At 53.9% G+C, this 83,491-nt stretch carries 82 protein-coding genes, 3 tRNA genes, 1 rRNA gene and 1 pseudogene (1 of these 87 running past the window's edge); 9 read left to right on the forward strand and 78 right to left on the reverse strand.

Features of this window, described 5'->3' with window-relative positions:
• The 46 genes from rho to BR83_RS0103730 all read right to left on the reverse strand — a co-directional run.
• Positions 1-1,280: the 5' portion of a transcription termination factor Rho gene (gene rho, locus BR83_RS0103490; protein ID WP_027355903.1), read on the reverse strand. 37 nt of this gene lie to the left of the window's left edge; 1,280 of the gene's 1,317 nt are visible here — the first part of the coding sequence; it begins with the start codon at positions 1,278-1,280; its stop codon lies beyond the left edge, outside the window.
• Positions 1,281-1,526: 246 nt separating this feature from the next.
• Complete coding sequence (locus tag BR83_RS0103500) at positions 1,527-1,982, reverse strand: DUF2062 domain-containing protein (protein WP_051617824.1); 456 nt, start codon at positions 1,980-1,982, stop codon at positions 1,527-1,529.
• A 21-nt stretch (positions 1,983-2,003) separates the two neighbouring features.
• Entirely contained in the window at positions 2,004-2,651 is a 648-nt protein-coding gene (gene fsa / locus BR83_RS0103505) for a fructose-6-phosphate aldolase (RefSeq protein ID WP_027355906.1), read from the reverse strand.
• A gap of 89 nt (positions 2,652-2,740) precedes the next feature.
• Positions 2,741-3,601 (reverse strand): class II fructose-1,6-bisphosphate aldolase, encoded by an 861-nt coding sequence (locus BR83_RS0103510; protein WP_027355907.1) that lies wholly within the window; start codon positions 3,599-3,601, stop codon positions 2,741-2,743.
• A gap of 99 nt (positions 3,602-3,700) precedes the next feature.
• Positions 3,701-4,354 carry a hypothetical protein gene (locus BR83_RS15000; protein ID WP_051617826.1) on the reverse strand — a complete coding sequence of 218 codons (654 nt, stop codon included), beginning with the start codon at positions 4,352-4,354 and terminating at the stop codon, positions 3,701-3,703.
• Between the two features lie 39 nt (positions 4,355-4,393).
• Positions 4,394-4,801 carry a response regulator gene (locus tag BR83_RS0103520; protein ID WP_027355908.1) on the reverse strand — a complete coding sequence of 136 codons (408 nt, stop codon included), beginning with the start codon at positions 4,799-4,801 and terminating at the stop codon, positions 4,394-4,396.
• A 108-nt stretch (positions 4,802-4,909) separates the two neighbouring features.
• Positions 4,910-5,626, reverse strand: coding sequence for a Yip1 family protein (locus BR83_RS0103525; protein ID WP_027355909.1), 717 nt, complete (start codon positions 5,624-5,626; stop codon positions 4,910-4,912).
• 3 nt (positions 5,627-5,629) lie between these two features.
• Positions 5,630-6,604: a signal peptide peptidase SppA gene (gene sppA / locus BR83_RS0103530; RefSeq protein WP_027355910.1), complete on the reverse strand. Its 975-nt coding sequence runs from the start codon at positions 6,602-6,604 to the stop codon at positions 5,630-5,632.
• A 56-nt stretch (positions 6,605-6,660) separates the two neighbouring features.
• Positions 6,661-8,271, reverse strand: a complete 1,611-nt coding sequence (locus tag BR83_RS0103535) for a CTP synthase (RefSeq protein WP_027355911.1) — start codon at positions 8,269-8,271, stop codon at positions 6,661-6,663.
• Positions 8,272-8,489: 218 nt separating this feature from the next.
• Entirely contained in the window at positions 8,490-8,651 is a 162-nt protein-coding gene (locus BR83_RS16590) for a XapX domain-containing protein (RefSeq protein WP_073164565.1), read from the reverse strand.
• A 46-nt stretch (positions 8,652-8,697) separates the two neighbouring features.
• Positions 8,698-10,374, reverse strand: a complete 1,677-nt coding sequence (gene argS, locus BR83_RS0103545; RefSeq protein ID WP_027355912.1) for an arginine--tRNA ligase — start codon at positions 10,372-10,374, stop codon at positions 8,698-8,700.
• Positions 10,375-10,382: 8 nt separating this feature from the next.
• Complete coding sequence (locus tag BR83_RS0103550; protein ID WP_242655883.1) at positions 10,383-10,811, reverse strand: YwiB family protein; 429 nt, start codon at positions 10,809-10,811, stop codon at positions 10,383-10,385.
• A 226-nt stretch (positions 10,812-11,037) separates the two neighbouring features.
• On the reverse strand, positions 11,038-11,211 hold the full coding sequence (locus BR83_RS17110; protein ID WP_157832958.1) for a hypothetical protein: 174 nt from the start codon (positions 11,209-11,211) through the stop codon (positions 11,038-11,040).
• Between the two features lie 290 nt (positions 11,212-11,501).
• Positions 11,502-12,209, reverse strand: a complete 708-nt coding sequence (locus tag BR83_RS0103560) for a hypothetical protein (RefSeq protein ID WP_027355914.1) — start codon at positions 12,207-12,209, stop codon at positions 11,502-11,504.
• Positions 12,210-12,237: 28 nt separating this feature from the next.
• Positions 12,238-13,551, reverse strand: coding sequence for a sulfite exporter TauE/SafE family protein (locus BR83_RS0103565; RefSeq protein WP_051617828.1), 1,314 nt, complete (start codon positions 13,549-13,551; stop codon positions 12,238-12,240).
• Between the two features lie 239 nt (positions 13,552-13,790).
• Positions 13,791-14,345 carry a CBS domain-containing protein gene (locus BR83_RS0103570; RefSeq protein ID WP_027355916.1) on the reverse strand — a complete coding sequence of 185 codons (555 nt, stop codon included), beginning with the start codon at positions 14,343-14,345 and terminating at the stop codon, positions 13,791-13,793.
• 41 nt (positions 14,346-14,386) lie between these two features.
• Positions 14,387-16,039: an IS1634 family transposase gene (locus BR83_RS0103575; protein ID WP_027355917.1), complete on the reverse strand. Its 1,653-nt coding sequence runs from the start codon at positions 16,037-16,039 to the stop codon at positions 14,387-14,389.
• 367 nt (positions 16,040-16,406) lie between these two features.
• Positions 16,407-17,921, reverse strand: a complete 1,515-nt coding sequence (locus BR83_RS0103580; protein ID WP_084327052.1) for an SLC13 family permease — start codon at positions 17,919-17,921, stop codon at positions 16,407-16,409.
• Positions 17,922-17,975: 54 nt separating this feature from the next.
• A complete protein-coding gene (locus tag BR83_RS0103585) occupies positions 17,976-18,563 on the reverse strand; it encodes an indolepyruvate oxidoreductase subunit beta (protein WP_027355919.1) in 588 nt (195 codons plus the stop codon).
• Positions 18,556-20,328: an indolepyruvate ferredoxin oxidoreductase subunit alpha gene (gene iorA, locus BR83_RS0103590; protein WP_027355920.1), complete on the reverse strand. Its 1,773-nt coding sequence runs from the start codon at positions 20,326-20,328 to the stop codon at positions 18,556-18,558. Before iorA ends, BR83_RS0103585 begins: the two co-directional genes overlap by 8 nt.
• Before the next feature lie 69 nt (positions 20,329-20,397).
• Positions 20,398-21,708: a phenylacetate--CoA ligase family protein gene (locus tag BR83_RS0103595; RefSeq protein WP_027355921.1), complete on the reverse strand. Its 1,311-nt coding sequence runs from the start codon at positions 21,706-21,708 to the stop codon at positions 20,398-20,400.
• A complete protein-coding gene (locus tag BR83_RS0103600) occupies positions 21,705-23,225 on the reverse strand; it encodes a sodium:solute symporter family protein (protein ID WP_027355922.1) in 1,521 nt (506 codons plus the stop codon). Before BR83_RS0103600 ends, BR83_RS0103595 begins: the two co-directional genes overlap by 4 nt.
• 124 nt (positions 23,226-23,349) lie before the next feature.
• A complete protein-coding gene (locus BR83_RS0103605) occupies positions 23,350-24,606 on the reverse strand; it encodes an aminotransferase class I/II-fold pyridoxal phosphate-dependent enzyme (protein WP_027355923.1) in 1,257 nt (418 codons plus the stop codon).
• A gap of 51 nt (positions 24,607-24,657) precedes the next feature.
• Positions 24,658-25,143 carry an Lrp/AsnC family transcriptional regulator gene (locus BR83_RS0103610; protein ID WP_027355924.1) on the reverse strand — a complete coding sequence of 162 codons (486 nt, stop codon included), beginning with the start codon at positions 25,141-25,143 and terminating at the stop codon, positions 24,658-24,660.
• Positions 25,144-25,505: 362 nt separating this feature from the next.
• Positions 25,506-26,870, reverse strand: a complete 1,365-nt coding sequence (gene ypeB, locus BR83_RS0103615; protein ID WP_051617830.1) for a germination protein YpeB — start codon at positions 26,868-26,870, stop codon at positions 25,506-25,508.
• Between the two features lie 16 nt (positions 26,871-26,886).
• Positions 26,887-27,534 (reverse strand): spore cortex-lytic enzyme, encoded by a 648-nt coding sequence (gene sleB / locus BR83_RS0103620; RefSeq protein ID WP_083543141.1) that lies wholly within the window; start codon positions 27,532-27,534, stop codon positions 26,887-26,889.
• A gap of 263 nt (positions 27,535-27,797) precedes the next feature.
• The gene (locus tag BR83_RS0103625) at positions 27,798-29,222 is read right to left on the reverse strand and encodes a cobyrinate a,c-diamide synthase (protein WP_027355927.1); all 1,425 of its coding nucleotides are present in this window, start codon (positions 29,220-29,222) and stop codon (positions 27,798-27,800) included.
• Positions 29,223-29,390: 168 nt separating this feature from the next.
• Complete coding sequence (locus BR83_RS0103630; RefSeq protein ID WP_027355928.1) at positions 29,391-29,708, reverse strand: TusE/DsrC/DsvC family sulfur relay protein; 318 nt, start codon at positions 29,706-29,708, stop codon at positions 29,391-29,393.
• Positions 29,709-29,895: 187 nt separating this feature from the next.
• Positions 29,896-31,278 carry a sulfate reduction electron transfer complex DsrMKJOP subunit DsrK gene (gene dsrK / locus BR83_RS0103635; RefSeq protein WP_027355929.1) on the reverse strand — a complete coding sequence of 461 codons (1,383 nt, stop codon included), beginning with the start codon at positions 31,276-31,278 and terminating at the stop codon, positions 29,896-29,898.
• A 14-nt stretch (positions 31,279-31,292) separates the two neighbouring features.
• Entirely contained in the window at positions 31,293-32,099 is an 807-nt protein-coding gene (locus BR83_RS0103640; protein ID WP_027355930.1) for a respiratory nitrate reductase subunit gamma, read from the reverse strand.
• Between the two features lie 181 nt (positions 32,100-32,280).
• Positions 32,281-33,378, reverse strand: coding sequence for a DVU0298 family protein (locus BR83_RS0103645; RefSeq protein WP_027355931.1), 1,098 nt, complete (start codon positions 33,376-33,378; stop codon positions 32,281-32,283).
• Between the two features lie 18 nt (positions 33,379-33,396).
• Positions 33,397-33,642, reverse strand: coding sequence for an FmdB family zinc ribbon protein (locus BR83_RS16595; protein WP_084327054.1), 246 nt, complete (start codon positions 33,640-33,642; stop codon positions 33,397-33,399).
• A complete protein-coding gene (locus tag BR83_RS15005; RefSeq protein ID WP_051617837.1) occupies positions 33,615-34,289 on the reverse strand; it encodes a tetratricopeptide repeat protein in 675 nt (224 codons plus the stop codon). Before BR83_RS15005 ends, BR83_RS16595 begins: the two co-directional genes overlap by 28 nt.
• A gap of 113 nt (positions 34,290-34,402) precedes the next feature.
• On the reverse strand, positions 34,403-34,699 hold the full coding sequence (locus BR83_RS0103660) for a dissimilatory sulfite reductase D family protein (protein WP_242655885.1): 297 nt from the start codon (positions 34,697-34,699) through the stop codon (positions 34,403-34,405).
• A gap of 20 nt (positions 34,700-34,719) precedes the next feature.
• Positions 34,720-35,907 (reverse strand): dissimilatory-type sulfite reductase subunit beta, encoded by a 1,188-nt coding sequence (gene dsrB, locus BR83_RS0103665; RefSeq protein WP_027355933.1) that lies wholly within the window; start codon positions 35,905-35,907, stop codon positions 34,720-34,722.
• 20 nt (positions 35,908-35,927) lie between these two features.
• The gene (dsrA, locus tag BR83_RS0103670; protein WP_083543138.1) at positions 35,928-37,343 is read right to left on the reverse strand and encodes a dissimilatory-type sulfite reductase subunit alpha; all 1,416 of its coding nucleotides are present in this window, start codon (positions 37,341-37,343) and stop codon (positions 35,928-35,930) included.
• 122 nt (positions 37,344-37,465) lie between these two features.
• Positions 37,466-37,651, reverse strand: a complete 186-nt coding sequence (locus BR83_RS0103675; protein WP_027355935.1) for an ATP-binding protein — start codon at positions 37,649-37,651, stop codon at positions 37,466-37,468.
• A gap of 259 nt (positions 37,652-37,910) precedes the next feature.
• The gene (gene rlmH, locus BR83_RS0103685; protein ID WP_027355936.1) at positions 37,911-38,390 is read right to left on the reverse strand and encodes a 23S rRNA (pseudouridine(1915)-N(3))-methyltransferase RlmH; all 480 of its coding nucleotides are present in this window, start codon (positions 38,388-38,390) and stop codon (positions 37,911-37,913) included.
• A gap of 22 nt (positions 38,391-38,412) precedes the next feature.
• Complete coding sequence (gene murA / locus BR83_RS0103690; protein WP_027355937.1) at positions 38,413-39,726, reverse strand: UDP-N-acetylglucosamine 1-carboxyvinyltransferase; 1,314 nt, start codon at positions 39,724-39,726, stop codon at positions 38,413-38,415.
• Positions 39,727-39,897: 171 nt separating this feature from the next.
• Entirely contained in the window at positions 39,898-40,749 is an 852-nt protein-coding gene (locus BR83_RS0103695) for a peptidase MA family metallohydrolase (RefSeq protein ID WP_242839613.1), read from the reverse strand.
• Positions 40,750-40,966: 217 nt separating this feature from the next.
• Positions 40,967-41,557: a tetratricopeptide repeat protein gene (locus BR83_RS0103705; protein WP_027355939.1), complete on the reverse strand. Its 591-nt coding sequence runs from the start codon at positions 41,555-41,557 to the stop codon at positions 40,967-40,969.
• A gap of 150 nt (positions 41,558-41,707) precedes the next feature.
• A complete protein-coding gene (locus BR83_RS17730) occupies positions 41,708-43,162 on the reverse strand; it encodes a peptidoglycan DD-metalloendopeptidase family protein (RefSeq protein ID WP_051617840.1) in 1,455 nt (484 codons plus the stop codon).
• Between the two features lie 220 nt (positions 43,163-43,382).
• On the reverse strand, positions 43,383-44,738 hold the full coding sequence (scfB, locus tag BR83_RS0103715; protein WP_027355940.1) for a thioether cross-link-forming SCIFF peptide maturase: 1,356 nt from the start codon (positions 44,736-44,738) through the stop codon (positions 43,383-43,385).
• Between the two features lie 73 nt (positions 44,739-44,811).
• Positions 44,812-44,961 carry a six-cysteine ranthipeptide SCIFF gene (gene scfA, locus BR83_RS16600; protein ID WP_073164538.1) on the reverse strand — a complete coding sequence of 50 codons (150 nt, stop codon included), beginning with the start codon at positions 44,959-44,961 and terminating at the stop codon, positions 44,812-44,814.
• 166 nt (positions 44,962-45,127) lie between these two features.
• Positions 45,128-45,562, reverse strand: a complete 435-nt coding sequence (locus BR83_RS15015; RefSeq protein ID WP_242839618.1) for a CBS domain-containing protein — start codon at positions 45,560-45,562, stop codon at positions 45,128-45,130.
• A 196-nt stretch (positions 45,563-45,758) separates the two neighbouring features.
• Positions 45,759-45,833, reverse strand: a tRNA-Gly gene (locus tag BR83_RS0103730).
• A 411-nt stretch (positions 45,834-46,244) separates the two neighbouring features.
• Here BR83_RS0103730 and asnB point away from each other — a divergent pair.
• Positions 46,245-47,267 (forward strand): annotated as a pseudogene (gene asnB, locus BR83_RS15020) (asparagine synthase (glutamine-hydrolyzing)); the annotation flags it as partial.
• A 222-nt stretch (positions 47,268-47,489) separates the two neighbouring features.
• Here the strand turns inward: asnB and BR83_RS0103750 are convergent.
• The 18 genes from BR83_RS0103750 to BR83_RS0103850 form a co-directional block, all read right to left on the reverse strand.
• Positions 47,490-47,565: transfer RNA gene (locus BR83_RS0103750), tRNA-Glu, on the reverse strand.
• Between the two features lies 1 nt (position 47,566).
• Positions 47,567-47,642: transfer RNA gene (locus tag BR83_RS0103755), tRNA-Lys, on the reverse strand.
• Positions 47,643-47,816: 174 nt separating this feature from the next.
• Positions 47,817-49,100, reverse strand: a complete 1,284-nt coding sequence (locus BR83_RS0103760) for an adenylosuccinate synthase (protein ID WP_027355942.1) — start codon at positions 49,098-49,100, stop codon at positions 47,817-47,819.
• 7 nt (positions 49,101-49,107) lie between these two features.
• Positions 49,108-50,502 carry an NAD(P)/FAD-dependent oxidoreductase gene (locus tag BR83_RS0103765; RefSeq protein WP_027355943.1) on the reverse strand — a complete coding sequence of 465 codons (1,395 nt, stop codon included), beginning with the start codon at positions 50,500-50,502 and terminating at the stop codon, positions 49,108-49,110.
• 502 nt (positions 50,503-51,004) lie between these two features.
• Complete coding sequence (locus BR83_RS0103775; protein WP_027355944.1) at positions 51,005-53,635, reverse strand: replicative DNA helicase; 2,631 nt, start codon at positions 53,633-53,635, stop codon at positions 51,005-51,007.
• 93 nt (positions 53,636-53,728) lie between these two features.
• Positions 53,729-55,642 carry a Lon family ATP-dependent protease gene (lonC, locus tag BR83_RS0103780; protein WP_027355945.1) on the reverse strand — a complete coding sequence of 638 codons (1,914 nt, stop codon included), beginning with the start codon at positions 55,640-55,642 and terminating at the stop codon, positions 53,729-53,731.
• Positions 55,643-55,676: 34 nt separating this feature from the next.
• Positions 55,677-56,126 carry a 50S ribosomal protein L9 gene (gene rplI / locus BR83_RS0103785; protein WP_027355946.1) on the reverse strand — a complete coding sequence of 150 codons (450 nt, stop codon included), beginning with the start codon at positions 56,124-56,126 and terminating at the stop codon, positions 55,677-55,679.
• A complete protein-coding gene (locus BR83_RS0103790) occupies positions 56,123-57,106 on the reverse strand; it encodes a YybS family protein (RefSeq protein WP_027355947.1) in 984 nt (327 codons plus the stop codon). The genes rplI and BR83_RS0103790 overlap by 4 nt, the downstream gene beginning before the upstream one ends.
• A 4-nt stretch (positions 57,107-57,110) precedes the next feature.
• Positions 57,111-57,434 carry a MazG-like family protein gene (locus BR83_RS0103795; RefSeq protein ID WP_027355948.1) on the reverse strand — a complete coding sequence of 108 codons (324 nt, stop codon included), beginning with the start codon at positions 57,432-57,434 and terminating at the stop codon, positions 57,111-57,113.
• 192 nt (positions 57,435-57,626) lie between these two features.
• Positions 57,627-57,860, reverse strand: a complete 234-nt coding sequence (gene rpsR / locus BR83_RS0103805) for a 30S ribosomal protein S18 (RefSeq protein WP_027355949.1) — start codon at positions 57,858-57,860, stop codon at positions 57,627-57,629.
• Positions 57,861-57,908: 48 nt separating this feature from the next.
• Positions 57,909-58,328 (reverse strand): single-stranded DNA-binding protein, encoded by a 420-nt coding sequence (locus BR83_RS0103810; RefSeq protein ID WP_027355950.1) that lies wholly within the window; start codon positions 58,326-58,328, stop codon positions 57,909-57,911.
• A 68-nt stretch (positions 58,329-58,396) separates the two neighbouring features.
• Positions 58,397-58,684, reverse strand: coding sequence for a 30S ribosomal protein S6 (gene rpsF, locus BR83_RS0103815; RefSeq protein ID WP_027355951.1), 288 nt, complete (start codon positions 58,682-58,684; stop codon positions 58,397-58,399).
• Between the two features lie 209 nt (positions 58,685-58,893).
• Positions 58,894-59,070 carry a hypothetical protein gene (locus BR83_RS17115; protein ID WP_157832959.1) on the reverse strand — a complete coding sequence of 59 codons (177 nt, stop codon included), beginning with the start codon at positions 59,068-59,070 and terminating at the stop codon, positions 58,894-58,896.
• 140 nt (positions 59,071-59,210) lie between these two features.
• Positions 59,211-59,429 (reverse strand): DUF951 domain-containing protein, encoded by a 219-nt coding sequence (locus BR83_RS0103825; protein WP_027355952.1) that lies wholly within the window; start codon positions 59,427-59,429, stop codon positions 59,211-59,213.
• Positions 59,407-60,300: a mechanosensitive ion channel family protein gene (locus BR83_RS0103830; protein ID WP_027355953.1), complete on the reverse strand. Its 894-nt coding sequence runs from the start codon at positions 60,298-60,300 to the stop codon at positions 59,407-59,409. The genes BR83_RS0103825 and BR83_RS0103830 overlap by 23 nt, the downstream gene beginning before the upstream one ends.
• A 16-nt stretch (positions 60,301-60,316) precedes the next feature.
• A complete protein-coding gene (locus tag BR83_RS0103835; RefSeq protein WP_027355954.1) occupies positions 60,317-61,708 on the reverse strand; it encodes an aminopeptidase in 1,392 nt (463 codons plus the stop codon).
• An 86-nt stretch (positions 61,709-61,794) separates the two neighbouring features.
• A complete protein-coding gene (locus BR83_RS0103840; RefSeq protein ID WP_027355955.1) occupies positions 61,795-62,406 on the reverse strand; it encodes a CvpA family protein in 612 nt (203 codons plus the stop codon).
• Positions 62,407-62,509: 103 nt separating this feature from the next.
• Positions 62,510-63,580 (reverse strand): YkvI family membrane protein, encoded by a 1,071-nt coding sequence (locus BR83_RS0103850; protein WP_051617844.1) that lies wholly within the window; start codon positions 63,578-63,580, stop codon positions 62,510-62,512.
• 125 nt (positions 63,581-63,705) lie between these two features.
• On the opposite strand from BR83_RS0103850, the gene yyaC reads away from it, so the two are divergent.
• Complete coding sequence (gene yyaC, locus BR83_RS0103855) at positions 63,706-64,311, forward strand: spore protease YyaC (RefSeq protein WP_034634360.1); 606 nt, start codon at positions 63,706-63,708, stop codon at positions 64,309-64,311.
• A 16-nt stretch (positions 64,312-64,327) separates the two neighbouring features.
• Here yyaC and BR83_RS0103860 read toward each other — a convergent pair whose 3' ends face one another.
• From BR83_RS0103860 to rpmH, 14 genes are all read right to left on the reverse strand, one after another.
• Complete coding sequence (locus BR83_RS0103860) at positions 64,328-64,561, reverse strand: YkuS family protein (protein ID WP_027355958.1); 234 nt, start codon at positions 64,559-64,561, stop codon at positions 64,328-64,330.
• Positions 64,562-64,607: 46 nt separating this feature from the next.
• The gene (locus tag BR83_RS0103865) at positions 64,608-65,252 is read right to left on the reverse strand and encodes a phosphoribosyltransferase (protein ID WP_027355959.1); all 645 of its coding nucleotides are present in this window, start codon (positions 65,250-65,252) and stop codon (positions 64,608-64,610) included.
• Positions 65,253-65,335: 83 nt separating this feature from the next.
• Positions 65,336-65,668, reverse strand: a complete 333-nt coding sequence (locus tag BR83_RS0103870; RefSeq protein WP_027355960.1) for a hypothetical protein — start codon at positions 65,666-65,668, stop codon at positions 65,336-65,338.
• Positions 65,669-65,734: 66 nt separating this feature from the next.
• Entirely contained in the window at positions 65,735-66,607 is an 873-nt protein-coding gene (locus BR83_RS0103875; RefSeq protein ID WP_027355961.1) for a ParB/RepB/Spo0J family partition protein, read from the reverse strand.
• Entirely contained in the window at positions 66,600-67,361 is a 762-nt protein-coding gene (locus BR83_RS0103880) for a ParA family protein (protein WP_027355962.1), read from the reverse strand. Before BR83_RS0103880 ends, BR83_RS0103875 begins: the two co-directional genes overlap by 8 nt.
• Before the next feature lie 118 nt (positions 67,362-67,479).
• The gene (locus BR83_RS16605) at positions 67,480-67,629 is read right to left on the reverse strand and encodes a DUF1540 domain-containing protein (RefSeq protein WP_073166581.1); all 150 of its coding nucleotides are present in this window, start codon (positions 67,627-67,629) and stop codon (positions 67,480-67,482) included.
• A 63-nt stretch (positions 67,630-67,692) separates the two neighbouring features.
• On the reverse strand, positions 67,693-68,427 hold the full coding sequence (gene rsmG / locus BR83_RS0103885) for a 16S rRNA (guanine(527)-N(7))-methyltransferase RsmG (RefSeq protein ID WP_051617847.1): 735 nt from the start codon (positions 68,425-68,427) through the stop codon (positions 67,693-67,695).
• 21 nt (positions 68,428-68,448) lie between these two features.
• The gene (gene mnmG / locus BR83_RS0103890) at positions 68,449-70,335 is read right to left on the reverse strand and encodes a tRNA uridine-5-carboxymethylaminomethyl(34) synthesis enzyme MnmG (RefSeq protein ID WP_027355964.1); all 1,887 of its coding nucleotides are present in this window, start codon (positions 70,333-70,335) and stop codon (positions 68,449-68,451) included.
• Positions 70,336-70,347: 12 nt separating this feature from the next.
• Positions 70,348-71,733 carry a tRNA uridine-5-carboxymethylaminomethyl(34) synthesis GTPase MnmE gene (gene mnmE / locus BR83_RS0103895; RefSeq protein WP_027355965.1) on the reverse strand — a complete coding sequence of 462 codons (1,386 nt, stop codon included), beginning with the start codon at positions 71,731-71,733 and terminating at the stop codon, positions 70,348-70,350.
• A gap of 68 nt (positions 71,734-71,801) precedes the next feature.
• Positions 71,802-72,422, reverse strand: coding sequence for an RNA-binding cell elongation regulator Jag/EloR (gene jag / locus BR83_RS0103900; RefSeq protein WP_027355966.1), 621 nt, complete (start codon positions 72,420-72,422; stop codon positions 71,802-71,804).
• The gene (locus tag BR83_RS0103905; RefSeq protein ID WP_027355967.1) at positions 72,397-73,086 is read right to left on the reverse strand and encodes a YidC/Oxa1 family membrane protein insertase; all 690 of its coding nucleotides are present in this window, start codon (positions 73,084-73,086) and stop codon (positions 72,397-72,399) included. Before BR83_RS0103905 ends, jag begins: the two co-directional genes overlap by 26 nt.
• Before the next feature lie 18 nt (positions 73,087-73,104).
• Positions 73,105-73,311, reverse strand: coding sequence for a membrane protein insertion efficiency factor YidD (yidD, locus tag BR83_RS16610; RefSeq protein ID WP_084327056.1), 207 nt, complete (start codon positions 73,309-73,311; stop codon positions 73,105-73,107).
• A gap of 7 nt (positions 73,312-73,318) precedes the next feature.
• Complete coding sequence (rnpA, locus tag BR83_RS0103910) at positions 73,319-73,657, reverse strand: ribonuclease P protein component (protein WP_027355968.1); 339 nt, start codon at positions 73,655-73,657, stop codon at positions 73,319-73,321.
• Between the two features lie 72 nt (positions 73,658-73,729).
• Entirely contained in the window at positions 73,730-73,864 is a 135-nt protein-coding gene (rpmH, locus tag BR83_RS0103915) for a 50S ribosomal protein L34 (RefSeq protein WP_027355969.1), read from the reverse strand.
• Positions 73,865-74,208: 344 nt separating this feature from the next.
• Between rpmH and dnaA the strand changes: the two genes are divergently transcribed.
• The 7 genes from dnaA to BR83_RS0103950 form a co-directional block, all read left to right on the forward strand.
• A complete protein-coding gene (gene dnaA / locus BR83_RS0103920) occupies positions 74,209-75,549 on the forward strand; it encodes a chromosomal replication initiator protein DnaA (protein WP_027355970.1) in 1,341 nt (446 codons plus the stop codon).
• A 163-nt stretch (positions 75,550-75,712) separates the two neighbouring features.
• Positions 75,713-76,822, forward strand: a complete 1,110-nt coding sequence (gene dnaN / locus BR83_RS0103925) for a DNA polymerase III subunit beta (RefSeq protein WP_027355971.1) — start codon at positions 75,713-75,715, stop codon at positions 76,820-76,822.
• 27 nt (positions 76,823-76,849) lie between these two features.
• Entirely contained in the window at positions 76,850-77,944 is a 1,095-nt protein-coding gene (recF, locus tag BR83_RS15025; protein WP_051617849.1) for a DNA replication/repair protein RecF, read from the forward strand.
• 5 nt (positions 77,945-77,949) lie between these two features.
• Positions 77,950-78,204 carry an extracellular matrix regulator RemB gene (gene remB, locus BR83_RS0103935; RefSeq protein WP_027355972.1) on the forward strand — a complete coding sequence of 85 codons (255 nt, stop codon included), beginning with the start codon at positions 77,950-77,952 and terminating at the stop codon, positions 78,202-78,204.
• A 77-nt stretch (positions 78,205-78,281) separates the two neighbouring features.
• Positions 78,282-80,192 (forward strand): DNA topoisomerase (ATP-hydrolyzing) subunit B, encoded by a 1,911-nt coding sequence (gyrB, locus tag BR83_RS0103940; RefSeq protein ID WP_027355973.1) that lies wholly within the window; start codon positions 78,282-78,284, stop codon positions 80,190-80,192.
• Positions 80,193-80,220: 28 nt separating this feature from the next.
• Positions 80,221-82,647: a DNA gyrase subunit A gene (gene gyrA, locus BR83_RS0103945; protein ID WP_027355974.1), complete on the forward strand. Its 2,427-nt coding sequence runs from the start codon at positions 80,221-80,223 to the stop codon at positions 82,645-82,647.
• A gap of 328 nt (positions 82,648-82,975) precedes the next feature.
• A 16S ribosomal RNA gene (locus tag BR83_RS0103950) occupies positions 82,976-83,491 on the forward strand; the annotation flags it as partial.

Genomic DNA, 83,491 nt, shown 5'->3' on the forward strand with positions numbered 1-83,491 from the left:
GGAGGCCTGTCAGGAGGGACCACCGGGCCGCTTTTACGGGCCGCGCGGAAGAGGCGGAGGAGCTCTTCGTTGGTTTTGGTCTTTTTCATCCGCTCCACGAGCATCTCCATGGCCTCCCAGGGGGCCATACCCACGGTAGCTTTGCGGAAAAACCAGATCCACTCCAGTTCATCCCGGGACAGCAGCAGCTCTTCCTTGCGCGTGCCGGAACGCTGTACATCGATGGCCGGGAAAAGGCGCCGCTCAGCCAGGCGGCGGTCCAGAATAAGCTCCATATTTCCCGTACCCTTGAACTCCTCGAAAATTACATCATCCATCCGGCTGCCCGTTTCGATGAGGGCGGTGGCCAGTATGGTCAGGCTGCCGCCTTCTTCCAGGTTGCGGGCAGCACCGAAGAACCGCTTGGGTTTATGCAGGGCTGCCGGGTCCACACCACCGGAAAGAGTGCGGCCGCTGGGGGGAATGACCAGGTTGTGTGCCCGGGCCAGGCGGGTGATGCTGTCCAGGAGGATCACCACATCCTGTTTGTGCTCCACCAGTCGTTTGGCCCGCTCCAGCACCATCTCCGCCACTTTCACATGATTTTCCGGCGGCTCATCAAAGGTGGAACTCACCACTTCGCCTTTCACCGAGCGTTCAATATCGGTAACTTCTTCCGGCCGCTCATCGATGAGAAGCACAATGAGGTTTATCTCCGGGTGGTTCCGGGTGATACTGTTGGCAATCTCTTTTAACAGCATGGTCTTGCCCGCCTTGGGCGGTGCCACAATCAGCCCCCGCTGCCCCTTACCGATGGGAGCCACCAGATCAATGATCCTGGTGGCAATTCTGTCCGGTTCGGTCTCCAGGCGAACCCGCTCCTGGGGGTAGAGAGGGGTGAGGCCGTCGAAGTGCAATCGCTCGGCAGCTTTCTCCGGATCGACACCGTTCACCTGTTCCACCCGCAAAAGGGCATAGTAGCGCTCGTTTTCCTTGGGCCCGCGCACCTGCCCGGCTACCAGGTCCCCCGTGCGCAGGTCAAAGCGGCGGATCTGGGAGGAAGATACATAGATGTCATCGTGGCTGGGCAGGTACTGAAAAGGCCGCAGGAAACCGTAGCCGTCAGGGAGGATCTCCAGCACTCCCTGGGCATAAATTAACCCGTTTTTCTCCGCCTGGGCTTTAATGATCTCAAAAATAAGCTCCCGCTTGCGCAGGCGGGAATAGCCGGTAAGCTCCAGCTCCCGCGCTATTTTATATAACTCCTGCATGGTTTTGCTTTCGAGTTCCGAATAATTCACATTACATCCATTCCTTTCCATCCCGATATGGAAAATAAATTGCTTCCCGCCCCTGCCTTCCCGGAACTGCGGGAACCAAAACTCAAAAGGATATGCTCGCTAAAGGAGTATATTGCTGCTCAAGCAGCCGCAATACTTGTACTCCGGAATACAATAAAGGGTAATACAGCCAGGCAAAAGGGAAAAGAAAATAATTACAGGGAGAACAACCGGCCGGTTTTGAATTTATGAGGAGGGTGTGTACATTTATGGGTGTTTGGTGGTCCGCCGCATTTCCAGGATGCGGCGGACGGGGAAATAAATCAACAGCCACGCCGCAGCAGCATTTATGGCCGCCCCCACAAAAAAGGGGTAACTCAGCTGCTTGACGGTGGGAAGGGACCCCCCGGTACCGGTTTCCACCGCCACGCTGCAACCGGTTACAGCATTGCCCACCAGGTAATTGAGGATGTAAAAAAAGGGGACGGCCCATTTGAAAAATGCAGCTGCAAGGGCGGCAGCAACACCATTTACCTTCAAGCAGCGGGCCAGAAGGTAGGCCACAGGGATGCTGATGAAAGGTATGGGAAAAAAATCCAGGGCCGTCCCCAGGGCAACCCCATGGGCAATTTTATGCGGTGCCCCGGGAAGGACCATTATTTTGTGATAATATTCTACCACGATTTTGTTTTTCCAGCACAGGATCTTCTCTTTTATACGCATTACCACCGCAAGACAGCAGGTTTATTTCCGGGGTACCCTGGCCCAGTCGGCCAGAAACTTTTCAATGCCGGCATCCGTCAGGGGATGCTTGAGCATTTGCATCAAAACTTTATAGGGCACCGTAGCAATATCTGCCCCGGCCCGGGCGGCCAGGATTACGTGCACCGGATGACGAATACTGGCGGCAATTACTTTGGTGGGGAAATCGTAGTTGCTGTAAATGGCCATGATTTCCTGGATCAGCTCCATCCCGTCGTGGCCCACATCATCCAGGCGGCCGGCAAAGGGACTGACATAGGTAGCCCCGGCCAGGGCCGCCAGGAGAGCCTGGTTGGCTGAAAAGACCAGGGTTACGTTGGTTTTGATCCCCCTGGTCGCCAGGACCTTTACCGCCTTGAGCCCCTCGGCGGTCATGGGTATTTTAACCACAATATTGGGATGGATGGCGGCCAGTTCCTCCGCCTCTGCAATCATGCCTTCAGCATCAAGGCTCACCGCCTCGGCACTGATGGGCCCGTCCACAATGGTGGTGATTTCCCGGACAACTTCAGCAAAATCCCGGCCCTCCCTGGCAATCAGGGACGGGTTGGTGGTTACACCGCTGATTACACCCAGGGCGTACGCTTTCCTGATCTCCTCCACATTGGCAGTATCCAGAAAAAGCTGCATGAACAGTCCTCCTCGAACTCAGCCATAATGCTGTCTTATTTCTGCAAAATTCATCAGGGGAGCGCCGCGGGGGTTCAAATAAGCGGGCCTTACCATTTAGCCTTTCCGGAGCAGCCAAAGACCCTCATCTTTTCCCGGATTGTTTCCACCGCCGCGTCCCGGGCCGGACCCAGGATCTTGCGGGGGTCAATTTCCCGGGGGTCTTCAGCAAGCCTGCGCCGGATGGCTTCCACAAAGGATTCCCGGATATTGGTATCAATGTTGATCTTGCGTACCCCCAGCCGGATGGCTTCCTTTAAATCATCGTCGGGTACACCGGAAGCTCCGTGCAGGACCAGGGGAACGGACACCTGTTCCCTGATCCGGGCCAGGCGGGCAAAATCCAGCTGCGGCCGGCCCTTATAGCGGCCATGGGCCGTACCAATGGCCACGGCCAGCGAATCCACTCCCGTTTGCTCGACAAAATACCGGGCCTCACCGGGATCGGTGAAGAAGGCTTCCCGTTCATCAACGGCAATATCGTCTTCCACACCGCCTATTCTCCCCAGTTCGGCTTCCACCGAAGCACCCACCGGCCTGGCCACGGACACCACCTGGCGGGTCAGGGCAATGTTTTGCTCCAGGGTCAGGTGGGAACCGTCAATCATCACGGAAGTAAAGCCGGCTACAAGGCAGCAGACCACCTGGTCAAAACTGGTACCGTGATCCAGGTGCAGCGCCACCGGTACCCTGGCTCTGCGGGCGGCTGCCCGCACCATGGCCGCAATATAATCAACACCGGCATATTTGATAGCACCCTGGCTCGCCTGCAGGATTACCGGGGCCTTTTCCGCTTCCGCCGCCGTCACGATGGCCTGTACTATTTCCATATTATTGCAGTTGAAGGCTCCGACAGCATAACCTTCAGCGGCGGCATCCTTGAGCAGGACGCTTACCGGGACAAGGGGCAATTTCCCTCCCCCTTTCTTTTTATTTCCATTATCCCCCGGGGGGAAAAATATTATTTATGGCTCTTCCTTTTTTCCATCATTCCTTATCCGGCTCTGGCATTACCAGTTATGGTGGGGTTTATCCGGAGGGCTACCGAAGCATCCGCAGGTATGCCGGCTCAGCTTGATTTTCCAGGCCCTCTCTATGGCGTCCAGATCCTGCCTGGTTTCCGCGTATACTATATAATAGTTTTGACAGCGCCTGCAGTGCAACTCCAGGCGATCGGGAAAGACATCCACATCAATATGCTGGTTGCCGCATTCGCAGTAAATTCTTCCTTCCCGGCCCAGGTTATGCAAATGTCTTATAACTCCCGACATCACTTCCTGGTTATGGAAGAAACCGTCCGCCAGGAAATCCATTCCATCCAGGGTATTTCCCAGATAAACCTGATCCCTCATCCGGCTCTGTACTCCCAGATACCCCAGCTCCAAGCCGGTAACCTGACAAAACAGCTCGATATTATCGGTCCTCGACCACAACGCACGGGCCGTGACCAGGGATGTGTGGCTCGACCCACAGACCACGCAGGGAACCTCTATGTACACCCTCTTCCGCCGAACAACGAAGGAAGACTTGAGGGCACCGCAGGAACAGTGGATGTGCAGGGAGGAGCGGGCACCTGCCAGGGCAAACCGGGAAACCTCATGACGCTCCAGCCTGCCGCATTCCGGACACCGCATAACCAGGGTCGTCTGGGTATTGATAATCACGCAAACCAAGCCCCCACTAAGCCTGCCTGTGCAGTATCTTTAGCCTATGACCTCCAGATAGCTCCTGACCGGGCGCTTGTCCGCGAGGAGGGCCCGGACGAAATAACGTACCTCCTGGAGATCAAAAGGCTTGCTTACATAATGCTTGACTCCCAGCGTCCTGGCCTCGCCAAGCAGTTCATATTCTCCATAAGCAGTCATCAAAATTACCGGCAGATCCGGATTTAACCTGCGGATTTCCCGAAGAACATCCAGCCCGCTCATACCGGGCATTTTCATATCCAGCAGCACCAGGTCTATGCCGCCCTGTTTAACTTTCTGGAGTGCCTCAGGCCCGGAAGCTACCGACACCACTTCATAGCCCTCATCGTTTAGGGCCTCCTGCAGCATACGACGTACTCCGGCCTGATCGTCCACCACCAGCAAATAATACCGGCAATCCGCCATCCAGCCACACCCCCGCTGAAACTGTTTCACCCCATAAATGCGATGCGTTAATGTACTGATTCGGCAGGGGGTACCAAATCCCTCCCGGGAGGGAAATTTTTTTCACCTTCAGCCGGCCAGCGGTAAAAGGGAAGAAATACCCGCTGCAAAGATCACCAGCAGGACGATCCCGCTCAGGACAATTACGGCCGGGGGCAGCAATACCACAAGCACAGCCCGGCCGGCGGAAAACCGGTACATCTCCATCAGCCCCAGGACTACCAGGACAACACCCCACAGGAAAACAGCCAGCCCCAAAACAGCCGTGACCGCGGTAAGGCCCGTTCCCCGGACGTTGAACAGGTAAAGCAGCACATCCACAGGGATCATGAGCAGCCCCGGCAGCGCCGCCAGGGCAGTTATGGTCAGAACCCCGGAAGCCCTGGCCTGCCCGCCCAGCAAACTGGCAGTAAGGTAAAGGAGGGCGCTTACCACCACCCACTTTATGTACTGGAAAATCAATCCCGCCACCGCCATCATGGGTGCAACCGGGGTCAGCCAGTGCATGCCCATGTAAGGAGGAACGGCCTGCATGCTTAAATGATAGCCCATCAGCCCACCGGCAAGGGCGCCGGCCAGGTTGACCAGGGTAAAGATTATAACGGCCAGGCCAAGGGGCGGATTGGCTGACAGCCGCCGGAAAGTAGAACGGGGTTCAAAAAAAACACCGTAGATTAGATCAAGAAAGCCCGGGGGTGACTCCGGAGGGGCAGCAGGACTGCCTTCACCGGGGATTGTGGTCTCGCCGGAAGTTCCGGTATACTCTTCCACCTGGATCACCTCCATAACTTATCCCCGGGAAGGGGGAAACACAAGTTCATCACCATCCGTAACGGGAGGGAGGCAGGGAGGGCAAATCAGCCAGATGGCCGTTGGCAGGTCGGAATTACCGCTGCCCCTGAAGGGGGAAAAGGTTCCGGCCAGGAAACCGGGCGGCCAGATGCCCCGGGGACCCAATTCGGTGATGGCGGGCTCGGGGCCCAGGCCGGCCAGACGCCCGGCCAGGCGCACGGCATCCCTCAGGTTGCCCAGCTCATCCACCAGCCCCAGCTTCTGCGCCTGGCGCCCGGTATATACCCGCCCGTCGGCCAGCTCCCTCACCCGGTCCAGGTCCATTTTCCTGCCCTCGGAAACAGCATGCAGGAACTGATCATATATGTCGTCCACCATACTTTGAAAGATGTCCTGCTCCGCCGGGGTCACCGGCCGGTTTGGTGAACCCATATCCTTGTACGGTCCGCTTTTGAAGGTGCGGGTATTGATGCCCAGCTTGCCGTAGAGGCCCTGCAGGTCCTGGGTCTGCATGATTACACCAATGCTGCCGGTCAGGGTGCCGGGGTTGGCCACAATTTTATCCGCACGGCTGGCAATCCAGTAAGCCCCCGATGCAGCGGTATCACCCATGGAGGCCACCACTTTCCTGCCACTTTTACGCAGCCGGTCCACTTCCGCGGCAATCTCCTGGGCCCCGGCGGCGGTACCACCCGGGCTGTTCAACCGCAAAACCACGGCTTTAATGGCCGGGTCCCGGGATGCCCGGCGTAATTGCTCCATTACTTCTTCCGAACCGGTTCCCGTACTGAAAAGCCCCGCGCCGGCCCGGCCGCTGACAATGGTGCCGTTAATGGCAATAATGGCCACCGTTCCGGTATTCCCGGCAACCCTTATCCTGCCGTCCGCCCGGCCTAAAACGCTCACCAGCCCGGCACCCAGGGAAAGCAGCACTGCCAGGCACACCGCGGCGGCAATAAACCTTTTTTTCATACCGGAAAACCTCCCACAGGGCTATTTTTACCCGGCCGGCCGATATCATGCAGGTATCAGGCCCGTTTCCCCCGGAAAGCCAGGGAAGCGCCCACAAAGTCCCGGAAGAGAGGATGGGGCCGGTTCGGCCTGGATTTGAACTCGGGGTGAAACTGGGTGCCCAGGAACCAGGGGTGCCCCGGCAGCTCCACAATTTCCACCAGGTAGCCATCGGGACGCAGGCCGCTGAAGACAAGCCCCCCGCGGGACAATTCATCCCGGTAGTTATTGTTCAATTCGTAACGGTGGCGGTGCCGCTCGTAAATTATTTCTTCCCCGTAGGCCTTGTAGGCCAGGGTTCCGGGAACCAGACGGCAGGGATAGCGGCCCAGGCGCATGGTTCCACCCAGGCGTTCCAGCTCTTTTTGCTCGGGTAATAAATCAATTACCGGATAGGGTGTCCGGGGATCAAACTCGGAGCTGTTGGCTCCAGCCCAGTTCAGGACATGGCGGGCATACTCCACCACCGCCAGCTGCATGCCCAGGCATATGCCCAGGAAGGGAACCTTTCTCTCCCGGGCATACCGGATGGCCTTAATTTTTCCCTCGATACCCCGGTCCCCAAAACCTCCGGGGACCAGTATGCCATCCACTTCCAGGAGGTAATCTTCAACCGGCCTGCGCTCCAGTTCCTCGGAATTGATCCAGCGAATGTCCACCGCCGCACCATGATGGAGCCCTGCATGGCGCAGGGCCTCGGCCACGCTGAAATAGGCATCGGGCAGGGAAACATACTTGCCCACCAGGCCGATGACCACTTTCTCCCGCAGGTTTTTCATGCGGTTGACCATGTCCTCCCAATCGGACAGTTCAGGGGGATGGCACTGCAGGCCCAGTCGTTCCACCGTTATTTCCCCCAGCCCCTCCTTCTCCAGCATCAGGGGCACCTCATAAATGGAAGGGGCATCCACAGCCTGGATTACCGCCCGGGGGTCAATATCACAAAAGAGGGCTATTTTTTCCTCCATCTCCCGGGAAAGGGGTTTTTCCGTCCGGCAGACAATCACGTCGGGCTGAATACCGATGCTGCGCAGTTCTTTAACACTGTGCTGGGTGGGCTTGGTTTTTAACTCGTTGGCCACCTTGAGGTAAGGTACCAGGGTGACGTGGATGTACATGACGTTCTCCCGGCCCAGGTCGGTGCGCAGCTGGCGTATGGCTTCCAGAAAGGGCAGGGATTCGATATCGCCCACGGTGCCGCCGATCTCGGTAATTACCACGTCCGGGTTGGACTCGGCTGCCACCCGCAGGATCCTTTCCTTTATTTCGTTGGTAATGTGGGGGATCACCTGTACGGTGGCACCCAGGTAGTCACCACGCCGTTCCTTGGTGATTACCGACCAGTATATGCCCCCGGTAGTCACGTTACTGCTGCGGCTCAAATTACTATCAATGAAACGTTCATAATGACCCAGGTCCAGGTCGGTTTCCGCACCATCCTCGGTGACAAAAACCTCCCCGTGCTGGTAGGGGCTCATGGTTCCCGGGTCAATATTGATGTAGGGATCCAGTTTTTGAATGGCCACTTTCAGGCCGCGGCTTTTTAACAGGCGGCCCAGAGAAGCGGCAGTAATACCTTTGCCCAGGGACGATACTACTCCACCGGTGACAAAAATAAATTTGGCCATGATAGCCTCCTGTCCAGTAATTATGGCTAGATTTTTTATGAATTCTATAATTCCTCTCTAATTCCGGGCATCAAAAGAGCCACGGCCAGTTTTTTTAAAAAAGCGGCCTGCAGCCCCATGCAACAGGCACCGGCAGGCAGGTACTTACCTTCAGGTTATCAGGACTCACCCTGTACCTATCCTATTCTAGCCGTGGTAGCAGATCATGTCAACAGAATTTAACGGTTAAGCAGGCGGGCCACCAGAATATAACCCAGAAAAAGGCCCACCACCCCCATAACCCCCGCCAGGGTTGGGGGTGCGGGCACAGGCAGCTTCAACCAGGCAAAGGCCGCACCGACCACAATACCCGTGATCAATGCCAGAACAGCTTCTTTCAACAAGTAAACACACTCTCCCATCCCGCCTGCGGCCGGGCAAACCCATTCACATTCTCTCCGGCGCGGAGAGGCCCAGCAGGCGCAGTCCGTTCCTCAAAACAATTCGGGTGGCGCCCACCAGCACCAGCCGGGCGGCAGTCAGGGCTTCATCACCGGTGATTACCCGGTGGCTGTTGTAAAAACTGTGCAGCAGCCCGGCCACTTCATGGAGATAACGGGCCATGCGGTGGGGAGCCAGATCCTTTGCCCCCAGGGCCACCTCTTCGGGAAAATCAGCCAGCCTGCGGGCCAGGGCCAGCTCCTCTTCTTCCCTCAGGAGGTCCAGGTCCACCTGTTCGGCCGGGGGGAGTGACCCGTCCACCTGGCGCAGAATGCTGCATATGCGGGCATGGGCATACTGGATGTAATAAACCGGGTTCTCATTGGTCTGCGCCCGGGCCAGGTCCAGGTCAAAATCCAGGTGGCTGTCGGCACTGCGCATGACGAAAAAGTAGCGCGCTGCATCCCTGCCTACCTCTTCCACCAGCTCCTCAAGGGTAACGAACTGGCCGGAACGCTTGCTCATGCGTACCAGTTCGCCACCCCGGTACAGACGCACCAGCTGCATGATCACTATTTCCAGGGCTTCGGGATCATAACCCAGGGCGGCCATCGCCCCTTTCATACGGGCCACATGGCCGTGGTGATCCGCCCCCCAGATATTGATCACCCGCTCAAAGCCCCGGCGGAATTTGTCCCTGTGGTAGGCAATATCCGCAGCAAAGTAGGTGGGTATGCCGTTGCTGCGCACCAGAACCTCGTCTTTTTCCGCCCCGAACTCCGTCGCCTTAAACCACAGGGCACCCTCGTATTCATAAATGTAACCCCGGCGGCGCAGGATATTGATGGTCTCCTCCACCGCCCCCGATTCATGGAGGGATTTTTCCGAAAACCAGACGTCGTAATGAACCCCGAAATCCTCCAGGGCCTTTTTGATGGCCGCCAGCTTTTCTTTCAGGGCATAATCAGCCAGCGCCTGGCGCCTTTCCTGCTCCGTGGCCTGCAGGTAACGGTCCCCAAAACGCTCCACAAAACCTCTTACCGTATCGATAATGTCTTCCCCGTGGTAGCCTTCCTCGGGCACCTGGGCGGGCAGGCCGAGAAGCTGGAAATAACGGGCCTCCAGGGACCGCCCGAAGTTTTCAATCTGGTTGCCGGCATCATTAATATAATACTCACGGGTGACCCGGTAGCCGGCAAAATCCAGCAGGGCGGCAATGCTGTCTCCCAGGGCCGCCCCCCGGGCATTGCCCATATGTAACAGCCCGGTAGGGTTGGCGCTGACAAATTCCACCTGAACCCGCTGGCCCTGCCCAAGGTTCACCCGGCCGTAGTCGTGATCGGCGGCTATGATGCGGGGCAGCTCGGCCAGCGCCCACCGGGGGGCCAGGTAGAAATTAATAAAGCCGGGCCCGGCCACTTCCACCCTGTCCACCGGGATCCCGGTCAGATCCAGATGTGCCACCAGGGTCCCGGCAATCTTACGGGGCGCGAGACGGGCCGGCCTGGCCAGGAGCATGGCCAGGTTGGTGGCAAAATCACCGTGCTCCTTTTCCCGGGGCACTTCCAGCACATAGGGCGGTATCTCAACCGCGGGTAATAAGCCCCTGCTAACAGCAGAAGCCAGTGCCCTCTCCAGGGCACCGGCCAGGTGTTCCCGCACTTCCTGGACTATTCCCTTCATCAAAAAAGCTAGACCTCCTGTACGGTAATGGATAATTCATTGTAACCAATTCTCTGCCGGCATAACTCCAGCTCGTATTCCAGATTAATACTTCCGCCCACCTCTGTCAAGTCCACCTCCACCTTCCAGGGCAGGACCCGGATCCACATGGACCCGTAAGGCGTTACATAACTGGTTTCATGGTGAATCCCTTCTTCAAAAACCTGCTTCACTTCGGCCGTACCCATGCGGTTCAAAGTAACCCGGCTGGGTTCGGCCTTTAATGAAGTGGTGGTTCCGGCCAGGCCGGAAATTTCAGATTCATTATAAATGATGTAAAAGGACCTGTTTTTCTGATAATAATTGGCCTTTGTTACCATTTCAATGGTCTCCCGCTCCCCCAGGTCATTGGTCTGCGTCCCGCGGATGGTTACCAGCACCTCTTTGCGCAATACCAATCATTCCTTTCCCCTTAAGAGCCGGGCAGGGCATCTTAAAAGCTAATTTTAAATATTATATCCTGTTTTCCTCCAGGTTTAAAAGGATTATTTTTTGCGCGCCGGGCCGGTAACAGGCCGGTGCGGGACCATAATCGCAGGCAAAAAGCAAAAAACAGGCGCTGGCGCCTGTTTCGGGTCTGGATATCGTTCCGCCGGGCCGGGCCTGCTGCCCGCAGGCCGCCGGTTAGCGGAGGAAAAAAGTCACCACATTGTTATACAAATCATTCATAAACACCTTGAGCAAAAGCAATGCGGTCATGCTGGATATGGTACCCACGCCCAGGATATCCACCGCCAGGCCCAGGTTAACCAGCCAGCGGGGATCCTCCCGCAGCGAAGACGATTGGCTTTTGTGCATTTTCCCGTCCCCCTCTTCCCGTTGAATTTGGGGTTTCCCCGCCTGGAAACGGTAGTGACAAGAACAGGGTTTGCTGTAGTGACAACAGACACGCCTGGCGAAGGGTACCCCCTTTCCGCCCTGTTGACATTATTATAGCTCGAAATTTTCAGAAATCAATAGCCGGATGACAAAAAGATTGATATCACATGCACAAAAAAAGCGGTGCTCCGCGCACCGCTTCTCATACCATTTTCTGCTTCCTTATTTTCACCATCACCGCTGGCCCGGGCAGGGCCGCAGCAGGCTGATCAGGCCTCTGCCTTTTCGCCGTGTGCGGAAGCCGATATGCCCAGGCCCTCAAAAATGAGCATCACGGCAAAACCGTACCAGATGGTGTAGATGACGTAAAAGGCCAGCATGAATGTGGTTACCCCCGCTTTATCCGCCACCCGGGAGGATGGAATCCCCTCAAAGTTGTAGGCGGGTTCCAGCCCCTTGGTCATTACCGAACCGGCGAAGGACATTTCACCGGAACGGGACTCCAGCTTGTATTTCTTCTCCAGGGCTTTGAACAGGTTCCACCAGTGGTAAATGGCCTCCCGGGATGGGATACCGTAACGGCTGCTGATTTCTTCGCCCCGGTTATTGAACTCCGCATCGGCATCGGCCAGTGCCGCCCGGGCTATTTTGCCCAGGTCACCGCTGACCGTAAGTGTTTGCTCCTGCACCGCCACCATGGCCCCGGCGGCTGTAAAAAGACCGTTCATTTTTGCCGCTTCTTCCTGACCTGCAGCCTCCAGGGTCACCTGGAAATTCTGTCCTTCAAAATTTTCCGCCCTGCTCATGAGATCGGGAATGTAATAGGTCGAGCCTTTGGTTAACTCGTTAAAGAGATCGTCGGCGTAGCCAATTACGGTTTTGCCGTTCATTACCGGGCTCAACATAACAACCAGAACCACGGTGAAGGAGATGAGCAGCACCACACCGATAAAGAATTCCCTCTTCTTAATTATCATGCCGGTTCACCCCTTTATCCAGGCTGCCTTAATGCCCCAGGCCCGCGCTGCCGGCCGTAAGGGCCTGCCGCTCGGCTTCCCGGATCTTGCCGGCACCCCTGAAGAACACGGTCAGGATCCACACCGAGAAAATTCCCACCAGGGTAAAGAAGATCACTGTACCAATAGTGTTAATCAGGGCAGCGGTGGAGCTGTTTACGCTTATCCAGCCAACTTCATTGAGCTTGCCCGGGAGGGCGCAGACGCGGTTTACAAAGCCGGCCAGGATGGTCAGGGCGTAGAAGGCTCTTATGGTAACCCCTTTCACCATTCTGGTTACCAGGGCACCCATCTGCACACCCACCAGGGAACCCAGGAGCATGCCCATGGCTACGGTGTAAAAGACGTAGCCGTAAATAGCATACTGGGTGATGGAGGAGTAACCCGTGGTAAAAATGATCTGTAAAATATCGGTACCCACGGTGGTGAAGGTGGATACACCCAGGCCGTATACCATCATGGGGAAGGTAAGGAAGCCACCGCCCACACCCATGATAGCGGCAACAAAACCGACTATGAAACCGCAGATGATAATGGGATACACGGCAATGCTCCGGCCACCGGGGACAATGTGCTCATCGAACTTTACCCGCGGCTTCAAGGGAAGGGACTGCAGCCACCGGGCAAACCTGGTGGTGGCATCGGCACCTGATGTTCTGGTTCCGCCGGTGATACCTTTACGCATCCTGAGCCAGTCCGCCAGGGCGTAAAATCCCAGAATGCCCAGCATGAACACGTATACCGCGCTGATGAAAGCATCGCTTAAAGCGGGGCTTTTCTGGTAAATGGCCCTGTTGATCACGCCGCCCACGGAGGCCCCGGTTACGGAGCCCAGGACGAACCACGCGGCAATCCAGAAGTTCACGTTACCCATCTTGCGGTGGATAACCGTACCCATGATTGCTTTGGCAAAAAGATGGAACTGGTCGGTGCCCACGGCCATGATCCCTTTCACCCCGATGCTCATCAGCGCCGGGGTCAGGACGTAACCGCCGCCCGCACCAATAACGCCGGTAATCAATCCAGCCATGATACCTATAAAGATGGAGCCTACAAACATCTCGGTGGTGGCAAAGCTGGGCATGTAGGCCTTATGACCGCCGAGGTGCTCGGGCAGACCGGCCGCCGCAGCCATCTCCATCCCCAGGCCCAGAAGAACGGGGAACAGCGCCACCAGCAGGAGTTTCCAGCGCCGGCCCAGAATCACCCGGCTCATTTCCAATTCCCACTGGGCCTGTTTCCTGGACAGGGCAGTCAGGAATTCGCCGGCGGCCAGTCCGCCGCCAATAACCCGTTTAAACATAGGTGATACCCCCTTAAATTTCCACACGATTCAGTCTGACCGTTTCCGCTTTCCGAGAATTCCTTTTTCCCGTTGCCGGCGGGCCGGTTTTTACACGCTACCGTACCGCCCATCTCACCCCCTCTCCTTTTGGCACCACAACCTGTGGTGACAAGATCCGAAAACCCACGGCTGTTTGCCGGCCGGTTACTGCAGTCCAGCTTGTGAAATGTTTCACTAGACTGGGTAAATAATTGTCACTACCCCGTAATGTTAAGGCTTCCTTTCCGGCGGAAGCGGTCTGCAAAAATAACCTTGCCCCGTCCGCATTTAACTTCCAGTTCGCGTACAATCTCAGCAAATATTTCCTTCATCCCTACCACCCCCACCAGCCGGTCCCCTTCCCAGACGGGTACCGGTTCCTGTGCGTTTCTGATAATAACGTGAGCGGCCCTGAGCGCGCTGTCCTGAACTTTAAGCTGGCGCGAAACGGGTACCATGATCTCCCTGGCCGCGCGTCCGGCCAGGTCTGCACAGCGCTCCTGAAAGCAACCTGCCAGCAGCACCGGTTCCGTCCACTCCGGGTTGACGACCCAGCCGCCATACGCATCCTTCTTAAACGCCACCGGGTTCAACCCGCGGAGAATCTCCTTCATCCCGATCATCCCGGCAATCTTCCCATTTTCCGTGACCATAACCACCGGATATCGCCGGCTGACCTTGAGAGCTGCCACGACCTCTCTTACCATTGACTCCCCATCTACCGTGGCCAATTCCATAATGGGAACCATGAGCTCCCCAACCCTCTTTTCCACCGGGTGCACCTCCTTTCCACGGGAACAGCAGGTCGGTGTTCTCAGACCACCAGCGCCCCGGGGTCGGAAACCCCTATGGCCTGCAGGATCGCCGCCTGATTTTTTTCCACGCTGGTCACCGATTTTAACTCCACATCATCCACCCGGTTGACGGCTACCTTCACTTCTTCCAGTAATTCCAGGGCCTGGCGGGAAGTCAGGACAATGCCCGCCCGTCTCAGCAGATATTCCAGGGTTTTTTCCAGCACGGCTGCCAGCAGGCAGACAAAGATGCTGGCGGAAAGGTTGCGCTCACGGTAAAACTCCCCCGGCCGGGACTCAAAATTCCGGATTTGTTTAAAGAACTCCCCGAGCTGGTTCAGCCGGGTGTAGGAAAGCAGCAGCTCTTTACCCTCCAGCAGATCCGTGCTGGTTTCCAGAAGAAAAATCCCCGCCGTTTTTTTCTCCCGGGCTATCACATCTTCCCGGCGCCGCCAGGTCAATTCCCCGGTAGTCTCGTTAAAATGCCAGTCAATATAACGGCGGCAGTATTTATCCCTCAATATGGCAGCACTCTTGAGAAGGTTCTTTCTTCCGGCACGGTTTTCCGCAGCCAGGTTCTTTTGAAGTTTCAGCAATTCACCTTCCACCCTGGCCAGACGTTCGGTCAGAACGCCAATCTTTTCCCTTGCCGCTGCCGGGCTGTAACATACCAGGTAACGCACCCCCCCTTCCACCACTTCCCTGTACCACAGGGATTCGTCAACTTCCTTGAACCCCGCCCGGTTCTCCACCAGCTCTCGCTCACAAAGTTCCAGCTCCCATTCCGACTGCACCCTGCGGCGCACCAGGTAAGGATAACCGTGGGACATCAAAACCTCCAGGTGGGGGACGGACATCGGGCGGCGATCTCCCACAAATATGCACTGCCCGGTGCCATAAGCATCCCGCAGCCGGTGGATGATGTCCCGGAAATCCCCCTCGTCGGGTACTTCATCCAGGATCCGGCAGCCGATGGGCATTCCCTCGCGGCTGACCATGATCCCCAGGTAGACGAGCAGTTCCTCCTGCGGCAGCTGTAAAAAGTACCGGCCATAGGCAGAATGCTGCAGCTCACCCGGAGGGGCGGGTTCAACGGTGGCCGTGGTCAGCAGGCAGAAGGCCACCTCCCGGCTGAGCCTGGTAATGGTACCCAGTCTCCGGAAAAGTTCCACTTCCAGCTTTTCCTTCACACCGGCCACACTTTCCAGCACCCTGTAAAAGTGCTGCTCCAGGAATTCCTTGCCCTGTGCCTCGGGGAAGTACAGGCACCGGTACCATTCACTGAGGGCCTGTTTATTCGGGGGATTGATAATCTGGTTTAAGGTCATCAACTCCAGGAGCAGGGCGGTATCGGGCTCAATCTTTTCACCGGAAAAAGCCGCTTCCACAGCACCCTTTACATCCAGCAGCTCCCAGATCCGGTGCAGGGCCAGCACTTCCCCGAAGCGCAGCACCTTCCGGGCTTCTATGCTGGCAGGCCGCCGCTGGACGCCGCAAATACGGGCCAGGCCGTTAATTAATCCCTCCACCTTTTCCGGCGTCAGGTTCTCCAGGTTGCCCAGGTTGGCGATTACCCTCTGCTTAACCTTATTTCCTTCCCGGTAGTTTTCAATAAGCTTTAAGTACGTGTACTCCTTTCCCCCGCTGCGGCTGGTAACTTTCCGGAAGAACACGGGATATCACCCCCAAGTCAACCCGGCTGAGCAGTATATGTGCCTTACCAGTACCGGGCCGGCACCCGGCGCCGGGGTTTTTTGTCACCACGCCATAACGCGTTTATGCAGGCTTGTTATATTATTCACATGCACGTTTAGTCCCTACCCTTGTTTTTCTGTAACCGGCCTGCAATCCGGTCTTCCCCGGTATTTTCACCACGCATGTACACTACGTTTTTCACCAGTAACCCTGGTTGTGCATATATTCACATTCGTTTTTTATACCCTTTCCTTGTTATAAAAGTATAGCACAGGCCATCGATTTGTGCAATAAATCACTAAGTAATTTTCCAAAGCTGCAATTTTCTGAAAAGTCCATCCCGCCCTACCACAGCCCCAGAATTCTCCACCAGAAATTGCCAAGCAGGGTTACGGTAAGGAGCAAGGAAACCAGAAAGAGCACTCCGCCGGCTTTTAAAAAATCCCGGGCCTGCAAATATCCCGGGCCGTAAACTATGGCGTTGGCAGGGGTGGCAATGATCAGGAGATAAGAAAAGGCCGAGGCCAGGGAGGTAGATACACCGATTACCAGGGGAGAGGTCCGGGAAAGTTCGGCCACCTTCAAAAAGATGGGACCGAGGGCAGCCACCGTTGGCCCGTCGGCCATGGTATTGGTTACCAGGGCGGTTACCGTGGCGGTAACCGCCAGCAGCGAGAGGCCCTGGCTCACCTCGGCTACCTCCGCCAGGTGCAGGAACTGCCCGGCCAGCCAGGAAGCAGCCCCGGTTGAAATGAGCGTTTTACCCATGGAGATGGCCCCGGCATAAAGCAGGACCACCCCCCACTGCGTTTTTTGCTGCAGGTAGCTCCAGTCGACCAGGTGCAGGACCACTGCCAGCAGTATGCCCGTCATGGCAATGGTACCCACCCCGTAGCGGTGGCTGGCGAAGATCCAGCCGACCACCACGGCCAGGAAAATAGCCAGGGCCAGCCGGGCCTGGACGGTCAGGGGGCCACTGGCTTCCATTTCCTCCCTGATAGCCTGCACGATACCGGAAAGGTCCTTGACCTCCGGGGTGAAGAGGTTCAGCAACCAGTAGCTGACCACGGGAATCATGACCAGCGTGAAGGGCATAACCATGAGCATCCATTGCCCGTAACCAATGTTTATATTCAGGCTGCTCAGCAGGCCCAGCATCAAAGCATTGCGGGCACCCCCGGAAGGTGCGGCAACGCTGCCGATCATCACCCCGTAGGCAATGGAGAGCATGACCAGCTTGGCCAGGTTGGGCACCTTTTTATATCCGCCGCTCAGGGAAACAATTCCCACCCCGATGGGAAGCATGATCATTACCGCAGCATGTTCGGTGATAAAACCGGCGCTAAAAGCACAGAAGGCCACAATTCCCAGGATAACCCTTTCAATGCGGGTGCCGCATAGCTTGAGCACAAAGAGGGCCACCCGGTTGTGAATGTTATATTTCATCAGCATGGCCCCCATCATCAACACGCCCATGATGAAAATTACAGCGTCGTCCATAAAAGCGCGGGGGGCATCCCGGAAACCGGCCAGGCCGGTGAAAACCTGGTAGCACCCGATAATAATGGCCGTTGCCGGCAGGGGAATGGCTTCCGTCAGGAAGCAGATGATGACAAAAACCCAGAGCCCCAGGGCGTACTTGCCCTCCACCGTCAGGCCCCGGGGAGCAGGCAGCAGGCAGATGAGAGCCATTACCAGCAGGGCCAGCAGGAGCCACTTTCTCTCCTTCAGCAGTCCTCTGATGGAACCCGGGAACACGTAAAAGGAGAGTTTACCCCTTCTTTTTCCCTGCTGGTCGGGCCCGGCCACAGCATCCCTTTTCCGGTAATCATCCAGGTTAAAAATTTTCCGCTTACCCATATCTCGACCCCGGCCGCTTTGCCGCAGATTCCCGCATCCCGTTTAAGTAAACGACTAGAGAGTATAACCGCTCTGGAAGGCGGCCCGGTTGACCTCCAGGTAGCGGGCGGGAACGCAGGCCTCCAGGGCATTCATCCAGTACGAAAGGGGGATGGACATCCTCCTGGCCAGGCTGCCCAGGAGTACCACATTTGCCGCCCGGCTGTTGCCGCATTCCAGTGCCTTCTGCAGGGCGTCCACCATTATGGTCCTGGCCCTGCGGGAAAGGTGGGCCGGTATGTTTTCCGGGTACCGGGACATACCGGCCAGTACCGGTACGGGATAAATGACCTGGCTGTTAACAATAATGGTACCCGTATTTTTTACGTAGTTCACCCAGCGCAGGGCTTCCAGCTGTTCGAAAGCCAGGATTACATCAGCTTCCCCTTCGGGTATAAGGGGGGAATAAACCTTTTCCCCCAGGCGGACCTGGGTGACCACACTCCCCCCCCGCTGGGCCATGCCGTGGATTTCCGAAACCTTAATATCATACCCGGCCGCTCTGGCGGCATGAGCCAGGATCCTGCTGGCCAGAATAATCCCCTGGCCTCCCACCCCGACCATCAGTATATCCACCGGTAAACGAGCCGCTTCTTCAGTCATTGTTTTCTCCCCCTTCTTTCAGGGCGCCAAAACGGCACACCTGGACACAGAGGCCACAGCCGTTACAGGTTATGGCTTCCACCGCCGCCTTTTTATCCTGTACGGAAATGGCCGGGCAACCCAGCTTGAGGCAGCTCCTGCAGCCGGTGCAGGCTTCCCGGTCCACCATAACCGGCGGCCGTTTCTCCCTGTGCAGCAACGCGCAGGGCCGCCGGGCAATGATCACCGACGGGGCCCCGCAGGCCACCTCTTCCTGAATGGCCTGCGTCAATTCCGCTACTTTCAGCGGGTCCACCACCCTTACCCGGCTGACCCCCAGCGCCCGCACCAGCGCTTCCAGATCCACCGCGGGTGCAGGTTCTCCCATCAGCGTTTTACCCGTACCGGGATGCTCCTGGTGGCCGGTCATGGCCGTGGTACGGTTATCCAGTATGATTACCGTACCCTGGCCGCCATTGTACACCATGTTCAGAAGACCCGTGATACCGGAGTGGAAAAAGGTGGAGTCGCCGATAACGGCTACAGTACGCCGGGACAGGGTAGAATCGGCCAGCTCACAGCCATGGGCCATACCAATGCTGGCCCCCATACAGACACAGGTATCCATCCCTTCCAGGGGGGGCAGGCCGCCCAGGGTGTAGCAGCCGATATCTCCGGTAACCAGCAGTTTTAATTTATGCAGCACATAGAACACTCCCCGGTGGGGACAACCGGGACAGAGTACGGGCGGGCGCCCGGGAACCGGGGGCAGTTCCCGGGGAGGGGAAGCAGCCCCTTCCTCTTTATCCGGCGCGGGCACCGGTAACCCGGCTGCCACCGCCCTGCTCCGGATGAGACCCGGGGTGAACTCGTTCCAGGCGGGGAATATTTTCTTGCCTGTCACTTCCAGGCCCAGGCCCCGGACGAAATCTTCCAGATAGGGATCCAGCTCTTCCACCACCACAAGTTTTTCCACACCGGCAGCAAACTGGCGGATAAGACCTTCCGGCAGGGGGTGGGTCATCCCCAGCTTGAGTATGGATACTCCCGGCATGGCTTCCCGTACGTACTGGTAGCTGACACCGCTGGTGATCACACCCACCCGGCGATCGCCCCAGGTAATAAAGTTAACCGGCGTGGTTTCCGTGTAAGCTTTAAGCCTTTGCACCCTTTCTTCCAGGGACTGCCGGCGCAGGCGCCCGTAAGCAGGTACCATGAGCCACTTTGGGGCATCTTTCCGGTACGGCTTTAAAGGTATTTCCTTACGTTCCTTCACTTCCACCAAACTCTGGGAATGGGCCACCCTGGTGGTCGTGCGCAGCATTACGGGCAGGTCGAAATCTTCACTCACCTGCAGGGCCAGCCCCACCATGTCCAGGGCTTCCTGGCTGTCCGAGGGTTCAAACATGGGTATCCGGGCAAAGCGGGCGTAAAAGCGGTTATCCTGTTCATTTTGCGAGCTGTGCATCCCCGGATCATCGGCCGATACCAGCACCAGCCCGCCATTTACACCGGTATAGGCTGCCGTCATCAGGGGGTCGGCAGCCACGTTCACGCCCACGTGCTTCATGGTTACCAGCACCCGGGCACCGGCCAGGGAGGCCCCCAGGCCCACTTCCAGGGCCACTTTCTCATTGGGGGCCCACTGGGCCTTAATCCCCGGATAACGGGAAAAATTCTCCAGTATTTCCGTGCTGGGTGTGCCGGGGTAACCAACTCCCACTGTTACGCCGTTTTCGTAGGCTCCCCGGGCAATTGCTTCGTTACCCGTCATCAGTTCTTTCATGTTCTACCTCCATCATTTATAGCCTGTTTCTCTGGAGTAAGCATGGCAGCTATTCCCGGAGAAACGCTTTTAAACCTTTCCTTCCGCGCGCCGCCTGTCGATAATCCGCCTGGCCTTGCCCTGGCTGCGCTCAATGGAGTGCGGTTCCAGCAGGCGCACCCGCGGGTTGATGGAGAGCACCGTCTGGAGGCGGCGGCGGATTTTCTCCTCGAGAGCTTCCAGGTCCCGGAAGCTCCCGGTAAAGAACTCTTCCGTCATTTCCACCTGGACCTCCAGGTAATCCAGGTAGCCCCTTTTATCCACCACAATTTGATAATGGGGTGAAACCCCCTCCACCTCGATTAAAACGCTTTCAATTTGCGAGGGGAAAACGTTTACCCCGGAAATGATCAGCATGTCATCGGTACGCCCGGTGACCCGGCGCAGCCGGGCGCTGGTGCGCCCGCAGGCACAGGGCTCGGGATTGATGACGGAAATATCCCGGGTGCGGTAACGAATTACCGGCAATGCTTCCTTGGTCAGGGTGGTAATTACCACTTCACCCTCCTGACCGTAATCCAGGGCTTCCCCGGTTTCCGGATCGACAATTTCCACCAGGAAATGATCCTCGGCTATATGCATCCCCTGCTTTAAACCGCACTCGCCGCACACCCCGGGTCCCATTACCTCCGACAGGCCGTAATTATCGGTGGCTTTCATACCCCACATTTTTTCCAGCTCCCGGCGCATTTCCTCACTCCAGGCTTCGGAACCAAACAGGCCCAGCCTGACCTTCAACCCGGCAGGATCAATGCCCATGGAACGGGCGGTCTCCCCCAGGTGCAGGGCGTAGGAAGGGGTTCCCACCAGCACCGTGGTACCAAAATCCTTCATCAGCATGATCTGCTTTTCACTGTTGCCCACGGAGGAAGGAACTATGGTGGCGCCCACCTTCTCCAGCCCGTAATGAAGTCCAAAAGCGCCGGTGAACAGGCCGTAACCAAAGGTAATCTGCACCACGTCATCGCTGGTGACCCCGGCCTGGGTAACTATCCTGGCCACCAGCTCGGACCAGATTTCCAGATCTTTTCTGGTGTATCCCACCACAATGGGCTTTCCCGTGGTTCCGGAAGAGGCATGCAGCCGGACCACATCCTTCAGCGGAACAGCAAAGAGCCCGTACGGGTAGTTATCCCGCAGGGCTGCTTTGGTAGTAAAAGGAAATTTCTGGATATCCTCCAGGCTGCGCAGGTCCTCTGGCCTCACGCCGTGAGCATCAAATAACTGGCGGTAGTAAGGTACCCGCTGGTAGACACGGTGCAGCACCTCTTTTAACCGCTGTAGCTGCAGGGACCGGAGTTCTTCCCTGTCCATGCATTCGTGCCTGTGATCCCAGATCATGAACTCTCCACTTCCTTGCATTTAAGTAATGTCTGCCTTTTTACAGCTTCATCCCGACCAAAGGCCCTTTCCACCACCTCGACCGGCAGGGGACGGGTAACCAGGCTGATCACCGGCACCACCAGCAGGGGGATAAGCATGGACAGCGACCCCACCAGGGGGATAACCGCCGCATCAAGCCGGTAATAGAGGGAGAGGATTACCGAACAGCCCAGCCCGCTTATTGTGCCGGCCCAGGCCCCTGCAGGCGTGGTACCCCGCCAGAAAAGACCGTAGATGTAGGGAGCCAGGAAAGCTCCGGCCACCGTACCCCAGGATATGGCCATTAAGCTTAAAATAATAGCCGGCTTGACCAGGGCGATGATCAGGGAAAGAGCTATGAAAAGGCAGCATAATAAGCGCATAATGAGTACACCGTGCTTTCTAGCCCATCCTGGCTTCAAACTCTGCACCAGATCTATGGAAATTGCTGAACTGCTCACCAGCACCAGGGAAGACAGGGTGGACATGGATGCCGAAAGCACCAGAAGAAGAATAAGGGTAGCCCCCAGCTCGGGAAGGGTGCTGTGAATGAGAATTGGCATGAGCATATCGGGGGTTGGCTTGCCGGTGGCCGGATCCACGGGTAATTTATCAAAGAACAGGTGTGTAAGAGAACCGGTAAAATAGGCCCCAAAGGTGATTACCAGGGCGAAAATAGTGGAAACCACCATGGCGGGGGGAATGGCCCTTTCGTCCCTGATGGCGTAGAACTTCTGGATCATTTGAGGCAGCCCCCAGGGCCCGAGACTGGTTAGAACAACCAGGGCAGCCAGCGGCAACCACTGCCCCCCGGGCCCGGCCGGGCTGACCAGGCCGGGGTTAATTGCCGCCAGCCTTTCAAGCCCCTGCACTATTCCCCCCACCTGGGGAGCCCCCAGGACATAATAGAGCAGCATGCCCACCCCGGCCAGCATAACCGTACCCTGGATTACATCCGTCAGGGCTACAGCCCGGTAACCACCCATAACCAGGTACAGGGCCGTCAGCAGGCACATCAGTAAGGCAGCATACAGGTAAGGCAGGCCAAATATCTGGTTAAATAAATAACTCAAACCCATGAAGACGGATGCTGAATAGGGTACCAGGAAGATGAATATAATCAGGGCTCCGTATATTTTCATGGCCCGGCTTTGATAGCGGGCTTCCAGGAATTCCGGCATGGTCATGGCTCCCAGCCGGGCGGTCATGAGCCGCGTCCGCCTGGCCAGAACCAGCCAGGCCAGCAGGCTCCCCACCAGGGTGTTGCCCACTACAATCCACAGGGCGGCCATGCCGTATCCCCAGCCCACCTTGCCGGCATAACCGATAAAAATCACCGCTGAAAAATATGTGGTCCCGTACGCAAAAGCGGAAAGCCAGGGACCCATGTTCCTTCCGCCCAGAAAGAAATCTCCCACCGTCCGGTTACGACCCATACTGCAGTACCCGCTGTAAAGAAGGACACCCACAAAAAGACACAGTAGCAATATTTTCATTCCTGCCGTCCTCCCATCCTGCTTTTTTTAGCGCCACCAGCCTACTGGTGACATGTTCAGACATATTTTATTCTACGCCGGAAGCTCTATTCCTGCCCCGATTTTAATTCGGGGCTATCTTTTCTCAGGAACGGGCGCTCCCGGCCGCATTCATGCCGGCCCCCCGGGGTAAAAGGGGCCTGGTTGAGGTGGAAATTACCCGCGGCCGGACACCCAGCCGGCGCACAAACTGGGCCATGCGTCGCAGGGCTTCTCCCAGATCTTCCAGGGAAGCGGCGTATGAACAGCGCACGAAGCCCTCACCGCTGGAGCCGAAGGCATTTCCAGGAACCACGGCCACCTTTTCTTCCTGGAGCAGAACTTCAGCAAACTCCTCTGAAGATAAACCGGTAGCCCTGATCTCCGGGAAGGCATAAAAAGCTCCCCTGGGCTCAAAACAGGGCAGGCCCATGTCCTTGAAAGCATGGATAACCACGTGACGCCGGCGGTTATACTCGCGGATCATCCGCTCCATGGCCGGCCGGCCATTTTTCAGTGCCTCCAGGGCGGCCATTTGAGCGGTAATGGGGGCACAGAGCATGGTATACTGGTGGATCTTGGTCATGGCGGCGATAAAATCCGGGTTGCCGCAGGCGTAACCTATCCTCCAGCCCGTCATGGCGTAAGATTTGGAAAAGCCGTTTAAAAGTATGGTGCGTTCCTTCATGCCCGGCAGGCTGGCCACACAGGTATGCTGTCCTTCATAGGTTAATTTGTCATATATTTCATCTGAAATAACAATCAGGTCGTGAGCCCTGACAATCTCCATAATTTCCCGCAGGTTTTCCCTGGACATTACCGCTCCGGTGGGGTTGTTGGGGTAACACAGCACAAGGAGTTTGGTGCGTGGCGTAATAGCTGCTTCAACCTGGTGGGCATGCAGGGAAAAGCCTTCCTCCATGGTCGTGGGCAGGGGAACCACCTTCCCGCCGGCCAGCATCACCGTCGGGGCATAAGAAACGTAGGACGGTTCCGGGATGAGCACCTCATCCCCGGGGCTCACCAGCGCCCTTAAAGCCAGGTCCAGGGCCTGGCTCACCCCCACCGTAACCAGGATCTCCTTCCGGGGGTCATAGGTCACGCCGTAGCTGCCGGCCAGATCGCGGGCAATGGCACAGCGCAACTCCAGGAGGCCGCTGTTGGATGTATACATGGTATATCCCTTTTCCAGGGAATAAATGCAGGCTTCCCGGATATGCCAGGGTGTGACAAAGTCCGGTTCTCCCACGCCCAGGGAAATAACCCCCCTGGTTTCAGCCACCATATCGAAAAAGCGGCGAATTCCCGATGAAGGAATGTTCCTTACCACAGGGTTGATCCGCTCACACCAGGCTTCGTTCATCCACGTCTTCCTCCCCGCTCTTTCTATTAACATTTTTCCGCTTTATTTTTCTTACGGCGTGATCATCAGCCGGCGATCTTCCTCGCCATCGTCCACAATAACGCCGTCCTGCTTGTATGTTTTCAGCACGAAATGGGTGGTGGTGCTGACCACGCCTTCAATGGTGGCCAGTTTGGTGGCCACAAAATTACTTACTTCCCGCATGGTGCGCCCTTCAATGAAAACGGCCAGGTCATAAGCTCCGGACATCAAGCGAACGCTGCGCACCTCGGGAAACCGGCAAATTCTCCTGGCCACAGCGTCAAAACCCACGTCCCGCTGGGGTGTTATGCGCACCTCAATCATGGCCGAAACCTTCTCCTCGCCCGCTTTTTCCCAGTTCACCAGGGTCATGTACTTTAATATCGTCTTGTTTTCTTCAAGTTCCTTGATGGCCCGGCGTACACTGGCGGGATCGGACTGCAGCATGACGGCAATTTCTTCCGGCGTTACTCTAGCATTGTTTTCCAGTATCTCGAGCAATTCCAGTTTATTCACCAGCTCACCCCTCTACCCGGCCTGTCTTTTTAAATCGAAAGGGCTCTCGCCCCAATGGGACGAGAGCCCGGTCTCGCGGTACCACCCACCTTGGCCGCCAGCACGAAAACAGGCGACCCTCTCACGGCCCGGTAACGGCGGGCTGCCGGGAGGACATACTCGGTAGTTTCACCTTTCGGTCCCCGGCTCCGGGGCGGCACGGGCACTTTCCCAGCCGGGCTTGCACCCTCCCCGGCTCGCTGGTCTGGTACAGGTACCCTTCTTCCCCTTCATGGCCATACTGCCATATTAAGTTAAGTTAAATACTAGCATGTGTTTCAGCTGCTGTCAACAGGTAATTATTTTTAGGGCGGAGCCCGATGCTAGAGAGTCAATATGCCTTCCGGATTCCGCACCACCCGCAGGACCTGGACCTCACTGCCATCCAGGGCATCAATATAAACAAGGAAAAGATCCCTGTCCAGGTGGGCCTGGAATTCATAGGCCAGTTTTTCCCTGTCCGGCGGTACGGGTATGAGGACCAGCCGGCCGCCCTTTATCTCTTTGAGCCTGGGGTTGAGCTTCTGTCTTGCTTCCTGAGGTCCAATCCGGGGGCGGGGAAGCTCACGCCTGCTGTGATTCATGAGGTAGCTCGATGCTTCTATTCCCATAATCTGGCCGTTATCCAGGGCCACGGAAACTTTTATCTGATCCGGGTAAAGAACTACCTGTTCCTGGGTGGCTGCGAAATTGAACACGGCAAGCCCGTTTTGCTTCTCATAGTAAACCGGCACCATGTCCCGGTAGCCCAGTGAGACCAGATAGTCCCGGGCTTTTTGCCTGGCCTTTTCCATGCTCCAGGTAGCATGCCCAATCCTGCGGCCACTGGCCATCCAGTTCAAATGACCCCCCTGGCGGGTAATGGCCACTGTTACCGGCACACCGCCCTTCCTTAAAGGGCGCAGTTCCACCAGATATGAAGGGATTTTTCCCCGGGATTCCCCCACCCGTTCCACCACATACCTGCCCCGATCCCCGGTTACCTCCAGCGCTCTGGCCCGGGCTTTCTCCCTGCTGATGTTTTCCCCGGTGACTCCCCGGGCTACTCTTTTTCCCAGGTGATCGGAAAAGGGCCCGTCATAGATCAGGGTGGGGAAGTTTTCCATATGTTTCTCAATAGCCTGAAAGCTGGTATTGGCCAGGCGCGGCCCCTCACGGCCCAGGGTGCGCCTGCTCTCCCGCGCCAGCTCGCTCAGATAAAGCTGGCCCGAAGCTATACGGCTTTGTAGTTCGTGCAGGGCCAGGTTCAGGTCGGCGGATTGCTGGTAGAGGCGCTTGATAGTCTCCCACTGCTGGCCGGACTCCAGTTCTCCCCTGACTGCCTGCTGCATTAATGAGTGGGCATAATCTCCCACCTGGGTCAGGAATTTGGATGTGCGCCCGGTCAGGGCATCGGTTACCGGCAGCTGGTTTAAATTCGCCTGGGCCGCCATGGCCCGCTGCCAGAGTTCCATTAGGAAGGTGCTCTGCGCTTCCGGTGTTCCGGCCACCAGACTTTTGGAAAGCAGCACTTCCATATTCTGCACGTTTTCCGTCAGGTCATACAGGGCCCGGTAATACTTGTTATTCAGGGCCGTTTCCAGACGCTGGCGTACAGTAAACTGCTGGTAGCCCCAGTACCCCAGAGCACCTGCCAGTACTACGCCGGCAGCCAGTATCCAGAGCCAGTGTTTTTCCCTTATCTCCACACTCCCCAACCTCCCCTTAACGGGCAAAGATGTGACGGCCAATCTGGGTGACGACGTCCCGGGTCCAGATCCACGGGTTCACCGGCTTGGCAGGGTTCCAGAAGTACAGGCAGCCACCCGTGGGATCCCAGCCGCACATGGCCATCATGGCAGCCTGCAGGGATTCCTCGCTTACCGGGCGATTATACTGGCCGTTACTCACCGATTCAAAGGCGTGGGGCTGATAGATAACCCCGGCCAGGCTGTTGGGAAAGGCCGCGCATCTGGTACGGTTCAAAATCACCGCCCCCACGGCCACTTTTCCTAATAACGGTTCGTCGGCGGCTTCTCCTTCAATAACCCTGGCCAGCAGGTAGACCTCGTCCCTGTTGGTTACTCCCCGGGAAACGCCTGCTGGCTCCCCCGGTGGTGACGCTGCGGGCGCCGGGGAAAATCCCAGTGCGGCCCATGTTTCGGGCCCCACCGTACCATCGGGAACCAGGCCGTTATTTAACTGAAAATTAACCACCGCCTGCTGAGTTTCGTTGCCGTAAAAACCGTCCACCGGGCCGTTGTAATATCCCCATTCCTTCAGGCGCTGCTGCACCCTGATGACGTCCTCACCGCTCAGCCCCCAGTACAGGATGCGTTCCTGAGCATGTGTTTGTCCGGTAAGGGCTGACATACCGGCAGCCAGGACGGCCAGGGTTATGGCTATCAAAATGGACCGGCGGAGATAATCGCCCCCCGCTTTCACCCCGCCCCAACCCCCTTCCCTGTGATGAATCCGACCTTAAATTCCCTTTTTAGTATGAGCCGGGGCCGGTAGAAATATGAGCGGAAGCGGGAAAATTTAAAGGTATTTTCCTCTGCCCCGCTCGCCTAATAAAAAGCGGGGCGCCGCAGCTTACCGGCTGCGGCGCCCCATGCCTCTCCCTTCCCCGCTTTCTATATATTGCCCATCCCCCGATGGGCCCGCCACTGCCGGGCCCGTTCCACCAGCGCTTCCGCCCACCGGGGCGTGGCCAGGGCGTGAATGTGATTGTAGGACGCCAGGACATTCCTGTATACGACGCCGTCCCTTTCACCGTCAATACCACTGCCCCGCAAAACCCTGTAGGCAAAACGAACATCCCGGTCCACGTTCACCAGGCGGGAATGGTGAAATTCATGTCCCTTGATCACACTCCCGGCTGGGAAAAAGGGGTTTTCCCCGGTTACTTCCACCACTTCATAACCGTGACCGCAGGGCCTGTCTTCCATCACCACATCAAAGGGCAGGGCACCACACATGCGGTAGGAACGGCCCTGCCAGAATATCTGCCGGCCCAGGTACATTAACCCCCCGCACTCGGCATAAACCGGCAACCCCGCCTCAACAGCCCGGAGTACCGATTTGCGCAGCCCTTCATTGGCCTCCAGCTGGCCGGCAAATACCTCGGGAAAACCGCCCCCAATATAGAGCGCGTCTACCTGCGGCAAATCCGGATCCCGCAGGGCATCGATATATACCAGCCTGGCTCCAGCCTCCTGCAACGCCTCCAGGTTTTCAGGATAATAAAAGGAGAAGGCCCGATCGCGAAATACACCAATTACCGGTTTGTTGTCCGGCATTCCATCATCTGGAGCATCCCCCCCGGCTGCCATCTCCAGGGGTGGAGCCTGGCGGGCGACAGCCAGGATGCCTTCAAGATCCAGGCATTCCCGGGCCACCCGGGCAATCTCCTCCAGCGCCTGTTCCAGTTCGTCCCGCTCCCCGGCGGGTACCAGCCCCAGGTGGCGATCCGGTATCACCATTTTTTTACCCTTCGGAATAACCCCCAGCACCGGGATCCCGCAGTACTTTTCCAGGGCACCGCGCAACATTTGTTCGTGACGGCGGCGGGCAACCCGGTTTAAGACAACTCCGGCCACCTTTATCCGGGGGTCGAAGCGCATGAAACCCTGCACCAGGGGTGCCACGCTACGGGTCATCCTGGTGGTATCCACAACCAGAATAACCGGTGCAGCAATGATCCTGGCTATTTCCGCGGTGCTACCGCTACCCTCCAGATCCACGCCGTCAAAAAGGCCCATGGCACCTTCCACCACGGCCATATCGGCATCACGGCTGTGGCGCAGGAGCGAATACCGGATGGTTTCTCCGGACATGAGATAACTGTCCAGGTTACGGCAAGCCCGGCCGGCCACACGGCTGAGCCAGCCCGGATCGATAAAATCCGGCCCCTTTTTAAAAGGCTGCACCACCAGCTTTAAATGACGAACCAGAGCAGCCAGCAGGCCAATTGTTACCGTGGTCTTTCCCGAGCGGCCCCGGGGTGCACCAATCACCAGGCGAGGTATGCATTTGTTACCGTTCTTCCTATCTTTCATCGCGCCAGTATCACGCCTTTCGCCTCGCACCCCGTACAGGAAGGATGGGCACAGTCATAAGCTCCACTGCCGCATCTCACTGCTTAAGCCTGTGCCCCGAAAAGGAAGAACATAAAGGTTGGTCGCCCTTCGGGGCGACCTTCAAATAAGTGTAGAAAACCTCATCTATTACACGCAGCCGGTGGGCTTGGGCAAGCCGGCCACTTTACAGGCACCTTTAGCCGGACCAGAGGGGAACAGCTCGTAGATCTTTTTCAAGCTGAAGCCCGTCTCCTTGCAGAGTTTGCGGATCATGGGGGCAATCTGGAACTGCAGGTAGTAGTTACGCAGGTAATTGACTACCTTCCAGTGCTCATCGGTCAGCTCGGAGATACCTTCCTGAGCTGCCAGTGCCTTGGCCACATCTTCGTTCCACAGGTTCGGGTCAACAATGAACCCGTCCTCGTCCTGTTCAATTTCCACACCATTTACATTGATGGATGGCATGTGCTTAACACCTCCATTAGTTTAGCATTGTTCCAGCATTCCACAAAACCCATTTAAAAATTACATATCTTTATAAAAATTCCGGGCCAGGTGCCTGGTGCCCGTATGGAGCCTGACCACCCCCTTAAAAGAATATCACTCCTGGATAAACAAGTCAATGATTTAAGAAAACCCGTTTATTCCCAGTTTACTTCCACACCAGGGCCATACCCACAAGGTCGATCAATCCCTTAACTTCCACTCCCAGTTGATGTTCCTCGACCATGGGATACAGCTGGGCCTTACAGATGGAGCAGGGAGCGCACAGGATGCCGTTCCCATCCCTGCCCACCCCGGTGGCACGAACCTGTTCAGCCTTTTTCTGGGAGAATTTAATGCGCAGCTGGTACATTTCAGGGTCGTCAAAGAGTATGGCCGAACCGCCACCGCAACAGAAGTTGTTCTCTTTATTCGGATACATTTCTCTGAAATCGGCCACACACGCCCTGATCACCGTGCGCAGCGTTTCGGCCATGCCACAGGCCCGCACGTAGTTGCAGGGATCGTGGAGGGTTACCGGCCGGCCGATCTTGTTGGGATCCAGTTTCAGCTGGTTGGTGCGAATATAATAGGCCACCTCGTCATGAATATGGGTTATCGGCCAGCGGATGGGCAGATCAGCCATACCCGGCAGGTACATTTTCCATGCCCGCCAGCCATGGCCACACTCACCCCAGACAATCTTCTTGACGCCCAGTTTCTGGGCTGCATGCAGCAGGCGGGTGAAGTTATGGCGCATGGTATGCTGCTGGTCGAAGAGCAGGCCGAAATTACCCGCTTCTGTAATGGTACTGGGAATAGTCCAGTTGGCACCGATGTAGGTGAAAAACATCCCTGCACCCATCAAGGTATAGGGGTTGAGCAGGAAGTCGGCGGAAGAGGGCACATACATGATGTCGGCCCCTTCTTTATCCACAGGGAACTCCACATCAACACCGAACTCGTCCTTAATTTCCTCGGACAGGAATTCCAGGGTATCAACAATGGCCGGCTTGGTCAGACCGGTATGGTTGCCCGTCCTTTCCATAGCCGCCCCTACATCGGCATGAAGCTTGGGCACAATACCCAGCCAGTGGAGGATCTGGCGCCCAATCATGGTTACCTCACAGGTGTCAATGCCAAAGGGGCAGACATGGGCGCAGCGCCGGCACTCATTGCACTGGTAAAAGTAGGAGTACCACTGCTCGATGATATCCAGGTTGAGGTCTTCCGCCCCCACCAGCTTGCCGAACCAGCGCCCTTCCAGGGTGAAATAACGGCGGTATATTTTGCGGATCAGCTCCGCCCGGTTGGTGGGAATGTTGTTGGGATCCCTGGTTCCCAGGTAAGTATGGCAGTTTTCGGCGCACAGGCCGCATTTCACGCATGACTCCATGGCCAGGACGAAAGAGCGAAATTTTTTGCGCATCTCGTCGAGATACTGGATGGCCTTTTCAACCTTCTGGTCATCGGGCACCGGCTCGATGTGTATCCGGCGCATATCCTCGGCTGTAGCTTTTACCGGCATTTTCCAACCCTTATATTCTGGCAACTGTTACACCCCCTCTAAGCCACGTCTGTGCTGCCGGCGGACGGAAGGCCGGTTCCCCTGGCCCGGGCAGCAGCCACGTCCACATTGGGCAGCCCGGGGGCCGGCTCCTTATAAATCCGGTTTTCAATCCAGCGCATGCCAAACATGCCAAACAGGTGCATCAGCTTGCTGAAGGGCAGGATCATAATTAAAATCTGCGCCAGCAGCAGGTGAAGGATAAAGAACGGGTTGCCCTCGGGGATTGCCGCCGGCTGGAACAGGATAAGGGTGGTAAAATATTCCCTCACCGGCTCGTAGTGCATACCGTACTCAGGAACCAGGCGCATGAAATTACCCAGGGATACAATAGAGATGAGTAAAAGCAACATCAGGTAGTCACTCGGATTGGATACCTGTCTTACCTTGTCAATAGCAATGCGCCTGTATAGGAGATAAAGTAACCCGGCCAGCAGGATAATTCCAAAAACCGTCCCTAATAAATTAGATAAATAGGTACTGAGCGCTTCCGAGGCACCCAGATAAACAAATTGCTTGCCCAGGAAGTAAAAGCCGACCACATGACCCCCTATTACATTGAGCAGGGCAATATGCATGGGCCAGGCGCCCACCCATAGCGGGCGGTCAAACTTGAAAACATTGTTGAAGAGCACGATTTCACGCAGGTAAATGGCTGCAACTTCTGTTTTGGTCTGGGGGAAGGGTGAAAGGGTAATATTGTGCACGATCCGCGACGCCGCCCACCGCCAGAGGCGGTAAATAACACCGATGATAAAAACGGTTACCGTTATATAAGGTAGTATTTGAGCAATAAAATAGGTCAACACTGACACCTCCTCTTTTATATCTCCCCCTCATCCCGTACCAATCTTTATCCTTCGACCTCCATTTACCCCCTCCCTTTCAACAGGTATCAGCCAGTTGCCTGTATTTAGAAAAAAAATAACTTTCACGAATGATTATTCGGCATACCTTTTGTTAATTCCTGCTCTAGGGAAAAATTACTTATATCCTGTTCATATTCTTTAACACTTCTTCTGCCAGCTGGCCAACTCTCCTGTTGCTTAACTGCCCGTCCTCATAGACAGTTATCTCCGCATTATCCCCGAGCAGCGCCTCCAGCTCCTTTTTAACCTCGGTTTCCTTCAGCGCGCCGAGAATTAAAATTGCGTATCCCCGCACTTCCGGTCTATCGTCATCCAGCAGGCTGGCAAGATGGCCGGTAAAGCCCTGCAGCAACTCCGGTTTAACAGCGGCAACTTTCCATAAAGCCCGCAGGACATCTGCCTTTAAATGCTCCTCACGTAAAAAGGGTATTAATGCTGGCAGGTAGCCGGCAAATTTATCGGGTGCGCAACTAATAATCTCACCTGCGGCATCAAGGGTCGCCCAGCTTGATGTTCCCGTATCGGACAGGGAATTGAGCAACGCCTTCAGAAATTCCGCCACCTGAGCCGGGTTCTCCCCGGCAATTATACCGGCCGCCTTGCCCGCCAGGTCGGCAGCCCGCATCCTGAGGAGGATGTCGGCGGCACAAAAAAGCCTCCTCAGCAGCCAGAGTATCTTCTGATCCCGGGAAGCGGCCTGGAGAACTTCCTCCACCCGGTAATCCTTAACCCAGGCCTCCAGTTCTTTTTTAGATATTTTTCTACAGGCAGCTTTTTCCCCTGCTTTTTCCCTGGTCCCGGTTACAGCACGCCCGCATCCCGTCACCCGCCCGGTTCCGGGCAGGCCCCTGTTCAACCTGATAAAATACAGTGCCCCGGTAATTTTTCTCCCTTCAAAAAACCCTCCCGGAATAAGCAGATGGTTTTCCGGGTCGTAATTCTCGACGATCTTTTCCCGGTAATCCCTGTCCGGAAGCAATTCCCAGGCCAGGTCCCAGTCCATGTTGCATGCAAACACCAGGGCCTCGATAAAGGCGGAACCCAGGTTGCGTCCCGATATGTCAAAAGCATATACCGCGCCGCACGGGCAGGAACCCACCGGCATACCCGGCGAACCCGCCGTGGTCACCACCTCCCGGGGCCGTTCAATGTTTTCCCCGCAGAAGGGACAAACAGGTGCCTGCACATAATCCTTTACAGGAGGTTTTCCCCTCATGTTCCACTCCCCTGTATTTTATTCGCCCGGCCCCGGTATCTCAAAGGTGGCGCAGGTACTGCCAGGACTGCAGGATTTGGTGACCACTTTTGGCGTCCCTGAACTGGAACCAGACCTGTTCACATAATTGACGCGGCTGATCACCCGCTCAAAGGAATCGGATTGACACTTGGGGCAGCGAATTTCCACTTTTTCATTGGGAATCAAAAACAGTTTTTCAAATAGATTCCCGCAGCTCAGGCATCGGAACTCGTAGATGGGCAATGGCCATTCCCCCTGTCGTGCGTGTTATTGAGATATGGTTCCATTTCTTTTAAAAATTCCGGATGGGCCTCAAAACCCAGTTCCAGAGCCTGCTTCAGGTGCTCCGCCGCCCTGTTCATGTCCCCTTTCAGGTAATAAACGTAGGCCAGGTTATTGTGGCCCAGCGAAAAGTCGGGTGCAATTTCCAGCATCTTCAGATTGGTCTCCAGCGCCCGATCCAGATCACCTTTCTGGAGGTAAGCGTTTGCCAGGTTGCACCAGGCCTGAATTATCCTGGGATTCAATTCAATTGCTTTTTGCAGAACTTCAATGGCTTCGTCGGGCTTCTCCATCTGCAGGTAGACAAAGCCCAGGTTTGCATAGCCGCGGGCGTAACGGGGTTCGATCTGCACCGCCAGGCGGTTACATTCCTCCACCTTTTCCAGGTTCCCCTGTTTAAAATAAATATAACCCAGGTTAACATAGGCTTCAAACATGCGCGTCCCATCGGCTATGGCTTCCTCAAAAAGTGTTTTTGCTTCCTCCAGCCGGCCCTGTTCCATCAGCATAACTCCCAGATTGTACTTGGCCGTGGCGCAGCCGGGGTTGCTCTGCAGCATGTTTACCTGTCTTTCCACGAAAGCGTTGGAACCACCGGAGCCCCCCATAGTATCCACCCCCTGGTTGACAAAAATTAAGGCTGCTACTCATTATGAATAGCAAGCCGTTTTGAGCCACCACAGAATATATATGCACAAAATAAATGTAACTTTGCCAGTCTTTACTGCTGTGGCTCGTCGGAAGCGCACCTTTCTTTCAAGCCGTACATGGTGGTGCTGCCGGTGGAGAAGTAAATCAAAGTACCCTCATTTACCAGCTCGCTGGCAGCCTTTTTAATTTCCCTGGCCTTGGCAGTAGGTATTTTTTCCTGAACGGCTTTTTCCATGTCTTTGAAATAAAATCTGGTCTTCTTGCTATTGCTGGCAAACTCAATTATCGCCTTTTTAATTTCTTCCACAGATAATCCCACCCTTTCCAGCTCATATATATAAGAAGTGACCTGGGCAGGCGTTTTCATTAACGCCTGCCCTGGTGCACCTAGTCGATTCCACCGGCTGCTTTGCAGACATTCCAGGCTGCTTCCGTAAACTTGAACTGGGTGCTGGTCCGGAAGGTATCGTAAGCCAGGCGGTAGTCGTCAATGAGGTGCTCGGTAAACGGAATACCGGTCTTTTCGAAGAATTTCTCCCAGCCGATACGCTCGACCCAGTCGCCCAGGCGCTCATGCTTGCGCGCGTCAGCAGCATAAACTTCCACAATCTTCTTCACGGTCTGAACCACTTCCGGGAACCGCGGGAAGTTGTTGGGCAGGTAAGCCACCACAACCTTGGAGAACTTGGGCTCGCTGACCGCGTTGGAAATCTTGCCGCCGACCAGGATAGCTACACCGTCGCCTTCCTTATCGGCAATGGGCAGGGCCGGGCACATGGTGTAGCAGTTGCCGCAGAACATGCAGCGCTCCACTTTAATCTTGAGGCTTCTCCTGCCTTCCGGAGTCTTGTCCGGCGAAATAGCGCCCAGCGGGCAGGACGAAATAACCAGCGGGAGCTCGCAGACCTGATCAATGACTTCGTGGTCCACTATAGGCGGCTTCCGGTGAATACCCAGCAGGGCGATGTCCGAACAGTGAACAGCACCGCACATGTTCAGGCAGCAGGCCACCGCTACCCGCACCTTGGCCGGCAGGGTCATACCGGTGAAGTAGTCAAAAAGCTCATCCATTACAGCTTTAACCAGGGATGAAGCGTCGGTAGCCGGGGTGTGGCAGTGCACATACCCCTGGGTGTGCACGATATTGGTGATACTTGCACCCGTGCCGCCAATGGGGAACTTGTAGCTCCCGGAAACAAACTTGCGGCTCCACAGATCCTTTTTCAGCGCCTCCACTTTCTCCTGGCTGTCCACGATAAATTCAACGTTGTTACGGGTGGTAAAGCGGACATAGCCATCGCAGTACTTGTCGGCAATGTCACAGATCTCCCGGATGTGCTGGGCCGTCATCAAACGGGGCGAACCGCAACGCACGGTGTAAACCTTGTCGCCGGTTTCAGAAACGTGTACCAGTACACCCGGCTCGAGGACTTCGTGGTAAAGCCACTTGCCGTAGTTCTTCTGGATAATGGGCGGGAAGTTTTCCCAGTAGTGACGCGGACCTATATCTGTAATCCTGTCCTTGGTCGGGTTCTGCGGGTCAAACTTACCGAATCTCCCAGTGGAAAGAGCCATCCAACAAACCCCCTTATATTTTACCTCTTGTGTCTGGCCCGGAATTCTTTAATGTCTCTAGTAAATCCACCCGGTACGTCCTCTTCCTTCCAGAAGATGTACGGGTTAGAACGCGGCGCCTTGATCATCTGCGGAGCAGGCGGCAGGCCGATTACCTCCAGGAATTTGGGCAAGCCAACACGCTGGATGAGCTCTCCAACACGCTCGCGGTTCTTACCTTCTTCCATCCAGAACTCCCAGATTCTTTCAATAACTTCTTTCACATTATCATACGGCGGCTCGGCCTTCATAAAGGGTACGATAACCTGGGCAATCTGGGCACCTTCCAGGATAGGAGCCTTGGCACCTACCAGGATGCTCACGCCAGTGTCTTTACCCGGCCTGAGAGCCTGCGGCATAACGTTAATGCAGTGCATGCAACGCACGCATTCCTTGTTGTCAATGACCAGCTTGCCGTCTTCCATCCACATGCACTGGGACGGGCAGCGGTCAATCACTTCTTTTTGAATATCAAACTTGCCCCAATCCCTGCCCCTATGGGCACCTCCCCTGGGCACAATGTCACCGGCGATGTATGCCTTTACAGCATCCTGATCGATACGGATCTCGTCACGCCAGGTGCCGATGAAGGCAATATCAGCCCGGGCGATGGAAGCAACGCAGCAGTTGGGGCAACCGTCAAACTTGAACTTAAACTTGTACGGGAAGGCCGGACGGTGCAGCTCGTCCTGGTAGTGCATGGTCATTTCATAGCACATTTCCTGGGTGTCATAGCAGGCCCATTCGCAGCGGGCTTTACCAATACAGCAGGAAGGAGTACGCAGGTTGGAACCTGAACCGCCGAGGTCCTGATCCAGCTCGTGGGTCATGTCGTAGAAAATGGGCTCCAGTTGCTCGGTGGTTGTCCCCAGCAGGATGATGTCACCCGTGGAACCGTGCATGTTGAAGAGACCGCTGCCCCGGTACTCCCACAGGTCAGCCAGGGCACGCAGGAAGTCGCTCTTATAAAACTTACTGGCTGGCTGGTTGACCCGGATGGTATGGAAATGGGCAATCCCGGGGAACTTCTCCGGAACGTCGGAGTAACGTCCGATAACACCGCCGCCGTAACCAAACACGCCCACTATACCACCGTGTTTCCAGTGGGTCTCACCATCATTAAAGGAGAGCTCCAGCTGGCCCAGAAGGTCTTCCACCACATACCGGTCGATCATCATCCGGTCATCGGCCAGCTTTCTGCGGCGCAGGGCCTCCTGCTTGGCATCTGCCACAAAGCTGGGCCAGGGACCCTTTTCCAGCTCCTCCACCTTGGGAATTTCATGCTTTATCTTAAATTCTTTCAGTTCTTCTTCGGTATAGTTATTGAGTTCGGCATCGGTATAAATCCGGAGTTCTTCATATTTCAGTGCTTTTTGAGGCCTCTTTGGTTCAAACATCAGCACGCCTCCTTTATAACCCTAAATATATCTTTCCCCTTCAGTCCATTCCAGAAATTTGCTCATTCATTCAATTGAAAAACAGGACAACCTTTCTCCTCTCACCCTCCTTTAACAATCGTTTATCTTTCCTCCAGGGTTACAGCCCCCGACGGGCAAACAGAGACACAAGTTTCGCACCCCAGGCAATCATCGGGGTTGGCCACAAATGCCTTACCATCCTTCATTTCCAGAACGCTGCCCGGGCAGGAATCCGCGCACTCGCCACAACCCTCACATTTTTCGCGGTCAACAGTTACTACGTACATAGTAATACCTCCTTATGATTTTTTAGAAATAATGGACTTGTCCTTTTGCTCACTAACCAGTCCAACAGGTTAGCAGACATCAACACTAAGTAAAATTCGCTACTTTTTAGCCTATTCCTCCCACAATGCCCTGTTTGGGCGATAAAAATTTTTAACAAAAGAAAGATAATTTCCCGCATTTAATTTAATTAGTTCGTCAAAAAACATGGGGTTCCTTCTCTGCCCGCCAAATAGATGACCTTTTTGGACGGCATATTTCCTACAGATGGTATTTTTCGCCGCGAATAATTTTGAAGGCCCTGTATATTTGTTCCAGAAGAATAATGCGCATCAGCTGGTGGGGAAAGGTAAATTTGGAAAAGGACAGCCGCAGGGAGGCCCTGGCAAGCACGTCCCCGGCCAGGCCGGCACTTCCGCCGATAATAAAGCAAAGCTTGTTCTGCCCCCGCAGGCCAAGCTCTGCCAGATAGCCGGCAAATTCCTTGGAGGAAAGCATCATTCCTTTCCTGTCCAGGGCGATGGTCACGCAGTTGTCCGGAATTCGCTCCAGCAGGCGGGTGCCCTCTTTTTTCAGAACTGCCTCCAGCGCACCTGCCCTTCCGGATGCCGGCAGAGATTCTTCTCTGACCTCCACCAGTTCAATCCGGGCATAAGGACTCAGCCGCTTGAGGTACTCCTTCTGGGCCAGAAGTAAAAAATCCTCTTTTAACTTTCCTACGCAGAGCAGGGTTATGTGCATCGATACATCCCACTGGCAAGGCTTAAATCAGAGCACTTTTCCTGACAGCATTGTCTTGAGCCGGGGTTTTCTCATCATAAGGGGCACGCCATATCCGGGCCCCCAGCATTCTCAATTTCTGCTCCAGGTTGAAATAGCCCCGGTCTATATATTGTACATTATCTATCCTGGTTTCTCCTTCGGCCATAAGCCCGGCCACCACCAGGGCAGCCCCTGCCCTCAGGTCAGTGGCCCGCACGCAGGCACCCTGCAGCCGCTCCACGCCTTCCACCACAGCCAGGCGGCCCTCCACCTTGATCCGCGCACCCATGCGTTTCAGTTCATCGGCCACTTTGAAGCGGTTTTCAAAGATATTTTCCACGATCACGCTGGTGCCGGGAACGGTGGACAAAAGAGCCATCATTTGGGACTGCATATCCGTGGGAAACCCCGGATAAGGCATGGTCTTAATGTCGATGGGGCTCAAAGGGCCGCTGGCCCTGACCCGGACGCGGTCCTCCTCTTCCCCCACTTCCACCCCGGCCTCCCGCAGTTTGGCAATCAATGGTTCCAGGTGACGGGGGATGACATTTTCCAAGACCACGTCTCCCCGGGTGGCAGCCGCCGCCACCATAAAAGTGCCCGCTTCAATGCGGTCGGGGATAACCGCATAGCGCAGGCAACCGCCCAGGGAATCCACCCCTTCGATTTTGATTACATCGGTGCCTGCTCCCCGCACCCTGGCTCCCAGGCAGTTCAAAAAGTTGGCCAGATCCACCACTTCCGGTTCCCGGGCGGCATTCTCGATCACCGTCTGCCCCCGGGCCAGACAAGCGGCCATCATGATATTTTCCGTGGCTCCTACACTGGGGAAATCCAGGTACACCCGGTTCCCTTCGAGCCTGGCGGTCCGCGCGACCACTGTACCCCGTTCAAGGGAAAACCGGGCTCCCAGGGCGGTCAGGCCTTTGAAATGTAAATCCATGGGCCTGGTTCCGATGTTGCAACCACCGGGAAGGGGGATTTCCGCCCGGCCAAAACGGGCCAGGAGAGGACCCAGCAGTAAATTGGAGGCACGTAATTGTTTGGCCAGGTGGTAAGGGGGCATTTGAACAGGGGGATCCGTCATCAGGATGCGCAGGCTGCCATTGGATGGGGTGCGGTGCACCTGCGCTCCCAGGGAGCGCAGGATATCCATCATCACCTGCACGTCCCTGATATCGGGCACATTTTCCAGGGTTACCAGTTCGCCGGCCATAACAGCCGCACACAAAATGGCCAGGGAAGCGTTTTTGGCCCCGCTAATGGTAACCCGGCCTTGCAGGGAAATCCCCCCGGAAATAACCAGTTTATCCATAGAAACATTTTCCTCCCGCTACAAAACTAAAGCTAAATATTCTAGATACCTTTCCACAATTCCTGCCACAATGCCCGCTTATACAACAATCATCCGCAAATAGATAACCGGGGGAATTCCTGCTCAAACAACAGCCCGGCATTTTTTTTAAAATGCCATGTCCCATTCTTTTTATACCTTTTTCTCCATCCATAGCTTAAAACCGGAAGCAAAACCATCCACATCCCGACCGGTGACCTGTTCCAGGGCTTCGTTTATATCCCGTCCCTGCCCCAGCACCGTTAAAATTTTATGCAGGCTTTCTGCACCATATTCTTCCACCAGGTACTCGACGGCAGCCAGTGATTGCCCGTAAGCCAGGGTCTGGTCGGGCAGTTCATCAAATTTCCGGTCCATTACTTTAAAGTCATACAGTTCAAAACCGGTTAAATCCTGAATTTGAGCAAACCTGAAGCCGGTAAGTTTATACTCCTCATACTGGGCGATACCTTCGGTAAGCCAGCGGGGGACGTTGCCCCGGGTAAGATAGTCCACCACCAGGTGGGTCAGCTCATGGGCTACCGGACCCGAGCTCAGAAAAATTTCCTCCACCTCCCGGGGGTCCCGGGCGTCAATCCAGGCCCGGGGTGAGAGAACCCTGATCACCCCCGCCCAGTATACACCCATGGCACTTTCACTGGCCGGCCAGCCAAAGCTGGCGTTCAGGGACTCCCGGCTGGGATATACCACCAAAAGGATAGGGTCACCGGTTGTAAAATGAAAGTCCCTGGCTATTTGCGGGTAGAACCTTTGCGCTGCCTTAAGCACCAGCCGGGCGCCGCCCGCATCTGCAGGTTCATACCGGACCACGAAGCGGCCCCCGGAAAGGGTGTGCATATGCCGGGTGCCGAGCAGCGCGTGTGCCCGGCCCGCCTCACAGAAGATGTTGTACACATATTCCCTTATCTGCCCGGGTATGTGAACAAAAAGGACGATCAGCAGGGCCATCACGATACCCGTTAATTTCAAGCATAGCCGGGACAAAAACCGGCCAGCCGCAGGTTTTCTTGAAATTTGCGGTGCAATACCCATTGCCCATCACCGAACCTGCTGATGTTTATTTATTATAAAACCAGTTAAATAATAACCAAAAGTAAAAACAAGGCCCATACGGGCCCTACTAAGAAATACCCTTTTAAAATTATAAGCTTTTTTCACTATCCTGCACCACAGGGAACTGCTGGAAAACAAAACCCGCTCCTCAGGATTTGCCGTTTTCCAGCAGCTTTTTCCACTCCGCAATCATTTTACGGGCCTGGGTTACGTCCTCCCCCTGGCCGGCAAGCTGTACAAATCTTTCCAGCTCCCGGATACCGCCCTCATAATCACCCTTCCCCAGGGCCAGCACCTGGCCGTAATAATAGTGGGCCAGGGCGTTGTCAGGATGACGCCTGATTTCTTCCTGTAAACTGGCCGCCGCATCGTCATAGTGCCCAACCAGGAACTGCACCAGGGCCAGTTCAACACGAAAATCGCCGTTCTCCGGCTTTAATTGCACGGCTTTCTCATAGGCCTGCAGTGCCTGATCCATCTTCCCCGCCTCCAGGTAAGCCCTGGCCAGCCGGGCAGCCAGGTCAGCATCCTGCGGCCTGTCTTTGACCTGTGCCTCCAGTTCGGCAATCATCGCTTCCGGTGACTGCTGCTGTTGAATATCTGAGGGTGCACTGGCTGTGCGAAAATCGAAAAACCAGCCGATGGACGTTCCCAGCAGGCCCAGGGAAAGGAAAATGGTCAGGATAATGAAAGCTATCTTCTGAAATTTTTTCTTGCGCTCCCGGTAAAGTAAGGCCATAATAACTAACCCCTTTTAAAAATCTCCTTCCTCCATTATACCACAATTGTCCCCTCAGGGGTCCCTATTGATGCTGCCCCGGTAACATAAAAACCCTCCCCGCAACCTGCAGGAGGAGGGCTCAACAGGCAGATATCAATGCCGTTATCTTTACAGGAACCGGGCCGGGTCCACCGGCCGCCCGTTAATCAACACCTCAAAGTGCAGATGAGGACCGGTGGCATTGCCGGTACTCCCAACCCGCCCCAGCAACTGACCGCGTTCCACCCTCTGGCCAACCCGCACCTCAATCCGGGACAGGTGGGCGTAACGGGTAACCACACCATCGCCGTGGTAAACATCTACCATCAGGCCATAGCCTCCGTTCCAGCCAGCCCTAATCACCCGACCTGCTTCGGCAGAACGGACCGGGGCCCCGCTGCCGGCAGTTATATCCACACCGGCGTGCAACCGGCCCCAGCGCAGCCCATAGGGTGACCCGATGGCGCCCACCGTAGGCCAGGCCAGGCTTCCCGATGCTCCCGAACGTGAAGCCAGTAAAACCCGCGAACCCACAGCCACCACCCGGGGCCGCGGTTCCTTGATAACCTTCCTTTCCAGAATCTCATTATTCACCAGACACCCGTTTAAGTAAGCCAGCCGGTACGTTACCTCTTCCACACCCGGCTTCCCGGCCTGAACCACTCGCTGCTGCCCGCGCAGCATGGTGTTGTCCCGCCGACGCTCTTCTATAAAGGGCAACTCTCTTTTTTCCGTACGCACAACTGTGGCCAGAACATTGATCAACGGCTCGGTACGGGATAACTTCAATACCTGCCCCACCTGCAAGGTTTCGGGTGTTAAACCGGGATTGGCGGCCTGCAGTTCTTCTACCGGTATGCCTTTACTGGCGGCAATACTCCACAGGGTATCCCCTGCCCGGACCGAATATTGTTCCAGCCGGCGACCGCCGGTACCGGCAAATTCCAGGGCTTCCCGCAAGCTCAAGATCTCCCCCGCCGGCGCCCACACCTCTTTATAAACCACTTTCTCCATCAGGCGAACATCCGCCCCGGGAATACTGTGCCGTTCCTTCAACGTTTCCAGCAACCGGTTGGCCGTATCGCGGCTGGCAACCACCAGTTTAATGGCTCCGTTTATCACCAGGGCCGTACCCTTTTCCTGCGCTCCCAGGGCCCGGGCCAGGGATTCTTCGAGGTACCGGCCGGATAACACGGGCCCTTCCCCCCAGGATGCCGGGCGGATAATCACCTTTTGAAGAGCGTGCCCTTCCCGTGCACCAATATAAATTCTGTTCCGCAAGATATCTTCCAGCTCACCACGATTGGAAGAAACGGCCACCACCCTGCCCCCAACCAGGACAGCCCATCTCTCGGAAGCATTTGTAATAAGGGAGCCATAGATCATTATCACCAGGGTCATGGCCACCACGCAGAGGACCTGGGCCGGCGTTAAAGGATCCTCAATAAAAAAACGACGCAAAGCCCGCTTTAATTTATTTCTATTTATGGAAGCAACCAGGAGAAGACAGGCAATGCTCACCGTTCTACCTGCCCGCTTTTCTTTTTCGTTTCCGCCCCCGGCCAGAGGAGTCATACGGGACATGGGCTTTACTCCTTTTGCTTAAAATGGTTAGTCAACCAAACAACTGGCAACTCCTTAAGATTTGGTAGGTTGCTTGTCGAGTCATGTCAACCCCTCTAATAAATGTATAACTGGCGGGGGCGCATCATCACTCCGGATTTTTCTTATTTTAACCCGGAAATAAAGGAACTGGGGAAATTATCAATGGTTTTAATTCAGTTATTAATTTTATCGTTAATTTTTAAATCAATCCTTCCTTTGCCAGAACCGCCTTTAAATATATGGCGCACTCAATTCTTTTCTTAATCAGGGCGCAGGCAAGCTCATAGGGGGTAAAAATATTACCGTGAAAGGCATGAGCGTTGGCGTGGCAGCCGCCACTGCAGATAAAGCGGGCCCAGCAGCCCCTGCAGGCATCTTTGTTGTACACATGGGCCCTGCGGAATTCTTCCACCAGGTCGGGACGTACGATCCCACCCTCTACATCACCCATGCAATACTCCGGCCGCCCGACAAACTGGTGGCAGGGATACAACTTGCCTTCAGGCGAAACGGCCAGATATTCTCTCCCGGCCCCGCAACCCGCCAGACGCTTGGGCAGGCACGGGCCGCCGTCCAGATCGATATTGAAATGAAAAAAGTTGACCTGCTGGCCCCTTCGGGCACGGCTGAAAAGCTGCCGCGTTAATATTTCGTACTCCTCGCAAATACGGGGAACATCCCCGGGTTGCAGGGCATATTCCTCGTGATAGGGCGCCACCACCGGTTCCACCGATATATGCTTGAAGCCCAGATCGGCCATATGGAACACGTCCCGGGAAAAGTCCAGGTTGCGGCGGGTGAAGGTGCCGCGCACATAATATTCGCCCCCGGGACGGGAGAAAACGAAACGGCATATATTCTCCACCACACACTCATAAGACCCCTGGCCGCCTGGAAAAATGCGCATGGCATTGTGGACTTCCTCCCGTCCGTCCAGGCTGAGCACCACTGCCAGATCGTGCTCATTCAGAAAGCGGCCCACCTCGGGGGTAAGCAGCAGTGCATTGGTGGTTACGGTAAATTTGATTATTTTACCCAGACGGGCAGCCTGCCGCCGGCCGTACTCCACAAGGTCCTGCAGGGTTTTGAAGTTCAGCAGCGGCTCGCCCCCAAAGAAATCAACTTCCACATGACGCCTGGATCCTGAAGAGGCGAAAAGAAAGTCCAGCGCCCGCCTGCCGGTTTCCGCGGACATCAAACCGCCGGGACCACCAAAATGCCCCTGGCTGGCAAAACAGTAGCGGCAGGCCAGGTTGCAGTCGTGGGCCAGGTGAAGGCACAGTGCTTTGACCACCGGCTCACCTGCCGGTTCATAGTGGCCATCCAGCGGGTCGGGGGAGAACAAAAGGCCTTCCCGGACCAGCTCTTTGATTTCCTGCATGGCCTCCACCACTTCCGATGGAGGGTAGGAAGCATACCTCGCCAGAATATCCCGCTCATTTTCAAAGGGGTACTCATCCAGAAGGCACCAGGTCAGTTCATCCACCACGTGTACGGAACCGCTATTTACATCCAGCACAAAACGGTAATCATCGAAAATGAATTTATGGATCATTGCCCCTCCCCCAAGAAAAAAACCTCATCCCGCAACGGGATCAGGTTTTATTTAATTGCCAATCTATGAATAGTTACTTCTCCTTCTTCATGCAGGCCTGGTTACCCACCGTGCAGGACGTCTTGCAGGCCGACTGGCAGGAAGTCTGGCATTCCCCGCATCCCCCGCCTTTAACCGTGCTGGAAAGGGAGGGACGGCTGATGGTAATAATATGCTTGCCCATGGGAAAATATCCTCCTCCTTTATGAAAGCCTTATAAAATCTTATTAAATTATAATCCTGATTATTTAACCAGACAAGATCGGTCACACTCGCCATCCGGCCGCATAATAGCAGATGGCGGCAGTTTTTAATCCCTTACAGCATGTCGGCGATATAATCCAGCAGATCTACGGCCCTGATAACCCCCACAGCTTTTCTTCCCTCAAAAACGGGCAGCAGTTTACATTTTTGGTCATCCTCAGTTCAATGGCCCTCACCACGGTGTCGCCGGCCTGGACACAAGCATCGACCAGGGGCCGGATAGCCTGACCCACTTTGGTGACAGTAAGTTCATTGAGGGGGTCCTTGCGGTAAAAAAATGCCCAGGACATGGTGAAAAGTTCGGTATTATCGTAAAGCAAACGGTTTGTTTTTATAGCCTTTAATATATCCCGCGTGGTCAGGATTCCCACCAGCTGTTCTTCGTTGTCAACCTTCGTTTTACTGAAAACCAGCAATGAGCGATGCTCGTGACCGGCAGCGCGGTAATTGCGCAATACTTTAATGGCGTCCTTTAATGTATCAGAATCGTATACCTCCGGATACTCTCCGAGCGGTAACATCAATTCACCGACCTTCTTTGTCTCCGGCACAAGGACACCCTCTTTCCTTCTTCTCCTCGAATAGTGCGCGCTTCTCAACCCGTTTCGTTATATTTTTCCGCTAACCCCGGCTGAATACTTTATTAAGTTTTAGCCAGGCCCGTTACAGTAAAACTAAAAGGTCCCCTTCCACGGGGACCATCTTTTTAAAAACTTTTGGAGCGGGTGACGGGGATCGAACCCGCAGCCCTCAGCTTGGGAAGCTGATGCTCTACCATTGAGCTACACCCGCCTGCTTCTCTTATTATAGCAGTTCCATAAAAATAGTCAAGATTATTCGGCAGGCCGTCCGTGTCAAGATCAGTGGCCCGGGATGGCCACAAGGCGACGCACAATTTTCCGGGCAGATCCAGCAGGTATCTCCACAAAAATTTTTCGTTATGAAATGAAACCTCACATCAATATCAAGGTAGCGGCCTTGATATTTACTCCCGGTAATCAGGCAATTGCACACATCACTTCCCTGCTGCATATAATAAAACTGAAAAAATTCATTGTACGGGTTGCTATACAGCAACAACGGAGCCGGGCAATGGCGCCCCCCGCAAAGCAGGAACACTGCCTTTGCGTGAGGCGTCTTTCTTTTTCCGGGCCGGCCCTCTAACACCAGCCCGTACGGTTTCACCGGGAGGGAGAATGTCATATGTGCGGGATTGCCGGCTGGGTGGACTGGGAAGGGGATCTCACCCGACAAAAAGACATACTTGAGAACATGGTGGCAACCCTGGCCTGCCGCGGGCCAGACGCAGCTGGGGTGTGGATATCACGTTATGCCGCCCTGGCCCATTGCCGGCTGATAGTGGTGGATCCCGCGGGCGGGGGGCAACCGATGATCCGCAAGCGGGGGAAAAACAGGTACATTATCACTTACAACGGCGAACTGTACAACACCCCAGAACTGCGCCGGGAACTGGAAGCCCGGGGTTATCGTTACCAGGGCCACTCGGATACAGAGGTGTTGCTCACGGCATTCATGGAATGGGGCAAGGATTGCGTGCTCCGCTTGAATGGTATATTCGCCTTTGCCATCTGGAATGAAGAGGAGCAAAGCCTGTTCATGGCCCGGGACCGGTTGGGAGTGAAGCCCCTTTTTTATACCCGGAGGGGCAGTGCTTTTATTTTTGGTTCCGAGTTAAAAGCCCTCCTGGCTCACCCGGCCGTACCACCGGAAGTAGACGCCGAAGGTCTGGCCGAAATCTTTGCACTGAGCCCCGGACGAACGCCGGGACACGGCATTTTCAGGGGAGTAAGGGAACTGAGGCCCGGCCACTGCCTGGTTTATAACCGCCGGGGTACACACATTTTCCGCTACTGGGCACTGGAAAGCCATCCCCATCTCGACGACCTAGAGACCACTGCCCATAAGGTGGGCCATCTTTTGCAGGATGCGGTGCGGCGGCAGCTGGTGGCCGATGTACCCGTGTGCACCCTGCTATCTGGAGGTCTTGACTCCAGCGCCATTACAGCCTTTGCTGCAGCCGCATTCCGGCAAGACAGTACCGAGCCACTGCGCACCTTTTCGGTGGACTATATGGATAACGATCTCTATTTCCGGCCCAATCAATTCGAGCCCGATACCGATGCCCGGTGGACAGAGCGGGTGGCGCACTTTCTTGGCTCCCGCCACCGGACCGTGTTGATCGATACGGCAACAACGTTGAGGCCGTACGCCAGTTTGCGCAGCTGGATGCACCGGCCATGAACAGGCCGTGGTACGGCCAGCTGATGCGGGGCCCGCAGTTCCTGGCCTTCCTCATTCAGGTCGATACCTGGCTCCGGGAATACCGGGTGATGGTGCGATAGCTATTGTAGCGTGAACACCCGGCTTGGCCGTAATTCATAACTACAAAAAATTAAGCCCCGTAAGCGTTTTACGGGGCTTATAATATGGTGACCCCAGCGGGATTCGAACCCGCGTTACCGCCGTGAAAGGGCGGTGTCTTAGGCCGCTTGACCATGGGGCCATGGTGAGCCATGGTGGACTCGAACCACCGACACCCTGATTAAAAGTCAGGTGCTCTACCAGCTGAGCTAATGGCCCACACAGTGTCGTCACCGCTAGATATGATACTATAGATATGCTTCTGTGTCAACAAAAAATTTAGATGCGGCCATTAAAACCAGAACTGGATAACAGATACATTATTGATGGCAGATGTCTTTTCTTAAAAAAAAAGCGCTCCCGTGAGCGCCGGTTTGAACTGTTAAACAAATGCTACAATACTTCGCGGGTAATAATGGTCTCTTCCCGCCCGGGCCCGACACCTATAATGGCAATGGGTACGCCCGCCAGCTCGCTGATGCGTTCCAGGTATCTCCTGGCATTACCGGGCAGGTCCTCGTAACACCTGGCCCGGCTGATATCTTCCTGCCACCCGGGTAGTTCCTCGTAAACCGGCTCACAGGCCTCCAGCACTTTAAGCGAAGAAGGAAACTCGGTCACCACATTCCCCCGGTAGCGATAGGCTGTGCATATGCGGATGGTTTCCAGGCCGGTCAGCACATCCAGTTTGGTGATGGCCAGGCAGTCCAGCCCGTTGATCCTTACCGCATAGCGGGCTACCACGGCATCAAACCACCCGCAGCGTCGAGGCCGCCCGGTGGTGGTACCATATTCGCCCCCGCGGCTGCGGATGTGATCCCCCAGGGAATCATGCAGCTCCGTGGGGAAAGGACCTTCGCCAACCCTGGTAACGTAGGCCTTGGCCACACCCATTACCCGGTCGATGCGCGTGGGGCCAATGCCCGCACCCGTGCAGGCCCCGGCGGCCACGGGGTGGGAGGAAGTTACATAGGGATAGGTACCGTGGTCAACATCCAGGAGGGTTCCCTGGGCTCCTTCAAAGAGAATTTTCTTGCCCTGAGCAATGGCCTGGTTAACAATTACAGATACGTCTTCTACAAATGGCTTCAGCCTGCGGGCATAGCCTGTATAAGCTGGCAGGATATGCTCCAGATCCATTTTCTCCTTATGGTAAACCTGCTGGAAAATTTTATTTTTATATTCCAGATTTCTTTCCAGCAGCGCTTTAAACTCTTCTTCATCCACCAGTTCCGCCATACGGATGCCCAGCCGTGCGACCTTATCCGTATAGGCCGGCCCTATCCCCCGGCAGGTGGTTCCAATGCGCCGGGCACCTTTCATTTCTTCCTCGTACTGATCCTGCCTCCGGTGATAGGGTAATATAACATGGGCCCGGGGGCTTATCCGCAGGTTTGCCGTTGAAATGCCCCTGGCAGCCAGGTCATCCAGCTCGTTCAGGAGGACTTCGGGATCGATGACCACCCCGTTTCCTATCAGGCAGAGTTTATCCGGGTAAAGTATACCTGAAGGAACGAGATGCAGCTTAAACTGCCTGCCTCCCACCGTAACCGTATGGCCGGCGTTATTACCCCCCTGGTAGCGCACGATGAGATCGGCCTTTTCAGCCAGGAAGTCTGTTATCTTTCCCTTACCCTCGTCCCCCCACTGGGCGCCCACCACAACAAGTGTCGACATGCTCCAATTATCCCCCCACTTTATTCAGGATCTCCCGCGCTGCCAGGACCCCGGACACCGAAGCCTGGGCCAGCCCTCTGGTAACACCTGCACCATCTCCTGCAGCAAAAAGGTTCTGCACCTGGGTTTCCAGGCCGCGGGTCAATGTCAGCCGTGAAGAATAAAATTTAACTTCCACCCCGTACAGCAGGGTATAGCGGGAGTAGATACCCGGTGCTACTTCGTCCATGGCTTTCAGCATTTCGACGATGGCCACAAGATGCCGATAGGGGAAGACCAGGCTCAAATCTCCCGGCGTTGCCTTGGTCAGGGTGGGGACTGTGAGACACTTGCGTATTCGCTCCTCTGTGCTTCTCCTCCCTGCCAGGAGGTCGCCCAGCCGCTGAACAATTACCCCCCCACCGAGCAAGTTGGCCAGGCTGGCGATATATTTTCCGTAGGCAATTGGTTCTTTAAAGGGCTCCGTAAAAGTTTTGCTTACCAGTACGGCAAAATTGGTATTGCCGGTTTTGCGATAGGCATGGGTATGGCCGTTGACGGTTACCAGCCCATCATTATTTTCCATAACCACTTCCCCGTAAGGGTTCATACAAAAAGTGCGTACTTTATCGTCAAAGGAACGGGAATAGTAAATAAACTTGGCTTCATAGAAAACCCTGGTCAGAGGTTCCATTACCGCTGCCGGAACCTCCACCCGCACCCCAATATCAACCGGATTAACCGCCGTTGTTAACCCCAGTTTCCGGGCCTGCCCGGCCAGCCACTCCGCACCTTCACGCCCGGGAGCAAGAATTACATAATGCCCCGGTATAATTTCGCCCCCGGTGGTAATTATGCCCCGGACCCGATTATTTTCTGCCAGGACTGATTCCACCGGGCATTCCGTCCGGATTTCTACCCCTGCATCCAGCAGGTACTGTTTCATACGGGCCAGTATCTCCTGACACCGGCCTGTACCCAGGTGACGAATGGCCACCGGGATAAGCTTGAGTTCCGCCTGGGCGGCCCGGTGCTGAAACTCCTCGATGGCTTCGGCATGCTCCAGGCCGTAGACCATTTCCGGCGCCCCAAATTCCCGGTAGATTCTATCCACATAATCAATCAGCTCGCCAAGAGCTTCTTCGCCGATATATTGCTCCAGGCTGCCCCCAATTTCGGTGGACAGGGTCAGCTTGCCGTCGCTGAAAGCTCCGGCGCCACCCCAGCCGCAGATGGTGGAGCAGGGGTTGCAGTGAAAGCAGGCGTTATTCTTTTCTCTGGAGGGACATTTGCGCTCTTCCAAATCCCGCCCTTTCTCCAGCATGAGGATTTTTAAGCCGCATTTTTGCCTGACCAGCTCCAGGGCAGTAAAAATGCCGGCGGGACCTGCACCGACAATTATCACATCGTAAACCTGTTCCATTTTTGACCCCTCCCTGAGCAAACCCCCGGGCATGTTCGTTTTTTCACCACTCAGAGCACAAAAAGAACCCCCTGCCCGGTTCACCATGCCAAACATATTGATTTTAGCAAAGTGACAGGGGTATGTCAAGAGAAGCTTTCTTTGAGGTGTGATCCGTCTGTGATATTGTCAGGGTAAAATCCGTCAGTGAAAATGTCAGTATGAAGGAGATGGTTACCCTGTCACAGACGGAACTGAAGCGGATGCTGGTTTTGCAGCGGGTTCTGGAACCGCCAGAAACCACGGTGCTTATCCGCCACTATTTTATCATATTAAATTTTAAAAAGAAATGCCAGCGCCCGGGATACACGCATCTCCCGGCACTGGACCGCACCCGGTTCACGGAAGTGATGCAGTTGTGTGTATTCCTGCGCAACGACAGTCCCCCGGTTATCACCAGCGAAGATACAGGGACCTGGGTAAAGGGAACCGCTAAAAACCCTTTTACAACTAGAATACCTTCCTACTGGGGCCCTCCCGGTACTTCCTCTTTGGCCAGGTTCATGAACCTGGTGAATTCCTTCAAGAAAGCCAGCTCCACCAGCCCCGTGGGGCCGTTTCTCTGTTTAGCCACAATAATTTCCGCTATGCCCCGCTTTTCCGTATCGGGCCGGTAGTACTCATCCCGGTAAATAAACATGACCACATCCGCATCCTGCTCGAGAGAATTATGAACTATGATATCGGCCGCAACAAAATTGTGGTGTCCTGGGACCTCAAGGTCATATACCTCTTCAATACCATCGGGCTCAATGCTTACCACTCGATCCCAGAAAACATCGCTTTGGCTAAGACGTATTAGAAGCTCGCTCTGAACAATCTGGCCCACTCGGAAGGCACGGGTTCGGCTGAGATTACTCTTGTAAAGAGTTGAACCGCAGTACTGAACCCCCAGCGCGGCCTGCATTGCTCTTTGACTAAGTCCAATTAACTGTCGCGCGGGCTCGACTATGGAGTACCATACTGTTGCCGGAATAACGTCCTTATTCGTAATGTGGTCTCGCTTGGAATAGAAATCCAAAATCTCTTGAAGGCGTGATTTCTTGGCTTCTAAACATCCTATTTGTTGTATAAAACACATAATATCAGGTTTTCCACTGATTACTACATGCCATTGGTCACGTCCTTTGCCCGGCTGGGGTACTCGGTTTACTTTTGCCACTATCCCAAAGCGCATAAGCAGGTGCTGAATATCTAGCGCCATTTGCTTGCTGCTAGTAGCATAAGAAATAATAGCGCGTGGTTTCTTACGACCAAATACCCCAAGCGTGCCATCAGTAACCCATAAATGTCGAAGGAAGTGGCCGATGATCTCTGGTGGCTGCGTGAATAATTTCTTCGGAACCCGTTTTTCATAGGATCGGTAACCCCAAACTCCCAGGCTATCCATCCATTGTGCCACCGGGCTCCGCGTTCCATGGGTTAGTTGAGTAGTAGAAGCTAAAAAAACCTGCCACCAATCACGCTGCCGCTCTACACGCGGAAATACCTTTTCTTTAAATAAATCATTAATTAAGTCCATAACAATTTCTGCTAATTGGCGTTCCTTAGTTGTATATTGTATTGCATGGCGAGGCAGTGTACACCCGTCCCCAAGCAAGTGGCCGAGGAGCGCGGCTTCGGAAGCGCTCATGGAGGGACCGGCTATTGACAAGCCTTCCAGCGACCTGGGTAATGCAATGAACTCTCCAGGCTGTAGCTCACCTAAGCATTTCCACCCTTCTAAAGTGCGGAATTTGTGGTTTGCCGTAGCACGCACTTCACGACCCAGCTGGGTACAAAGTCGAAATACAGGTTTTACCCCTGTACACCACACCTTGCTAACCGCGGCAGGCTCTAGTTTCCATGTTATTTCATTAAGTGCCATAACCTTTACAGGCTGCTTTTCCCGAACTAAATCCTTGATTGGAACCCGGTGTCCACTGGCTAATTGCACCAGTGTTTCACCGGCCAGGCAGCCACTTTCCCGCAAATCGGACATGATCGGCCTTTTATCCTGGCGCTGTTCCACCGACCGGCTCAACTGGGCCAGGGCCACCAGGGGTACATTCAGATCCTTGGCCACCCCTTTTAAGGAGCGGGAAATTTCCGCAATTTCCTGCTGCCGGTTTTCCGCCCGGCGGTTACCCTGCATCAATTGCAGGTAATCAACCAGGATCAGCCCCAGGCCCTTTTCCACCTGCAGGCGGCGGGCTTTGGCCCTTAGCTGGCGGGGTGAAAGGATGGCCGTGTCGTCTATGTACAGGGGAGCTTTAGCCAGGCGGGCCGCTGCCCTGGTAAGACGCGCCCAGTCCTCCGGGGTTAAATAACCGCTGCGTACTTTTTGCTGGTCGACCATGGCCTCGGCACAGAGCATCCGCTGGACCAGCTGGGCCCGGGACATCTCCAGGCTGAACACGGCCACCGGTATCTGGCTCTGCAGGGCCACCTGCTGGGCAATGGTCAGCCCCAGGCTGGTTTTACCCATAGCCGGCCGCCCGGCAATGATTATCAGATCCCCGGGCTGAAAGCCGCAGAGCAACCGGTCCAGATCGGTAAAACCGCTGGCTATGCCGCTGACCGTGCCCCTGTTACGGTAACGTTCTTCAATGTACTCAAAAATCTGCTGCAGTATTTCCTTGATGGATAGAAACAGGCCGGTATTGCGCCGGGCGCCCAGCTCCAGGATCATCCTTTCAGCTTCATCGATCAGCCGCTCCACATCTTCGCTGCCTTCATAACCCAGGCCCGCAATCCTCTCGGCCACCCCTATGAGCTGGCGCAGGATGGCCTTTTCTTCAATAATGCGGGCGTAGTATTCCACGTTTGCCGTGGTGGGCACGATGCTGGCCAGAGAAGCCACATATGTAACTCCACCGGCCAGTTCCAGCAGTTTTTTCTCCTGCAGGTAATTGGTCACGGTTAGCAGATCAACGGGCTGGCCCGCCTCCTCCAGGGCCAGGATGGCCTCGTATATCTTGCGGTGAGCTTCCAGGTAAAAATCCTCGGGTTTAAGCAGGCGGGCCACCCGGGATATGGCTTCCCGGTCCAGCATCATTGCCCCCAGCACCGATTGTTCTGCATCTATATTTTGAGGTGGCCTCTTATCGCTCATGATGCTTCACCAACCTGCCGGTAAGATTATTCGGGCGGCAGCCCGACGTTGCGACTGCCGCCCCTGTTGCTGCTGTGCATTTCCCGGAACAGTTTAACTGCCGAATATATGCTGCAGCATTTCCTCCACCGTAGCCACAGGAATGATTTCCACGCCCTGCAGGCCAGCCGGAACTTCGCTTTTGTTTTCCGCGGGAACAATTACCCGCCGCATGCCTGCCTGGCGGGCACCGTAGATCTTTTCCACGATACCCCCCACGCCCCGGATGCGGCCCTGGATGGACAGTTCTCCGGTTATGGCTACATCCTGGGGTACGGGTCTTTCCTGAATGGCGCTCAAAATGGCCAGGAAGATGGCTGCCCCGGCAGAAGGGCCGTCCACGCGCCCTCCTCCAACAATATTAACGTGCACATCGTAGCTGGCCAGGTCCTCCCCGGTTATCTTGCGAATTACCGAGGCAGCATTAAAAACGGAATCCCGGGCCATACTTCCCGCCGTATCATTAAAGCGGATGGTACCCTGGCCCTGGTTGCGGGCTGGAAAAGCCACCGCTTCGATTTCCAAAACAGAACCCACAAAACCCATTACCCCCAGGCCGAAAACCTTGCCCACTTCTTTTTCCGCGCAACCTTTGCGCATTACATGGGGGCTCAGGCGGCTGGTCTGGATCACTTCGTAAACATCCTGCAGGGTAATACCTTCTTTCCCCACCCTTCCCCCGCTCCGGTAACAGGCCAGCCCGTAAGCGTCAGCCAGTATACCGATGGCCTTGCGCCCTTCAATGGTATATTGACTGATAAGTTCGGGAACCTTTTCCTCCAGGTGAACCCCCAGTTTTTCTGCCGCCTGCCTGATAATAAGTTCAATGTCCTGCGGGGTTAGCGGCTCAAAATAGACCTCCGCGCAGCGGGAGCGGATGGCCGGGTTAATATCTTCCGGCTCCCGGGTGGTAGCCCCAATTAATATAAAGTCAGCCGGTGCCCCCTCTTCAAACAGCTTGCGTACATACTGGGGTACTGCAGGATCATGGGGATCATAATAGGGTGAATCAAAAAAGACCCTCTTATCCTCGAGAACCTTCAGCAACTTGGTCTGGAGCACGGGATCCATTTCACCTATTTCATCAATAAAAAGAACGCCTCCATGGGCCTCGGTAACCAGGCCCAGCTTGGGTTCCGGCACACCGCTATCGGCAAAATCACGCCGTGCCCCCTGATAAATGGGATCGTGAACCGAGCCCAGGAGAGGATTGGTTATATCCCGGGGATCCCAGCGCAGAGTAGAGCCGTTTACCTCTACAAAAGGTGCATCCTTGGCAAAGGGAGAACCGTTGATATTCTTGGCAGCTTCCAGGGCCAGACGGGCTGCAGTGGTTTTTCCCACTCCCGGCGGCCCGTAAAGTATTATGTGCTGGGGAAAAGGCGAAGCCAGCTTGGCCAGGAGCGCTTTGACGGCCTTTTCCTGGCCCACCAGTTCGGAAAAATCTCCCGGCCGGAGCACTTCCATGGCCGAACGGGCAAGTTTCTTTTGCTCCAGTTTTTCCAGAATAGCCAGTTTTTTTAGCGTCTGAGCATTTTCCGGCCCGGTATTTTCCTTGAGCACCTGCATTTTTATCTCTTTGACATATTCTTCGTGCCGCTGCTGCAATTTTTCATTAATCTTTTTTTCCAGCTCGTCTTCCACCGTACGCCTGGCCAGTATATCGGCAATCTCTTCTTCCACCTGCTCCAGGATGGACGGAATTTCTTCCAGGCCGGGCGCTTCCTCCAGGGTGGGATCTTCAAACACCAGTTTCTGGAGAGCAAGGACCCTTTCTTCCAGGCGTTCCGAGCGCATCAAGTGCAGGACATTCAGCTTGCCGGCCCGCAAGACCAGCTTATCCGACCCGAATATGCTTGCTGCCATGTTATAAAGGGCGTTAACCTGGCGGCGAAGCTGTTCCACACCTTTCAACCTGGTACATGTTTCCTCCTGGCTTTCTTTAAACTTGTGCAGGAATGCTTTCATTGCCACGGCTACTCCTTTCACGTCTTCGGCTATGTTAATCCTCGGGAACCACTGCTACCCTTATTTGTGCCTGCACGTTGGGATGAAGCTTTACCACCAGCACCTGTTCTCCCAGTTGTTTGATCGGTTCTTTGAGCATGATCTTTTTCTTGTCCACGGTAATGTTGTGCTGCTGCTCCAGGTTCTCGGCAATGTCCCTGGTGTTTATGGCACCAAAAAGCCGGCCACCCTCGCCGACTTTCACTTTCACCTGTACGGTAAGACCGTTCAGCCTGGCCGCCAGTTCCCTGGCCTGGGCTTCCGCTTCTTCCCGTTTTCTATCCTCAATGGCCTTCCTTTGGGCCAGTTCTTTCATCCTGGCGGGGGTTGCTTCTACGGCCAGGCGGCGGGGCAGGAGATAATTCCTGGCATAACCGTCGCTTACATTTACCACAGAACCCCTGGTGCCCAGGTTTTTCACATCCTCCAGTAATATAACCTTCACTTGCCTTCGCCTCCTTTTTTGCGATGTTGCGCAGCTTGCTTTATATTTAGCAGCGAGTCCACCAGCCCCAGGATGATAAGCAATATGACAGTAAACGGCCAGTATAAAAATAGAGCCACAATCAGGATTAACTTGACTGCCCTGGACAGTTGAAAACGGTTAAAATAAAATCCAAGCACCGATAGGCCCGCAACCAGGTAAAGAAATGTCCCCAGGTAGATAAGGTTTTTTCCGGCTGTGGCCAACGGCTGCTTGTTCAGCGTGTCGCCGGTCAGGAATAAAAGCAGACCCAGGATTACAATCCACACAAAATACCATGGAAATTGCCACTGCCGGAAAGGAGGTAGCGGTTCAACCTCGTATCCCAGCCGCTGGAGTACCACCTGGCCCAGGTAATAGGTTATGGAGGTGGAAACCAGGGACCAGAGGACCAGGTTGGCCGGAAACAAAAGTACCATCAGCTCCACCATTTCCTGGAACAGATGCCGTATCTCATCTTCCATCCCCGGTTCGATCAGGCCCTGGTGCTGATAAAAAGCAAGAAGTTGTTCAATATCTCCATATATTCCTGAACCCGCCGCCAGGGGATTAATTCCCAGGAACCAGAAGCCTGACAAAAGGGTTATTACGTTCAAAATAACCGCTACACCGGTGGCCATGGCCACTGCCAGGCCAGCCCGTACCCGGTTTTTAAAGAGCACTCCCAGCAGCAGGCCCAGCGGGCCAAGCTGGATGAGCAGCATCATTACGGTAACCGGACGGCCATAAAACACTAATAAAAGCGCCGCTGCCACCACCAGGGCCAGGGCACCTGTTACAAGATCCCGCTTTTTCACCAGCACAGCCAGGGGTAGGGGTATAATGACGCTGATCAATGGAAACAGCGGTGGAACAAGCAAACCAAGGAGAGCTATCACTGCCGTCAGGCTGGCAAAAATTGCCCCTTCCACCAGGTTATTGTGCCGCCATTGGGAAACCAAGGAATCACCTCTTTTTTTCTACCAGGTGGGCCAGCAGGGCAGATAAGTCCCCGTACCATCTTTCCATTTCATGTCCTTCTTCAATACCCTGGCGCAGCTTATTCTCCAGCTTGAGATCCATCCGGGTAAAACTGATCCCCAGCCGGCGTCCCAGCACGTAACAGGTAATAATAATGCTGCTGAACGCATCCAGCAGTCTTTCTTCACTACCCCGCAGCATGGCTTTATACAGGGCGGCAAGGGATGCCAGCAGGTCCGCCTTCAGCCACTCAATTACCCTTATATTTTTCGCAATACCCGTATCCTGATGGCCCCGGGGTCCGAACATGGATCGCCCCCCTTTTCTTATCCTGAACTTACTTCGCGAGGTAACCCCGCTTTTCCTGCCCCTCATGTGCAATCGGCACCTGTTATTTGATGGACCTGGTGCAGTATATTTTCAGGAGTGGGATATTGATCTCACAGGGTTACTGGCGGCCAAACCAAATATATAAGGGGAACCGGCAAGTTCCCCTTGGTTTTACTCGGCTGTAAATGGCAGGAGGGCTATGTTCCGAGCCCTTTTAATAGCTACGGTCAGCATCCGCTGATGCCGGGCGCAGTTCCCGGATATGCGCCGGGGTAAGATTTTACCCCGTTCGGTGATATATTTTTTCAGCCGGGATACGTCCTTGTAATCAATAATATCAATTTTATCCACACAGAAATTGCAGATTCTTTTTTTCCCCCGGCGTCCCCTTTCTCTTTTAGCCAAGTAATTCACCCCTTACTTCAGGCAAAATTGTTTATCTCCCGCAAGCTGCTAGAACGGTATGTCGTCCTCGTTGAAGCTAACCTCACTGTAGCCGCTTTCGTCCAGGTCATAGCCCTGGCCTGTGGACCCGGACGGCGACTGTGCCTCGCGGGGCCGGTCCAGGAAACGTACCTGCTCGGCCACTACTTCGGCCGTTTTGCGACGCACACCCTGGCTGTCATCATAGGAGCGGATTTGCAACCTGCCCTCTACTGCAACCAGCCGGCCTTTACCCAGGTACTGCGAACATATTTCCGCCTGCTTCTGCCAGACCACGATGTCAATAAAATCGGCTTCCCGTTCCCCCTGCCGGTTGGTAAAAGGGCGATCCACCGCCAGTGTAAATCTGGCCACTGCTGTGCCGCTGGGTGTGTAACGCAGTTCGGGCTCCCTGACCAGGCGCCCGATCAATATAATTTTATTGAACATCTTTCCACCGCCTTGGGTTCAATCTCTCCCCGGCAGAGCAGGCCAAGCTGTGAATCAAGCAATTTTTTCTACGCTGCCTGCCGAACTATAATGTGGCGCAGCACTTCTTCTGTAATCTTTAAAACCCGGTCCAGTTCCTGGGCCACTTCTGGGGCAGCATTAAACTGCATGATCATATAAATGCCTTCCCTGACATGGGCAATTTCGTATGCCAGGCGGCGCTTACCCCATTTTTCCAGTTTGGTGACTTCCCCGCCGTGGTTTTCCACGAGGGATTTGAATTTCGCCGCCACCTCACCGGCTTTTTCATCGTCCAGTTCCGGGCGCAGGATGTAAACACATTCATAACTGCGCACCTCAAACACCTCCTCCCTGTGGACTGAAGGCCCTACCATCAAATGGTAGAGCAGGGTGGAAAATGCTCCGTTTATGACTTGATGATTATAGCATAAATTTTGCCCGCTGGCAACTGCTTGTTTTTCTAGTTATTAGAAATTCTATTACTTAAAATATCAAACCTCCCCCGGTTTGCCCGGAGGAGGTTCGTTTCTTTCAAGTAATTACTTTATGGTTGTTCGCTCATTTTTATCTCCGCTATCTGCTTGATATGGTCGCATATCCGGCCAGGATCCACTTCGCCGCAAACAATAATCACGATCGAGTTCTCAATGTTCAGGCAGCAGCTGCACTCCCTCTGCTTATCCTGGCTCCCGCCTTTGGGATCATTTTTCTCCCAGCCCATTTGACTACCCCCTTTAACAGGATATGGTATTTTCCTGATCATAGTATATGCGGCGGTTATTACCAAATGTGCAAATTTGCTACCAATCAATCAGCATAATAAAAAGGCGGTTTTTCTGTCCACCGCCTTTTTGTACCTGCTTAACTTCCATCCATCGGGCCCTTTTTGTTGTTTTCGCCCGGTCCCATAACGGTCCTGATGCTTTTATCAAATTTAGCCCGGGGGAGCATGACCACACGTCCACAGGTTAAACACTTGATGCGTATATCTATTCCCGTACGCATTATTTCCCACCGGTCACCGCCGCAGGGGTGCGGCTTGCGGGTCCTTACCACATCACCAGCCTGATACCTGACCATGCTTCGCACCTCCGCTCATGCTTAACACCACCCGCCTGGGATAAGGTATTTCGATGCCTTCCCGGTCAAAGGCTTCTTTGATCAGGCGCCGTAGCTCCCGCTCCACATACCACTGCTGCATGGGTTTGGTGTAGGCAATGATCCTGATCACCACATCTGATTGTCCGAAGTTTACCACCCCCAGAACGTGGGGTCCTTCGGCAATGATATCTGCCATGTCCCGTGCTGCCTGCTCACAGACCTGTTGCAGAACGTCAATAACCCGGTCCAGGTTTTCCTCGTAGGCCACACCCACTTCTACCAGCGCCCGCATATTGCCCCGGCTGTGATTGGTAACCTGAATTATCTGCCCGTTGGGGATAATATGCAGTTCACCACCAAAATCCCGCAGGCGGGTTACTCTCAGGCCCATTTCCTCAACTGTCCCGCTTACTCCAGCTACTGTTATATAATCTCCCACGGCGAATTGATCTTCCAGCAGCAGGAAAAAACCTGTGATCACGTCCCGGACAAGATTCTGAGCCCCAAAGCCCACGGCCAGCCCTACCACTCCGGCACCGGCCAGGATAGCCTCCACCCGTACGCCGAACATATTGAGAATGGTGACCAGGGCCACAAAGTACAGGGTATAGCGCAGGCCGCTTTTCATCAGGGTACGCAGGGTATGCACCCGCCTGCTTTCAACCGCTTCGATTTTATCCCACTTGTTGAAAAATCGATCCACCGCCGCGCTGCCGGCGCGCATTACCAGGAAGGTCAGGGCGATGATTAAAAGGACCCTGATGCTGCTGGCAATAACTTTTCCCCAGTCTATTGCCAGCAGCTGGTTAACTGCTGCCTGCCCCAGAACAGCTTTCCAGATCTCTTCCATGTTCAAACCTCCAGGTTTACCCTTTATAGAAGGCTTTATAGGCTCGATAGGCCATATAGATATCAGCTTTATGGGTCACCTCAAATGGTGAATGCATGCCTAAAAGGGCAACCCCGCAATCCACAACATCCATGCCGTGCATGGCCAGCAGGTAGGCAATGGTCCCGCCCCCTCCCTGATCCACCTTGCCGAGCAGGCCGCTCTGCCAGATCACTCCGTGCCGGTTGAATACCCGCCGCACCTGCCCCATGAATTCGGCATGGGCATCGTTGGCTCCCTTTTTTCCACCGGCGCCTGTATACTTGGTTAACACCACGCCGTGCCCCAGGCGGGCAGCATTTAATTTATCCATTACGTCCGGATAGTTGGGATCAAACCCGGCATTAACGTCGGCCGACAGGGCACGGGATCTGGCCATAATCCTGCGCAGAACCAGCTCACTGTACCCGGGAACGGACCGGGCGGCCAGTTCAGCCACAAAATTTGTTAAAAATGTGGAATACATTCCTGTGTTACCCGTACTGCCTATTTCCTCCTTATCCACAAAGAGTGCCACCGCTGTCTGTGATGGCACCGTCAGTTCCATTATGGCCTTCAGTGCAGTAAACACGCACACCCGATCATCCTGGCCATATCCTCCTATCATGCTCCTGTCCAGTCCGATATCCCGGGCCGGCCAGGCCGGAACGGCCTCAATCTCCGCGCTGATAAAATCGTCTTCCTTTATGCCATATTCCCGCTCCAGGTGGCTGAGCACATGCTGCTTGATTTTTTCTTTAACCTCTCCTTCACTCACCGGTATTCCGCCTACCAGCAGGTTCAAACCCTCACCCTTTATTCCCTCGCTCATTTTCTTTTCCATCTGTTCCCTGGCCAGATGGGGAAGGAGATCAGTTATGGTAAAGACGGGATCTGTTTCCTTTTCGCCGATGATTATTTTTATTACCTGTCCGTCTTCTTTTACCACCACCCCGTGCAGGGCCAGGGGTATACTTACCCACTGGTATTTTTTAATACCTCCATAATAATGAGTTTTAAGCAGGGCCAGATTTTCTTCCTCGTACAGTGGCCGGGGCTTTAAATCCAGCCGGGGGCTATCAGCATGCGCACCAACGATGTTTAATCCTTCCTCCAGGGGCTCGCTGCCTGCCACCGCCATGGCCATGCACTTTCCCCGCCAGATGCTGAATACCCTGTCACCGGCATTAATGTTTTCCTTTTGCTCCAGCTCACTAAAGCCCCTGTCCCTGGCAGCCGCTGCCGCCAGCTCTATGGTTTCCCGTTCTGTCTTGGCCTTACTTAGAAACTGGCGGTACTCTTCCGCCAGGTCCATTACCGCCTGCCTTTCCTGTGCGTTTAATTTCGTCCAGGCCGGAACACTATCCGACTGCTCTTTTAAACCGGTCATTTCATCCACTCCCTGGCTTAATATAATTGAAATTTTTTGTTTCCAACGATATCCTGGTCAAAATCCTCCTGTTTATTTTTCGCAGGTTAAATATCTTTTATGGGCTGCTGGTTTAACAGGGGTATACTTTTCTGCAGTATTTCCTTTGCCGGGTACAAAGCCTGGTACAGGCGTGAACTGTTCAGGGCCCGGTCGAGCCAGGGTACATCAAAACCGGGAAGCCAGCTGTTAAGAATATCTTTAACCTCCATAAGCACAGCCAGAAATATAACCGCCGCCAGTACCCCCCTGGCAATCCCCAGGATCAACCCGCCGGCGCGGTTTACAGGACCGAGCAGGCCTATTCCGGCTGCAGCACCCACGATATTTCCCAGCCAGCTGATCAGCCAGGCTGTTAGCACCAATATGGCTATAAAGGAAAGCAGCTCCAGGGCTCCCCGGGAGAGATGCTGATACCATTCCGACAAAGTTTCATTGATATGATTTGATGCCGGAGGGGCACTCCAGCTGCCGAGCCATTGATTGACCGGCCAGTGTTGGCCGATATACTCTGCCAGCGGTCTGTGATATTCCCTGGCCAGGACCAGGCCTAACAGTAACCCGCATATCCTGGCCAGGCTGGCAATCAACCCGGCCTGTATACCCTTCCACGCAGACCAGATAATTAGCCACAGTAGCAACAGGTCAAGCCAGTTCACTTTTTAAACCGCCTTTCTTCTTCTGGTTGCCCTGACAAATTTGCGCCTTTTTTTTCGCAGTTTCTGCAGATCACATTTCTCGTCTCCGGTGGTCAATTCCTTCTTACTCCTTTCCCCGGGTTATTTTCAGGCGAAACATGGTTGTTAACAGGCCGGCGATTACCGCCAGCCCCGCATACCCAAATAATGGATACAGTACCTGCACCAGCCTGGTAAAGCCCACCCCGGCCAGTGGTATGGCCAGCAGTACCACACCCGCACCTGCCAGGCGATATGCCGGCCCTCCTTTTGGTGCCAGGCGGCTGGCAAAACCATGGGCGTCGGCAATGGCCGTTGTTAAAATGGCCAGCCAGATCAGCAGGCCCAGAATATGTTTCCATATTTTGCCCAGTTCTCCCGCAATGCAAAGAAGGGGTATTTGATAACTGGTTATCCCGGGATAGAAAATTAAACCCGCCATGGTTACCAGCCCTGCTGTTCCACCCAGAATTATTCCTCCGGTAACCCCGCCCAGGATCCCCGGTTTTTGTTCCACGCTCCGCCCCAGGGACGACAGCACCGCCAGCGGAACAACCATGTTATAGGATACGTAGAGTACGCTGGACCACACCCAGTTTCTCCCGTGATTTATCTGCTGGCCCTGTTGAGCCAGCTCGGGCCATCCCCCACAATTTATAATCGCCATCAGGCAGACAAAGGCAATGGTTAATATTTTCAGCGGGACCAGGATCATATTTGTCAATAACACTCCCTCCAGCCCGCCCATGATCACCAGAATCGTTATTACCGCCACCGCCAGCGTTCCCGCCCCGGTTGGTAGTCCGAACTGCTCGTTGAGCAGGGCGCCGCTTCCTGCCAGCATAACCACCAGCCCTCCGGGCAGCATGGCCAGACTCAGCCAGTCTACAGCCCGGGCCAGTTTTTTTCCCATCATAACCGGCAGGAGTTCTGCATAGCTGCTGCAGCCGGCTGCCGTCGCATACAGCATAATTAACAGCCCCAGCAGCCCAAAAAGCACTGTGGATAGAGTTACCCCCCAGAGGCCTTTTTCCCCGTAGATAATAAAGAACTGCATTATTTCCTGTCCGGATGCAAATCCGGCTCCAATTACCGTGCCGGCATAAAGGGCGCTCACCTGAAACCATTGTTTCAGCCCGGTGCCCGGCAAGTCCATCACCCCCTTTTTCAATCCTATGCGCTGGGAGCAAATGGTTGACCAAATTTCATGTTTTAAGGAATAATCGGGTCATCCGGTGGAAATAAATATACTAGTTATTGGTAAATCAGGGGGAATACGCGATGATTGATAAAGCTCAAGAATTGACCAATTTCCTGCCTGGCGGTAAAACCAGGGTTCATATAGATGATCCAGCGGCGGCTAAAAAGTTCGGCTACGATCTCTTTGCCCGTCTGGAGCGCTGTGGTGGTTTATCCGGGCAGCCATTAATTCTCCTCTGTATTGGTACCGACCGTTCCACGGGTGATTGCCTGGGTCCACTGGTGGGTTCTAGGCTGGCTTCCAGCCAGCAGGATCTGTTTACCGTTTATGGTACCCTGGAAAATCCGGTGCACGCCAGCAACCTGCAGGGTGTAATTGAGGAAATTTACCGTAGCCACAGGAATCCCCTGGTTATAGCGGTGGATGCGTCCCTTGGAAGTGTTGATAGTGTCGGCTTTGTAACCATTGGCGACGGTGCCCTGCGTCCCGGGGCTGGCGTTAATAAAAAGCTGCCTCCCGTTGGCGAAATCCATATTACCGGGATTGTTAATGTAGGCGGTTTTATGGAGTACCTGGTTCTGCAGAATACCCGGTTAAATCTGGTCATGCGCATGGCTGATGTTATCGCCCAGGGCCTCCTTTACACTGTGGCCCTGTGCACCAAAAATGAAACCCGGGAAATATAAACCCGGGTTTCACTGTTTATGCCAGCTCTTTTATCCGCGCCAGCACCTGTTCCGGTGTTTTCCCGGCCATTTCTATTACCGGTGCCCTGGTATTTATATCCTGCATGTTCATGGTGTTGTTATCCAGGCCGGTGACCACCATGGCCAGAACTTCCTCCTGGCTGCCGGGGCTAACCACGGTATAGCCCTCTTCTTCCAGCAGTTCTTTCAGTCCGGTCAAGCTTTCCTCTACCGCTACCTTTTTATTCATCTTATCGCACCTCCTGTCACTGTTAGTATGACCTGAAGGTGCCTTCTTAACTCACAGCCCTTCTTTCTTTCAGCAATTGTATTACTTCCCGGTCAGTCACCTGCCGGAAGTCCTGATAAAACTGGCCCACGGCATAAAAATCTTCCGGTGCCATCAGAACCACCAGTTGATCAACTTCTTTTTCCAGCCTGTCCAGGATATCTGCCGGTGCCACCGGAACAGCCAGGATTAGCTTTTCCGGCTTGAATTTCCGGCGGATCCAGCGCAGGGCGGCGATTACCGTGTAACCTGTGGCTATACCGTCGTCCACTACTATTATGCATCTACCGCTGTAATCCGGGTATTCCTTATCCCCGCGGTACAGCAACAGGCGCCTTTCAATTTCCTTTCTCTGTTCCTCCACCAGACCGGCCACATCTTTTTCTTTTAACCCCAGTACAGCCAGCAGTTGACGGTTAAAAACTGTCGTCCCGTCCTGGGTTAAGGCCCCAATGGCTACTTCCGGGTTATGGGGCGTTCCAATTTTTCTCGGTATAACCAGATCAAGGGGTAAATCCAGCTGCCGGGATATTTCTGCTCCCACCACAACCCCTCCCCGGGGTATGGCCAGGATTATCCCCTTTTTCTTGCAGGCACCGGCCAGCTTTCCGGCCAGTTGTCTTCCAGCATCAGCCCGGTCGGCAAAAACCACTGGTAGATCACCGCCTTCCGGTATCCTTTTACTTCAGTAGTATATTTCAAATCACTGTAAGTCAGTCCGGTAAATTTTTCAGCTCATTTATCTCCCTTATCCAGGCCATAATTTTCTTTCATCTTTTGGTACCTTTCATAGGTAACCGGTGATATTTCCGCCAGGGGCAGGTTATCTAAAAGGGGGATCATTTTCTTAAGTCCTTCTCCCCTGAGCATCCACTGGTAATAGTTCCTCCCCCCGTGGTTATATGGCCCGTAAAGGCGTGATCCGGGCACATTCCTGGTTAGCCACTCAAAAAGTTGCTTGTGGCGTGCATGCATGCGCAGGGTGATATGCGGCTGCTTCCCGTCGCCACCAAAGTGGCCTTCTCCCACCAGCAAGCCGAGCAGGAATCCCAGTTTAAAGGAATCCATTTTTTCCTCCCTTTGTTGTTTCACCGTCATGTAACACGTGAAACATCTTACCTTTTATCCGGCAGCTTATTTTAGAAGCAGATTGACCAGTTCATCAAGCTGTTCACGGTTATCAAAGGTAATTTCAATAACACCGCGACCACCGCGCCTGGCACGAATACGCACTTTAGTACCCAGAACATCGCCGAGCATATCTTCCAGGGAAACCAGTTCGCCATCATCACTGGCAGATGGGGAACTTTTTTCTTTCACTGAAGCGCCATCATCACTGCTCTCATTTATAAAACGACGAACAAGTTCTTCCGTTTCCCGGACATTTAAACCATGGGCAACTACCTCCCGGGCAGCAGCGATTTGCTTGGCTGCATCATCCAGGGAAAGAATAGCCCGGGCATGACCGGCAGTAATTACGCCGGAACTGAGCATATCCTGAACCTCTGGCGGCAAAGACAGTAAACGCAAGGTATTGGTAATAAAAGGCCGGCTCTTGGCCACCAGTCTGGCAATTTCCTCCTGGGAAAGACCGAACTCATCAATCAACCGTCGGTATGCAGATGCTTCTTCCAGCGGGTTCAAATCTTCCCGCTGCACGTTCTCAATAAGGGAAACGGCAGAGGCCTCCAGATCGCCATAATCCTTAATAATCGCCGGGATATACTTGAGACCCAATATACGACAGGCCCGCCACCTGCGCTCACCTGCAATAATTTCATATCTGCCACCGGCAACAGGGCGCACAACAATGGGCTGAACAACACCATGCTCCTTAATAGAGAGGGCCAGCTCCTGAATCTTATCCTGATCCAGAGCCTGCCGGGGCTGGCGAGGATTGGGTTGAACATCTTCTACCCGGATTTCCTGCAAAGAGCCATTCACATCATTACTGTCCACAGGAATTAAAGCACCCAGACCCTTTCCAAGTCCGCGCTTCTTACTCAATACCCATCACTTCCTTAGCCAGCTCATGATAAACCTCCGCACCCCGGGAACGGCGATCATAAAACATAATTGGCTGCCCGTGGCTGGGCGCCTCGCTTAAACGAACATTACGGGGGATAATGGTTTTATAAACCTGGCCGGGAAAATATTTTTTAACTTCTTCCACCACCTGTATGCTCAAATTGGTTCTACCGTCAAACATGGTTAAAAGAATACCCTCCAGAACCAGGTGGGGATTCAAACGTTTTTGAACTAAATGAATAGTGTTCATCAATTGACCAACACCCTCAAGGGCATAATATTCACACTGGATGGGGATCAAAACAGAATCGGCAGCCGTTAAAGCATTAAGGGTAAGCAAACCCAGGGAAGGAGGACAATCCAGAAAAATATAATCAAACTGATCCCGAAAAGGTTCCAGCGCCCGGCGAAGAATACGCTCACGATCAGCCACAGATACCAGCTCTATTTCAGCACCGGCCAGCTCAATAGTGGCGGGAACCACCTTTAAACCGGGCACAGAAGAATCCACAATCACCGCTGAAAGATCCTTACCCCCGATAATAACGTCATATATACAGAATTCAAGATCCTCCTTATTAACACCCAGACCGCTGGTTGCATTCCCCTGGGGATCAACATCCACCAGCAACACCTGATTTCCCATCAGGGAAAGCCATGCCGCTAGATTAACAGCAGTAGTGGTTTTACCAACACCCCCTTTTTGATTGGCAATGGCAATGGTCTTTCCCAATGGCAATCACTCCTTTAAATGGCTCATGTGGGCAAATATTCAACAAAGGGAGCAAGTGTTCCTGCAAAGAAAATGACCGCTGGCAGGGCAGCGGCCATTTTCCAAAGGATCATTTACTTTAACTTCTCGGCTTAAAGGTTTCACACTTGGTCTGCAAGGACTGGCTGGCCTTGCTCACTCCATTACGATCCACCTGAATCATCGGAGCACCACAGGACATCTCGCTGTTAAACTTGCATTCTGAAACCGAACACTTGATATCAGGCATAAAACCATCACCTCCAGAATTAAAGTTCCCGAAAAAAAATATTTTTATTCAAGAAAAATAAAATTATAAGGGACGGCGGCGGGGAATGCCCGGGCGGCGCGGAAATTGAACAGGGGTTTCTCTATATTTTTCAAATAAGATAAGTTGCCTTTCATCACCAGTTACTGGTAATTTAAGGCAATATCTGGTTACAAAACGACCACCCAGTATATTTAAAGCCCTATCACAGGAAGCAAGCTCCTGTTCGACCTGAGGACCTTTAAAAGCAATAAAAAACCCGCCGGTTTTAAGGAAAGGAAGGGCATATTCCAGTAAAACAGCCAGCGGGGCAACGGCCCTGGCCACAGCAAGATCATAAAACTCACGGTAATGTTCTTGATGAGCTACTTCCTCGGCCCGACCACAAACCACCTGCACACCAACCAGACCCAGGAAAGAAGCCACGTGCTGTAAAAAAGACACCTTTTTCGCAACCGATTCCAGCAACGTACACTGTAAATCCATGCGGGCCAGTTTCAGCGGCAAGCCGGGAAAGCCGGCACCGGTACCAATATCAATAAAACGGGAACCGGAAGGAGGAGAAAAAAACAGAAAACAGGATAATGAATCGATAAAATGCTTTATTACCACGTCCTGCACCTGCACCAGGGAGGTTAAATTAATCCTTTTATTCCACTGCAGCAGAAGATGATAATAACGATAAAAAGAAACAAAGGCATCATCGGGCAAATTTAAACCTAAATCCACCAGCGCTCTCAAAAATAAAGATTTAAAATCAGAAAAATTAATACCGGACAATAAATACCCTCCCAGGAAATGTTAATTTTTATCTAACGACCGGCGGCGACCTTCAAGGTAAACCAGAAGCAGGGCGATATCTGCCGGGCTAACGCCGGATATACGGCTGGCCTGGCCAATAGAGCGCGGACGAATTTGTTCCAGCTTCTGCCTGGCTTCCATTGATAAACCCTTTATGGAACCATAATCCAGATCATCGGGAATACGGCGATTTTCCAGCTTGATAAATCGCTCCACCTGCGCCAGTTGCTTCTTAATATAACCTTCATATTTAATTTCTACTTCCACTTCTTCCTCCACATCAGCGGGCCAACCGGAAGCACCGGGGAAAATTTCCTTTATATGTTGAAAAGTAATTTCCGGACGGCGCAGTAAAGCGGCCAGGGAAGTGGGCTGTTGTACTGGCGAACTTTGCGCCGATTCCAACACCTTATGTAACTTTTCATCAACCGGTACAACCGTACGCTGTAATAATTCAATGCCTTCCTTGATTAAACGTCTCCTCTTTTCAAAAATACGGTACCTTTCCGGGGTAACCAGGCCAACTTCATAACCCTTTTCCGTAAGACGCAGATCAGCATTATCCTGGCGCAAGAGCAACCGGTACTCAGCACGGGAAGTAAGCATGCGGTAAGGTTCATTGGTGCCTTTGGTAACCAGATCATCAATAAGCACACCAATATAGGCTTCTGAACGGGATAAAATGAGGGGGTCCTTACCCTGAATAAAACGGGCAGCATTTATACCCGCAATTATACCCTGGGCAGCAGCTTCTTCATAACCTGAAGTACCATTAATTTGACCGGCGCTGAACAAGCCGCTGATGGTCTTGCACTCCAAAGAAGGTTTCAACTGCGTGGGAACAAGATAATCATATTCAATGGCATAACCGGGACGTATAATTTCAACCTTTTCCAGGCCAGGCAATGTGCGCAGCATGGCCAGCTGTACATCCTCGGGGAGGCTTGTGCTCATACCCTGTACATACATTTCCACCGTATCCAGACCTTCAGGCTCAATAAAAACCTGGTGACTCTCGCGATGAGCAAAACGCACCACCTTATCTTCAATGGAAGGACAATATCGGGGTCCCGTTCCCTTTATGAAACCGCTGAAGAGAGGTGAACGATGCAGGTTATCCCGGATGATCCGGTGAGTTTCAGGAGTGGTGTAGGTTAACCAGCACGGAACCTGCTCCCGCCGGGTTACCGGGGATATATAAGAAAAATTCAACAGGCGCTCATCCCCTGGCTGCACGGACAACTTGCTGAAATCAATAGATCGCCTGTCCACACGGGCAGGAGTACCGGTTTTAAAACGACCCAGCTCCAGACCCAGCTCCCTTAGCGAAGCTGACAGTCCCACCGCAGCAAATTGACCATTGGGACCACCGGTATAAGCCAGGTCACCGATAATAATACGGCCATTTAAATATGTACCGGTAGTAAGAACAACCACCGGAGCCAGAAACTTGGCGCCGGTGCTGCCAACAACTCCTTGAACACGATCTCCCTGTACCAGCAGGCGCTCCACGAGAACCTGCTTTAAATCCAGGCGCTCCTGGCTTTCCAGCACCTTCCTCATGCTCCACTGGTATCGCCTTTTATCGGCCTGCGCCCGCAGGGCACGGACAGCAGGACCCTTGGCAGTATTCAGCAAACGCATCTGAATGGCGGTACGATCCGTATTCAGGCCAATCTCCCCACCCAGTGCATCTACCTCACGAACCAGCTGGGCCTTGGCCGGACCGCCCACAGCAGGATTGCAGGGCATCAGGGCCACATTATCCAGGTTCAAAGTCAGAACCAGGGTACGGCAACCAAGGCGAGCGGCAGCTAAAGCCGCCTCGCAACCGGCATGACCGGCGCCGACCACGATAACGTCATATTTTCCAGCCAGGTACTCCAAGGGAACAAAACCTCACTTTCCAATACAAAAGTCTTGAAAAATACGGTCAACAATATCTTCGGCAACCGTATCACCGGTAATTTCACCCAGTGCTTCCCAGGCCGCCCTTAAATCTATAGCCACCAGATCAATATTTTCACCGGCCGATAAAGCGCGCAAAACCTCCTGCAAATGCTCATAACAGCGCACCAGCGCCTGCTTATGACGAACATGACTGACCAGGGGCATTTGAGATGCCGTAGCCTGGCCACCGAGCACCAACCGCTCAATGGCCTCTTCCACTTTAGACAGGCCGTATCCAGTTTTAACTGAAATAACTTCCACCGGCTTGTCCGGGTAAAGATCTGCAACCTGGCGTGCCAGCCCCTCGCCATCACCAATATCACTCTTATTAATGAGAACAATTCCTTTCTGCCCCTCTACCAATTCCAGCACAGCGCGATCTTCAGAAGTTAAACCGGTACTGGCATCCAGAACCACCAGTACCAGGTCGGCCGCCTTCACCAGCTCCCTTGAACGTTCCACGCCAATTCTTTCTACTATATCATCGGTATCACGCATTCCAGCCGTGTCGGCCAATCGAACGGGTATACCCCTTATATTTACCACTTCTTCGATGATATCCCTGGTGGTACCGGGAATCTCAGTAACGATGGCCCTTTTCTCCCGCAAGAGAGCATTTAGCAACGAGGATTTACCAACATTGGGACGACCAACGATGACCGTGCGCAAACCTTCACGGAACACCTTACCAAAACGGGCCTGATGAATAAGTTCCTCCAGATCGCCCATAAGGTCAAGAACAGAATTCTTCAAATCCTCCCGGCTGGCCACCTCAATATCCTCTTCGGGAAAATCAATATCGGCCTCCACCTGGGCCAGAATTCCCAGCAATTGATCTTGAAAACGCCTGACCCTGGAAGATAACTCTCCGGAAAGCAAAGACATGGCTACTGCCAGCCCGGCATCCGTCTTGGCGCGAATAATATCCAGAATGGATTCGGCCTGGGCAAGATCCAGGCGGCCGTTTAAAAAGGCCCGCCGGGTAAACTCACCGGGTTCAGCCAGCCTTGCACCGTGCTGCAGGACAAGCTCCAGAGTACGGCGCAGGGGAACTATACCACCGTGACAATTAAACTCCACCACATCCTCACGGGTAAAAGTACGGGGCGCATACATAACACCCAGCAACACCTCATCCACTGGCTGGCCGGTATCCGGATCCACCACCAGGCCATAGAATAAACGATGACTCCCCTGCCGGCGCCAATCAACACCAGTCCGGCTGACAAAAATTTTTTCCGCGATAGCAATGGCCTCAGGGCCGGATACCCTGACAATACCTATGGCACCCTCGCCCAATGGAGTAGCAATGGCAGCAATCGTATCATCCAGCACTGACAACACCACCATTTGAAAAAACCCAGCCCGGTTTGCACCGGCTGGGTTGAAAATCGTAACACAAGCTATTTTCTGGGAGAGATGATGATTTTACGATATGGTTCTTCACCTTCACTGTAAGTATAGATATCATCTCTTCCCTGGAGTGCCGTATGAATAATCCTGCGTTCATGGGACGACATGGGCTCCAGAACCACATTCCTTCCCCGTTGCTTGGCTTTCTCCGCCAGCTTCAAAGCCAGGCGCTGCAGAGTTTCCTCCCGCCGGCGCCGGTATCCTTCCACATCCAGAATAACCCTGTAACGCTGGGTCTGATTCTTGTTCACATAAAGGTTGACAAGATACTGCAGGGCATCAAGGGTTTCGCCCCTTCTACCGATCAGTATGCCCACATCTTTTCCTGCTATTGCAATGTACAAACTATTTTGTTTTTCTTCAATAGACATTTCCACAGGAAGATTCATGGCCTCCAGCAGGCGATCAAGCAATTCCTTAGCCCGGCGCGATGGTGTATCCTTAACCCGTACCCTAACCCGGGCCGGCCGGGTGCCCAGAATACCTAAAAACCCCCTGGACGGTTCCTCCAATACTTCAATTTCTGCTTCCTCCCGGGAAATTCCCAACTGGGCCAGCGCCAGGGAAACCGCCTCATCAACAGTTTTAGCGGTTTTCTCGATTTCCTCCACCACCAGTGTTTAGCGCCTCCTTCAACCCTTGGGTATGCCTGTTAACAAAAAACTGCTGAATAATTCCCATGGCATTAAAAATTACCCAGTACAATGCCAGACCGGCAGGAACCGTTGCGCTGATCCAGGCAATGAAAACGGGCATAATGATGAGCATGGTCCGCTGGGTGGGGTCGGACATATTGGTGGTCATGCGCGACTGAACATAAGTGGTCAATCCGGCAAGAAGAGGGAGAATGTAATAAGGGTCCCCCACCTGGCTGAGGTTATTAATCCAGAGAAACCGGGCATGGGCGGGATCGGCATAATTAAAATGCAGTAAAGCACGATAAAGGGCAATTAAAATGGGCATCTGAATCAATAAAGGAAGACAACCGGCCATGGGATTAACGTTGTGCTCCCGGTACAGCTCCATAATTTTTTGCTGCATTTTCTGCGGGTCCTTATTCCGGTAGCGCTCCTGTATCTCTTTAATCTTCGGCGCCAGCTGTTGCATAACAACCATGGAACGCATCTGCTTGACCGTCAAAGGATAAAGGATAATCTTGATAAGAACAGTCAGCAGGATGATGGCCAGGCCGTAATTGGCAATATGGGCCATCTCGGTAAGGTGATATAACCAGTTTAAAAGGGAAGTCATGCCATCAACCAGAGCTTGAAACAAACCATCTCCTCCTTGCCATTAAACCGGATCATAGCCACCCCGGCAAAAGGGATGACAGCGCAGTAGACGCCAGCATGCCAGAAGTAAACCACGGACAACACCGTATTTAGCCACGGCCTGTACGGCATACTCGGAACAGGTAGGGTAAAAACGACAGGTGGGTGGTTTTAAAGGTGAAATAAATCGCTGGTAAAAGCGAAAACAGGCAATAACCAGTGAGCGCATCCTCACCTCAACCCTTCGGCACAAGCTTACGGGTAGCACGACCGATAAGATGATGGACCTGGCCGGCCAGATCGTGATAATTCTTCCCCACCGCCTCTTTGCGGGCAATAATAACCACGTCATAATTTTCCGGAAACCAGCTTTCATTCAGGCGGCAAATTTCACGCAGCAACCGGCGTACACGATTGCGGACTACAGCCTTACCCGTTTTTTTACTGACGGAAAAACCAAATCGGCGGCCCTGTCCCCGGTTACGGTACAAATATAAAACCAGGGCGTTACTGGCCACGGATTGACCCCGCCGGTACACCCGTTGAAAGTCCCTTTTCTTTTTCAAAATCTCCATGCTCCAAATCAATCCTGCTTAAAATCAATCGGCCAAATGTACGAAAAGGCCAACTTGTTGAAGCAAGCGGCCTTATGCAGTAAGTCTTTTTCTTCCTTTCAGCCTTCTCCTTTTTATAACGTTACGGCCTGCCCTGGTGGACATACGCTTTAAAAAACCATGAACTTTTTTCCGTTTCCTTTTTTTGGGCTGAAACGTGCGCTTCAAAATCTTACACCTCCTCACCACCGGCCGGCTGGAAAAACCAGACACATCACAAGTTATTATATAAGATATACCCTTCTCAAGTCAAGAAAAAACACCCGGCCGAAAATAATTGTCCACAGCCTGCTCAACTATCCACAGGAAGACATTTTATCGGTTGATAAGGCCTGGCAAATTTGATATCATTGAATCGCTGGCACCAGGAGAAAAAGATATCCACAGGCCAGAATAAAGATGTGCATAAATTTGTCGATACTTAATGCTGTACAAACCTACAGGCCCCGTTAAATCGCTTGCGGTGGCTTTTTTAAGTTTAACAAACATCTGTCAGCAGGGGGTTACCACCAATGAATAAAACGCATGTGACCGCGATCTGGGATGAACTGCTGGCCCATATCCAGCCCCGGCTGGATACAGAAACTTACGAAATCTGGCAGGAATCGGTACTCCCCCTGGGGTTTCACCGGAGCACTTTTTTTATCCAGGTTCCCAACCATTTCTACAGAGACTGGCTGGCGACAAGATACGCTTCACTTATTAAAAACTACCTCCAGGAAATCACCAACGACGAAATCGAAATACAGTTCCTACCAGCAGAAGAAGTCAACGAGAAATTATTAAACAGGATACGCAAGACCGCGCCGTCAGCTGTGGAAACATGCTCGTTAAATCCCCGTTACACTTTTGAAACCTTTGTGGTGGGCAACAGCAACCGGTTTGCTCATGCAGCCTGCCTGGCCGTAGCAGAGTCACCCGCGGAAACATATAACCCCCTTTTTATCTATGGGGGAGTAGGGCTGGGAAAGACGCACCTGATGCATGCCATCAGCCATTACATCCTGAAGCGGGGCAAATTAAACCGGATAGTCTACGTTACCTCTGAAAAATTTACCAACGAATTAATTAACGCCATAGCAAATAAACGAACGGCAGAATTTAGAGATAAATACCGGGGAATGGACGTACTTTTAATAGACGATATTCAATTTGTCGCCGGAAAAGAACGCACCCAGGAAGAATTTTTCCATACCTTCAATACCTTATACGAGGCCAACAAGCAAATAGTTATCTCCAGCGACAGACCGCCCAAGGAGATTCCAACCCTGGAAGATCGCCTGCGATCCCGTTTTGAATGGGGCCTGATCACAGATATCCAGCCTCCCGATCTGGAAACAAGGATAGCTATCTTAAGAAAAAAAGCCCAGCTGGACAACGTCTCGGTACCCGATGAAACGCTGGAATATATTGCCGAACAAATAACCTCCAACATCCGGGAACTGGAAGGAGCCCTTATCCGGGTGGTTGCCTATGCATCGCTGAACAAACAGCCAATAACCACCCAGCTGGCGCGGGACATACTCAAAGATATACTGCCCGGTAAACAACAAAGACAGATTACGGCCCAGCTCATCCAGGAAAAAGTGGCCGCTTACTACGGTTTAAAACCCGAAGAGTTCAAATCCAAAAAGCGCAGTCGCAATATTGCTTTCCCACGGCAGATCGCCATGTACCTGGTCCGGGAACTGACAGATCTCTCCCTGCCACAAATAGGCGATGCCTTCGGAGGAAGAGACCACACAACAGTGCTTCATGCATGTGAAAAAATAAGCAATCAGCTGGCCAGCGACGCCCTGCTGGAACAAACCATCAACGAAATAAAACAAAAAATAAAAGAAGAAAGCAGGTAACTTATCCACAGGAAGGGTAAAACCTTTCCCCAGGACGAAAATGACAAGCCCTCACGGGATAAACAAGTTATCCACAAAAAAAAGAGCACTACTATAATGTACGACTATTAAAGTAATGAAATATAATGATCTGGATCATAATCAAAACAACGGAGTGAAAACCATGAAGTTCAATGCGGGCAAACCGGCGCTGATGCACGCGATAAATGCCGTTCAAAAGGCTGTTTCCCCACGCTCACCCTTACCGGTATTAACGGGCATTCTCTTTGAAGTCACCGGAAACAGGCTCTACCTAACAGGTTCGGACACCGAGCTAACCATACAGTGTAACATAGAAGTGGAAACTGAAACGGAAGGAGCCATAGTTCTCCCGATCCGATACATTTCCGACCTGGTGCGCAGTCTACCCGATATACCCATTCAATTTAACAGCATACCGGGCAGCACAAGCGTCATCATAACTTATGGAACATCACAGGTCAGCATCCACGGCTATGAACCCGAGCAATACCCGCGCCTCCCATCGATAAACAGGGGAACCGGCATCCAGGTACCACAGGACGAGTTAAAGGAGATGTTACGCCAGGTACTCTTCGCCGTGTCCAACGATGAAACACGACCCGTGTTTACCGGAGTCCTCATGCAGGTAGACGGAAAACAGTTCAGACTGGTGGCCACCGATACCTATCGCCTGGCCATGAAAAATTACCAGCTGGAAGAAGAAATTGAACAGCCGGTAAGGGCAATTATACCCGGGAAAACCCTGGGCGAAGTGGCCAGGTTAACGGGTAATACCGAAGAAAAAATATCCATAATTCTGGAGGAAAATCATGCATTTTTTTCCACCGCAGATTTAAAAATAGCTTCACGTCTGATAGCCGGACAATACCCCCCCTACGAACAGGTAATACCAAGGGAATTTGTCACCCGTACCAGAGTGACTACCAGGGAAATAATGGATGCTACGGAAAGAGCATCCCTGCTGGCGCGTGATGGATACCCGGTGGTAAAATTTACGCTACAGGAAAACAGCTGCGTGGTTTCCGTACAAACCCAGGCAGGCTGGATCCGGGAAGAAATTAGCGGGCTGGTGGAAGGCGAACCTCTGGAGATATGGTTCAACGCCCGGTACATGAGTGAAAGCCTGCGGGCCCTGAACAGTGATGAACTGTGCTTGGAATTAACCGGCCCCTTGAGTGCAGCAGTGCTCAGGCCGGCAGGGGACGATAGCTACCTGTCCCTGCTGCTGCCGGCCAAACCGCCGAAGGATTGAGGGCCGTCCAGTTCCGGGAGGAAGTAAGTGCGCATAGTGCATATCAGTCTTGAAAACTTCCGGGGGTACGACCGGCTGTTCTGGCAGCCCCACCCCCGGATCAATATAATCGCAGGAGGTAACGCCCAGGGTAAAACCAACCTCCTGGAGGCTATTTTTTTTGGCTTTACCGGGCGCTCATTTCGAACGCACCGTGATAAAGACCTGATTCGCTGGGGCAGCAATTACTGTCGGGTGGAAGTAAAATTTGAATCAAACCAGCAGGAAGAAAATAAAATTATCCTTCTGACCGCCACGGGCAAGAAACAGGTTAAATCCGGGGGACAACCGGATGAAAAAAGCCCCTTTATGCTGCCTTTGATTTTTACACCCGATCACCTGTTAATGATCAAAGGAAGCCCTGTTTTACGCCGGCGATGGCTGGACCTGGAGATAGGACCGCTGGAGCCCGGTTACCCCTTCTGGTGGCATCGCTATCAAAGGGTTTTACTAAATAGAAATAAATTGCTGCAAAAAATAAAAACTGAGCAACTGAAACAGGAGGAGCTGGAACCCTGGAACCAGCAACTGGCTGCCATAGGCGCCAGAATTATCGCCTGGCGCTGCCGCCTGCTGGCCGGGCTTTCCACCGCCGTAAGGAGCATATACAGTCAGATTGGGGGAAGTGACGAAAAAGCTGGTCTTGTGTACCTTTCTACCGTCCAGCTGGAAAGAACCACCGGGGAAAAGGAAATCTACCAGCGCTTTCTGGAGGGTTTATCCAGATGTTACACCTCAGAACTGGTCAGGGGACAAACGCTGATCGGGCCGCACCGGGACGACTTATTCGTTTCCATCAACGGACAGGATGCCAGGCGCTTCGGCTCACAGGGGCAGCAGCGAACACTGGTCCTGGCACTAAAGCTGGCCCAACTGGAACTGAGCAGGCAACTGGCGGGAGACTATCCCATTGTTCTCCTGGATGACGTTTTTTCCGAACTAGATCAGAAACGGAGATTAAAGCTGGTCGAATACATGCGAGGAAAAACGCAGGTCTTTATAACCACCAGTACAGAGGACAAGAATGATCTCCCCGGACCAGCAGTAACTGTCAGGGAGCACAAGCTTTACAAAGGAGGTTAAATTTATTGTTTCTACATCTCGGTAACGATGTGGTTATTCCCAAAAGGGATATCGTGGCCATCCTGAATGTCCGGGTGGAAAATTCCCCTGTGAACAGGGAGTTCATGGAACTGGCCCGGAGCGAAAAAATAGTACAGGTGATTGCCGATAAGGGCAAGGAAAAATCAATTGTCCTTACCAGTAACCGTATATATGTCTCGCCAATTTCCTGTTCGACTTTAAAGAAAAGAGCGGGGATGCTTGTTTTTGATGGGGATTAGCTTAGGAGTTTCCATTTAAAGGTTATAATTGTAATATAGTGTTATGTTATGTCATTAAAGAATGGAGGTTCCCGGCCATGCTGGAACAGGAAATGAACAACCGCTATGGCGCAGAGGAAATACAGGTTCTTGAAGGACTGGAAGCTGTTCGCCGCCGCCCGGGAATGTATATTGGCAGCACCGGCCCCCGGGGCCTGCACCACCTGGTTTACGAGGTGGTTGACAACAGCATAGACGAGGCCATGGCCGGCTTTTGCGACCGGATAGAAGTCATCGTACACCGGGATAACAGCGTAACGGTGATTGACAACGGGCGGGGTATACCCGTAGAAATACACCCCAAGACAGGCCTCCCGGCGGTGGAAACGGTACTCACCATGCTTCACGCGGGGGGGAAATTTGGTGGTAACGTATATAAGGTTTCCGGCGGGCTCCACGGCGTAGGGGTATCGGTGGTGAATGCCCTTTCCGAGTGGCTGGAGGTAGAAATTCGCCGGGACGGCCATGTCTATCACCAGCGCTACGAAAGGGGAAAGGCCGTTACCCCGCTGAAAGTTATCGGGACATCCACCACGACGGGTACCAAGGTTTCCTTCAAGCCGGACGCGGAAATTTTTGAAGAGCTGGTATTTAACCAGGAAACTTTAAGCCAGCGCCTCCGGGAGCTGTCTTTTTTAAACCGGGGTATAAAAATCATCTTCCAGGATGAAAGAACAGGGCAGAAAACAGTCTACCAGCACGAAGGCGGTATCAGGGACTTCGTACGCTACCTGAACAAGAATAAAGAGGTTCTGCACAACAAGCCCATTTACCTTTTTGGCGAGCGGGACGGAATACAGGTAGAAGCAGCCCTGCAGTACACCGAGGGCTACGTGGAAAGCCTGTTTTCCTATGTTAATAATATTCACACCGTGGATGGGGGAACCCATGAGGCCGGCTTCAAAAGCGCCCTGACCCGGGTGGTTAATGACTACGGGAAAAAATATAATCTCCTGAAAAATGGTACCACTGCCCTATCGGGGGAGGACATCCGGGAGGGCCTGACGGCGGTAATCAGTGTGAAGGTGCCGGAACCCCAATTTGAGGGTCAGACCAAAACCAAGCTGGGAAACAGCGAGGTCCGGGGCGTTGTGGATGGAGTGGTATCCGAGGGGCTGGCCACCTTCCTGGAGGAAAATCCGGGTATCGCCCGCAGGATACTGGAAAAGGCCATTACCGCCGCCAGGGCCCGGGAAGCCGCCCGCAAGGCGCGGGAATTGACCAGGCGCAAGAGCGCCCTGGAAAGCGCTTCCCTGCCCGGGAAGCTGGCCGATTGTTCCGACCGGGACCCCAGCAGGACCGAACTCTACCTGGTAGAAGGGGACTCGGCCGGGGGCTCGGCCAAGCAGGGCCGGGACCGCCGTTTCCAGGCCATCCTGCCCCTGCGCGGGAAAATTTTAAACGTAGAAAAGGCGCGCCTGGACAAGATCCTTAATAATGAGGAGATCCGGGCCCTGATTACAGCGCTGGGCACGGGCATCGGGGAAGATTTCGATCTGAGCAAGGCCAGGTACCACAGGATCCTGCTCATGAGCGACGCCGATGTGGACGGGGCCCACATCCGCACCCTGCTTTTAACTTTCTTTTACCGTTATATGCGCCCCCTTATTGAGGCCGGTTATGTTTATATTGCTCAACCACCCCTGTACCGCATTCGTAAGGGCAAGGTCGATCGCTATGCTTATAGTGATGCGGAGCTGGAGGAAATACTCAAGGAAATAGGCCGGGACGGGGTAACCATCCAGCGTTACAAGGGCCTTGGTGAAATGAACCCGCAGCAGCTGTGGGAAACCACCATGAATCCTGAGAAGCGGACCATCTTGCAAGTAAATATTGAAGATGCCATTGAAGCTGACGCCATTTTCTCCATGCTCATGGGCGACCGGGTGGAACCCCGCCGGGAATTTATCCAGCAAAACGCCAGGGCTGTGCGTAACCTGGACGTATAAGCAAAATAATGTTTTGAGGTGACCTTTGTTGTCCGTAAATATAGGCAAGGTAATACCCATTGATATTAACGAAGAAATGAAACATTCCTACCTGGATTACGCGATGAGCGTAATCGTGGGCCGGGCTTTACCCGATGTGCGGGATGGGTTGAAACCGGTACACCGGCGTATTCTCTACGCCATGCACCAGCTTGGCCTTACACCTGACCGGCCGCACCGCAAAAGTGCCCACATTGTGGGTGAGGTGATGTCCAAATTCCATCCCCACGGTGATATGGCTATCTATGACGCCCTGGTGCGCATGGCCCAGGATTTTGCCAGCCGCTACCCCCTGGTTGACGGGCACGGCAATTTTGGCTCCGTTGATGGTGATGCACCGGCAGCCATGCGCTATACGGAAGCCCGCATGGCCCGTATAACCATGGCCATGCTGGCAGATATCGATAAGAATACAGTTGACTTCATACCCAATTATGACGGCAGTACCGAAGAACCGGCGGTGTTACCGGCCCGGATTCCCAACCTGCTCGTGAACGGCTCCTCGGGTATCGCAGTGGGTATGGCCACCAATATCCCACCTCACAATTTGGGCGAAATAATCGACGGCGTGATCAAGTTAATCGATAACCCGGAAGTCACCATTCCTGAATTGATGCAGGTTATCAAAGGCCCTGATTTCCCCACCGGCGGAAAAATAATGGGCCGCCAGGGTATCCGGGAAGCCTACCAGACGGGCCGGGGTACCATTAAGGTCCGGGCCCAGGCCAGCATAGAAAAAATTAGCGGTGGGAAAAACGCCATTGTTGTCCATGAAATACCGTTTATGGTCAACAAGGCCCGGCTTATTGAGAAGATTGCCGAACTGGTCCGGGAAAAGAAAATCGAGGGAATTACCGACCTGCGGGATGAATCGGACCGGCAGGGAATGCGTATTGTTATAGAGTTGCGGCGTGACGCCAAACCCCGGGTGGTCCTTAACCAGCTGTACAAACATACCCAGATGCAGGAGACATTCGGGGTCATCATGCTGGCCCTGGTCAATGGCCAGCCCCAGGTATTAAATCTGCGGCAAATGCTGCATCACTACCTGGACCACCAGAAAGAGGTGGTTATCCGGCGTACCCGCTTCGATCTGGAAAAGGCTGAAGCGCGGGCACATATTGTAGAGGGCCTGCGCGTGGCCCTGGACCATATAGATGAGGTCATCAACACTATCCGGTCATCCAGGACGGTGGAAATAGCAAAAAATGCCCTTATGGAAAAGTTTTCCCTCTCGGAAAAACAGGCGCAGGCCATTCTGGATATGCGCCTGCAAAGGCTGACCGGCCTGGAGCGGGATAAACTGGAGGAAGAATACAAAGAACTCCTGGAGAAGATCGCCTACCTGCGGGGCATCCTGGCCGATGAGCGAAAAGTCCTGCAGGTGATTAAAGACGAGCTTTTAGAAATGCGGCAGAAATTTGCCGACCCGCGCCGCACGGTAATCAGCGATGAAGATTCTTCTCTGGAAGTTGAGGACCTGATTCCGGACGAGGAAGTGGTCATCACCATTACCAACCAGGGCTACATTAAACGCATGCCCCTGGACGCATACAGGAGCCAGAGGCGCGGCGGCCGGGGCGTTACTGCCATGGGCACCAAAGAAGAGGATTTTGTGCGGCATCTATTCATCACCAGCACCCATCACTACTTTCTGTTCTTTTCTAACCAGGGGAAAGTATACCGCCTGAAGGTGCACGAAATTCCCGAAGCGAGCAGGCAGTCCAAGGGGACGGCTCTGGTTAACCTGCTTTATATAGGACAGCAGGAGCGTATTACAGCAGTAATACCAGTGCGGGAATTCAGCAAGGGTCTCTATCTCTTTATGGCCACGCGTGCCGGGGTGGTAAAGAAGACAGAACTGGAGCAATTTGACACATCCCGCAGGGATGGCATAATTGCCATCAAGCTCGATGAGCGGGACGAGCTGGTGGACGTGAAGCTTACCACCGGTACGGAGGAGATTATCCTGGGCACGCGCCAGGGACTGGCCATTCGCTTTTCAGAAAAAGAAGTGCTTCCCTACGGGCGTACGGCCCGGGGGGTGAAAGGAATTAGCCTGCAACCGGGAGACATGGTCGTGGCCATGGATATTGTTCGGCCGGATGGAGATGTGCTGGTGGTTACAGATAACGGTTACGGAAAACGTACGCCTGTATCCGAGTACCGCCTGCAGGCGCGTGGTGGTAAGGGAATTATCAGTGCCCGGGTAACCGAACGCAATGGCCCTGTATCGGCCATGCTGGTGGTTAAGCCTGAAGAAGAAATAATGGTCATCAGTGCCGAGGGGATCATCATCAGGTTAAAAGCCAGCGAAATTTCCTCCATGGGACGGGCTGCGCAGGGGGTAATGCTCATGCGCCTCGGACCGGGAGACAGGCTGGTGGATGCCGCACTGGTCAGCGCGGAAGAATAAGATTAATCTCTTTTAACATAAACTTAATAAAAACATAACTTTTCTTATTGACAGCGTCGTATCCCTGTGGTATATTAAATCCTGCACTTGGCGACTGAAAGCATGCAGTGCCTGACCGGTTACCCTCAAGGGTAACCGGCAGGAAGTAAAAAAGGTAAAAGTTACAAGTTGACAGCAGTAAAAAAATCATGATACAATAACGCTTGCGCGACAGCGAGGGGAAAGTGGTCCTTGAAAACTGAACAGGGAGGAAGCCGGGTGTGCAGCTGAGAGGGCTGAACATCTGGTGAGGAAGAGCGTGTGCGGGAGTGATTCTGGGGCAAAGGATTAGATGGAGAGTTTGATCCTGGCTCAGGACGAACGCTGGCGGCGTGCCTAACACATGCAAGTCGAGCGGGTAACGGAGGTCGGTCATCGGAGGTCAGAAGTCAGATAAGAAGCAATTGGCCACAGGCCAGTTGCGACAAAAGATCTGACATCCGATTTCCGACGGCCGACTTCCGTTGCCAGCGGCGGACGGGTGAGTAACGCGTGGATAACCTGCCCATTAGACCGGGATAACGCTGGGAAACTGGCGCTAATACCGGATACGCTCCTTACCCCGCATGGGGTGAGGAGGAAAGGGGAAACCCGCTAATGGATGGGTCCGCGTCCCATTAGCTAGATGGTGGGGTAACGGCCTACCATGGCGACGATGGGTAGCCGGCCTGAGAGGGTGACCGGCCACACTGGGACTGAGACACGGCCCAGACTCCTACGGGAGGCAGCAGTGGGGAATCTTCCGCAATGGGCGAAAGCCTGACGGAGCGACGCCGCGTGAGCGAAGAAGGCCTTCGGGTCGTAA

The sequence above is a fragment of the Desulfofundulus thermocisternus DSM 10259 genome (assembly GCF_000686645.1).
In the GTDB taxonomy this organism is placed as follows: Bacteria; Bacillota; Desulfotomaculia; order Desulfotomaculales; family Desulfovirgulaceae; genus Desulfofundulus; species Desulfofundulus australicus.

Coding starts and splice junctions, on each gene's coding strand:
- BR83_RS0103560 (WP_027355914.1), bottom strand. CDS start 12,209: ATGATAATTAAGAAGAGGGAATTCTTTATCGGTGTGGTGCTGCTCATC.
- BR83_RS0103625 (WP_027355927.1), bottom strand. CDS start 29,222: ATGAAAGATAGGAAGAACGGTAACAAATGCATACCTCGCCTGGTGATT.
- BR83_RS16605 (WP_073166581.1), bottom strand. CDS start 67,629: ATGCCTGATATCAAGTGTTCGGTTTCAGAATGCAAGTTTAACAGCGAG.
- BR83_RS0103595 (WP_027355921.1), bottom strand. CDS start 21,708: ATGATCTGGGATCACAGGCACGAATGCATGGACAGGGAAGAACTCCGG.
- BR83_RS0103810 (WP_027355950.1), bottom strand. CDS start 58,328: ATGTTCAATAAAATTATATTGATCGGGCGCCTGGTCAGGGAGCCCGAA.
- BR83_RS17115 (WP_157832959.1), bottom strand. CDS start 59,070: ATGGGCTGGGAGAAAAATGATCCCAAAGGCGGGAGCCAGGATAAGCAG.
- BR83_RS0103630 (WP_027355928.1), bottom strand. CDS start 29,708: ATGCCATCCATCAATGTAAATGGTGTGGAAATTGAACAGGACGAGGAC.
- BR83_RS0103660 (WP_242655885.1), bottom strand. CDS start 34,699: ATGAAAACGCCTGCCCAGGTCACTTCTTATATATATGAGCTGGAAAGG.
- murA (WP_027355937.1), bottom strand. CDS start 39,726: ATGGATAAACTGGTTATTTCCGGGGGGATTTCCCTGCAAGGCCGGGTT.
- BR83_RS0103760 (WP_027355942.1), bottom strand. CDS start 49,100: ATGTCGACACTTGTTGTGGTGGGCGCCCAGTGGGGGGACGAGGGTAAG.
- BR83_RS0103520 (WP_027355908.1), bottom strand. CDS start 4,801: ATGGCGGATTGCCGGTATTATTTGCTGGTGGTGGACGATCAGGCCGGA.
- scfA (WP_073164538.1), bottom strand. CDS start 44,961: ATGGGCAAGCATATTATTACCATCAGCCGTCCCTCCCTTTCCAGCACG.
- BR83_RS0103500 (WP_051617824.1), bottom strand. CDS start 1,982: ATGCGTATAAAAGAGAAGATCCTGTGCTGGAAAAACAAAATCGTGGTA.
- lonC (WP_027355945.1), bottom strand. CDS start 55,642: ATGAAAGCATTCCTGCACAAGTTTAAAGAAAGCCAGGAGGAAACATGT.
- BR83_RS0103600 (WP_027355922.1), bottom strand. CDS start 23,225: ATGAAAATATTGCTACTGTGTCTTTTTGTGGGTGTCCTTCTTTACAGC.
- BR83_RS0103675 (WP_027355935.1), bottom strand. CDS start 37,651: ATGTACGTAGTAACTGTTGACCGCGAAAAATGTGAGGGTTGTGGCGAG.
- BR83_RS0103795 (WP_027355948.1), bottom strand. CDS start 57,434: ATGTTCGGACCCCGGGGCCATCAGGATACGGGTATTGCGAAAAATATA.
- BR83_RS0103705 (WP_027355939.1), bottom strand. CDS start 41,557: ATGGCCTTACTTTACCGGGAGCGCAAGAAAAAATTTCAGAAGATAGCT.
- BR83_RS0103580 (WP_084327052.1), bottom strand. CDS start 17,921: ATGGGTAAGCGGAAAATTTTTAACCTGGATGATTACCGGAAAAGGGAT.
- BR83_RS0103860 (WP_027355958.1), bottom strand. CDS start 64,561: ATGAATAAAAAGGTAGCGGTAGAGGAAAGCTTGACCGGACTGAAAGAA.
- BR83_RS0103825 (WP_027355952.1), bottom strand. CDS start 59,429: ATGGTCAGGTATCAGGCTGGTGATGTGGTAAGGACCCGCAAGCCGCAC.
- BR83_RS0103765 (WP_027355943.1), bottom strand. CDS start 50,502: ATGGAACAGGTTTACGATGTGATAATTGTCGGTGCAGGTCCCGCCGGC.
- BR83_RS15005 (WP_051617837.1), bottom strand. CDS start 34,289: ATGGGGGGCTCCGGTGGTTCCAACGCTTTCGTGGAAAGACAGGTAAAC.
- dnaN (WP_027355971.1), top strand. CDS start 75,713: ATGAAGTTCAATGCGGGCAAACCGGCGCTGATGCACGCGATAAATGCC.
- BR83_RS0103850 (WP_051617844.1), bottom strand. CDS start 63,580: ATGGACTTGCCGGGCACCGGGCTGAAACAATGGTTTCAGGTGAGCGCC.
- dsrB (WP_027355933.1), bottom strand. CDS start 35,907: ATGGCTCTTTCCACTGGGAGATTCGGTAAGTTTGACCCGCAGAACCCG.
- gyrB (WP_027355973.1), top strand. CDS start 78,282: ATGCTGGAACAGGAAATGAACAACCGCTATGGCGCAGAGGAAATACAG.
- BR83_RS0103565 (WP_051617828.1), bottom strand. CDS start 13,551: ATGTTTAAACGGGTTATTGGCGGCGGACTGGCCGCCGGCGAATTCCTG.
- BR83_RS17110 (WP_157832958.1), bottom strand. CDS start 11,211: ATGCACAAAAGCCAATCGTCTTCGCTGCGGGAGGATCCCCGCTGGCTG.
- BR83_RS0103605 (WP_027355923.1), bottom strand. CDS start 24,606: ATGAACGAAGCCTGGTGTGAGCGGATCAACCCTGTGGTAAGGAACATT.
- BR83_RS0103525 (WP_027355909.1), bottom strand. CDS start 5,626: ATGGAGGTGATCCAGGTGGAAGAGTATACCGGAACTTCCGGCGAGACC.
- iorA (WP_027355920.1), bottom strand. CDS start 20,328: ATGAAAGAACTGATGACGGGTAACGAAGCAATTGCCCGGGGAGCCTAC.
- fsa (WP_027355906.1), bottom strand. CDS start 2,651: ATGCAGCTTTTTCTGGATACTGCCAATGTGGAGGAGATCAGGAAAGCG.
- BR83_RS0103585 (WP_027355919.1), bottom strand. CDS start 18,563: ATGACTGAAGAAGCGGCTCGTTTACCGGTGGATATACTGATGGTCGGG.
- rlmH (WP_027355936.1), bottom strand. CDS start 38,390: ATGCACATAACCCTGCTCTGCGTAGGAAAGTTAAAAGAGGATTTTTTA.
- BR83_RS17730 (WP_051617840.1), bottom strand. CDS start 43,162: ATGTCCCGTATGACTCCTCTGGCCGGGGGCGGAAACGAAAAAGAAAAG.
- BR83_RS0103835 (WP_027355954.1), bottom strand. CDS start 61,708: ATGACCGGTTTAAAAGAGCAGTCGGATAGTGTTCCGGCCTGGACGAAA.
- BR83_RS0103775 (WP_027355944.1), bottom strand. CDS start 53,635: ATGAGCGATAAGAGGCCACCTCAAAATATAGATGCAGAACAATCGGTG.
- scfB (WP_027355940.1), bottom strand. CDS start 44,738: ATGATCCATAAATTCATTTTCGATGATTACCGTTTTGTGCTGGATGTA.
- BR83_RS0103645 (WP_027355931.1), bottom strand. CDS start 33,378: ATGAGGGGAAAACCTCCTGTAAAGGATTATGTGCAGGCACCTGTTTGT.
- dsrA (WP_083543138.1), bottom strand. CDS start 37,343: ATGTTTGAACCAAAGAGGCCTCAAAAAGCACTGAAATATGAAGAACTC.
- argS (WP_027355912.1), bottom strand. CDS start 10,374: ATGAAGGGAATAGTCCAGGAAGTGCGGGAACACCTGGCCGGTGCCCTG.
- BR83_RS15015 (WP_242839618.1), bottom strand. CDS start 45,562: ATGTTACCGCTCGGAGAGTATCCGGAGGTATACGATTCTGATACATTA.
- sppA (WP_027355910.1), bottom strand. CDS start 6,604: ATGAAAAAAAGGTTTATTGCCGCCGCGGTGTGCCTGGCAGTGCTGCTT.
- dnaA (WP_027355970.1), top strand. CDS start 74,209: ATGAATAAAACGCATGTGACCGCGATCTGGGATGAACTGCTGGCCCAT.
- BR83_RS0103870 (WP_027355960.1), bottom strand. CDS start 65,668: ATGGATTCCTTTAAACTGGGATTCCTGCTCGGCTTGCTGGTGGGAGAA.
- yidD (WP_084327056.1), bottom strand. CDS start 73,311: ATGCGCTCACTGGTTATTGCCTGTTTTCGCTTTTACCAGCGATTTATT.
- BR83_RS0103830 (WP_027355953.1), bottom strand. CDS start 60,300: ATGGAAGAGATCTGGAAAGCTGTTCTGGGGCAGGCAGCAGTTAACCAG.
- yyaC (WP_034634360.1), top strand. CDS start 63,706: ATGATTGATAAAGCTCAAGAATTGACCAATTTCCTGCCTGGCGGTAAA.
- BR83_RS0103535 (WP_027355911.1), bottom strand. CDS start 8,271: ATGGCCAAATTTATTTTTGTCACCGGTGGAGTAGTATCGTCCCTGGGC.
- rnpA (WP_027355968.1), bottom strand. CDS start 73,657: ATGGAGATTTTGAAAAAGAAAAGGGACTTTCAACGGGTGTACCGGCGG.
- sleB (WP_083543141.1), bottom strand. CDS start 27,534: ATGTCAGCCCTTACCGGACAAACACATGCTCAGGAACGCATCCTGTAC.